The 111808-nt window shown below is 72.0% G+C and carries 110 protein-coding genes, 2 tRNA genes, 1 other RNA gene and 1 pseudogene (1 of these 114 cut by a window edge); 38 read left to right on the forward strand and 76 right to left on the reverse strand.

What is annotated here, in order from left to right:
• A partial coding sequence (locus AB0B66_RS00005) for an MBL fold metallo-hydrolase (protein ID WP_360520340.1) occupies nucleotides 1–524 on the reverse strand: 524 nt, incomplete at its 3' end.
• 198 nt (nucleotides 525–722) lie between these two features.
• Between AB0B66_RS00005 and AB0B66_RS00010 the strand changes: the two genes are divergently transcribed.
• Entirely contained in the window at nucleotides 723–944 is a 222-nt protein-coding gene (locus tag AB0B66_RS00010) for a DUF2631 domain-containing protein (RefSeq protein WP_360521687.1), read from the forward strand.
• A gap of 69 nt (nucleotides 945–1013) precedes the next feature.
• Here AB0B66_RS00010 and AB0B66_RS00015 read toward each other — a convergent pair whose 3' ends face one another.
• The 8 genes and pseudogenes from AB0B66_RS00015 to AB0B66_RS00050 all read right to left on the reverse strand — a co-directional run bounded on the left by AB0B66_RS00015 (nucleotide 1014) and on the right by AB0B66_RS00050 (nucleotide 8923).
• A complete protein-coding gene (locus AB0B66_RS00015; RefSeq protein WP_360520343.1) occupies nucleotides 1014–2099 on the reverse strand; it encodes a DivIVA domain-containing protein in 1086 nt (361 codons plus the stop codon).
• Nucleotides 2100–2199: 100 nt separating this feature from the next.
• Nucleotides 2200–3327, reverse strand: coding sequence for a 23S rRNA (adenine(2503)-C(2))-methyltransferase RlmN (rlmN, locus tag AB0B66_RS00020; RefSeq protein WP_360520346.1), 1128 nt, complete (start codon nucleotides 3325–3327; stop codon nucleotides 2200–2202).
• Between the two features lie 108 nt (nucleotides 3328–3435).
• Nucleotides 3436–4245: pseudogene (locus AB0B66_RS00025) on the reverse strand (phosphatidate cytidylyltransferase); the annotation flags it as partial.
• A gap of 137 nt (nucleotides 4246–4382) precedes the next feature.
• The gene (frr, locus tag AB0B66_RS00030) at nucleotides 4383–4940 is read right to left on the reverse strand and encodes a ribosome recycling factor (protein WP_360520349.1); all 558 of its coding nucleotides are present in this window, start codon (nucleotides 4938–4940) and stop codon (nucleotides 4383–4385) included.
• Between the two features lie 319 nt (nucleotides 4941–5259).
• Entirely contained in the window at nucleotides 5260–5979 is a 720-nt protein-coding gene (pyrH, locus tag AB0B66_RS00035; protein WP_120318522.1) for a UMP kinase, read from the reverse strand.
• A gap of 109 nt (nucleotides 5980–6088) precedes the next feature.
• The gene (gene tsf / locus AB0B66_RS00040) at nucleotides 6089–6916 is read right to left on the reverse strand and encodes a translation elongation factor Ts (RefSeq protein ID WP_360520352.1); all 828 of its coding nucleotides are present in this window, start codon (nucleotides 6914–6916) and stop codon (nucleotides 6089–6091) included.
• A 78-nt stretch (nucleotides 6917–6994) separates the two neighbouring features.
• Nucleotides 6995–7822 (reverse strand): 30S ribosomal protein S2, encoded by an 828-nt coding sequence (rpsB, locus tag AB0B66_RS00045; RefSeq protein WP_360520355.1) that lies wholly within the window; start codon nucleotides 7820–7822, stop codon nucleotides 6995–6997.
• Between the two features lie 258 nt (nucleotides 7823–8080).
• Nucleotides 8081–8923, reverse strand: coding sequence for a hypothetical protein (locus AB0B66_RS00050; protein ID WP_360520358.1), 843 nt, complete (start codon nucleotides 8921–8923; stop codon nucleotides 8081–8083).
• Between the two features lie 161 nt (nucleotides 8924–9084).
• On the opposite strand from AB0B66_RS00050, the gene AB0B66_RS00055 reads away from it, so the two are divergent.
• From AB0B66_RS00055 to AB0B66_RS00070, 4 genes are all read left to right on the forward strand, one after another.
• Complete coding sequence (locus tag AB0B66_RS00055; protein ID WP_360520361.1) at nucleotides 9085–9444, forward strand: YraN family protein; 360 nt, start codon at nucleotides 9085–9087, stop codon at nucleotides 9442–9444.
• A 78-nt stretch (nucleotides 9445–9522) separates the two neighbouring features.
• Nucleotides 9523–11043 (forward strand): YifB family Mg chelatase-like AAA ATPase, encoded by a 1521-nt coding sequence (locus AB0B66_RS00060; protein ID WP_360520364.1) that lies wholly within the window; start codon nucleotides 9523–9525, stop codon nucleotides 11041–11043.
• Nucleotides 11040–12245: a DNA-processing protein DprA gene (gene dprA, locus AB0B66_RS00065; protein WP_360520367.1), complete on the forward strand. Its 1206-nt coding sequence runs from the start codon at nucleotides 11040–11042 to the stop codon at nucleotides 12243–12245. Before AB0B66_RS00060 ends, dprA begins: the two co-directional genes overlap by 4 nt.
• An 11-nt stretch (nucleotides 12246–12256) precedes the next feature.
• Nucleotides 12257–13426 (forward strand): aminotransferase class V-fold PLP-dependent enzyme, encoded by a 1170-nt coding sequence (locus AB0B66_RS00070; protein ID WP_360520370.1) that lies wholly within the window; start codon nucleotides 12257–12259, stop codon nucleotides 13424–13426.
• A gap of 198 nt (nucleotides 13427–13624) precedes the next feature.
• Here the strand turns inward: AB0B66_RS00070 and AB0B66_RS00075 are convergent, their stop codons facing one another.
• The 14 genes from AB0B66_RS00075 to AB0B66_RS00140 all read right to left on the reverse strand — a co-directional run bounded on the left by AB0B66_RS00075 (nucleotide 13625) and on the right by AB0B66_RS00140 (nucleotide 22568).
• On the reverse strand, nucleotides 13625–14404 hold the full coding sequence (locus AB0B66_RS00075; protein ID WP_360520373.1) for a M23 family metallopeptidase: 780 nt from the start codon (nucleotides 14402–14404) through the stop codon (nucleotides 13625–13627).
• A gap of 119 nt (nucleotides 14405–14523) precedes the next feature.
• Nucleotides 14524–14841 (reverse strand): DUF2469 domain-containing protein, encoded by a 318-nt coding sequence (locus AB0B66_RS00080; protein WP_020523399.1) that lies wholly within the window; start codon nucleotides 14839–14841, stop codon nucleotides 14524–14526.
• Between the two features lie 66 nt (nucleotides 14842–14907).
• The gene (locus AB0B66_RS00085) at nucleotides 14908–15612 is read right to left on the reverse strand and encodes a ribonuclease HII (RefSeq protein WP_360520376.1); all 705 of its coding nucleotides are present in this window, start codon (nucleotides 15610–15612) and stop codon (nucleotides 14908–14910) included.
• Nucleotides 15606–16070 (reverse strand): NUDIX domain-containing protein, encoded by a 465-nt coding sequence (locus AB0B66_RS00090; RefSeq protein WP_360520379.1) that lies wholly within the window; start codon nucleotides 16068–16070, stop codon nucleotides 15606–15608. The genes AB0B66_RS00085 and AB0B66_RS00090 overlap by 7 nt, the downstream gene beginning before the upstream one ends.
• A 54-nt stretch (nucleotides 16071–16124) precedes the next feature.
• Nucleotides 16125–16769 (reverse strand): signal peptidase I, encoded by a 645-nt coding sequence (gene lepB, locus AB0B66_RS00095; protein ID WP_360520382.1) that lies wholly within the window; start codon nucleotides 16767–16769, stop codon nucleotides 16125–16127.
• Between the two features lie 54 nt (nucleotides 16770–16823).
• The gene (gene lepB, locus AB0B66_RS00100) at nucleotides 16824–17459 is read right to left on the reverse strand and encodes a signal peptidase I (protein ID WP_360520385.1); all 636 of its coding nucleotides are present in this window, start codon (nucleotides 17457–17459) and stop codon (nucleotides 16824–16826) included.
• Between the two features lie 35 nt (nucleotides 17460–17494).
• Entirely contained in the window at nucleotides 17495–18373 is an 879-nt protein-coding gene (gene lepB / locus AB0B66_RS00105) for a signal peptidase I (protein WP_360520388.1), read from the reverse strand.
• Nucleotides 18374–18547: 174 nt separating this feature from the next.
• The gene (gene rplS, locus AB0B66_RS00110; RefSeq protein ID WP_360520391.1) at nucleotides 18548–18904 is read right to left on the reverse strand and encodes a 50S ribosomal protein L19; all 357 of its coding nucleotides are present in this window, start codon (nucleotides 18902–18904) and stop codon (nucleotides 18548–18550) included.
• Between the two features lie 160 nt (nucleotides 18905–19064).
• Complete coding sequence (gene trmD, locus AB0B66_RS00115) at nucleotides 19065–19844, reverse strand: tRNA (guanosine(37)-N1)-methyltransferase TrmD (RefSeq protein ID WP_360520394.1); 780 nt, start codon at nucleotides 19842–19844, stop codon at nucleotides 19065–19067.
• Nucleotides 19841–20359, reverse strand: a complete 519-nt coding sequence (gene rimM, locus AB0B66_RS00120) for a ribosome maturation factor RimM (RefSeq protein ID WP_360520397.1) — start codon at nucleotides 20357–20359, stop codon at nucleotides 19841–19843. The genes trmD and rimM overlap by 4 nt, the downstream gene beginning before the upstream one ends.
• Nucleotides 20360–20377: 18 nt before the next feature.
• On the reverse strand, nucleotides 20378–20641 hold the full coding sequence (locus AB0B66_RS00125; protein ID WP_120318507.1) for an RNA-binding protein: 264 nt from the start codon (nucleotides 20639–20641) through the stop codon (nucleotides 20378–20380).
• Nucleotides 20613–21077, reverse strand: a complete 465-nt coding sequence (gene rpsP, locus AB0B66_RS00130; protein WP_360520401.1) for a 30S ribosomal protein S16 — start codon at nucleotides 21075–21077, stop codon at nucleotides 20613–20615. Before rpsP ends, AB0B66_RS00125 begins: the two co-directional genes overlap by 29 nt.
• A 121-nt stretch (nucleotides 21078–21198) precedes the next feature.
• Nucleotides 21199–21867, reverse strand: coding sequence for a DUF402 domain-containing protein (locus AB0B66_RS00135; protein WP_360520404.1), 669 nt, complete (start codon nucleotides 21865–21867; stop codon nucleotides 21199–21201).
• A 50-nt stretch (nucleotides 21868–21917) separates the two neighbouring features.
• The gene (locus AB0B66_RS00140; RefSeq protein ID WP_360520407.1) at nucleotides 21918–22568 is read right to left on the reverse strand and encodes a DUF402 domain-containing protein; all 651 of its coding nucleotides are present in this window, start codon (nucleotides 22566–22568) and stop codon (nucleotides 21918–21920) included.
• A 196-nt stretch (nucleotides 22569–22764) separates the two neighbouring features.
• On the opposite strand from AB0B66_RS00140, the gene AB0B66_RS00145 reads away from it, so the two are divergent.
• Nucleotides 22765–23118 carry a hypothetical protein gene (locus tag AB0B66_RS00145; RefSeq protein ID WP_360520410.1) on the forward strand — a complete coding sequence of 118 codons (354 nt, stop codon included), beginning with the start codon at nucleotides 22765–22767 and terminating at the stop codon, nucleotides 23116–23118.
• 55 nt (nucleotides 23119–23173) lie between these two features.
• Here the strand turns inward: AB0B66_RS00145 and proS are convergent, their stop codons facing one another.
• On the reverse strand, nucleotides 23174–24583 hold the full coding sequence (gene proS, locus AB0B66_RS00150) for a proline--tRNA ligase (RefSeq protein ID WP_360520413.1): 1410 nt from the start codon (nucleotides 24581–24583) through the stop codon (nucleotides 23174–23176).
• Between the two features lie 337 nt (nucleotides 24584–24920).
• The gene (locus tag AB0B66_RS00155; RefSeq protein WP_360520416.1) at nucleotides 24921–26003 is read right to left on the reverse strand and encodes an amidohydrolase family protein; all 1083 of its coding nucleotides are present in this window, start codon (nucleotides 26001–26003) and stop codon (nucleotides 24921–24923) included.
• Nucleotides 26004–26050: 47 nt separating this feature from the next.
• On the opposite strand from AB0B66_RS00155, the gene AB0B66_RS00160 reads away from it, so the two are divergent.
• Together AB0B66_RS00160 and AB0B66_RS00165 are read left to right on the forward strand one after the other, a co-directional pair.
• On the forward strand, nucleotides 26051–26809 hold the full coding sequence (locus AB0B66_RS00160; protein WP_360520419.1) for a hypothetical protein: 759 nt from the start codon (nucleotides 26051–26053) through the stop codon (nucleotides 26807–26809).
• Between the two features lie 71 nt (nucleotides 26810–26880).
• Nucleotides 26881–27672: a hypothetical protein gene (locus AB0B66_RS00165; RefSeq protein WP_360520422.1), complete on the forward strand. Its 792-nt coding sequence runs from the start codon at nucleotides 26881–26883 to the stop codon at nucleotides 27670–27672.
• 274 nt (nucleotides 27673–27946) lie between these two features.
• On the opposite strand, the gene ffh is transcribed toward AB0B66_RS00165, so the two are convergent.
• The 6 genes from ffh to ftsY all read right to left on the reverse strand — a co-directional run bounded on the left by ffh (nucleotide 27947) and on the right by ftsY (nucleotide 36180).
• A complete protein-coding gene (gene ffh, locus AB0B66_RS00170; RefSeq protein ID WP_360520425.1) occupies nucleotides 27947–29503 on the reverse strand; it encodes a signal recognition particle protein in 1557 nt (518 codons plus the stop codon).
• Between the two features lie 285 nt (nucleotides 29504–29788).
• A complete protein-coding gene (locus AB0B66_RS00175; RefSeq protein ID WP_360520428.1) occupies nucleotides 29789–32056 on the reverse strand; it encodes a [protein-PII] uridylyltransferase in 2268 nt (755 codons plus the stop codon).
• 33 nt (nucleotides 32057–32089) lie between these two features.
• Nucleotides 32090–32428, reverse strand: a complete 339-nt coding sequence (locus AB0B66_RS00180; protein ID WP_166386781.1) for a P-II family nitrogen regulator — start codon at nucleotides 32426–32428, stop codon at nucleotides 32090–32092.
• Between the two features lie 24 nt (nucleotides 32429–32452).
• Complete coding sequence (locus tag AB0B66_RS00185) at nucleotides 32453–33859, reverse strand: ammonium transporter (RefSeq protein ID WP_360520431.1); 1407 nt, start codon at nucleotides 33857–33859, stop codon at nucleotides 32453–32455.
• Nucleotides 33860–34107: 248 nt separating this feature from the next.
• A complete protein-coding gene (locus AB0B66_RS00190; protein ID WP_120318496.1) occupies nucleotides 34108–34914 on the reverse strand; it encodes an aminoglycoside phosphotransferase family protein in 807 nt (268 codons plus the stop codon).
• 33 nt (nucleotides 34915–34947) lie between these two features.
• Nucleotides 34948–36180 carry a signal recognition particle-docking protein FtsY gene (ftsY, locus tag AB0B66_RS00195; protein WP_360520434.1) on the reverse strand — a complete coding sequence of 411 codons (1233 nt, stop codon included), beginning with the start codon at nucleotides 36178–36180 and terminating at the stop codon, nucleotides 34948–34950.
• A gap of 111 nt (nucleotides 36181–36291) precedes the next feature.
• Here ftsY and AB0B66_RS00200 point away from each other — a divergent pair, with 111 nt between their 5' ends.
• Entirely contained in the window at nucleotides 36292–37878 is a 1587-nt protein-coding gene (locus AB0B66_RS00200; protein WP_360520437.1) for an alkaline phosphatase D family protein, read from the forward strand.
• A 182-nt stretch (nucleotides 37879–38060) separates the two neighbouring features.
• On the opposite strand, the gene AB0B66_RS00205 is transcribed toward AB0B66_RS00200, so the two are convergent.
• From AB0B66_RS00205 to AB0B66_RS00235, 7 genes are all read right to left on the reverse strand, one after another.
• Nucleotides 38061–38924 (reverse strand): ATP-binding cassette domain-containing protein, encoded by an 864-nt coding sequence (locus AB0B66_RS00205; RefSeq protein WP_360521690.1) that lies wholly within the window; start codon nucleotides 38922–38924, stop codon nucleotides 38061–38063.
• 11 nt (nucleotides 38925–38935) lie between these two features.
• The gene (locus tag AB0B66_RS00210) at nucleotides 38936–41902 is read right to left on the reverse strand and encodes an FtsX-like permease family protein (RefSeq protein WP_360520441.1); all 2967 of its coding nucleotides are present in this window, start codon (nucleotides 41900–41902) and stop codon (nucleotides 38936–38938) included.
• Nucleotides 41899–44904 (reverse strand): FtsX-like permease family protein, encoded by a 3006-nt coding sequence (locus AB0B66_RS00215; RefSeq protein WP_360520444.1) that lies wholly within the window; start codon nucleotides 44902–44904, stop codon nucleotides 41899–41901. Before AB0B66_RS00215 ends, AB0B66_RS00210 begins: the two co-directional genes overlap by 4 nt.
• A 216-nt stretch (nucleotides 44905–45120) precedes the next feature.
• On the reverse strand, nucleotides 45121–45777 hold the full coding sequence (locus AB0B66_RS00220) for an ATP-binding cassette domain-containing protein (protein WP_360520448.1): 657 nt from the start codon (nucleotides 45775–45777) through the stop codon (nucleotides 45121–45123).
• Nucleotides 45778–46131: 354 nt separating this feature from the next.
• On the reverse strand, nucleotides 46132–46731 hold the full coding sequence (locus tag AB0B66_RS00225; RefSeq protein ID WP_360520451.1) for an HAD-IA family hydrolase: 600 nt from the start codon (nucleotides 46729–46731) through the stop codon (nucleotides 46132–46134).
• The gene (gene smc, locus AB0B66_RS00230; RefSeq protein WP_360520453.1) at nucleotides 46728–50267 is read right to left on the reverse strand and encodes a chromosome segregation protein SMC; all 3540 of its coding nucleotides are present in this window, start codon (nucleotides 50265–50267) and stop codon (nucleotides 46728–46730) included. The genes AB0B66_RS00225 and smc overlap by 4 nt, the downstream gene beginning before the upstream one ends.
• A gap of 290 nt (nucleotides 50268–50557) precedes the next feature.
• The gene (locus tag AB0B66_RS00235; protein WP_203694320.1) at nucleotides 50558–50752 is read right to left on the reverse strand and encodes a hypothetical protein; all 195 of its coding nucleotides are present in this window, start codon (nucleotides 50750–50752) and stop codon (nucleotides 50558–50560) included.
• A gap of 237 nt (nucleotides 50753–50989) precedes the next feature.
• Between AB0B66_RS00235 and AB0B66_RS00240 the strand changes: the two genes are divergently transcribed.
• The 3 genes from AB0B66_RS00240 to AB0B66_RS00250 all read left to right on the forward strand — a co-directional run bounded on the left by AB0B66_RS00240 (nucleotide 50990) and on the right by AB0B66_RS00250 (nucleotide 53034).
• The gene (locus AB0B66_RS00240) at nucleotides 50990–51739 is read left to right on the forward strand and encodes a CAP domain-containing protein (protein WP_360520457.1); all 750 of its coding nucleotides are present in this window, start codon (nucleotides 50990–50992) and stop codon (nucleotides 51737–51739) included.
• 78 nt (nucleotides 51740–51817) lie between these two features.
• Nucleotides 51818–52444: a spherulation-specific family 4 protein gene (locus AB0B66_RS00245; protein ID WP_360520460.1), complete on the forward strand. Its 627-nt coding sequence runs from the start codon at nucleotides 51818–51820 to the stop codon at nucleotides 52442–52444.
• A 2-nt stretch (nucleotides 52445–52446) separates the two neighbouring features.
• Nucleotides 52447–53034 carry an endo alpha-1,4 polygalactosaminidase gene (locus AB0B66_RS00250; protein WP_360520463.1) on the forward strand — a complete coding sequence of 196 codons (588 nt, stop codon included), beginning with the start codon at nucleotides 52447–52449 and terminating at the stop codon, nucleotides 53032–53034.
• 47 nt (nucleotides 53035–53081) lie between these two features.
• Here AB0B66_RS00250 and mutM read toward each other — a convergent pair whose 3' ends face one another.
• From mutM to rsmD, 7 genes are all read right to left on the reverse strand, one after another.
• On the reverse strand, nucleotides 53082–53939 hold the full coding sequence (gene mutM, locus AB0B66_RS00255) for a bifunctional DNA-formamidopyrimidine glycosylase/DNA-(apurinic or apyrimidinic site) lyase (RefSeq protein ID WP_360520466.1): 858 nt from the start codon (nucleotides 53937–53939) through the stop codon (nucleotides 53082–53084).
• 130 nt (nucleotides 53940–54069) lie between these two features.
• Nucleotides 54070–54843 carry a ribonuclease III gene (gene rnc, locus AB0B66_RS00260; protein ID WP_203694316.1) on the reverse strand — a complete coding sequence of 258 codons (774 nt, stop codon included), beginning with the start codon at nucleotides 54841–54843 and terminating at the stop codon, nucleotides 54070–54072.
• Between the two features lie 121 nt (nucleotides 54844–54964).
• The gene (rpmF, locus tag AB0B66_RS00265; RefSeq protein ID WP_120318486.1) at nucleotides 54965–55138 is read right to left on the reverse strand and encodes a 50S ribosomal protein L32; all 174 of its coding nucleotides are present in this window, start codon (nucleotides 55136–55138) and stop codon (nucleotides 54965–54967) included.
• A 115-nt stretch (nucleotides 55139–55253) separates the two neighbouring features.
• Nucleotides 55254–55844, reverse strand: coding sequence for a DUF177 domain-containing protein (locus tag AB0B66_RS00270; RefSeq protein ID WP_360520470.1), 591 nt, complete (start codon nucleotides 55842–55844; stop codon nucleotides 55254–55256).
• Nucleotides 55845–56051: 207 nt separating this feature from the next.
• Nucleotides 56052–56546 carry a hypothetical protein gene (locus tag AB0B66_RS00275; RefSeq protein WP_360520473.1) on the reverse strand — a complete coding sequence of 165 codons (495 nt, stop codon included), beginning with the start codon at nucleotides 56544–56546 and terminating at the stop codon, nucleotides 56052–56054.
• Nucleotides 56547–56656: 110 nt separating this feature from the next.
• Nucleotides 56657–57145, reverse strand: coding sequence for a pantetheine-phosphate adenylyltransferase (gene coaD / locus AB0B66_RS00280; protein ID WP_360520476.1), 489 nt, complete (start codon nucleotides 57143–57145; stop codon nucleotides 56657–56659).
• 7 nt (nucleotides 57146–57152) lie between these two features.
• Entirely contained in the window at nucleotides 57153–57785 is a 633-nt protein-coding gene (gene rsmD, locus AB0B66_RS00285) for a 16S rRNA (guanine(966)-N(2))-methyltransferase RsmD (protein ID WP_360521693.1), read from the reverse strand.
• A gap of 216 nt (nucleotides 57786–58001) precedes the next feature.
• Here rsmD and AB0B66_RS00290 point away from each other — a divergent pair, with 216 nt between their 5' ends.
• The gene (locus AB0B66_RS00290) at nucleotides 58002–59213 is read left to right on the forward strand and encodes an LPXTG cell wall anchor domain-containing protein (protein WP_360520479.1); all 1212 of its coding nucleotides are present in this window, start codon (nucleotides 58002–58004) and stop codon (nucleotides 59211–59213) included.
• A gap of 313 nt (nucleotides 59214–59526) precedes the next feature.
• Here AB0B66_RS00290 and recG read toward each other — a convergent pair whose 3' ends face one another.
• Together recG and AB0B66_RS00300 are read right to left on the reverse strand one after the other, a co-directional pair.
• A complete protein-coding gene (gene recG, locus AB0B66_RS00295; RefSeq protein WP_360520482.1) occupies nucleotides 59527–61722 on the reverse strand; it encodes an ATP-dependent DNA helicase RecG in 2196 nt (731 codons plus the stop codon).
• 36 nt (nucleotides 61723–61758) lie between these two features.
• The gene (locus tag AB0B66_RS00300) at nucleotides 61759–63357 is read right to left on the reverse strand and encodes a DAK2 domain-containing protein (RefSeq protein ID WP_360520485.1); all 1599 of its coding nucleotides are present in this window, start codon (nucleotides 63355–63357) and stop codon (nucleotides 61759–61761) included.
• Nucleotides 63358–63562: 205 nt separating this feature from the next.
• On the opposite strand from AB0B66_RS00300, the gene rpmB reads away from it, so the two are divergent.
• On the forward strand, nucleotides 63563–63754 hold the full coding sequence (rpmB, locus tag AB0B66_RS00305) for a 50S ribosomal protein L28 (RefSeq protein WP_203694308.1): 192 nt from the start codon (nucleotides 63563–63565) through the stop codon (nucleotides 63752–63754).
• 341 nt (nucleotides 63755–64095) lie between these two features.
• Entirely contained in the window at nucleotides 64096–65889 is a 1794-nt protein-coding gene (locus tag AB0B66_RS00310; RefSeq protein WP_360520488.1) for a hypothetical protein, read from the forward strand.
• Between the two features lie 268 nt (nucleotides 65890–66157).
• Here AB0B66_RS00310 and AB0B66_RS00315 read toward each other — a convergent pair whose 3' ends face one another.
• Both AB0B66_RS00315 and AB0B66_RS00320 read right to left on the reverse strand, forming a co-directional pair.
• The gene (locus AB0B66_RS00315; protein ID WP_360520491.1) at nucleotides 66158–66622 is read right to left on the reverse strand and encodes a GNAT family N-acetyltransferase; all 465 of its coding nucleotides are present in this window, start codon (nucleotides 66620–66622) and stop codon (nucleotides 66158–66160) included.
• A 26-nt stretch (nucleotides 66623–66648) separates the two neighbouring features.
• Complete coding sequence (locus AB0B66_RS00320) at nucleotides 66649–67590, reverse strand: thiamine-phosphate kinase (protein WP_360520494.1); 942 nt, start codon at nucleotides 67588–67590, stop codon at nucleotides 66649–66651.
• Nucleotides 67591–67715: 125 nt separating this feature from the next.
• Between AB0B66_RS00320 and AB0B66_RS00325 the strand changes: the two genes are divergently transcribed.
• Nucleotides 67716–67949 carry an Lrp/AsnC ligand binding domain-containing protein gene (locus AB0B66_RS00325; RefSeq protein ID WP_360520497.1) on the forward strand — a complete coding sequence of 78 codons (234 nt, stop codon included), beginning with the start codon at nucleotides 67716–67718 and terminating at the stop codon, nucleotides 67947–67949.
• Nucleotides 67946–68521 (forward strand): DUF3515 domain-containing protein, encoded by a 576-nt coding sequence (locus AB0B66_RS00330; protein WP_360520500.1) that lies wholly within the window; start codon nucleotides 67946–67948, stop codon nucleotides 68519–68521. The genes AB0B66_RS00325 and AB0B66_RS00330 overlap by 4 nt, the downstream gene beginning before the upstream one ends.
• On the opposite strand, the gene AB0B66_RS00335 is transcribed toward AB0B66_RS00330, so the two are convergent.
• Complete coding sequence (locus tag AB0B66_RS00335; RefSeq protein WP_360520503.1) at nucleotides 68518–69627, reverse strand: D-alanine--D-alanine ligase family protein; 1110 nt, start codon at nucleotides 69625–69627, stop codon at nucleotides 68518–68520. The two genes, AB0B66_RS00330 and AB0B66_RS00335, sit on opposite strands and share 4 nt — an antisense overlap.
• A gap of 83 nt (nucleotides 69628–69710) precedes the next feature.
• Here AB0B66_RS00335 and AB0B66_RS00340 point away from each other — a divergent pair, with 83 nt between their 5' ends.
• On the forward strand, nucleotides 69711–70235 hold the full coding sequence (locus AB0B66_RS00340) for a hypothetical protein (RefSeq protein WP_360520506.1): 525 nt from the start codon (nucleotides 69711–69713) through the stop codon (nucleotides 70233–70235).
• 86 nt (nucleotides 70236–70321) lie between these two features.
• On the opposite strand, the gene AB0B66_RS00345 is transcribed toward AB0B66_RS00340, so the two are convergent.
• Genes AB0B66_RS00345 through AB0B66_RS00355 form a run of 3 tightly spaced genes read right to left on the reverse strand, consistent with a single transcriptional unit; the run spans nucleotide 70322 to nucleotide 73178 of the window.
• Nucleotides 70322–71425 (reverse strand): cystathionine gamma-lyase, encoded by a 1104-nt coding sequence (locus tag AB0B66_RS00345; protein WP_360520509.1) that lies wholly within the window; start codon nucleotides 71423–71425, stop codon nucleotides 70322–70324.
• Between the two features lie 20 nt (nucleotides 71426–71445).
• Nucleotides 71446–72438 (reverse strand): NAD(P)H-dependent glycerol-3-phosphate dehydrogenase, encoded by a 993-nt coding sequence (locus AB0B66_RS00350; protein ID WP_360520512.1) that lies wholly within the window; start codon nucleotides 72436–72438, stop codon nucleotides 71446–71448.
• The gene (locus AB0B66_RS00355; protein WP_360520515.1) at nucleotides 72435–73178 is read right to left on the reverse strand and encodes a lysophospholipid acyltransferase family protein; all 744 of its coding nucleotides are present in this window, start codon (nucleotides 73176–73178) and stop codon (nucleotides 72435–72437) included. Before AB0B66_RS00355 ends, AB0B66_RS00350 begins: the two co-directional genes overlap by 4 nt.
• 256 nt (nucleotides 73179–73434) lie before the next feature.
• Between AB0B66_RS00355 and cofC the strand changes: the two genes are divergently transcribed.
• The 4 genes from cofC (at nucleotide 73435) to AB0B66_RS00375 (ending at nucleotide 78350) form a co-directional block, all read left to right on the forward strand.
• The gene (gene cofC, locus AB0B66_RS00360; protein WP_360520518.1) at nucleotides 73435–74088 is read left to right on the forward strand and encodes a 2-phospho-L-lactate guanylyltransferase; all 654 of its coding nucleotides are present in this window, start codon (nucleotides 73435–73437) and stop codon (nucleotides 74086–74088) included.
• A gap of 10 nt (nucleotides 74089–74098) precedes the next feature.
• Complete coding sequence (locus AB0B66_RS00365; RefSeq protein WP_360520521.1) at nucleotides 74099–74296, forward strand: cold-shock protein; 198 nt, start codon at nucleotides 74099–74101, stop codon at nucleotides 74294–74296.
• A gap of 203 nt (nucleotides 74297–74499) precedes the next feature.
• Entirely contained in the window at nucleotides 74500–76830 is a 2331-nt protein-coding gene (locus AB0B66_RS00370; RefSeq protein ID WP_360521696.1) for an RNA degradosome polyphosphate kinase, read from the forward strand.
• Nucleotides 76827–78350: a CYTH and CHAD domain-containing protein gene (locus AB0B66_RS00375; protein ID WP_360520524.1), complete on the forward strand. Its 1524-nt coding sequence runs from the start codon at nucleotides 76827–76829 to the stop codon at nucleotides 78348–78350. Before AB0B66_RS00370 ends, AB0B66_RS00375 begins: the two co-directional genes overlap by 4 nt.
• Before the next feature lie 40 nt (nucleotides 78351–78390).
• On the opposite strand, the gene AB0B66_RS00380 is transcribed toward AB0B66_RS00375, so the two are convergent.
• On the reverse strand, nucleotides 78391–78747 hold the full coding sequence (locus tag AB0B66_RS00380; protein WP_360520527.1) for a DoxX family protein: 357 nt from the start codon (nucleotides 78745–78747) through the stop codon (nucleotides 78391–78393).
• Nucleotides 78748–78855: 108 nt separating this feature from the next.
• Here AB0B66_RS00380 and AB0B66_RS00385 point away from each other — a divergent pair, with 108 nt between their 5' ends.
• The gene (locus tag AB0B66_RS00385; protein WP_360520530.1) at nucleotides 78856–79524 is read left to right on the forward strand and encodes a helix-turn-helix domain-containing protein; all 669 of its coding nucleotides are present in this window, start codon (nucleotides 78856–78858) and stop codon (nucleotides 79522–79524) included.
• A 77-nt stretch (nucleotides 79525–79601) separates the two neighbouring features.
• Here the strand turns inward: AB0B66_RS00385 and AB0B66_RS00390 are convergent, their stop codons facing one another.
• The 3 genes from AB0B66_RS00390 to leuC all read right to left on the reverse strand — a co-directional run bounded on the left by AB0B66_RS00390 (nucleotide 79602) and on the right by leuC (nucleotide 82408).
• A complete protein-coding gene (locus AB0B66_RS00390) occupies nucleotides 79602–80231 on the reverse strand; it encodes an HU family DNA-binding protein (protein ID WP_360521699.1) in 630 nt (209 codons plus the stop codon).
• 160 nt (nucleotides 80232–80391) lie between these two features.
• On the reverse strand, nucleotides 80392–80979 hold the full coding sequence (gene leuD, locus AB0B66_RS00395) for a 3-isopropylmalate dehydratase small subunit (RefSeq protein ID WP_360520533.1): 588 nt from the start codon (nucleotides 80977–80979) through the stop codon (nucleotides 80392–80394).
• A 16-nt stretch (nucleotides 80980–80995) separates the two neighbouring features.
• Nucleotides 80996–82408: a 3-isopropylmalate dehydratase large subunit gene (gene leuC / locus AB0B66_RS00400; RefSeq protein WP_360520536.1), complete on the reverse strand. Its 1413-nt coding sequence runs from the start codon at nucleotides 82406–82408 to the stop codon at nucleotides 80996–80998.
• Nucleotides 82409–82474: 66 nt separating this feature from the next.
• Between leuC and AB0B66_RS00405 the strand changes: the two genes are divergently transcribed.
• Complete coding sequence (locus tag AB0B66_RS00405; RefSeq protein WP_120318463.1) at nucleotides 82475–83161, forward strand: IclR family transcriptional regulator; 687 nt, start codon at nucleotides 82475–82477, stop codon at nucleotides 83159–83161.
• A gap of 81 nt (nucleotides 83162–83242) precedes the next feature.
• Nucleotides 83243–85069 carry a hypothetical protein gene (locus tag AB0B66_RS00410; RefSeq protein ID WP_360520539.1) on the forward strand — a complete coding sequence of 609 codons (1827 nt, stop codon included), beginning with the start codon at nucleotides 83243–83245 and terminating at the stop codon, nucleotides 85067–85069.
• Between the two features lie 94 nt (nucleotides 85070–85163).
• On the opposite strand, the gene AB0B66_RS00415 is transcribed toward AB0B66_RS00410, so the two are convergent.
• The 7 genes from AB0B66_RS00415 to AB0B66_RS00445 all read right to left on the reverse strand — a co-directional run bounded on the left by AB0B66_RS00415 (nucleotide 85164) and on the right by AB0B66_RS00445 (nucleotide 88523).
• Nucleotides 85164–85358 carry a hypothetical protein gene (locus AB0B66_RS00415; RefSeq protein ID WP_360520542.1) on the reverse strand — a complete coding sequence of 65 codons (195 nt, stop codon included), beginning with the start codon at nucleotides 85356–85358 and terminating at the stop codon, nucleotides 85164–85166.
• A gap of 99 nt (nucleotides 85359–85457) precedes the next feature.
• Nucleotides 85458–85533: transfer RNA gene (locus tag AB0B66_RS00420), tRNA-Glu, on the reverse strand.
• 132 nt (nucleotides 85534–85665) lie between these two features.
• Nucleotides 85666–85737 (reverse strand) — tRNA-Gln (locus AB0B66_RS00425).
• Nucleotides 85738–85805: 68 nt separating this feature from the next.
• A complete protein-coding gene (locus AB0B66_RS00430) occupies nucleotides 85806–86591 on the reverse strand; it encodes a fumarylacetoacetate hydrolase family protein (protein WP_360521702.1) in 786 nt (261 codons plus the stop codon).
• A 92-nt stretch (nucleotides 86592–86683) separates the two neighbouring features.
• Nucleotides 86684–87376 carry a hypothetical protein gene (locus AB0B66_RS00435; protein ID WP_360520545.1) on the reverse strand — a complete coding sequence of 231 codons (693 nt, stop codon included), beginning with the start codon at nucleotides 87374–87376 and terminating at the stop codon, nucleotides 86684–86686.
• The gene (locus AB0B66_RS00440) at nucleotides 87373–88188 is read right to left on the reverse strand and encodes an ATP-binding cassette domain-containing protein (RefSeq protein WP_360520548.1); all 816 of its coding nucleotides are present in this window, start codon (nucleotides 88186–88188) and stop codon (nucleotides 87373–87375) included. The genes AB0B66_RS00435 and AB0B66_RS00440 overlap by 4 nt, the downstream gene beginning before the upstream one ends.
• Complete coding sequence (locus AB0B66_RS00445; protein WP_360520551.1) at nucleotides 88185–88523, reverse strand: PadR family transcriptional regulator; 339 nt, start codon at nucleotides 88521–88523, stop codon at nucleotides 88185–88187. Before AB0B66_RS00445 ends, AB0B66_RS00440 begins: the two co-directional genes overlap by 4 nt.
• Nucleotides 88524–88593: 70 nt before the next feature.
• Between AB0B66_RS00445 and AB0B66_RS00450 the strand changes: the two genes are divergently transcribed.
• Nucleotides 88594–89460, forward strand: a complete 867-nt coding sequence (locus tag AB0B66_RS00450) for a 3-methyladenine DNA glycosylase (RefSeq protein ID WP_360520554.1) — start codon at nucleotides 88594–88596, stop codon at nucleotides 89458–89460.
• A 172-nt stretch (nucleotides 89461–89632) separates the two neighbouring features.
• On the opposite strand, the gene AB0B66_RS00455 is transcribed toward AB0B66_RS00450, so the two are convergent.
• Both AB0B66_RS00455 and AB0B66_RS00460 read right to left on the reverse strand, forming a co-directional pair.
• The gene (locus AB0B66_RS00455; RefSeq protein ID WP_203699177.1) at nucleotides 89633–90058 is read right to left on the reverse strand and encodes a DUF350 domain-containing protein; all 426 of its coding nucleotides are present in this window, start codon (nucleotides 90056–90058) and stop codon (nucleotides 89633–89635) included.
• Between the two features lie 124 nt (nucleotides 90059–90182).
• Nucleotides 90183–91535 carry a glutamine synthetase family protein gene (locus tag AB0B66_RS00460; RefSeq protein WP_360520558.1) on the reverse strand — a complete coding sequence of 451 codons (1353 nt, stop codon included), beginning with the start codon at nucleotides 91533–91535 and terminating at the stop codon, nucleotides 90183–90185.
• Nucleotides 91536–91707: 172 nt separating this feature from the next.
• Between AB0B66_RS00460 and AB0B66_RS00465 the strand changes: the two genes are divergently transcribed.
• The 5 genes from AB0B66_RS00465 (at nucleotide 91708) to panB (ending at nucleotide 97589) form a co-directional block, all read left to right on the forward strand.
• Nucleotides 91708–92532 carry a hypothetical protein gene (locus AB0B66_RS00465; protein ID WP_360520561.1) on the forward strand — a complete coding sequence of 275 codons (825 nt, stop codon included), beginning with the start codon at nucleotides 91708–91710 and terminating at the stop codon, nucleotides 92530–92532.
• A gap of 89 nt (nucleotides 92533–92621) precedes the next feature.
• The gene (locus AB0B66_RS00470) at nucleotides 92622–93560 is read left to right on the forward strand and encodes a hypothetical protein (protein WP_360520564.1); all 939 of its coding nucleotides are present in this window, start codon (nucleotides 92622–92624) and stop codon (nucleotides 93558–93560) included.
• A gap of 10 nt (nucleotides 93561–93570) precedes the next feature.
• Complete coding sequence (locus AB0B66_RS00475; protein WP_360520567.1) at nucleotides 93571–94620, forward strand: hypothetical protein; 1050 nt, start codon at nucleotides 93571–93573, stop codon at nucleotides 94618–94620.
• 235 nt (nucleotides 94621–94855) lie between these two features.
• Nucleotides 94856–96607, forward strand: a complete 1752-nt coding sequence (locus AB0B66_RS00480; protein WP_360520570.1) for an NAD+ synthase — start codon at nucleotides 94856–94858, stop codon at nucleotides 96605–96607.
• Between the two features lie 142 nt (nucleotides 96608–96749).
• Nucleotides 96750–97589 (forward strand): 3-methyl-2-oxobutanoate hydroxymethyltransferase, encoded by an 840-nt coding sequence (panB, locus tag AB0B66_RS00485; protein ID WP_360520573.1) that lies wholly within the window; start codon nucleotides 96750–96752, stop codon nucleotides 97587–97589.
• A gap of 77 nt (nucleotides 97590–97666) precedes the next feature.
• Here the strand turns inward: panB and npdG are convergent, their stop codons facing one another.
• Nucleotides 97667–98353 (reverse strand): NADPH-dependent F420 reductase, encoded by a 687-nt coding sequence (gene npdG, locus AB0B66_RS00490; protein WP_360520576.1) that lies wholly within the window; start codon nucleotides 98351–98353, stop codon nucleotides 97667–97669.
• A 34-nt stretch (nucleotides 98354–98387) separates the two neighbouring features.
• Nucleotides 98388–99140, reverse strand: coding sequence for a sulfite exporter TauE/SafE family protein (locus AB0B66_RS00495; RefSeq protein ID WP_360521705.1), 753 nt, complete (start codon nucleotides 99138–99140; stop codon nucleotides 98388–98390).
• A gap of 169 nt (nucleotides 99141–99309) precedes the next feature.
• Here AB0B66_RS00495 and rnpB point away from each other — a divergent pair.
• Nucleotides 99310–99725: RNase P RNA component class A (rnpB, locus tag AB0B66_RS00500), an RNA gene on the forward strand.
• A 13-nt stretch (nucleotides 99726–99738) separates the two neighbouring features.
• On the opposite strand, the gene AB0B66_RS00505 is transcribed toward rnpB, so the two are convergent.
• Both AB0B66_RS00505 and AB0B66_RS00510 read right to left on the reverse strand, forming a co-directional pair.
• Nucleotides 99739–100128, reverse strand: coding sequence for a hypothetical protein (locus AB0B66_RS00505; RefSeq protein ID WP_360520579.1), 390 nt, complete (start codon nucleotides 100126–100128; stop codon nucleotides 99739–99741).
• 73 nt (nucleotides 100129–100201) lie between these two features.
• The gene (locus tag AB0B66_RS00510) at nucleotides 100202–100972 is read right to left on the reverse strand and encodes a hypothetical protein (RefSeq protein ID WP_360520582.1); all 771 of its coding nucleotides are present in this window, start codon (nucleotides 100970–100972) and stop codon (nucleotides 100202–100204) included.
• An 82-nt stretch (nucleotides 100973–101054) separates the two neighbouring features.
• On the opposite strand from AB0B66_RS00510, the gene AB0B66_RS00515 reads away from it, so the two are divergent.
• The 5 genes from AB0B66_RS00515 (at nucleotide 101055) to AB0B66_RS00535 (ending at nucleotide 105498) form a co-directional block, all read left to right on the forward strand.
• The gene (locus tag AB0B66_RS00515; RefSeq protein ID WP_360520584.1) at nucleotides 101055–101579 is read left to right on the forward strand and encodes a hypothetical protein; all 525 of its coding nucleotides are present in this window, start codon (nucleotides 101055–101057) and stop codon (nucleotides 101577–101579) included.
• 4 nt (nucleotides 101580–101583) lie between these two features.
• A complete protein-coding gene (locus AB0B66_RS00520; protein ID WP_360520587.1) occupies nucleotides 101584–102093 on the forward strand; it encodes a hypothetical protein in 510 nt (169 codons plus the stop codon).
• Nucleotides 102094–102102: 9 nt separating this feature from the next.
• A complete protein-coding gene (locus AB0B66_RS00525) occupies nucleotides 102103–102606 on the forward strand; it encodes a tyrosine protein phosphatase (RefSeq protein ID WP_360520590.1) in 504 nt (167 codons plus the stop codon).
• Nucleotides 102607–102845: 239 nt separating this feature from the next.
• The gene (locus tag AB0B66_RS00530; protein WP_360520593.1) at nucleotides 102846–103976 is read left to right on the forward strand and encodes a hypothetical protein; all 1131 of its coding nucleotides are present in this window, start codon (nucleotides 102846–102848) and stop codon (nucleotides 103974–103976) included.
• A 118-nt stretch (nucleotides 103977–104094) separates the two neighbouring features.
• Nucleotides 104095–105498: an RNB domain-containing ribonuclease gene (locus AB0B66_RS00535; RefSeq protein ID WP_360520596.1), complete on the forward strand. Its 1404-nt coding sequence runs from the start codon at nucleotides 104095–104097 to the stop codon at nucleotides 105496–105498.
• 61 nt (nucleotides 105499–105559) lie between these two features.
• On the opposite strand, the gene AB0B66_RS00540 is transcribed toward AB0B66_RS00535, so the two are convergent.
• Genes AB0B66_RS00540 through AB0B66_RS00560 form a run of 5 tightly spaced genes read right to left on the reverse strand, consistent with a single transcriptional unit; the run spans nucleotide 105560 to nucleotide 110335 of the window.
• Nucleotides 105560–106840, reverse strand: coding sequence for a bifunctional RNase H/acid phosphatase (locus AB0B66_RS00540; protein ID WP_360520599.1), 1281 nt, complete (start codon nucleotides 106838–106840; stop codon nucleotides 105560–105562).
• Nucleotides 106837–107577, reverse strand: a complete 741-nt coding sequence (locus AB0B66_RS00545) for a C4-type zinc ribbon domain-containing protein (RefSeq protein ID WP_360520602.1) — start codon at nucleotides 107575–107577, stop codon at nucleotides 106837–106839. The genes AB0B66_RS00540 and AB0B66_RS00545 overlap by 4 nt, the downstream gene beginning before the upstream one ends.
• Before the next feature lie 46 nt (nucleotides 107578–107623).
• Nucleotides 107624–108442, reverse strand: coding sequence for a Nif3-like dinuclear metal center hexameric protein (locus tag AB0B66_RS00550; RefSeq protein WP_360520605.1), 819 nt, complete (start codon nucleotides 108440–108442; stop codon nucleotides 107624–107626).
• Nucleotides 108443–108492: 50 nt separating this feature from the next.
• Nucleotides 108493–109062, reverse strand: a complete 570-nt coding sequence (locus AB0B66_RS00555; protein ID WP_360520608.1) for a flavoprotein — start codon at nucleotides 109060–109062, stop codon at nucleotides 108493–108495.
• Nucleotides 109063–109108: 46 nt separating this feature from the next.
• Nucleotides 109109–110335: a helix-turn-helix domain-containing protein gene (locus AB0B66_RS00560; protein ID WP_360520611.1), complete on the reverse strand. Its 1227-nt coding sequence runs from the start codon at nucleotides 110333–110335 to the stop codon at nucleotides 109109–109111.
• A 228-nt stretch (nucleotides 110336–110563) separates the two neighbouring features.
• Here AB0B66_RS00560 and AB0B66_RS00565 point away from each other — a divergent pair, with 228 nt between their 5' ends.
• Nucleotides 110564–111286 (forward strand): bifunctional DNA primase/polymerase, encoded by a 723-nt coding sequence (locus tag AB0B66_RS00565; RefSeq protein WP_360520614.1) that lies wholly within the window; start codon nucleotides 110564–110566, stop codon nucleotides 111284–111286.
• Nucleotides 111287–111599: 313 nt separating this feature from the next.
• Here the strand turns inward: AB0B66_RS00565 and AB0B66_RS00570 are convergent, their stop codons facing one another.
• Nucleotides 111600–111808, reverse strand: partial view of a type IV toxin-antitoxin system AbiEi family antitoxin domain-containing protein gene (locus tag AB0B66_RS00570; protein WP_360520617.1) — the 3' portion only. 742 nt of this gene lie beyond the right edge of the window; 209 of the gene's 951 nt are visible here — the last part of the coding sequence; the start codon falls outside the window, past its right edge — the gene reads right to left on this strand; its stop codon occupies nucleotides 111600–111602.

A 111808-nucleotide genomic window follows, 5' to 3' on the forward strand; every position in this document is an offset into this window, starting at 1 on the left:
GCGCCGGAGAACTGCAGCATGTGCGCGTGCACGTGGCCCAGCTCGGTGAAGCGGATCAGGTCGGTGGGGCGGGCGTCGTTCTGGTTGAGCACGCGTACGCCGTCGTGCTCGACCCACAGCGACGAGTCGCCGATCGGGCCGTCGGTCGGCGAGATCAGCGCCTGGATCATGACCTTCAGGCCGCCGTCGAGTTCGTGCACCTCGTCCGACACCGTCTTGAAGAACTTCGTGAAGCCCAGCGCCCGCAGCTCGTCCTCCAGCTGCGAGGTCGGGTACTCCGGCAGCAGCACGGTCGCCTTCTTCGACACGAAGCGCTTCAGGTGCGCCGCGTCGAAGTGGTCCCGGTGCAGGTGCGAGACGTACAGGTAGTCGACGTCGCCGAGGTGCTCCCAGTCGAGCTGCGAGTTGTCCGGGAACGGGAACCACGAGGCGAAGTACGCCGGGTTCACCCACGGATCGCACAGGATCGAACCCGCCGCCGTGTCGATCCGCATGCTGGCGTGCCCCGTACCGGTGATCCGCACTTCCCGTTTCCCTTCTCGCCGAGTGAGCCGACCTGATAGACGCTACCTGAGCGCTCCGGCGGGCCTGCCCACCGCCACCTCGGCCGCGGGATGGCGGACTCCCCCCGAGCACTGGATCACGACATGCCAGACTGTATTGCCGCCACCGCGACGCACTCCGTCGGCGGAGGCCTGGAGTCGAGAGAGAAGGACCTGATCGTGGCCGCAGAAGAGCCGGTAACCTCGCCCGACCAGCACGCTCCCACCCCGGTGAAGGCCGCCCGGATCGCCGGGACCGTGGTCATCGTCGCGCTGCTGCTGATGCTGTTCGGCAACCACGAGGGCAACGTCGAGTCGATCTGGCTGATCAGCATCGCCGGCATCCTCGCCGCGATCATGATCATCGACATCGTGCTGCGCCGCAACGGCCTGCGCGACTAGCTGGACTGAAACGGCCCCGGCCGCGCCCTGTCTCCAGGGTCGCAGCCGGGGCCTTCGTGCTTTCCGCGGTCAGCGGCGCGCGACGATGTCGCGCACCTCGCGCAGCGCCTGCTCGACCTCGGCCTCGTAGTAGCCGCCGGGGACCAGACCGAGCCGGCCCGGGTCGAGCTCACCCTCGGTGACCGTGCCGCCGGTGCGGCCGGACAGCGAGCCCAGAACGGTCTCGAAGAGCCGGTCGACCTGCTGCGGGTCGTAGCCGCTGCCGAACCGGCGCAGCTGGAACGTGCGCCGCAGCTGGTCCACCCGGGCCAGCTCGCCCGTGTAGGCCGGGCCCGCGGGCGCCGCCGGGGGCGGGGGCGGCGGGGGCGCGAAACCGCCGCCGCCACCGTACGTGGACGGGTTCGCCGAGGCGGGCGGCACCGCGCCGAACGTGTTCGTGGCGTCGTTGTCGTAGCTGCGCTGGGGCGCGCCGCCGTATACCGGCTGCTGCGCGGTCACCGAGCCGAAACCGCTGCTGGGCCCGTACGGGTCGACGCGGGGCGGCTCGTTGCGCGGCGGCTCCGGCATGCGTGGCGGCTGCGGCCGCTCCATCCGGATCTCGCTGGTCATGTCAGCCCGGCCGTGGCCGCCGCCGAAGCCGTCGAAGCTGCCCTGCGGGCCGGGCGGAACCACCGGGACCTGGCCACCGGTGTTGGGGCCCATCCCGGGCTGGCCCGCGTACGAGGGCTGCTCGTCGAAGCGCGGCTGCTCGTAGCGCGGCAGGGCGCCGGTCGGCGCGTTGGCCGCCGGGGTGCGGGTCGGCAGCGGCGGGGGCGGCGGACCCATCCGGTCCGGCACGGGCGCGGGAGCGGGGGCGGGGGTCGGAGCGCCCAGGCCGGCGCGCAGCTCAGCGCCGCGACCCGGGGCGGCCGGCCGCTCCTCCAGCTCGGCGAGCTGGCGCTCGACCCGGTCGAGGTGCAGGTCGACCTGCCACTCGTCGTAGCCGCCGAAGCGCACCCGGAACACGACGTCCCGGACCTCCTGCGACCTCACCTCGGGGCCGACGGGGGCGCCGTTGAGCGTCGCCTCCACCCGGTCGAGGAACGTGTCCACCTCGTCGACCTTGTAACCGCGACGGACCGCCCGGCGGCGGAACCGCTGACCATGCGAGCTCACGCCGGAACCTCAATCCTGTTTATGCCGCTCATGTCTTCTCCTCGCTGCGCTCGCACGCAGCCATGAGTCGAAGGTTTCATGATTCGCTCGCAGCGCTCGCTCATCCCTCAACCTCGCTCGCAGCCAACTGTCCACATGCGCCGTCAATCTCGCGTCCCCGGGTGTCACGCACCGTAGTGGCCACTCCGGCCGCGCGCAACCTCCGGACGAACTCCCGCTCGACCGGCTTGGGACTGGCATCCCACTTGCTGCCGGGCGTGGGGTTGAGCGGGATGAGATTGACGTGCGCCAGCCGCCCCGCAAGCAGGCGACCCAGCAGGTCGGCCCGCCACGGCTGGTCGTTCACGTCCCTGATCATGGCGTACTCGATGCTGACCCGGCGGCCCGTGCGAGCGGCGTACGCCCACGCGGCGTCGAGCACTTCGGCGACCTTCCACCGCTGGTTCACCGGCACGAGTTCGTCGCGAAGGTCATCATCGGGCGCGTGCAGCGAGAGCGCAAGAGTCACGGAGAGGTCTTCCTCCGCGAGCTTGCGCATCGCCGGGACCAGACCCACCGTGGAGACCGTCACGTGCCGCTGGGACAGGCCCAGGCCCTCCGGAGCCGGGCTGGTGAGACGCCGCACCGCGGCGATGACCCGGCTGTAGTTGGCCAGCGGCTCGCCCATGCCCATGAAGACCACGTTGCTCAGCCGGCGCGGTTCGCCGCCCATCACGCCCGACTGCGCGACCCCGGCCAGGTAGACCACCTGGTCGACGATCTCGGCGGTGGACAGGTTGCGGGTCAGCCCCGCCTGGCCGGTGGCGCAGAACGGGCACGCCATGCCGCAGCCGGCCTGGCTGGAGATGCAGACCGTGACCCGGTCGCCATAGCCCATCAGCACGCTCTCGACCATGGAGCCGTCGTGCAGCCGCCACAGCGCCTTGCGGGTGGCGCCGTCGTCGCAGGCCAGCTCGCGGACCGGGGTCAGCAGTTTGGGCAGCAGCCGCTCGGACAGGCGCTCGCGCGCCGCCGCCGGGATGTCGGTCATGCCCGCCGGGTCGCGCTCCAGCCGCCCGAAGTAGTGCGTCGACAGCTGCGTGGCACGGAAGGCCTGTTCACCAAGGTCGGACACGGCGCTGCGCCTACCGGCGAGATCCAGGTCGGCCAGGTGTCGCGGGGGCATGGAGGCGCGGCGCGCAGTGGCACCGTCACCATCGGTAACGGAAATCAGCGGAAGGCTCGTCATGACTGGTCCAGTGTCCCACGTTCACACGAGGGCGACAGCCCTCGATGGTGCCAACAGTGCTGCTCGGAGTGGCCCGACGCCTGCCTGCGCCACCCGCTGTGTCTCACCTCACGCCACGGGGGCGAGCACGGACAGCAACAGGTACGCGGTCGGCACGGCGAAGACGATCGAGTCCAGCCGGTCCATGATGCCGCCGTGACCGGGCAGGATGTTGCTCATGTCCTTGATGCCGAGGTCGCGCTTGAGCAGCGACTCGGCCAGGTCGCCGAGCACCGCCGCGACGGACACCACCATGCCGAACAGCACGCCCTTCCAGGGCGCGACGTCCAGCAGTGCCCACAGGATCGCCGCGCTGCCCGCACCGGTGGCGACGATCGAGCCGGCGAAGCCCTCCCAGGACTTCTTCGGGCTGATCGTCGGGGCCATCGGATGTTTGCCGAACAGCACACCCGCCACGAAACCGCCGGTGTCGGAGAGCACGACCGCGGCCAGCGTCGCCACGATCCGCCACTTGCCGTCCTCGGGGGTGGTCAGCGGGGCGGCGAAGCTGAGCAGGAACGGGACGTACACCATGATCAGCGCGGCGGCGCCGATGTCGCGCTGGTAGCCCGCCGGGCCGTCACCCATCCGCCACACCATGGTGGCCAGCACGGTGATCAGCAGGCCGATGCTGAGCGCGTCGACGCCGGAGAACCAGGCCAGGCACATCATCGCCACCCCGCCGCCGAGCAGCGGGATCAGCGGCGGCCGGGCCCCGGAGGTGCGCAGGGCGCGGGCCATCTCCCAGACGCCCAGGCCGGCCGCAGCCACCAGGATCACCAGGAACAGCGGCTTGAAGAAGAACAGCGGCGTCAGGATGACCAGCAGCAGACCGACGGCGACCAGGATGGAGACGGGCACGTTGCGCCCGGCCCGCCCGTAGTCCTTGGCGGCCGTGGCCGGCTCGTCGGCGGGGCTGTCGGAGGGGTCGTCATACGCGTCGGGCGCGGCATCGTAGGGCTGCCGCGCCCGGGAAGCGCCGGACCGGTGAGGGTCCGTGTCGTATGGTTCGCTCATCAGACTTCGAGCAGCTCGACTTCCTTGTGCTTGATGAGCTCGTCGATGTGCGCCACGTACTTGGCGGTCAGGTCGTCGAGCTCCTTCTCCGCCCGGCGCCCGTCGTCCTCGCCCGCCTCGCCGTCCTTGACGATGCGGTCGAGCTCCTCCTTGGCCTTGCGGCGCACGTTGCGGATGGCGACCTTGGCGTCCTCGCCCTTGCCGCGGGCGACCTTGGTCATGTCGCGGCGGCGCTCCTCGGTCATCGGCGGCACGACGATGCGCAGCTGGGTGCCCTCGTTGCCCGGGTTGACGCCCAGGTCCGAGTCGCGGATCGCGCGCTCCATGGCGCCCAGCTGGGACGCGTCGTACGGCTTGATGATCACCATGCGCGGCTCGGGCACGCCGATCGAAGCCATCTGCGGCAGCGGGGTGGGCGTGCCGTAGTAGTCGATCAAGATCTTGGAGAACATCGCCGCGTTGGCACGGCCCGTGCGGATCGCCGCGAACTCCTCCTTCGCGTGGTCGACCGCCCGGTCCATCTTCTCCTCGGCCTCGAGGAGGGTGTCGTCGATCACGGGCTTCTCCGTCTCTGATCGTGTGCCGCGTCCGACCGTTGGCGGCGCGGCGGCCTGTGGGCCGTCCCGCGGCGCACCTGGTCGCCGGGCACTGACTCCGTGCTGTGCTCTGTCTTCGATCATCCGCCTGACGGCGGCGTCATGCTCGCATCACGTCCGACCCCGCGTGGACGTGTCCGCTGCGCGTACCGTCCCCACGTCCGGAACCGGTCCGCCACGCGGCCATAGGGTACCGCCCGTCACGTCCGTCCCTGCGCGAGGCGTCCCACCCCGCCCGTCCGAACCCGTGGGCACGGACGGGCGGGTGGAAAGGCATGGGTCAGGAGGCGGTGATCAGGGTGCCGATCTTGTCGCCGCTGACGGCGCGGACGATGGTGTCGTCGCCCTCCGCGCCGAAGACCAGCATCGGCAGGCCATTGTCGGCGCAGAGGCTGAACGCGGCGGCGTCGGCCACCCGGATGTTCTGCCGCAGCACCTCGCTGAACGTGATCTGGTCGATCCGCACCGCGTCGGGGTTGGTGCGCGGGTCGGCGGTGTAGACCGCGTCCACGCCGTTCTTGCTCATCAGCACCACGTCAGCGTGGATCTCCAGCGCGCGCTGGGCCGAGACGGTGTCGGTGGTGAAGTACGGCATGCCCGCGCCGCCACCGAAGATCACCACGCGGCCCTTCTCCAGGTGCCGGATGGCGCGCAGCGGGATGTACTGCTCCGCGACCTGGGCCATCGTGATCGCGGTCTGCACCCGCGTCTCGATGCCCTCCTTCTCCAGGAAGTCCTGCAGCGCCAGGCAGTTCATCACCGTGCCGAGCATGCCCATGTAGTCGGCGCGGGCACGGTCCATGCCGCGCTTCTGCAACTCGGCGCCGCGGAAGAAGTTTCCTCCACCGACGACGACGGCGACCTGCACGCCGCGGCGCACCACGGTGGCGATCTGGCGGGCGACCCCGGCCACGACGTCCGGATCGACGCCTACCTCACCACCGCCGAAGACCTCGCCGGAGAGCTTCAGCACGACCCGATTGAACTGGTGTCCGGACATCAGCGACCTTTCGTCTCACCGTCGGCGACCCCGCAGACGGTATGGAAAAGGGAGGCCGTTGGCTGCCACCAGCGACCTCCCTCCTTCAGTACGTTCCGCTCGGGGCGGCTCAGGCCTGGCCGACCTCGAACCGCGCGAAGCGGGTGACCTCGATGCCGGCCTCGGCCAGCACCTGCTTCACCGTCTTCTTCTGGTCGGTGACCGACGGCTGCTCGATCAGGACGAAGTCCTTGAAGAACGAGTTCACCCGGCCCTCGATGATCTTCGGCAGGGCGGCCTCGGGCTTGCCCTCCTCGCGAGCGGTCTGCTCGGCGATGCGGCGCTCGGACTCGACGACGTCGGCCGGCACCTCGTCACGGGTGACGAACTTCGGCCGCATGGCCGCGATCTGCATCGCGACGGAGCGGGCGTCGTCCGCGCCGGCCTCGTCGGACTTGCCGCTGTACTGGACCGCGACACCCACCTGCGGCGGCAGGTCGGCGCTCTTGCGGTGCATGTACACCGCGACCGCGCCCTCGAGCACCGCGAAGCGGCCGATGACCAGCTTCTCGCCGATCTTCGCCGACTGGTCCTGCATCAGGTCGGCGACGGTGCCGTCACCGATCTTCGACGCCAGCAGCGCCTCCACGTCGGCCGGCTTGGTCTCGGCGACGTGCGCGACCAGCTGGTCGGCGAGCGCGATGAACGCGTCGTTCTTGGCGACGAAGTCCGTCTCGCAGTTCAGCTCGAGGATCGCGTTGCCCTTGTGGGCGACCAGACCGTTGGCGGTGGAGCGGCCGGCGCGCTTGCCGACATCCTTGGCGCCCTTGACGCGCAGGATCTCCACGGCCTTGTCGAAGTCGCCCTCGGCCTCCTCGAGCGCCTTCTTGCAGTCCATCATGCCGGAGCCGGTCAGCTCACGGAGCCGCTTGACGTCTGCAGCGGAAATAGTGGACATCAGTTCCCTCTTTGGTAGAAGACTTCGCAAGTCGTACCACACGGTGCGGGTCCGGGACCCGCACCGTGTGACAGCGGGTCACTCAGCGGCGGGCGCGGCAGCAGCCTCGGTGGCCGGCTTGTCGCCGGTCAGCAGCTCCTGCTCCCACTCGGCCAGCGGCTCGTCGGCCGCGACGGTGCCGGGCTCCGGCTTCACGTCGCCGCCGCGCGCGGCCTTGCCCGAGCGGGCGATCAGACCGTCGGCGACCGCGGTCGCGATGACCTTGGTCAGCAGCTCGGCCGAGCGGATCGCGTCGTCGTTGCCCGGGATCGGGAAGTCGACCTCGTCCGGGTCGCAGTTCGTGTCCAGGATCGCGATCACCGGGATGCCCAGCTTGCGGGCCTCGTCGACGGCGATGTGCTCCTTCTTGGTGTCCACGATCCAGACCGCGGCCGGGAGCTTCTGCATGTCCCGCAGACCGCCGAGGGTCTTGGTGAGCTTGGTCTTCTCACGCGACAGCTGCAGGGTCTCCTTCTTGGTGTACCCCGCGGCGGTGCCGGTCAGGTCGATCGACTCCAGCTCCTTCATCCGCTGCAGCCGCTTGTACACCGTCTGGAAGTTGGTGAGCATGCCGCCCAGCCAGCGGTGGTTGACGTAGGGCATGCCCACGCGCGCGGCCTGCTCGGCCACGGCCTCCTGGGCCTGCTTCTTCGTGCCGACGAACAGCACGGTGCCGCCCTCGGCCACGGTGTTGCGGACGAACGCGTACGCCTTCTCGATGTAGTCGAGGGTCTGGCGCAGGTCGATGATGTAGATGCCGTTGCGCTCGGTGAAGATGAAGCGCTTCATCTTCGGGTTCCAGCGGCGGGTCTGGTGACCGAAGTGAACGCCGCTCTCCAGCAGCTGGCGCATGCTGACAACAGCCATGTGCAGGCCAATCTTCTCGGCACGGGCCAGGGGCCCGTGCGTTTCCCTGGTTGAACCGGCGGCCGGTGGCCGCCGCCTGGCGCCCGATCGTCGGCCATGGTGGAACCCCGCGAACGGGGACCAGGGAGGCCGCCGCCCAGCCTGTCCTACAGGCGGGAGGGCGCGCGAAGTCGACCACGTGAAGTGGTCGCGATAACCCAGTGTACGCGGTGCCCCGGGTCACTCTCGCCCGGGACACCGTGAACGCCGGACGAACCCCTAGGAGGCGGTCGCCGCGGCCAGCATCAGCGCCGCGCCCACGAGCAGGTAGGCCAGCGGCGTACGCAGCCAGACCCGGGGGCCCTGGAACTGCACCGCGGTGGCCGCGCCCGTGGTCAGCGCGTACAGGCCGAGCGCCAGGAACGGGAACGCGGTCATCGCCAGCAGCGGTGCCAGCGCGAGCCCGGCCTCGGTCTTGAACATGCCCGCCAGCAGCGGGCGCAGCATCAGCAGCTCGCCGAGCCCGGCCAGCGCCCAGAAGGCCACCAGCAGGGCCGGCCGCTTGCTGCGGTAGATCCCGTCGGAATCGGCCACCGAGCGGCGCACCGCGGCCGCGTCAACGGTCGAGGTCGGCTGCTGGATCGGGTCCGGGTTGCCCATCGGCTGGCCGCCGAGCGCGGGCGGCGGGACCGGTCCGCGCTCGCGGGGGCTGCGCGGGGCGAAGTCGATGTCCGGCATCGGCTCGGCCGGGCGCTGGCCGCGCGGCGCGAAGTCCGGGTCCGGCGGGGGCAGCGGCGCGCCCGAGCGGGACCCGCGCGGGGCGAAGTCGGGGTCGGCGGGCGGCATCGCCGGGCCGGACCGCTGACCGCGCGGTGCGAAGTCCGCGTCGGCCTGGTAGCGGTCGCCGCCACGGTCCCAGTCGCGGTCGTCGCGGCCGGCGCCCGGCCCGCTGCTCAGCTCGGCGAGCGAGGCGTAGCGGCTGTCGCCGGAGCGGGGGGCCGGCACCCGGGAGTCGCCGTCGAAGTCGTATGCGTACTGGTCCGGTGCGCGCCGGTCGTCCCGGCCGCCCCGCTGCTCCCGGAAGGGGCTGGGCCACTCGGCGAAATCGTCATGTCCGTCCACGGCCGCCCACCGTAGAGCAGATTTCAGCTTCACGCCAACGAGCGGCCGCCTTAACAGATCAACAACATGATCAGGCGGATGTCCACAAGCGACGCCCCGTCCACAGCCGGCCCCGTTGCGGCCGTGGCGATCCGGCCGATCCACGTGTTCGCTCGGCGCTCATGACGAAGGTGACACAGGCCCTCGGTGCCTGGGGAGAACGCCTGGCCACGGCCCATCTGCTGGCGGCGGGCATGGTGCTGCTCGACCGCAACTGGCGCGGCGCGGCCGGTGAGATCGACATCGTGGCCCGCGACGGCGACGCGGTGGTGTTCTGCGAGGTGAAGACCCGCCGCGGTGCGACATACGGCACACCCGCCGAGGCGGTCGCCCGCGCCAAGGTCCGCCGGCTGCGGCAACTGGCCGCGCAGTGGCTGGCCATCAGCGGCGTACGCCCCAGCGAGGTCCGCTTCGACGTGGTCAGCGTGTACGCCCCACGCGACGCCGACCCTGTCGTCGACCACATCCGCGGCGCGTTCTGACATGGGCGAGCTGATCGGAGGTTCTCGGACCGGCGGGCTCAGGACACATCGAGAACCGCAGCGAAGCGGAGGTGCTCGATGAGCTACGCGATGGTGCTGTGTGCCGCGCTGGAGGGGGTCACCGGGCACATCGTGCGGGTCGAGGCCGATCTGGCCGCGGGGCTTCCGGTGGTGGTGCTGAGCGGGCTGCCCGATTCCGCGCTCAACGAGGCTCGCGAGCGGGTGCGCGCGGCGATCGTGAATTCCGGTGAGCCCTGGCCCCAGCGGCGCATCGCCGTCAACCTCGATCCGGCCGACCTGCGCAAACGGGGCTCGGCTTTCGACTTGCCGATCGCCCTGTCGATCCTCGGGGGCACCGGCACGCTGCCGCTGGCCGGGCTCGACGGCGTGCTGGTGCTCGGCGAGCTGGGCCTGGACGGCTCGGTGCGCCCGGTGCGCGGGGTGCTGCCGATGGCGGCCGCCGCCGCGCGCCAGGGCATCGCGAAGGCGATCGTGCCGGTCGGCAACGCCGCCGAGGCGGCGCTCGTGCCCGGGATGCGGGTGCTGGCCGCGGACACCCTGGGCCGGGTGATCGGCTTCCTGCGCGGCCAGTGCGCCCTGATCGAGCCGCCGGAGGCACTGCCCCAGCCGGGCGGGCCGCAGCCCGACCTGGCCGACGTCGCCGGACAGGAGATGGGCCGGCTCGGCCTGGAGGTGGCCGCCGCGGGCGGGCACCACCTGGCGCTGTTCGGGCCGCCCGGCGCGGGCAAGACCATGCTGGCGCAGCGGCTGCCCTCGCTGCTGCCGCGGTTGGACGACGCGGCCTCCCTGGAGGTCACCGCACTGCACTCGATCGCCGGGGTGCTCTCGCCCGGCGAGCCGCTGCTGCGTCGCCCGCCCTACCAGGCACCCCACCACACCGCGTCGGTTCCGGCGCTGGTCGGCGGCGGTAGCGGGCTGGCCCGACCCGGCGCGCTGTCGCTGGCGCACCGGGGCGTGCTGTTCCTCGACGAGGCTCCCGAGTTCACCCGGCAGGCGCTGGACACGCTGCGCCAGCCGCTGGAGGACGGGACGGTCACGCTGGGCCGCTCGCGCGGGGTCGTGGTTTACCCGGCGCAGGTGCAGGTGGTGCTGGCGGCCAACCCGTGCCCGTGCGCGCGGCCCACCGGTGATGCCGCGTGCGCCTGCACGCCCCAGGTGCGGCGGCGTTACCTGGGGCGCATCTCCGGGCCGCTGCTGGACCGCATAGACATCCAGCTGGAACTGCCGCCGCTGAAGGCGGCCCACCTGTTCACCGACGCGACGGCCAGGGAGTCCTCGCCGGTGGTGGCGCAGCGCGTGGCCGCGGCTCGGGAGACGGCCGCCGCACGCTGGGCCGGGCTGGACGCTCGGTGCAACGGCGAGGTGCCGGGCACCGTGCTGCGGCAGCGCCGCTGGCGGCTGCCCGACGACGTGACCCGGGAATTGCGCCGGCGGCTGGACACCGGCGCGATGTCTGCCCGGGGCCACGACAAGGTGCTCCGCCTGGCCTGGACGCTGAGCGACCTGACCGGGCTGGACCGGCCCGGCAAAGCCGAGATCAACACTGCTCTGACCCTGCGTGACGGAGGTAAACCGTGAACATCGTCGACATCCCCGCCGACTCCGCCGACGAGCGGGCGGTCCGCGACGCCCGGCTGGTGCTCGGCAGCCTGGTCGAGCCGGGCAGCCGCCGCCTGTACGAGCTGGTCGCCGCGTACGGCCCGGTGGAGGCGCTGGACCGGCTCGCCGCGGGACACGAGAGCGGCCCGCTGGCCGAGGCGGCGGGGCTGCGCCTGAACGGCCGGCCGCACACGGAGCTCGCCGAACGGCTCCGGGAACGCGCCGAGCGGCTGGGCGTGCGGGTGCTCACGCCGGAGTCCGGCGAGTGGCCCGCCCGGCTGGCCGACCTGCGGCACATCAGCATCGACGGCCCCAACACGATCGACCGGGATACGTACCCGCCGCACTGCCTGTGGCTGCGTGGGCCGCACCGGCTCGACGACGCGGTCGAGCGGTCCGTGGCCATGGTCGGCGCGCGGGCCAACACGGTCTACGGCACGCACGCGGCGACAGAACTGGGCTACGGGCTGGCCGACCGGGGCTGGACGGTGGTGTCCGGCGGCGCGTACGGCATCGACGCGGTGGCGCACCGGGCCGCGCTGGCCGCGGGCGGGCTCACCGTGGCGGTGCTGGCCTGCGGCGTGGACCGGCCGTACCCGCAGAGCAACAGCAACCTGTTCGACCAGATCGCCGAGGAGGGTCTGCTGATCAGCGAGTGGCCGCCCGGGACGGCCCCGTTCAAGGTGCGCTTCCTGGTGCGCAACCGGGTCATCGCCGCGCTGTCGCGGGGCACCGTGCTGGTCGAGGCGGCCGCCCGCAGCGGCGCCCGGCAGACCCTGCGCCGCGCCCGGCAGCTCAGGCGCGCCGCGATGGCGGTGCCGGGCCCGGTCACCTCGGAGCTGTCGGTCGGCTGCCACGAGGAGCTGCGCCGCGAGCCGCACGAGCCGGTGCGGCTGGTCTCCACGGTGGAGCAGGTGCTGGAGGAGGTGGGCGGCATCGGCGAGCTGGCCCCGGTGCCCCGAGGCGCGGCGCGGCCGCAGGACCTGCTCGATCCGATGGAGAAGCAGCTGGTGGACGCGGTGCCCCGGCGCGGCGGGGCGTACGCCGAGCAGATCGCCGCCGACGCAGGGGTGTCCCTGCGCGGCGCGCTGGCGATCCTGCCGTCCCTGGTGCTGCGAGGCCATCTGCGCGAGCACGGCGGCGGTTACGCCAGACCCCTGCCGGACCGGCGGAAGGCCTAGACTCCGGGTACATGATCGGTGATCCCCCCACCCCGCTGGACGGAGCCCGCGAGCTGTTCGCGCTCGACCCGGCGGTCGCCCATGTCAACCACGGCTCGTTCGGCGCGGTCCCGCTGCCGGTCCGCGAGGCCCGGCAGCGGCTGATCGACGAGCACGACGCGAATCCGACCAGGTTCGTCACGTCGGGGCTGTGGCAGCGGGTCGCCGCGGCCCGCGAGGTCACGGCGGTGTTCTGCGGGGCGGACCCCGCGGGCACCGCGTTCGTCGCGAACGCCACCACGGGCACCGCGATGGTGCTGGCGGCGGTCGCGCCCGGCGCGGGCGACGAGATCGTGGTCACCGACCACGGCTACCACGCCGTCGAGCTGGCCGTGGACGAGCAGCGGCGGCGGCACGGCGTACGCGTGGTGACCGCCCCGGTCGAGCTGGGCGCGTCCGTGACCGACACGGTCGCCGCGGTGCTCGACCGGGTCGGCCCGCGCACCCGGCTCGTCATCGTCGACCAGGTGTCCTCGGCCACCGCGCAGCGGCACCCGGTGCACAAGATCGCTGCCGCGCTGCGCGGACGCGGCGTGCCGCTGCTGGTGGACGGCGCACACGCGCCCGGCATGCTGGACCGCCCGCTGGCTGGCCTGGACGCCGACTTCTGGGTGGGCAACCTGCACAAGTGGGCGTACGCGCCGCCGGGCAGCGCGCTGCTCCAGGTCGCCCCGGCCTGGCGGAAGCGGATGGTGCCGCTGGTCGTGTCGCACTCCCAGCCGGACGGCTTCCCGCTGTTCCTGGAGCAGCAGGGCACCCTCGACCACAGCCCCTGGCTGGCCGCGCCGGTCGGGCTGGACGTGTTCGGCCGCTACGGCTTCGACACGATCCAGCGGCACAACGTCGCGCTCGCCGCGTACGGCCAGCGGGTGATCGGCGAGGCGCTCGGCCTGGACCCGGACGCGCTGCCCGACCCGGGCCCGGAGGTGCCCATGCGGCTGCTGCCGCTGCCCGCGGGCGCCGTGCGCGACCTCACGGAGACGGCCGCGCTGCGCACCCGGATCAGCGTCGAACTCGGCGCCGAACCGAACGTGATGTGGTGGCGCGACCGCGCTTTCCTGCGGATCAGCGCCCAGATCTACAACACCGCCGCCGACTACGAGCGGCTCGCCGCGGGCCTGCCGGGCCTGCTGCGCGGCTGACCCGCCGGCCTCCCGCGAGCGCCTCGCCGGCCGCCTTCGGCAGAGCGCACAGGTGAGCGGGTTGGGCGGGCGGCGGCCGGACCAGTCCCGGCAAACCTCGCCGGCCTCCGCATCCGCCGCAGGTGACGGTCCTAGAGATCGCTGTTTCCGGTCAAAAGCTCGGGTCTGACCGCAGGTTCTGACCGGAAACGGCGATCTTCACGCGACCGGCGTCCGGCGGGATCTCGCCGGGCGGTCACCAGGTGCGGGCCGAGCCGGGCCGCCGCCGGGCAGCAGGCGCACCCGGGCCAGACCCAGCACGGCCAGCGGGTCGAGGTAGACGGCCCCGCGCCGCAGTCCCCAGTGCAGGCAGGCGGACGCGGAGCAACCGGGGTGACCTGCGGCCAGCAGCCCGATCGCGCTCCCGGCGGCGACGACGTCACCGGCTTCGACCAGCGCGTCCACGGGCTCGTACGTCGTGCGCAGGCCGCCGGGATGGTCGACGCTGACGACGCCGCGTCCGGCCAGCACCCCCGCGTAGACGACGGTCCCACCGCCGGCGGCCAGGACCGGGGTGCCCGGTGACGCCGCCAGGTCGACGCCGCGATGGCCCGGCAGCCACGGCTGCGGCGGCGGATCGAATCCGCGAACCAGGCGCGGCGTGCCGGCCAACGGCCACCGCCATCCGGCCGGCGCTCGCGGCTCCAGCACTCGCGGCTCCAGCACTCGCGGCTCCAGCACTCGCGGCTCCAGCACTCGCGGCTCGGCCCGCATTCGCAGCCCCGGCGCTCGCAGCCCGGCCGGTACCGGTCGTTCGGCCGACACCGGTCGTTCGGCCGACACCGGCGACTCGGTGGGCAGGCGAGCGAGCGTGGTGTGTGGCCGGGTCGTGCCCGGACCGCCAGGCCGATTCCCGGCGATTCGGGCGGCGGGAGCGGACGGGAGGGCGGCGACGGCCAGCAGCAGGAGCGCCACGGTGGGCGCGATGGTCGTTCTCACGGCGGCAGCGTGCCCGACAGGCGGGGCGCCTCGCGACGGGCAGCGGGGCGCGCCTGTGGACAACCGGGCGGTTGGGGACAACCGCCCGATCACGCGCCCGGTGTGCTAGAGCCGGGTGCTCAGAAACCGCCCTCGGTGGGCAGCGAGATGTCGGGCTTCTCCAGCTCCTCGACGTTGACGTCCTTGAAGGTCATCACGCGGACATTCTTCACGAAGCGGGCGGGACGGTACATGTCCCAGACCCAGGCGTCGTGCATCTCGACCTCGAAGTAGACCTCGCCGTCGGAGTTGCGCACGTGCAGGTCCACCTGGTTGGCCAGGTAGAACCGGCGCTCGGTCTCCACCACGTAGGAGAATTGGCGCACGATGTCGCGATACTCCCGGTAGAGCTGCAGCTCCATGTCGGTCTCGTACTTCTCGAGATCCTCTGCGCTCATCGTTCGCCCTCCTGCGGCCCACATCCTGCCGATGAACCGTACCGCGCCGCGCCCAGCGGCGCGCGTTTAGCCACGGAGGCCGGTCGACGCCGTCAGCTCGGCCACCCCGCGCTGCCCGTTTCGTCCCCGCTCCGCCCGTGCCACGTTCTGGTACGAGCGGCGGTGCACCGGGCTCGGCCCGTGCTCGGTCAGCGCCGCCTGGTGCTCGGCGGTGCTGTACCCCTTGTGCAGCGCGAAGCCGTACTGCGGATACACCATATCGAGCTGTGTCATGATCCGGTCACGCGACACCTTCGCCAGCACGCTGGCGGCCGCCACACAGGCCGCGACCTGGTCGCCCTTCCACACCGCGAGGTTGGGCACCCCGAGCCCGTCCACCGGGAAGCCGTCGGTCAGCACGTACGCCGGGCGCGTGGTCAGCGCCGCCAGCGCGCGTCGCATCGCCGCGACGTTGCACACGTGCAGCCCGCGCCGGTCGATCTCCTCGGGCTCGATGACGACCACGGCGTGCGCCAGGGCGGTCGCCCGCACCACGTCGAAGATCCGGTCCCGGGTGGCCGGGGTGAGCAACTTCGAGTCGGTCAGCCCTTCGATCTCCGCGCGCTTGCTGTCGGGCAGCACCACCGCCGCGGCCACCAGCGGCCCCGCACAGGCCCCGCGGCCCGCCTCGTCGGCTCCGGCCACCACCGCGAAGCCGCGGCGCTGCAGCGCGCGCTCCAGGGCGTAGACGCCGCCGTCCACGCGCAGCACCGGACGCGACGGGCTCAGCACGGGCCGACCCCCGCGCCGTCGAGCACCGCGACCAGGTCGGCCGGGTAGAGGACCTCGGCCGTCTCCCGCAACTCCGGCACGCTCCACCAGTGATGGGCGTGCACCCACTGCTGCTCGACCTCGTCGAAGCCGCTGGTGTCGACGCGCCACTGCGGCACCCGTACCAGATAGAAGTCCTGCTCCTGGCGGTAGGCGACGCCGTCGAAGGAGAACTCCGCGACCTCCGAGTGCACGACGGGGCCCAGCTCGGCCGAGGGCACCGCGAGACCCGTCTCCTCGTACAGCTCCCGGGCCGCCGCCTGCGCGGTCGTCTCGCCGTCGTCGAGGCCGCCACCGGGGGTGAACCAGTAGTGCACGTCCGGGTGACGGGGGTCGCTGCCGCGGAACAGCAGCAGCCGCCCGGCGGCGTCCACCAACAGCACCCGTCCGGCCCGCCTCGACCGGCGCTCCACCTGCATGACATGCAGCCTAATTCGTGCGGCCCGCCAGGCACACGCCGGGCGCGGCCGGCCTCAGGCGGCGGGCGACGGCCCCGGCACGGCCGCGAAGGTCTCCGGCACGGTCAGCCAGGTGGCCCGGCCGAACGGCCAGAACAGCACGAAGGCCCGCCCGACCAGTGCCTCCAGCGGGATGGTCGCCTGCATGATGTCCTGGTTGTGGCCGTTGTAGTTGGCCAGCGAGTCCGCCGAGGCCTCGCGGTGGTCGCCCATCACCCAGACCCGGCCCGCGGGCACCGTGATGTCGAACTTCTGCGGGGCCATCTTGTTGCCGGGATAGACGTACGGCTCGTCCAGCGGCTGCCCGTTGACGGTGATCCGGCCCTGGGCGTCGCAGCAGACCACGTGGTCGCCGGGCACGCCGATGATCCGCTTGATGAAGTCCTCCTGCTCCACCGAACTGCGCCAGGTCAGCGGGGCCTCGAAGACGACGATCTCGCCGCGGGCCGGCTCGCCGAACTCGTAGGCGAGCTTGTTGACCAGCACCCGGTTGTCGACGAGCAGCGTCTGCTCCATCGAGCCGGTGGGGATGAAGAAGGTCTGCACCACGAACTGCCGCACCAGCAGGGCGACGACGAGGGCCACCACCAGCAGCACCGGCAGTTCTCTCCAGAACGATCCCCGGCCGCCGCGCGGCTTCTTCTTCTCGTCGTCGATCATGTGCCGGAGCCTACGCGGCGAGCCGGGAACCGGTGGCCCCCGGCTCGCCCGGTGTCAGCCTCCGGACGTCGGCTCCGGCACTCCCGCGAACGTGTCCGGCACGGTCAGCCAGGTGGTCCGGCTGAACGGCCAGAACAGCACGAACGCGCGCCCGATCACCGAGTCCAGCGGGATCGTGGCCTCCTCGATGTTCTGGCCGTGGTTGTTGTAGTTGGCCAGCGAGTCGCCGGAGGCCTCACGATGGTCGCCCATCACCCACAGCCGGCCCTCGGGGATGGTGACGTCGAACTCCTCGGGCGCCATCTTGTTGCCCGGGTAGACGTACGGCTCGTCGAGCGGGTGGCCGTTGACCTGGATGCGGCCCTGCGGGTCGCAGCAGACCACGCGGTCGCCGGGCACACCGATCACCCGCTTGATGTAGTCCTCGTGCTCCGGGGTGTTGCGCCAGCTCTGGGGCGACACGAAAACGATGATCTCGCCGCGCTCCGGTGCCCGGAAGTCGTAGACGAGCTTGTTGACCAGGACCCGGTCGTCGAGGTCCAGGGTGTGCTCCATCGACCCGGAGGGGATGAAGAACGTCTGCACCACGAACTGCCGCACCAGGAACGCCACGATGATGGCCACACCCAGCAGGATCGGCAGCTCGCGCCAGAACGACCCTTTGCTGCTTTTGGTCTGCTCGTCAATCACGCAGGGAGCCTACGCGGCGAAACTGAAAACGACGATCACCCGAGCTGTGTTGCCCTGTCGCGTGTAAGCCTGCGGCGTACCACCACCGCGCCGAGCAGCAGTGGCAGCGCCACCGACACCGACGCGCCGGGGTCCGGCCCGGCCGCGCCCGCCGCCAGGTCGGCGTCGGGCACCTTGTCGAACACCTCCTGGTGGGCCACCGAGCCCCAGCGGCTGAACGGCAGCGCGACGACCATCGCCTTGCCGATGACGTCGTCGATCGGCACCTGCCCCTGGCAGCGTGAATCCTGTGACACCAGGCGGTGGTCACCCATCACGAACAGCATGCCGGGCTCGACGATGACCTCGTCGAAGTCGCGGGTGTTGCAGGTCTTGTCGCCCTTGTCACCGCGCGGGGAGTTGCGGATCACGTACGGCTCGTCGATCGGCACGCCGTTGACGTAGATCCGACCGTCGACGTCGCAGCAGGACACCCGGTCACCGGGCAGCCCGATGACTCGCTTGATGAAGTCCTTCTCCCCCGGCTGGCTGATGCCGACGAGGTCGCCGACGGTGCGGCCGAGCTTGGAGAAGAAGCCCGCGTCCGGGTCCGCGCCGTTCTCCGGAGCCCAGTTGTCGGGGCCCTTGAAGACGATGACCTCGCCGCGCTCGGGGTCGCGGAACTCGTACACCACCTTGTTGACCAGGACGCGGTCGCCGACGAGGAGGGTGTCCTCCATCGAGCCGGACGGGATGTAGAACGCCTGCATCAGGAACGTGCGGATGAGCACCGCCAAGCAGAACGCCACCACCAGCAGCAGCGGAAGCTCCTGCCACAGCGGCATGCCCTTGCGGCCCCGGCCCCGGCGGCGTCGGCGCTTCTTCCACTGCTCGCCCGTGATCTCGTCGTGCCTGCTGCTGGGGAGGAGTGCCACAACTGCCGCCGCTCGTGAAGTTCGCCACTGGATGTCGGCCGCAAGCCTAGAAGAACAGAGAACTTTTCGGGAGTCCCCGTCAGGCTGTGATACGAGCTTTAACAAAGCGCCGGAAACACGAACGGGCGGCGACACCTGAAGGTGTCACCGCCCGTGATCGTCGAGGACGAGGTCTCAGGCGACCTTGGCCTCGCGCAGCTCCTTGATCTTCGCCTTCTTGCCGCGAAGGTCGCGCAGGTAGTAGAGCTTGGCGCGGCGCACGTCACCACGGGTCACGACCTCGACGCGGTCGATGGCGGGACCGTGGAGCGGGTAGCTGCGCTCGACACCCACACCGAAGCTCAGCTTGCGGACCGTGAAGGTCTCACGCAGGCCGGAGCCCTGGCGGCGGATCACGACGCCCTGGAAGACCTGCACACGGGACCGGTTGCCCTCGACGACCCGGGCGTGCACCTTGACGGTGTCACCGGCCCGGAACGAGGGGATGTCGGTCCGCAGGGAGGCGGCGTCGAGTACGTCCAGCGTTTGCATCGCTGCATCCTTGAATCTCAGCGCACCGGCTGCCGGTGCGCGTGTGGGCGATACTGACCCAGGCTCGGGCCGCGCGAAGCGGTGGTCGGCTTGAGTCCTCGTCGTCGCGCACGGCGTGCCCGACCGACGGCAGTGTCACCGTCCGCGGACGGCAACCCCTCTACTCTGCCACATCGACCCGGCGGGCCGGAAATCCGGCCTCGTCGAGTAGAGCGAGGTCACGCTTGTCGAGCGAGGCCGGGTCCAGCGCGGCCAGCAGGTCCGGCCGGCGTGCGGCGGTACGCAGCAGCGCCTGGTCGCGCCGCCAGCGGGCGATCTTCCCGTGGTCGCCGGAGCGCAGGATGTCGGGCACGTCGTGCCCGCGCCACGACGGCGGCTTGGTGTAGGCCGGCGTCTCCAGCAGCCCGTGCGCGTGCGACTCGTCGGCCAGCGAGTCGGCGTTGCCGAGCACGCCCGGGATCAGCCGGGTGATCGCCTCCAGCATCACCAGCACCGCGACCTCGCCGCCGAAGAGCACGTAGTCGCCCAGCGACACCTCGCTGACCGGCATGCGCTCCGCGGCGTGGTCCAGCACCCGCTGGTCGATGCCCTCGTACCGGCCGCACGCGAAGACCAGGTGCGACTCGGCTGCCAGCTCGTACGCGGTGGCCTGGGTGAACGGGGCGCCGGCCGGGGTGGGCACCACCAGCCGCGCGGGCGTGCCCTGCGGCACCAGCTCGTCCAGGGCCTGACCCCAAGGCTCGGGCTTCATCACCATGCCCGGCCCGCCGCCGTACGGGGTGTCGTCGACGGTGCGGTGCACGTCGTGCGTCCAGGTGCGCAGATCGTGCAGGTGCAGGTCGAGGATCCCCGTGGTGCGCGCCTTGCCGATGAGCGACAGCTCCAGCGGGGCGAAGTACTCCGGGAAGATGCTGACGACGTCGACGCGTTTGCCCGTCACAGGTCGAACAGCCCGCCGGGCGGGTCGACGGTGATCCGGCCGCCGGCCACGTCCACCTCGGGCACGATGGCGCTGACGAACGGGATGAGGCCGGTCCTGCCGTCGGGCATGCGCACCACCAGCAGATCCGACGCGGGTGCGTGGTCGATGCGGAGCACCTTGCCCAGCGGCTCGCCGCCGACGGTGACCACGTCGAGCCCGACCAGCTGGTGGTCGAGATACTCGTCCGGGTCCTCCGGCGTCGGCACCTCGGCGGAGTCGACGTTGAGGACCGCGCTCTTGGCCAGCTCGGCCATGTTGCGGTCCGGGATCTCCGCGAACGTGACGATCAGCTCGCCCGAGTGCGGGCGCGCCTCCCGCACGGTCAGTTTGCCCGGCAGTCCCGCCACGGTGGGCTCGACGATCAACGTCGAGCCCACCGCGAAGCGCAACGCGGGCTCGTCAGTGCGCGGATGCACCAGGACCTCGCCCCGGATGCCATGCGCGCGCATGACGTGTCCGACGATCAGAAGCATGTGACTGCTGATCCGCCGTCAGAACGCGTCGACGATGTCGACGCGGATGCCCTTGCCGCCGACCGAGCCGACCACCTGGCGCAGGGCCCGTGCGGTGCGACCACCCCGGCCGATGACCGTGCCGAGGTCCTCGGGGTGAACCCGGACCTCCAGCCGCGGCCCGCGGCGGTTGTCGACCAGACGCACCCGGACGTCGTCCGGGTGGTCCACGATGCCCTTGACGAGGTGCTCCAGCGCGGGCCGGAGCGCGGCGTCAGCTCTGCTGCTCGTCGCCGGCCGCAACAGTCTGCTCCTCAGCCTTGGCCTCGGCCGCCGGCTCGGCGACCTTCTCCGCCTTCGCGGCCTTCTTGGCCGGGGCGGCCTTGGCGGGCTCGAGGCCCGCGGCAGCCTGGGCGGCGGCCTCGTAGGTCGACTTGCGGTCGGCCTTCGGCGCGGCCACCAGCAGCGGCGGCGGGGCCGGCAGGCCCTTGAACTTCTGCCAGTCGCCGGTCTTGGAGAGGATCGCGATCACGGACTCGCTCGGCTGCGCGCCGACCGACAGCCAGTGCTGCACCCGGTCCGACTTGACCTCGATCACCGAAGGGTCTTCCTTCGGCTGGTAGATGCCGATGAACTCGATCGCCTTGCCGTCGCGCTTGGTGCGCGAGTCGGCGACGACGATGCGGTACTGCGGGTTGCGGATCTTGCCCATCCGCAGAAGCCGGATACGAACGGCCACGGTTTTACGCTCCTGTGGGATTGAGGTGAGCGCCATCGCCCTGCGTGGGGTTGCCGGGCTCCGTTGCTCGAGACATCGCCGCGCCCCGGAAGTTAGAGGGCAGCCGGAAACGCACCGAATATCAGCTAGCCATTGTGCCAGACGGAACCGGACGGATCGCGCGCGGGCGGTCCCAACCCGCTGTGCGTCGCGGCACCGGCCAGGCGGGGTCGGGACGGAAATCACACCAGGTCCCGTCGAACGGGAACGCCCCCGCCTCGGCGATCTCGATCAGGCGCGCCCCGTCTGCCCGGATCCGCGCCGCGCCCGCCTCGTCCCAGTAATCCGCGTGACCGGTCTTGGCGGCCAGCTCGGCCTCGTCCTTCCAGCGCCAGCTCAGGTCCGGTTCCACCAGCACGTCGAGCGCGTTGTCGGCGAAGTCCACGCCGCAGACGTCCCCGTCGCGCCAGCGGACGAAAGGCTCCTCCAGGTTGCCGTACCAGCTGCCGAACTCACCACCCGGGAAGAACCACCACACCGACCACGGCTCCCCCAGCCGCTGCCACATCAGCAGGTCGTTGCCCGCCCACGTCAGCGGTCGCAGAGCGGCGTCCGGGCCCAGTTCGTCGAGGGTGCCGTCGTGATGGCTGCGGCCGTCCTCGGTCATGATCCGCCAGTACGTCGTGCCGGCCGGCAGCCACAGCAGCAGGCCCCGCTCACCGTCCTCGACCACCGTGGTGGCCTGGAGGAACGTGATTCGCCCGCCGCGCCAGCACCGCCGCAGCACGGTCTGCCCCGTCTCGAAGTGCATGGGCCGGGACATTACCGGCGATTGTCGCCGCCCAGGGGGCACGCCGGGGGTCAGGCTCGTTCGCGCGGACGGTCCCAGCCGGCCGGGACCTCGGCGGGCACCGTCCAGGCCGGGTCGGGCTGGAAGTCGCACCACGTCCCGTCGAACGGGAACGCCCCCGCCTCGATCAGCTTGACCACCCGCTCGCCCTCGGCCCGCACCGCCTCACCGTCCGCCACCCAGTAGTGCTGCGGGTAGGCCAGGCGCTCGGTGAACTCCTCCTCGTCCTTCCACCGCCAGGACCGGTCGGGCGTCACGACGATGTCGAGGTCCTGGTCCACGATGTCGACCCCGGCGACGTGGCCGTCGTCCCAGCGCTGCCCGGACTCCTCCAGGTTCACGTACCACCGGGTGAACCGGCCGGCATCGTCGCGGAAGAACCAGACCGAGTGGTCCTCGCCGCGCGGCAGCCACTTGAGCAGGCTCGGCCCCGACCAGGTGACCTCCCAGAGCTTCGTCTCCGTCTCGATCCACTCCGAGAACGGCATGGCCCGCAGGCCGCGCCGGTCGACGGCCAGCCGGTCCAGCATCGGGGCGCCGCGGGGCACCCACAGCAGCAGGCCCTGCTCGTCGTCGGCGACGACCACCGCCGTCTTGAGCAGGCCGATCCGGTGGCCGTGGAAGTGGCGGTGCAGGATCACCCGTCCGGGTTCGAAACGCATGTGCCAACCCTAGCGAAGAACTTGATTGACCAAGTCGTACGACACTAGAGTCGAGCCGTCGCGACAGCACCACCGCAAGACCCCCGGCCGCTTCGAAAGAGCGGAATGGGCGGCTCACCACCGGCTACCGGACCGGATGGGAGTGGGGGCCGCTCCTGAGTAGTTCCTTTGCAGCCACACTCAGGAGGACGTGGGAATGTCGATTCCCGTCGAACAGCACCAGCACGCCGAACACCAGCGCATCCAGAAGATCGACGAGGATGCGACCACGGTCATCGTGCAGGTCGGCCAGATCGCCGAGACGCAGCGCAAGCACACCGCGATGCTGGAGCGGCACACCGTGTACCACCAGCAGCACCGGTCCGACCTGACCGCGCTACGGCGCGATCTTGAGGACACCCGCACCGAGATGAACATGCGTTTCTCGGCACTGGACGATGACGTCGCCGGGTTGAAGACCGACGTCGCCGGCCTGAAGACCGACGTATCGCAGATCAAGGACACGCTCGGTGTGATCCTGTCGCGCCTGCCGGAGCAGCCGGCCGCGTGAGACGGCGAAAGCGGCCCCCGGAGCCTGACCGGGGGCCGCTTTCGTGTCGTTCGGGTCAGTACGAGCGGGCCAGGATCGCGGTCAGGTCGGGCTCGTCCTGCGAGGCCGGGATCGAGCCGTCGGCCCGGAACAGGCAGCGCACCGTGATGGCGCGCTCGTTGGCCAGCGCCTCGCCGTCGACACCGACCGCGGACCACGGCACCCGCGCCCAGCCGGTGCCGGCCGCCTCCATGGCCTCGTCCAGGGTGGACACCTCGACGGTGTTCGCCTCCCGGCGGGCCAGGGCCTCGTCGTACAGCGCCTTCTGGTCGGCCTCCAGCGCCGCGGTGACCGCACCGACGGCCTCGCCGAGCTGCAGCGGGGTCTTCGAGCCGTCGAACCGGCGGACCAGCACGACGCGGCCCTCGGCCAGGTCGCGCGGGCCGACCTCGACCCGGACCGGGTAGCCCTTCAGCTCGGCGTCCACGGCGCGGCGGCCGAACGGGGTGTCGACCCGGTCGTCCAGCTTCACCCGGACCCCGGCCGCGGCCAGGTCCTCGACCAGCGTGCGGGCGGCGGAGGTGATCGAGCCGTCGGTCTCCTTGACCACCGTCACCAGGGCCTGGACCGGCGCGAGCGCGGGCGGGATGCGCATGCCGTTGTCGTCGCCGTGGCACATGATCAGGCCGCCGAGCATACGGGTGGACGTGCCCCACGAGGTCGTCCAGGCGAACTCGCGGGTGCCGGCCTGCGAGGAGTAGCCGATGTCGAACGCCTTGGCGAAGTTCTGGCCGAGCTCGTGCGAGGTGCCCATCTGCAGCGCCTTGCCGTCGCCCATCATCGCCTCCAGCGTGTACGTGCTGGTGGCACCCGCGAAGCGCTCGCGGTTGGTCTTGCGGCCCAGCACCACCGGGATGGCGAGCAGGTCACGCATGTGGCGCTCGTACACCTCGTGGTGGATCTTCAGGGTGTAGTCCTTGGCGTCGGCCTCGGTGGCGTGGGCGGTGTGCCCCTCCTGCCACAGGAACTCCGACGTGCGCAGGAAGACCCGCGGGCGCATCTCCCAGCGGACCACGTTGGCCCACTGGTTGAGCAGCAGCGGTAGGTCACGGTAGGAGTCGACCCACTTGGCCATGAACTCGCCGATGACGGTCTCGCTGGTGGGGCGCACCACGACCGGCTCGGCCAGCTGCTTGCCGCCGCCGTGGGTGACCACCGCGAGCTCGGGCGAGAAGCCCTCGACGTGCTCGGCCTCGCGCTTGAGGTAGCTCTCCGGGATGAACAGCGGGAAGTACGCGTTCTCCGCGCCCGCCGCCTTGATCCGGGTGTCCATGTCGGCCTGCATCCGCTCCCAGATGGCGTACGCCGTCGGTCGGATGACCATGGTGCCCCGGACCGGGCCGTTGTCGGCCAGCTCAGCCTTGGAGATCAGGTCCTGGTACCAGCGGGGAAAGTCTTCCGCCCGGGGAGTGAGCACACGCGCCATAGCGGGTCATCCTACTGACCCGCCCAGCCCTCACTGCCCCCAGCCCGCCCGTGTCCCACCCCGCCGCCGCCCGCCCGATGTGTTCAAGATCGCCCGACTTGCCAGGCACCTGTGCGAAAACGCCCTCAAGATACGCACACCTGCCCGGCAACTCGAACGATCAAGGCCCGCCCGCCCGGAGCGCGCCCGCCCTCGCCCGACCTCGGCGGGCCGGGATCGCACCTGGCTGCAGTTTCAAGGAAAGTGCAGCCATCGGCACCTCGGTTCGTGCACTTTCCTGGAAACTGCAGCGCCGATCCGGAGCGGTGCGGGGCGGGGCGGGGCGGGGCGGGGCGGGTCAGCGGATGACGCGGCCGCGGAGGACGATGCGTTGGGGGGCGAGGAGGGTGCGCAGGTCAGCGCGGGGGTCTTCGGCGTAGACGGTCAGGTCGGCGAGGCCGCCGTCTGTGAGGCCGGGGAAGCCGAGCCAGTCGCGGGCGCGCCAGGAGCCGGCCGCGAGCACGTCGGACGCGGACATGCCGGCCGCGTGCAGGCGCAGCATCTCCTGGGCCGCGAGCCCGTGCGCGATGCCGCCGCCCGCGTCGGAGCCGACGTAGATCGGCACCCCGGCCTCGTGCGCCGCGGACACCAATGCCGGGAAGCGGTCGCGCAGCGCCAGCATGTGCTTGGCGTACCCGGGGAACTTCGCCTCGGCCCGCTCGGCGATGTGCCCGAACGTCTCGATGTTGATCATCGTGGGGACCAGGGCGGTGCCCCGGCGCGCCATCTCGTCGAGCAGGTCGGTCGACAGGCCGGTCCCGTGCTCGACGCAGTCGATGCCCGCGCGTACCAGCGTCGCGACGCTCGACTCCTCGAAGCAGTGCGCGGTGATCCGCGCCCCGGCGGCATGCGCCGCGGCCACGGCCGCGGTGAGCGTGGCCTCGTCCCAGGCCGGGGCCAGGTCGCCGCGGTCGCGGTCGATCCAGTCGCCGACCAGTTTCACCCAGCCCGTGCCCGCGGCCGCCTGCCGGGTCACCTCCGCGACCACCTGGTCGGCGGGCACCTCGACCCCGATCTCGGGCAGGTACCGCCGCGGCGGCGCCACGTGCCGCCCCGCGCGGGCGAGCCGCGGCACGTCATGGTCGTCGTCCAGCTCGGTGTACGGGAACGGCGAGCCCGCGTCCCGGATCGCCAGCACCCCGGCGTCCCGGTCGGTGATCGCCAGCTCCCGTGCCTGGTCCAGGCTGGTCACCGGGGCCCCGCCGGGCGCGATGCCGATGTGGCAGTGCGCGTCCACCAGACCGGGCAGCACCCAGCCGCCGTCGCTGATCGTCTGCGCCCCCGGCACCGGGGTCAGCGACACCCGGTCGCCCACCAGCCACAGATCGCGGACCTCGTCGTCGGGGAGCACCACGCCCCGCACATGCAGCGCCGTCGCCATGCTGGCACTGTGCCACACGGTTGATCACGGTGGTTAGGGTGTGCGCCATGTCGCCCCTGCCCCCGTTCCGCCAGGTCGCGCTGTGCCTGCTCACCGTCGGGGTACTGCTGCGGCAGGCCCAGCCGTTCCTCTGGCAGGCGTACGGGCCCGAGCGGCTGGGCTACCCGCTGGCCCTGCTGGTCGGTTTCCTGCTGCCGCTGCTGGCCGCGCTGGTGCTGCCGTACGCCGCGTACGAGTGGTTCGCCCGCCGCCACCGGTCCCGGCCCGCCTCGTTCCTGGTGCGCGACGGGGGCTTCGACGCGCCCGTGTCCGCGCTCGCGGGCCGCCGGATCATCATGTTCGGCCTGCTGGCGTTCGCGGTGCCGGTCACCGAGTCCGGCGACCACGGGCGGCAGCTGCTCACCGATCACCTCATGCTGCCGCTCGGCGTCCTGCTGCTGCTGGTCGGCGGCACCATGGTCGCCGGCGCGCTGCGCCCCGGGCCGGTCGTCCGGCTGACCCCCGATCACCTGATCCTGGGCGGCTGGCGGCGCACGCTGGTGCGATGGGACGCCGTCGCCCGGGGCGACGCGCTGCCGCCCGCGCCCGGCGACACGACCTTCTACGTACGCGAGATCCAGCCGGGCCGGGTGCGCTGGCACAACCTGCCGGTGGACCTGTCCCACGTCGACACGGCGTTCCTGATCGCGGCCGTGCACCACTACACGTTCCATCCGGAGCACCGGCCGGCCGTGGGCACCGAGACCGAGTTGCAGCGCCTGCGACAGGTCTGCGGGACGACGGACGAGAGCCAGGTCATCGCATAGCGGCCGCGAACGGCACGCTGCCGCCGCAGGCCGCCAGGCTGGCGTGGATCACCCCGACTACGGTGTGCGCCATGTCGCCCCTCGCCCGGTTCCGGATCACCGTCGTCGGTTTCGCGCTGGCCGGGTTCGTCCTGCAGCTCGGCCGGAACCTGGCAGTGGACCAGCTCGTCATGGCAGATCGCCTCCCCGGCGGTGTGTTCACGATCGCCGTCCTCGGGCTGACGTTGCTCGGCCAGCTCGCGCCGATCGGCGGATACCTGCTGGTCGTCATGCGCGGGCGGCCGATCCCGGCCTCCTTCGTCGCGACCGGGGACGGCTTCGTCGCGCCCGCCTCCCCCGTGATCGGGTTGCTCGTCGTGATGGCCTGGACCGGCGCGGGCGGAAGCAGCAGCCTCGCCAGGGTGCTCGGGGTCGGCGAGCGTGCGGCCTCCGGCCTCGATCTCGCCACCGCTGGCGTCTTTCTCGCCCTGGCCGTGATCTCGGGCGGATGGGTGCTGCTGCATGGACCGGCGGTCACTCTGACCCCGGCGGGGATCGAGTTCCGCAACATGTGGCGTACCGGCCGGGTGACCTGGGCGGAGCAGGCCGCCGACGCCCTGGGAACCACCGCGACGAGACTCGTGCTGGCAGTGCCCCGAGCAGGCGGGCAGCCTCGGCAGCTGCGGATCGCCAAGAATTTCGTGCACGTCGCCGAGACCTTCCTGACACGGGCGAGCAGGCACTACGCCGAGCACCCCGAGCACCGCGCCGCCATCGGCACCGAGGCCGAGCTGGCCCGGCTACGCGCGGCGCTGTCCGTGGGCGGTCCAGCGGATCCGTCGGGCTCCGCGCGGTCGCGCGAGTCCGGAGCAAGTCCGCGGTGACGGCCGGACAGGTCGCGGGTCACCCGGGAGGCTGACGCAGCAGTGGATCGAGGGCGATCCCTTGCGTTCGTTCGAACATGTGTTCGATAATGGATGCAGGCGCGGGGCGTCGGCACAGCTGAGTTGATGGCAGTCAGCATCTGTGCCGGCGCCTCCCCGACTGCATGCATCGATCCCATGCAGACGAAGATCGCCACCTCAGGCCCGGCGTCGGGGGGTGACCGGTAGCGGACCCTGAGGTGGCGATCTTCGAAAAACTCCGTGCGGCGAGGACCTACTTGTCCTTGTCGTCGCCCTTCATCAGCTTGCCGAAGTCGAGCTTCGGGGCCTTGAACGGGCTGCCGCCGCCCATGCCCATCTGCTGCTCCAGCGCGGCCGGGTCCATACCCGGCGGAAGCTGCGGCATGCCGCCCATGCCGGGCAGGCCGGCCGGGAAACGACCGCCGCCACCGCCGCCGCCCTTGGTGCCCTTGCGCTTGTTCTTCGGCGACTTGGTCGCCTTGCGGCGGCCGCCGCCGGGCAGGCCCATCATGCCGCCCATCTGCTTCATCATCTTCTGCGCCTGCTCGAAGCGGTTGAGCAGCTGGTTCACGTCGGTGACGGTGACACCCGAACCGCGGGCGATACGGGCCCGGCGCGAGCCGTTGAGGATCTTCGGGGTGCTGCGCTCGCCCGGGGTCATCGAGCGGATGATCGCGGTGACCTTGTCGAAGTGGCTGTCGTCGAGCTCGGCCAGCTGGTCCTTCATCTGGCCCATGCCCGGCATCATGCCGAGCAGGTTCGCGATGGGGCCCATCCGGCGTACGGCGATGAGCTGGTCGAGGAAGTCCTCCAGCGTGAACTGCTCGCCCCCGAGCAGCTTCGCCGCCATCTTCTCCTTCTGCTCCTCGTCGAAGGCCTGCTCGGCCTGCTCGATGAGGGTCAGCACGTCGCCCATGCCGAGGATGCGGCTGGCCATCCGGTCGGGGTGGAAGACGTCGAAGTCCTCCAGCTTCTCGCCGGTGGACGCGAACAGGATCGGCTGGCCGGTGACCTCGCGCACGGACAGCGCGGCGCCGCCGCGGGCGTCGCCGTCGAGCTTGGAGAGCACGACACCGCTGATGCCCACGCCGTCGCGGAACGCCGTCGCGGTGGCCACCGCGTCCTGGCCGACCATCGCGTCGATGACGAAGATGACCTCGTCGGGGTTGACGGCGTCGCGGATAGCGGCGGCCTGCGCCATCATCTCGGTGTCGATGCCGAGGCGGCCGGCGGTGTCGACGATCACGATGTCGCGCATGTGGCGGCGGGCGTGCTCGATCGAGTCCTTGGCGACCTGTACGGGATCGCCGGTGCCGTTGCCGGGCTCCGGCGCGTACACCTCGACGCCCGCGCGCTGGCCGAGCACCTGCAGCTGGTTGACGGCGTTGGGGCGCTGGAGGTCGCAGGCGACCAGCAGCGGCTGGTTGCCCTGGGCCTTGAGCCACCGGGCGAGCTTGCCCGCGAGCGTGGTCTTACCGGAACCCTGCAGACCGGCCAGCATGATCACGGTGGGCGGCTGCTTGGCGAACTGGAGCCGCCGCGCCTGCCCGCCGAGGACCGCGACCAGCTCCTCGTGCACGATCTTGATGATCTGCTGGGCCGGGTTGAGCGCCTGCGAGACCTGCGCGCCGCGCGCCCGCTCCTTGAGCCGGAAGATGAAGGCCTTCACCACCGGCAGGGCGACATCCGCCTCCAGCAGCGCCAGCCGGATCTCCCGGGCGGTGGCGTCCACGTCGGCGTCGGTGAGCCGGCCCTTGCTCCGCAGCTTGGAGAAGATGCCGGAGAGCCGGTCGCTCAGGGTGTCAAACACAGCGCAACATCCCCAATTGTTCGAGTTCGTCTGAATGAGCGGCTACAGGCAGCCTTGGTAAGGGTAGCCGCTGCCCCCACGGGCCGGTCCCACTGCCGCCCGGTCCGGCCATACCCACCTCCCCGACCCCGCGAACCGCCCTCCCGTCCGCGCCGGCCGCCACCCCGGCCGCCCGGCGTCCCCGATCGCCCAAGATCGCTCGACTTGCCCGGCACATGTGGGAAAGCGCGCTCAAGATACGCACAGGTGCCCGGCAAGTCGAACGATCAAGAATCGCTCCGCCGGTCACACCGCGGCGAGGACGGCGGCTTCGACCGCGTCGCGGTCGAAGTCGCCGACCAGGTAGAAGGCGTCGACGACGTCGGCGCCGAGGGTGGAGACGCGGGCGGTGCGCACGTCGACGCCGAGTTCGGCCAGGGCCGAGGTGACCCGGAAGAGCAGGCCCGGCGAGTCCGTGGCACGCAGCTCCAGCAGTGTCGCACCGGTCGCCTCGCCCCAGATGACCCGCGGCTCGGCCCCGGCCGCCGGCTTGCGGCCGCTGCCCAGCCGGCGCGGCAGCGCGAGCTGGTCCAGCCCCACCCGGCGCAGGTCGGCGGCGAGCAGCTCCCGGTCGGGCGGTGCGCCGTACCGGTTGTTGACCGCGCATTCGATGATGGCCCGCTCGCCGATCGTGGACGTGCCCGCTGCGACGATCTCCAGCTTGTGCGTGGCCAGGCAGCCGGCGACGGCGGCGAGCAGGCCGACGCGGTCGTGCGCGGCCAGCGCCACCCAGTCGTCGGCGACCTGCACCACGGGCAGCGGGCCGGCCAGCAGCGCCGGGTCGGGCAGGGTGGGTTCGGGCAGCTGGCCGCCGCCGAGCACCTTGCGCACCCGTGCACACAGGTCGTCGATGAGCTTGGACTTCCACCCCGACCAGGCGGCCGGGCCGGTGGCCTGGGCGTCGGCGCGGGCGAGCATCTGCAGCAGTTCCAGGGTGCCGGTGTCCCCGACGAGCTTGGCGACGTGGTTGATCGTCGCCGGGTCGTCGAGGTCGCGCCGGGTCGCGGTGTCGGGCAGCACCAGGTGGTATCGCACCAGCGTGGCGATCGTGTCGACGTCCGCGGGCGGCAGGCCCATCGCGGTGGCGATCTCGCGGGCCAGCTCCGCGCCGACCTCGCTGTGGTCGCCGGGCAGGCCCTTGCCGACGTCGTGCAGCAGCGCGCCGAGCACCAGCAGGTCCGGCCGGGCCACCTCGCGCGACCAGGTGGACGCGTTGGCGGCGGCCTGCACCAGGTGCCGGTCGAGGGTGAAGCGGTGCACGGGGTGGTGCTGGGGGGTGCCGCGCAGCCGGGTCCACTGCGGCAGCCAGGCCGAGGTCAGGCCGAACCGGTCGCAGGCCTCCCAGGCCGCCACCAGGCCGGTGCCCGCGCCGAGCAGGGTCAGCAGGGCGGTGCGGGCCGAGGCGGGCCACGGCGTCGGCAGCGGCGGGCAGAACCGGGCGAGCCACTCCAGGGTGGCCCGCGCGATGGGCATCTGGTGCTGGGCGGCGGCGGCCGCCACGCGCAGCGACAGCGACGGGTCGGGGTGCGGGCCGACGGCGGCTCGGGCCAGCACGATCTCGCCGTCCGCGGCGACCACGTCGCGGGCGATCGGGCGGCGCACGGCCACCGCCTCGCGGGCGCGCGGGTCGCCACCGCGGGTGGCGGCAGTGTTCCAGCGCTGCACCGAGCGCCAGGCGTCGGTCAAAGACCAGGAGACGGTACGCGCGTCGAGCCCGATCCGGCGCAGCAGCGCGTCCCCGTCGGCGAGCCCGAGCAGCTCCGCCACCTGCAGGCGCTCCTGGGCCCGCAGCCGGTCGTTGCGACGGCCGATGCTGACGTGCAGCGCGTCGCGTACGTCGAGCAGCCGGGTCGCGGCGGCGCGCACCTGGGGCGGCAGCGCGTCGGCGACTCCGGCGACGCCGATGCCGCGCAGCACGCCGACGTCGCGCAGCCCTCCGGCGGCCTCCTTGACGTCGCCTTCGAGCAGGTACGCCAGCTCGCCGTGGGCGGCGTGGCGCTCCTCGACGAGTTCGCGCAGCCGCAGCAGCTGGCGGCGGGCGGTGCGCCGCCACTGGTCCACGGCGGCACGGCTGAGCTGGGCGGACAAAGCCGGATCGCCGGCGATGTGGCGGGCGTCGAGCAGCCCCAGGGCGACTTTGACGTCGTCGTGCGCCGCGTCGAGCGACTCGGCGACGGTGCGGGTGGAGTGGTCCAGTCCCATCCGGGCGTCCCAGATCGGATACCAGAGCGAGGCCGCCAGCTCGTCGATCCCCGGCACCCCGGTGTGCACCAGGATCAGGTCCAGGTCGCCGTGCGGGGTGCACTCCCGGCGGCCCAGGCCGCCGACGGCCACCAGGGCGACTCCGGGGGTGTCCGGCAGCAGGCGGCGCAGCCAGGCGTCGAGCGCCCCGGCCCGCGCGAGCCGGGCGACCGCGCCGATGGAGCCCGGCTCGCGCAGCGCTAGGCGCGCATAGTCGGGCCCGGGGCCCGCCGCGCTGTCCGATGCGGAAGCTACGACGTTCCCCGGGCCCATGTGGTCCTCTTTCAGGTTGTTGCGACTGTCATCTCAGAGCGCGTCGAGACCGCGCTCGCCGGTGCGGACCCGGACCACCTCGGAGACCTCGGTGACCCAGACCTTTCCGTCCCCGATCTTGCCGGTCCGGGCGGCGGTGACGATGGAGTCGACGACCTTCTCCACGTCCAGCTCGTCCGTGACGACCTCGATCCGGATCTTCGGCAGGAACTCCACCGTGTACTCGGCACCCCGGTACACCTCGGTGTGGCCCTTCTGCCGGCCGTAACCCTGGACCTCGCTGACCGTCAGCCCGGCGACGCCCATGGCGTGCAGAGCCTCCTTCACAGCGTCCAACTGGTACGGCTTGATGACGGCGGTGACCAGCTTCATGCTCAACCCCTCCATCTGGGAACCTTAGCCGGACACCTTTTCGGTGGCCGGTGCCGTCTCTTCCACATCGGCCTTGGGGGCCTTGGGCGTACCGATACCGGCCAGAGCGAAGGCGCCGGCGCTGCCGCCGCCCGCCGAGGACGACAGCTCGTACGCGCTCTCCGCGTGCTCGGCCACGTCGATGCCCTCGACCTCGGCCTCGGGCTTGACCCGGAAGCCGATGGTCTTGTCGATCACGAACGCGAGCAGCGCCGCGACCACGAACGAGAAGACCGTCACGATGCCGCTGGCCAGCGCCTGCCGGCCGAGCTGCGTCACGCCGCCGCCGTAGAACAGGCCGTCCTGGCCGCCCAGCGTGGTGATGAAGGAGTTCAGCTCGGTGCTGGCGAACAGACCGATGAACAGCGAGCCGATCCAGCCACCGACGAAGTGCACACCGACCACGTCGAGCGAGTCGTCGTAGCCGAGCTTGTACTTCAGGCCGACCGCCAGCGCGCAGACCGCACCGGCCACGAGGCCGAGCAGCACCGCGGGCAGGGTCGGGATGAAGCCACAGGCCGGGGTGATCGCGACCAGGCCGGCGACCGCGCCGGAGGACGCGCCGACCAGGGTCGGCTTGCCGTCACGGAACCACTCGACGATGATCCAGCCGAGCAGACCGGCCGCCGTGGCCACCTGGGTGTTCAGGAACGCGACACCCGTGATGGCGTCGACCGTCAGCTCCGAGCCCGCGTTGAACCCGAACCAGCCGAACCACAGCAGACCGGCGCCGAGAGCGACGAACGGCACGTTGTGCGGCTTGAACTTGTCCTTCGGCCAGCCGATGCGCTTGCCGAGCACCAGGGCCACGCCCAGTGCCGCGGCACCGGCGTTGATGTGGACCGCGGTGCCACCGGCGAAGTCGAGCGCGAAGATCTTGGCGCCGATGAAGCCGCCGCCCCAGACCCAGTGCGCGACCGGGATGTAGACCAGGGTGACCCAGCCGAAGGCGAAGACCAGCCAGCCGGCGAACTTCGCCCGGTCGGAGATCGCGCCGCTGATCAGGGCGACCGTGATGACCGCGAACATCATCTGGAAGATGGCGAACACGTACGTCGGGATGCCCGTCGACGCGCCGGCCAGGAACCAGATCTCGCCGGTCTTGTCGATCGGCATACCCAGGTAGGTGGAGAAGTTACCGATGAAACCGTTCAGGTCCGCGTTGGCGTTCGTGCCGAACGCGGCGGTGAAGCCGTAGACGACCCAGATGATGGAGACGAGCCCGATCGAGGCGAAGCTCATGATCATCATGTTGAGGACGCCCTTGGCACGGTTCAGGCCGCCGTAGAACAGCGCCAGACCCGGAGTCATGAGCAGCACCAGAGCGGACGAGACCAGCAGCCACGCTGTGTTGCCGGTGTCGATCGTCGGTGGATCTTCGACGAGCAGCACGCTGCCCTCCTAAGTGAGTGGGTTCCTCCCAGCCAGCCCCGAGGTCGACCGTCGTGGCGCCGCCGTGTCGACAGGCCGCTCGTCGTGTCATCCCCGACCGATCGCCGCAGTGCCATCGGTGCTGGTTGGGGGGCAGCATCGCCAACCCCTGTTTCGCGCAGTGACGCTGCTCGGTTTCCGGCACGTCACGATCTGTTTCGTACGTGTGAAGAAATGTTCACACGTGAGGAGAGCATTCATGGCGCGTTTCAGCGCAGCGCGTGCTCCAGCGTGTACCGCTCGTAGTCAATCAGCCGAAGGTCGCGAAGCGGCCGCCGAAGGTGGCCCTTCTGCACGATCCGTACGAACGCCGGCTCCCCCGCGGTGGCGAGGCGGCGGATGCCCTCGACGTGGTCCACGATCCGCTTGCGGATGGTCCGCACGAGACGGTGCCGGTCGCGCGGGATCAGCCCGTACGCGTCGGCGAACAGGCGCAGCCGGCGCGGCCGGTCGGGCCGGTGCCAGCCGAGCGTGATCGAGTCCCGGTCACTGAAGATCGGCACCCAGGTCCAGGCCGCGTACGCCACGTCGTAGATGCGCGACCCGGGCGAGGCGAGGTCGAAGTCGATCATCGCGAGGGTGCCGTCCGGCCGCCAGATGACGTTGTGTGGGGCGGCGTCGTGGTGGCAGATGATCTCCGCGTCCGGCGGGGGCGGCCCGAACGAGCGCCACACCCCGCCCGGCGGCGTGCGGAAGCCGGCCTGCGCGTCGTGGAACATGCGCAGCATGGTGGCGACGGTGACCAGCGCCTCGTCGGTGACCCAGTGCGGGGCCAGCGGGTACTCCCCGCACTCGCCCGGCAGGTACGACAGCACCTCGCGGCCGTGCTCGTCCATGCCCAGGGCACGGGGGGAACCGGTGAAACCGGCGTACTCGAGATGGCGCAGCAGGGCGTGCACGGTCGGGGTCCACGGACCGGCGTTGCGCCGGACCGTCTCACCGACCCGCACCACCGTGCTGACGTTCCCGCCACGCAGCGGGATCTCGGTGGGATCCTGGAAAGGGGCTGTCACCATGGACTCGTCAGCTGCTCGTCGCTCGTCGGCTCGTCACTCGTCGCCGAGAAGCGCCGAGACGAACTGCTGAGGGTCGAAGGGTGCGAGATCGTCGGGACCCTCGCCGAGGCCGACCAGCTTCACCGGAATGCCGAGAGCACGCTGCACCGCGATCACGATACCGCCCTTCGCCGTGCCGTCCAATTTAGTGAGCACCACGCCGGTGACATCGGCGACCTCGGTGAAGACCCGAGCCTGGCTCAGCCCATTCTGTCCCGCGGTCGCGTCGAGCACCAGCAGGGTCTCCGAGACCGGGCCGTGCTTCTCCACCACGCGCTTGATCTTGCCCAGCTCGTCCATCAGGCCGACCTTGTTCTGCAGGCGGCCGGCGGTGTCGATGAGCACGGTGTCGACGCCCGCGTCGATGCCCTTCTTGACCGCGTCGAACGCCACGGCGGCCGGGTCACCGCCCTCGGGACCGCGCACGACCTGCGCGCCGACCCGGCTGGCCCAGGTGGCCAGCTGCTCGGCGGCGGCCGCGCGGAAGGTGTCGGCCGCGCCCAGCACCACGGTGTGGCCGTCGGCCACCAGCACCCGGGCGATCTTGCCGCAGCTGGTGGTCTTGCCCGCGCCGTTCACGCCGACGACCAGGATCACCGACGGCTTGCCGTCCACGACGCCGGTGTGCAGCGAGCGGTCCAGCTTCGGGTCCAGCGCCTCGGTGAGCTCCTCGGCCAGCAGCGAGCGCAGGTCGGCGGTGCTGCGGGTGCCCAGCACCCGGGTGCGCTCGCGCAGCTTCGCCACGATCTCGGTGGTCGCCTGCACGCCCACGTCGGCGCTGATCAGGCTCTCCTCGACCTCGTCCCACGCGTCGTCGTCGAGGTGGTCCCGGGACAGCAGGCCGAGCAGGCCCTTGCCGAAGACGTTCTGCGAGCGCGACAGCCGGGCACGCAGCCGCACCAGGCGGCCGGCGGTCGGCTCCGGCTTCTCGATCTCCGGCTCGGCCTTCGGCGGCGCGACCGGCGGTGCCGTCTCGACCGGCGCGGGCGGGGCCGGGGCGGGCACGACGGCCGGCTTGCCCGGTGCGGCCTGCTCCGGCGCCTTCTCGGGTGCGGGCGGGGCGATCACGCTCGGCGGGATCTTCTCCCCGCGCTCGATCCCCGGGCGCTCGCCTTCCGGCGCCTGCGGCAGCGTGCCGCGGCCCGGCCGGCGGACCAGGAACAGCGTCAGTCCGGCCAGCAGCAGCAGGCCGATGACGATGAGTACGGGGACGAGCGCGTCTTTCATGCTGGGCATCCTCTCAAACCTCGGCGCATCCGGCGCACACCGGAGGCCGCGCGCGCCGATACGACAGCCCCGGCCCTGGCCACCACCGTCCCGATCACGGAGGATGTCCGCGTGGCGAACCTCCTCCTCGGCCCCCTCCTGCGGCGCGTCGACGGTGACCAGGCGGTCATCTGGGTACAGACCGACCAGCCCGCACGGGTGCGCGTGCGCGCCGGTGAGGCGAGCGTGACGTCGGACACGTTCGAGGCGTTCGAGGTGCACGTGGGACTGGTGGTGCTGGCCGGGCTGACGACCGGCGCTAACTCGTACACCGTCGAACTCGACGGCGCGGCCGTGTGGCCGCTGCCGGGATACCCCGATTCCGTGATCACCATCCGCGATCCGGGACAGGCCGACGCGGTGATCGCGTTCGGCTCCTGCCGCGAGGCCAGCGCGCAGACCCACGCCGAGGCCGGGCACGACCCGGACGCGTTGGAGGCGCTCGGGCACCGGCTGCTCACACAGGCCCGGCACGGGCACGCCGACCTGCCCGACCTGCTGGCGCTGATCGGCGACCAGATCTACGCCGACGGCCTGTCCGCCCCGACCCGCAGCTGGCTGGCCGAGCAGACCAGGCCGGACTCCGCGCCCGAGGGACACGTCGTCACGTTCGCCGAGTACGTGCACCTCTACCACGAGTCGTGGACCGAGATGCCGGTCCGCTGGCTGCTGTCCACGGTGCCCAGCGTGATGATCTTCGACGATCACGAGATCATGGACGACTGGAACTCCTCCGCCGCCTGGCTCGCCGAGGTGCGCCGCGAGCCCTGGTGGGACGAGCGCAGCACCACCGGCATCGCCTCGTACTGGCTGTTCCAGCACCTCGGCAACCTCGCCCCGGCGCAGCTCGACGGCGACCCGGTGTGGACGCGCATCCGGGCCGGCGAGGACGCCACCGCGGTGCTGAGCGAGTTCGCGGCCCGGGTCGCCACCCCGGCCGGGCCGGACCCCTACCCGTGGGGGTACACCGTCGACGTCGGCCGGACGCGGCTGGTCATGCTCGACTGCCGGGGCAACCGGGTGATCGACGGGCCCGAGCGCCGGATGTGGCCCCAGGAGCATTGGGACGACCTGGCCGAACAGGCCCGCGCCGACTGCGACCACCTCGTGCTGGCCTGCTCGCTGCCGTGGCTGCTCGCGCCGACGATCCACCACGGCGAGGCCGTCATCGAGGTGCTGGCGGCGAAGCGGCCCGGCATGGAGCGGCTGCGCCAGAGGTACGACCTGGAGCACTGGGCGGCCGTCGGGCACTCCTTCGACGAACTGACCGCGCTGATCGCCGGGGTGCGCGGACCGGCCACGGTGAGCGTGCTCGGCGGCGACGTGCACCACTCGTACGTCGCCCGCGCCGCGATCCCCGGCGCCACCGCGACCGTGCACCAGATCACCTGCTCGCCGCTGCACCAGAGCATCCAGGGCGTCATGCGCACGCTGCTGCGGGTGGGCTGGTGGCGGGCGCTGTCCGGCCCGGCGGCGCTGGTCGCCCGCCTGTTCGGCGTGCCCCGTCCGGGGGTGCGCTGGAAGGCCTACGACCCGCCGTACTTCGGCAGCGCCGTGGCCACGCTCACCCACCGTGGCCGCGCCGCCTCCGTCGTCATCGAGGGCACCGCCGACGGCACCGGCCTGTCCCCCGTCCTCCGCCACGACCTCACCCGCTGACGCTTCGGTGTCGCCTTTCCGACACCTGACCGTCCGGCAATCCACTGCGCCCGGTCCCCGGCCGCGCCTTCCATAAACGTTGGCCTATTACATCGACTGCTGCGCGATCAAACTCGATGTAATAGGCCAACGTCGATCGCAAGCGGGGGGAGGGGAGCGCCGGTCGCCGGCGACGGCGGATCTCAGGCAACCTCGGTACTGACCGGCACGGACACCGAGTGGTCGTCGGTCACCAACGTGACCTTGCCGCCCGCATGCTCGACCGTGAGCAGCGTGCCCGGCGGCAGCACGTCCAGCACGTCCGGCGGCAACTGCACGGTGCCGTCCCCGGCGATGACCGCGAACTCGCGCCCGTCGCGCCCCTCGGACCCGACCCGGCCGTCGCGGATGGTCACCGCCCGGCCCAGCCGCGCGCCCACGTCGGGGTCGTGCGTCACGGCGACGATGGTGGTGCCACGCTCGGTGTTGACCGCCTCCAGCGCCGCCAGCACCTCGTCCCGGGCGGTCCGGTCGAGCTGGCTGGTCGGCTCGTCGACGAGCAGCAGGCCGGGTGAGGCGGCCATGCCGACCGCGATCGCGGCCCGCTGCGCCGCACCGGGCGGCAGGTCCTGCACCTTGCGGTGGCCCAGGCCGGTCAGCCCGAGCAGCGCCAGGATGCGCTCCGGCGGCTCCAGGTCTGCGGGGCGCACGTGCGCCGCCCGGCGCTGGGCCAGCCACACGTTGCTGAGCACCGTGGCGTACGGCAGCAGGTTGCGCCGCGCCCCCTGCAGCACCACACCCAGGTCGGTGCCGCGCAACCGGGCCAGCTCGGCCTCGCTGATCCGGCCGATGTCCACCAGGCCGATCTGCACCCGCCCCGCACTGGGCCGCATCAGCCCGGCCAGCAGCGCGATCAGCGTCGACTTGCCGGAGCCGGACGGCCCGACCAGGGCCACCCGCTCCCCCGGCGCGATGTCCAGGTCGACGCCGGCCAGCGCGACCACGTCGCCGCCCTCGGCGCGGTAGATGTGCACCACCCGGCGGCACACCACGGCCAGGCCGGTCAGGCTGGAGTTCTTCACGAGGTCGCTCCTTCGCTCCCGCGCGCCACCCTCGTGGCGAGCAGGCACGTTGTCAACAGCACCAGCAGGGCCACCGCGATCGGGGCGGTGACCAGCGGACCGGGCAGGTCGGGCGGCGGCACGGCGGTGCCCCCGTCGCCGAACACCGGCAGTACGCCGCGGGCCAGCGCCCACGACAGCGCCGCGGCGAGCAGGCCGATCAGGGTGCCCGTGAGCACCAGGGCGAACCGCCCGCCCAGGTCCGCGCCGCGCAGCACCGCAGCGCGCACCCCCTGCCCGCGGAGGGCCGCCAGCCCTTCGTCGGCGCGGCCGCGTTCGAGCACCGCGGTGACCAGCAGGCCACCCGCGGCGAAGAGCACGCCGACCAGCGCGGCCGCGGCCAGGAACAGCATCGCCAGCGCGGGGGCCTGCTCCTCGTAGAGCCGCAGTTGCCCGGCCGCGTCCCGCTCGCCGAGCACCTTCAGCCCGTTGGCCTCCAGGCGCTCGACGAGGTCCGCGGGCGCGTCGGCGGACAGCCACACCTCGGGTTCCTGCGCGTCCGATTCGCCGCCCACCCGCAGGTCGGCGTACTGCAGATCGACCAGCGCGCCGTGCGCCCCGTAACGCGGAACCAGCGGCAGGGTGCCCGCGCGGACGATCGGGACCCGCACCGTGCCGCCCGCGCCGAGCAGCTCGGGGGGCAGGTCACCGGCGGCGACCAGGGGCAGCGGGTCGGGCGCGGGGTCGGCGGAGGCGCGCATGTCGGGGGTGAGCACGCTGTCCACCGACACCCGCAGGCCGCCCGCGGCGGGGGCCAGGTCCGGGACGGGCCGGGCGGCGCTGGTCTGCGGCAGCCGCCAGTGGTGGCCCGCCAGGTCCGCGCCGCTGAGCACCGTCTTGCCGGTGCGGTCGCGCAGGTCGCCGACGGTCAGGTCGACCAGGTAGCGCTTGGGCGTGAACAGGTCCACCGACAGCTGCCTGAGCTGGCAGGAACCGGCCGCGCAGGCGGGCGTGGCGATCCGGTACGCGTGCGTGCCCGGCTTCAGCTTCTCCACCCGGACGCTGGACTGCGCGCCGCCGACGCCGACCAGGCGCAGGGTGAGGCCCGCCGTGGCGCCCGGCTCGATCCGGTCCAGCGTGACGGTGACCTCGACCTCGGCCGCCGTCAGGGAGAGCGGCGTGACCTCGGCGGGCCGCAACTGCCGCGCCACCTCGGCCGGGGCCGTGGCACCGTACGCGTCCGGCCACAGCGCCACCGCGGGGAGCCGGGAGCTGTCCACCGCCAGCAGCTTCGTCTCGGTGTTCACGTTGACCCGCATGGCCGCCATCGCGTACCGGCCGTCCGGGTCCGCGGTGCGCACCGCGTGCAGCAGGCCGGCCGCGGGCAGCGTCTCGACCCGCAGCACGCGGGCCGCGCCGACCTGCACCTCGGCCCGCTCGTGCCAGGCCTGCGCGGCCACGTCCCGGGCCGACAGCGCGAAGCCGAGCAGCCCGAACACGACGGTCAGCAGCACCACGACCCAGTGCGTGCCGCCGCCCCGGGCCAGCGTCAGCGCGGCCAGGCCGGTGCGCAACCGTCCGCGGCGCAGCGCCCGGCGGCCCAGCCGTTCGGCGGGCACCCCGACCGCGCGGGCCGCGACCAGGCCCAGGCCCAGCGCGATACACAGCGGCGCGAGCAGCCCGATGCCGCCCGAGCCGGTGTCCCCGCCCGCCGCGACCTGGTAGCCGGCGACCAGCGCGAGCGCGCCGACCATCGCCTCGACGCCGCCGACCAGGCCGCCGCGGCGGCGCACCCGGGCCCGGCGCAGCAGGCCGAGCACCGGCGTGGTCAGCGCGCGCACCTGCGCGAGCAGCCCGGCCAGCAGCGCGCCGAGCACCGCCACGGCGGTGTACAGCGCCGACGCCGGGTTCAGGTACACCGTCGGCGAGCCCGGCAGCGCGACGGCCGCGAGCAGCGCGGTCGCGGCGTACCCGAGCAGGTAGCCGGGTATCACGGCGACCAGCACCGGCACGGACGTCTCGGCGGTGGCCAGCCACCACCGGGTGCGGGCGGGCACGCCGCGCAGCGCGGTCAGGCCCAGCTCGCCGCGCCGCTGCTCGACGCCGCCGGCCACCGCGATGAACAGGACCAGCCAGCACAGCATCACCAGCGGCACGGCCGCCAGCAGCAGGCTCGACGCCAACTGCTCCTCGCCGGCGCTGATCCGGGCGATGAGGTTGTCCACCTCGGTGTCGGTGCCGAAACCGCCCGCGTCCAGTTCCGACTCGGCGTCGCCGAGGTCGTCGCGCAGCCGGTCGGTGTCCTCGAACGCCGCAGGGGTGATCAGGAGGTCCACCATGCGCATCCGGCTGCCGTCGACGGCCGCCACGGTGCGCTCGGTGGCGAACGCGGCTGGCTGATCCAGACCGGTGAGGACCTGCCGATCGCCCCAGTACGGGTCGTCGAGCCGGACCGGCTGGTAGAGGCCGACGACGGTGAGGCGCACCGGCGCGGGCGGGTCCTCGTCCTGCGGCCCGGCCGGCGGCGAACGGAACTCCAGGTCCTGGCCGGGTAGCGCGGCGAGCTCGGAGGCGGCGTCCACGCGCAGCACGACCTCGCGCTCGCCGGTGGCGCACCGGCCCCGGACGATGGTCAGGTGCTCGCAGATCCCGGTCCGAGTGGCCAGGAACATGCCCTGCTCGTTCTCCTCGCCCTGCTCGCCGGTGACTACGACCTGGGCCGAGATCCCACTGAGCGTGACCATGCCGGGCACGTACGGCCGCAGCGGCTGGTCGCCGCCGCGCGGGTCGTCCGAGGTCTGCGCGGTGACGACCCGTTCGCCGACGGTGGCCGCGGCGACCTCGACGCCGCGCAGCGACACGGCGGCCGCGTCCTGGTAGAGCGGTCCCGCCGCGGCGGCGGCCGCGGCCAGTGCCGTCAGCAGCAGCGTGATCACGGCCAGGCCGCGCCGAGCCCGCACCATCGCCCACAGCAGCGCCGTCATCGCTGTCCCTCCGCACTGCCGGGGCGGCCGGTGGTGGCCCTGACCAGTGAACGTCCCGCCGTCAGCGCGGCCGCCAGCAGCACCAGCGTCGCCGCGGCTACCGCTGCCGCGACCAGCGCCAGGCCGGGTCCCGGTGGCGCCAGCCCGCCGCTGGCGGTCAGCATCTGCCGGGCCGGGCCGCTGACCGCCCACGCCACGGCGGCCGTCAACGCGCCCACCGGCGCGGCGATACCGATCATCGCGAGGTTGCCGAGGCGGCCCGCGCGGGCGGCCGCACCGGCGGGCAGTCCCTGCGTGCGCAGGGCCGCCAGCTCGGCTGACCGGTTACGACGGTCCGTCGCGGCGAGCACGAGCACGGCCAGCGCCACCAGCAGCACGCTGAGCACCGCCGCGGCCAGGTGCAGCCGCAGCGCCAGTCCCGCGCCCTGCTCGCGGTAGCGGTCGACACGCTCGCCGACCGCCTCGTCGCGCACCGGAACCAGGCCAGCCGCGCGCAACCGGTCCACCGCGTCGGCGGGGGCGGCGGCGTTCAGCCACACCTGGAGCTGGATCGCGTTGTCCCGGCTGCCGCTGAGCCGGTCGGCAGCCTGCAGGTCGAACAGCGCCCCCTCGGTGCCCGCGCCGGGCAGCACCGGCGACACCCAGCGCAGGTCCACCGGCCGGGGCAGCGCCTGCAGCGGTTCGATCTCGGCCAGCTCGCCGGTGTGCGCCAGCCACGGCGGCCCGGCCGCGACGGCGGGCAGCGGCACCGGCGCGTCGGACACGTACAGCCGGATGTCGGTGCTGATCTGGCGTGGGTCGCTGGGCACGTAGCGCAGGCTCACCGCGTCGTCGGAGTTGAGCACCGTGACCTCGCGCTCGGCGCCCATGTCGGCCCGCCATCGCGACGCCGCGCCGATGGCCCGGCCCTCCAGCAGGACCCGGTCCGGGCCGAGCTGGCGCAGGCCGCGCAGCGTGAAGCCGTCGGGTGAGACGGGGAAGCTCAGCCAGTACAGGCGGCAGCCGGGCGGGACCGCGCACGCCGGCAGGTCCAGCTTGTAATTCGTACGCCCGGCCCCGTCGGCGATCTCGACCGCGCCGGTGACCGGGGCGCCGTCCGGCCCGACCAGGGCGGCGGTCAGCCGCATGGGGCCGTCGAACTCCGGGGTGGTCTCCACCTCGAACTCCAGGCCGCCACCGGCCACGATCACCGGGTCACCCGCCGGAGCACGCAGCATCCGTGCCGTGTCGACCGCCGACACGGTCGCACCGGCGGGCCACAGCGCGACGGTCGCGAGCCGGGCGCTGTCCACCCCCAGCAGGGTCATGTCCGGGTCGTCCTGGCGGGTCACCGCCATGGCCCAGGAGCCGTCCGGGTCGGCCTTGGCGACCGCGGTCAGCAGCGCGGTGCGCGACGGGGCGTACACGGTCAGCGCTCGTGGCGCGCCCAGCGCCAGTTCGGCGCGCTCCCGGGCCGCGTTCGCGGCCACGTCCCACGCGCTCACGGTGTATCCGACCAGGGCCACCGCGACGACGGTCAGCGCGACCAGGCGGTCCGCGCCGGGGCGGCGGGCGACCTGGAGCGCGGCCAGCCCGTGCGCGAGCTTGCCCCGGTGCAGGCGGGACGCGCCGAACCGGGTCGCCGCGGAGCGCACCACCCGAGCGGTGAGCAGGCCAACCACGATCGCCAGCAGCAGCGGCGCGAGCAGCGGCAGCCCGCCCTCCTGGCTGTCGGACGCGTACGACTGCCCGATCGCGGCCAGGGCGACCACCGCCACACCCAGCTCGACCAGCCCGACGCGGCGTCGCCGCCGGGTCGGCACCTGCCGCAGCCCTTCCATGAGCGAGCCGGAGAACACCCGGCGCTCGGCGACCGCTGCACTGATCATGACGACGAGCAGCGTGCCGCCGGCCGCCAGCAGTGCTCCCTGATCGAGCACCACGTCCTGCGGCCGCGCGAACGTCGCCCAGGTCAGCAGGCGCACCAGCAGCCAGCCCAGCAGCACCCCGAACGGGGCCGCGACCAGCAGCACGAACGCCGTCGGGCCGAGCGCGAGCAGCGCCCGGTGCCGGGGCGGCACCCCGCGCAGCAGGCCCAGCGCCAGCTCGCTGCGGCGCTCCGAGGCGGTGTAGCCGATCGCCATCAGCAGCACGAACCAGCACACAACCAGTAGCTGCACCGCGCCCAGCGGGGCGGCCAGGCTCAGCACCTGTCGGGTCTCCTCGATGCGCTGCAGCAGCCGCGGCAGGCCGTTGTCGATGCGTACGCCGACCAGCCCCATCCCCGGCTTGACCACCTCGGTCAGCCCGTCGAGGTTGCCGGCCGTGAAAGCCTCGTCCCCGGCGACCATGTCGACGGTCGCGACCAGCGTGGTGGCCTGGAGTTCGGCCACCGTCGGCGCGGCGACGAACATCGGGTTGCCCACCCGCTGCGGCCGTGGCGTGTAGTCGGCCCGGCCCGCCCAGTACGGGTCGCCGCCGGCCAGCGGGCCCGCGGGGTCGTACACGCCTACCACGCGCAGCGTCACCGGCTCCGGAGCCTTGTGCGCCTGGTAGGTGAACTCGCCGCCGGTGCTCAGCCCGAGCCGCTGCGCGGTGGGTTCGCTGATCGCCACCTCGCCCGCGGCCGCCGGGCAGGTCCCGGCGGTGAACACCAGATGCTCGCACACGTCCGCGCGCATGGACAGCGGCGCGTCGACCGGGGACACGCCCGGCACCCGTCCGTCGGCGTGCACCGCGACGATCTCGGTCAGCCCGCTGCCGTCGGTGCGCTCGGCGACCTGGCCACGCAGGCTGTCGAGCTGGGAGGTGTACCCGTTCGCCGCGGCGATCTCGGCGGTGAAGGTGATGGCCCGTTCGGCCGCGGTGGCCGCGCGCAGCTCGGCGGCGACCACGGCGCGGTCGGCGGCGGAGGCGTAGAGCGGCGCGGCGGTCCCGGCGGCGACCGCCAACACGGCGAGCACGGCCAGGGTGACGGCCTGGCTGCGGCGGCTCGCCAGCACGCCGAGCACCAAGCGAAGCATGCGCTACCTCTTCGGGGATACCCGCTCCGAGCGCCGGAAGCGCTTCCACGGGCGGCGGATCAGGGGGTGGGGCCCGCGCGATCAAGCCTGACCAGGGGTGATGTCGGGCGCGATCGGGTCGGGGTCGGTGGCGGCCGTGTCCGGATCACGGGGTGCGGGATCGAGTCCGGACCAGGGGTGGGGTCGGGCGCGATCGAGTCCGCACCGGGGCGGGGGTCAGGCGCGGACCAGCTCGGCAGCGCCGTCGAGCAGGTGGAGTTCGGCGTCGCAGGCGGCCGCGGCTTCCAGGTCGTGAGTGGCCAGCACGACGCAGGCGCCCCGGTCGGCCTCGGCGCGCAGCAGGTCGAGCACCCGCGCCCGGTTGGCGGCGTCCAGCTCGCTGGTGACCTCGTCGGCCAGCAGCACCGCGCCGGACAGGGCCAGGCCGCGGGCGATCGCCGTACGCTGCTGCTGGCCGCCGGACAGCTCCTCGACGAGCTGCCCCGCCTGCGCGGACAGGCCGACGTGCTCCAGCGACTCGGCCGTGGCCCGGCGGGCGTCCTCCGGGGAGAAGCCATTGGCCACCAGCACGACCTGCACGTTCTCGCCCGCGGTGAGGATGGTGGCGAGGCCGTTGTCCTGGGGGATGAGCACCACCCGGCGCGACACCGCGTCGTCGCGGTCGCGCAGCGGCTTGCCGTCCACCGCCACCGCGCCGCTGACCGGGCGCAGCACCCCCGCCATGGCCCGCAGCAGCGTCGTCTTGCCCGCGCCGGACGGGCCGGTCACCGCGAGCATGCGGCCCGCCTGGGCCGCCACGGACACGTCACGCAGCACCGGCGCTCCGGCGGTGTACTCCACCGTCACGCGGTCCACTTCCAGCGACGACGTCATCGCCGCGCTCCCCTCGCCGAATCGGGTCGTGCGCACCCCCGCGGCTTCCGGAGATCGCTCTCAGCGAGAGGCGGCCCTGGAGATCGGCAAGAGTCCGGTAGTAGTCACGCGCAGCACGGAGATCCGGTTGTCACCGCCCCTTACCGTTTCCACATCCCGAGAGAAACTTTCACACCGAGCCGAATGCGGCCTTCAGCCGCGTCGGCCCCACATGATCACTCGACTTGCCTGGCACCTGGGCGAAAGCGCCTTCAAGATGCGCACAGGTGCCAGGCAAATCCGATGACCTTGGGCGGGCCGGGCGGGCCGGAGGACGGACCGGCAGGGCGCAGTGGGTTGGTCCGCGGTCGCGGGTCAGAGGGCGAGGGCGGCGCGGGCGTAGGTCAGCACGTCGGGGCCGTCCCAGCGGAGGGCGGACAGACCGGCGACGCGGGCACCGCGGATGTTGCGGTCGGTGTCGTCGATGAACAGGCACCGATCCGGTGGGGTCTCCAGCGCCAGGCAGGCGGCCTTGAAGAACTCTTTCGTCGGCTTGTGCACGCCGAGTTCGGCCGAGGAGACGATCGCGTCGAAGTCGTCCTTGAGCCCGAGCAGCCCCAAGTCGTCGTGCAGATCATCGGTCGCGTTCGTGGCCAGGCCGACCTTGCGACCGGCCGCGCGCACCTCGCGGACGAACGCGAGCACGGTCTGGTCGACGTACCCGGGGTAGGCGTCCCATTCGGTCAGCGCCGCGGCGGGCGCGCCGGTGTGCGCGGCGATGGCGTCCAGCCACTGCTGCCGGGTCCAGTGACCGGTGATCGCCGGCAGCTGGCGGGCCCACTCCAGCCCGGATTCCAGCAGCCGCGCGGGGGCGATACCGTGCCGGTCCTCGAAGTCGCCGTAGGCGGACGGATCGAAGTGCCGCAGCACGCCGTCGAAGTCGATCAGCAGGGCCTCGGCCGGCCGACGCCTCATGCGGACTCGCCTTTCAGACGCTGGCTGATCACCTCGGTCACACCGTTGCGCATGGTCACGCCGTACAGGGCGTCGGCGACCTCCATGGTGCGCTTCTGGTGCGTGATGATGATCAGCTGGCTGCGCGAGCGCAGCTCCTGGAACAGGGTGATCAGGCGGCCGAGGTTGACGTCGTCGAGCGCCGCCTCCACCTCGTCCATGATGTAGAAGGGGCTGGGGCGGGCGCGGAAGATCGCGCACAGCATCGCCACCGCGGTCAGCGAGCGCTCGCCACCCGACAGCAGCGACAGCCGCTTGATCTTCTTGCCCGGCGGGCGCGCCTCGACCTCGACGCCGGTGGTGAGCATGTTGTCCGGGTCGGTCAGCACGAGCCGGCCCTCGCCGCCCGGGAACAGGATCGGGAAGACCACCTGGAACTCGCGCGCGGTGTCCTCGAACGCGGTGGCGAACACCTCCAGGATGCGGTCGTCGACGTCCTTGACCACGGTGAGCAGGTCCTTGCGCGTCGCCTTGAGGTCTTCGAGCTGGTCGGAGAGGAACTTGTAGCGCTCCTCCAGCGCCGCGAACTCCTCCAGCGCCAGCGGGTTGACCTTGCCGAGCAGGCCCAGGTCGCGCTCGGCCTTGGCGGCGCGCTTCTCCTGGATGGCCCGGTCGTAGGGCTCCGGCTCGGCGAGGTCCGCGGAACCGAGCATGATCACCGGCACCGGCACCTGCGGGCCGTACTCGCCGAGCAGGGTCTCCACGTCCAGCGAGAACTCCTCGGCGGCGCGGGTCTCCAACTGCTCGATGCGCATGCGCTGCTCGGCGCGGGCCACCTCGTCGCGGTGCACCTCGGAGGTGAGCCGGTTCAGGTCGTCGCCGAGCCGCTTCGCGCCGTTGCGCACCTGCGCCAGCTCGGCCTCCCGGGCCGTACGCGCCTCGGCGATGGTGTCCCGCCGCTCGGCGGCCTCCTCCAGCGCCACGTTCAGCCTGGTCAGCACCTCGCGGGTGCCCGACTCGACCGCCTTGGCCACGGCGGCTCCGCGCTCGCGGGCGGCCCGGCGGGCGGCGGCCCGCTCCCGGGCGGCGCGCTCGGCGGCGGCCTGGCGCAGCAGCGAGTCGGCTCGGCCGGCGATCTGCGAGACGCGCTCCTCGGCGGTACGCACCGCGAGGCGCACCTCGACCTCGTTCTGCCGGGCCTGCGGCACCAGCGCGGCGAGCTGGTCGCGCTCGGCGGTGGACGGGTCCTCGTCGACCGGCACCGACTCCGCGGCCATCAGCCGCTCCTCGAGCTCGGCCAGATGGACCAGGTCCTGCTCGCGGGCGGCGACGGCCTTGTCCCGGGACGCGGCCAGACGCTGCGCCTCGGCCTGCGCGGACCGGGCGGCGGCGCTGACCTCGGCCAGGCGGCGGGCGGCGGCGTTGCGCTCGCCCTCGGCGGCGCGCTTGGCGGCGGCGGCCTCGTCCACGTCACGCTTGCGCGCGGTGGCGAGCTCCCGGGCCTCGGCGATCTCCTCGCGCAGGACGGCGATCGACTCCTCGGCCGCGGCGCGCTTGGCGCGGGCCTCGTCGACGGCCGCCTGCACCTCGATGTAGCTGGGGGCCTTGGCCGAGCCGCCGGCCCCGGAGAACGCGCCGACCAGGTCGCCCTCGGCGGTCACCGCGCGCAGCGACGGGTGCGCGGCGACCAGCGCGGACGCTTCCCGCAGGTCGGCGACGAGCACCACGTCGCGCAGCGCGCTGGTGATCGCGGGGCGGATGGTGTCGGCGCAGCGCACCACGTCCAGCACCCAGCGGGCGCCGGGCGGCAGCGCCACGTCGGGGCGCGACTGCGGGGTCGGCGTGCCGATCAGCAGCGCGGCCCGGCCCGCATCCTGGATCTTGAGCAGCCGCATCGCCTCGGCCGCCTCGTCGACGCCCGACACCGCGACCGCGTCGGCCAGCGCACCCAGCGCCGCGGCCAGCGCCGCCTCGCAGCCGGGCTCGACGGCCAGCAGCGACGCGACGCTGCCCAGCAGGCCGGGCACCTCGCCGCCGCGGGCCAGCAGCGCGCCCGCGCCGTCCTTGCGGTTGAGGCCGAGCGCGAGCGCCTCCTCACGGGCCTTCCAGCCGGTGGCCTCCTTCTCGGCGGAGCGCTCGGCGTCGGAGGCGCGCTTGACCGCGGCGTTGGCCTCCTCGTACGAGGCGACCGCGACGGCGTGGGCGGTGTCCAGGTCGGCGTTGTCGCGGTCGGCGTCGGAGGTCTGCTCGGCGACGGCTTCCACCTGCTCCTGCGCCGCCTCGGCGCGCATGGCGGCGTCGCCGTACGCCGTGGACAGGCGCTCGATCTCCTCCGACGCGGTCGCGGTACGCGTACGCGCAGCGTTGACCTGGCCGGACAGCTTGGCCATGCCCTCGCGCCGGTCCGCGATCGCCTTCACGGCGGCGACCAGTGCGCGTTCGGCTCCGGCGAGCTGGCGCTCCAGCTCCTGGCGGCGCTCGACGGCCTCGGCCAGGCGCACCTGGTCCTCGGTGAGCGCCTCGCGCAGCGCCTCCTCCTGCTCGCGCACCGCCTCGGCTTCGGCCTCCAGCCGCTCCGGGTCGCGGCCGGGCCGCTCGTCCTCGGTCGGCGCGGCCAGGTGGCGGTGGCGTTCGGCGGCCAGCTGGGCGGTGGATCGAAAGCGCTCCTGCAGCGCGGAGAGCTGGTACCAGACGTCCTGGGCCTGGGTCAGCGCGGGCGCGTCGGCGGCGTGCGCCTGCTCCAGCACCGACAGCCGCAGCTGGACCTGCTCGTACTCCTCCTCGACCAGCTCCCGCCGGGTGCGCAGGGCCGCCTCGTCGGCGACCTCCTTGTCCAGGGTCGTGCGCAGCGTGAACAGGTCGTCGGCGAGCAGCCGCAGCCGGGCGTCGCGCAGGTCGGCCTGGATGGTCGCGGCGCGGCGCGCCACCTCGGCCTGCCGGCCCAGCGGCTTGAGCTGGCGACGCAGCTCGTCGGTGAGGTCGGTGACGCGGTTCAGGTTGGCCTGCATCGCGTCGAGCTTGCGCAGCGCCTTCTCTTTGCGCTTGCGGTGCTTGAGGACGCCCGCGGCCTCCTCGATGAACGAGCGGCGGTCCTCGGGCCGGGCGTGCAGCACGCTGTCGAGCCGGCCCTGGCCGACGATGACATGCATCTCGCGGCCGATGCCGGAGTCGGACAGCAGTTCCTGGATGTCCATCAGGCGGCAGGCATCGCCGTTGATCTCGTACTCGCTCTCGCCGGAGCGGAACATCCGGCGGGTGATCGAGACCTCGGTGTAGTCGATCGGCAGCGCGCCGTCGGCGTTGTCGATGGTGAGGGTGACCTCGGCGCGCCCCAGCGGTTGCCGGCCGGACGTGCCGGCGAAGATCACGTCTTCCATCTTGCCGCCGCGCAGCGCCTTGGCACCCTGCTCGCCGAGCACCCACGAGATCGCGTCCACCACGTTGGACTTGCCGGAGCCGTTCGGGCCCACCACACAGGTGATGCCCGGCTCCAGCCGCAGCGTGGTCGCGGAGGCGAAGGACTTGAAGCCCTTCACCGTCAGGCTCTTGAGGTGCACGGCGCTCCGAAAATGATCATCAGCGATCCCGCCGGTCGGCGGGTGGCACATGCTATCCGGTCAAAGCTGCAGGGTACCCAACAGGAGATCGGCCACCGGACGCGCCGCCGTTGCCGCCGCTGTCGTATGCCCCACCCTGCCGGACGGTTAAACCCCCGCCGGCACCCGTTCGGACCGGCACATGAAAAAGCGCGCCGCCACAGGAGTGGAGGCGCGCATAAGGACTGGTGCACTGTGGCGACGCCGGCAGAAGCGGCGGTCGGCCACGGTCCCGCTCACGCGGGATTTGTTCAGGTCAGAGCCGGCTCGGCAATGCGGAAGAAGTCGTCAGCCTCGGCAGCAGCAGCCGCCAGCCGATCGTTCTCCGCACGCAACCGGGTTACCTCGAACTCCAGTGCCCGCACCGTGGCACGCAACCGGGTGACCTCGTCGAGCATACGCCGATCTGGCGCAGCGGCGACGTGGCCATAGAGGGCCTTCGCCATATCGTCTCCTTGTGAAGCGCTGCCGGTTCGCCGGCCAAACGCGCGCCCAGTTATTCGCGACTCCCGGCCCGTGCCATCCGGAATGTTTCTCCGGATATGGCTGGCGAGCGCGGTCGGGCGCGACTGGCGACGTATCCATACTCCGCCGATACGCCCGTAACGTCAAGTTGCCCTGCGCCACACATCACGGAAGGTGTCGAGAGGCGACAAACCGCCCCGGCTTGCTAGCGTCAGGCGGTGGCACCTCGTGGCCGTTACGCCGGCCGGCATCGTGCGCCTCTGCGGTTGCTGCCCGCGCTGATCGGCTCGGGCGCGCTGCTCGTCGCCCTGGTCGGCGCCGCGCTGGCGCTGAGCGGACCGTCCGCCGCCCCCGCCCCGGCCGGGGGATCGCCCACCGCGGGCGCGGCGGATGTCACCGGTTCGGATGACACCGCGGCCGCCCTCTCTGGTGACACTCCGTCATCGCGGATCACCCCGCCGGGGTCGCCGCACGTGTTCCCGAGATCGGCCGCCGCCGTTGCGGACGCGTCCGCCGCGAATCGGCCCGCCGCCGCGCGGGCAGCCGTCCCCGCCCCCCGGACCAGTCCCGAGAGCGACCGGATCACCGCGCTGGAAAGCCTCGTCGCCCTCCTGATCAACCGGGAGCGCGACCGGGCCGGCTGCGGACGGCTGCACACCGACGCGCAGATGGCCGACGCGGCCCGCAGGCACAGCACCGACATGGCGCGGTACGACTACTTCAGCCACACCGGCCGCAACGGCAGCAGCTTCGTCGACCGTCTGGAGGACGCCGGCTACCCCCGCCGGCACGCGGCCGGCGAGAACATCGCCTACGGCTACTCGACCGCCCAGGCCGTCGTAGACGCGTGGATGGCCAGCACCGGGCACCGCAACAACATCCTGAACTGCGACGCGCGGGCGACCGGCGTGGGCCTGGCCTACCAGGAGCGACGGGCGTACTGGACGCAGGAGTTCGGCCGCGAGTAGTGGCGGCGGGAGCCAGTCGGCTAGCCGACAGTCACTTCCGGGCAGTCGCGGCACACCGATATCGGTCGTTGTACGAGCGTGACCCCCCTGCTCCCACTTCCCGCACATCCCCAGCTGAACCCGGAGCTGTGGGCGACGATCGAGGCCGCCGGCGTCGGCGCGACCGTTCTGCTGAACATCGACGCCGGGCCTGGTAGCGGGCTCGACCCGACCTGGACGGCGGCGACCACCCGGCTGGTCCGCGCCGGCGCCGGGCTGCTCGGCTACGTCGACCTGGCCTTCGGCGCGCGCCCGGCCGAGCAGGTGCGGGCCGAGCTCGGCCGCTGGGCCGGCTACCCGGTCCGGGGCGTCTTCTTCGACCAGGCTCCGACCAGCCCGTACTCGATCGGCCCGGTCGCCGTCGCGGTCCGCGCGGCCCGCCGGATCGGCTTCGACACGCTGCTGGTGAACCCGGGCCGCCCCACCGACTCCATCTACCGGGGCCTGGGCGCGGTGCTGTGCACCTTCGAGGGCCCCTGGGACCGCTACCGGCACGGCACCGAGGAGGGCGTACGGCCCGGTGACGCGCACCTGGTGCACTCGGTGCCGCTGGACCAGATCGGGGCCTGCCACGAGCTGATGCGCGGCCGGGGGGCGCGGTTCGGCCTGGCCACCCATGAGGCGTCCATCCACGGGGCGTCCGCGGTCGTACCGGTGCCGGTGTAGCCGTGCGGATCGCGGGGGCCCGCGTCCCGGTCAGCGCGATGGTCGCGCTCGGCTGCGTCGCCTGTGCCACACCGGCCCGGCCGACCCACTGGTACGACGCCCCGCCGCCGGCCGCCGTACCCGATCGGCTGCGCTGGCAGTGGTCGCTGGCCGCGCCGCCGCAGCCCGCCGCGGCCGACGTGTTCGTGCTGGACGGGTTCACCACCGCCGCCGCCACGGTCGAGGACCTGCACCACGCCCGCCGCCGGGCGGTCTGCTACCTGCCGCTGGCCGAGGTCGAACGCGACCGGCCCGACGCGGCGCGTTTCCCCGCCGAGATGACCAGCGAAGCCGGGCGGGTGCGCTGGGACGCCCCCGAGGGCGAGCTGCGCACCCGGATCACGCCCATCCTCACCGACCGGCTGCGGCTGTGCCGGGACAAGGGCTTCGACGCCGCGGTCCTGGACCAGCTGGCCGGCGCGCCGCGCAGCGTCGTCGACGAGCTGATCACGCAGGCGCACCGGATGTCGCTGCCGGTCGGCCTGCTCGACGCCGAGCACACCGACGCCGACCTGACCGTCCCGGACTCGCCCGACCGGCCGCCGGGCTGAACCTCAAGCCGGGCGGCGAAGGGACCGCGACCCGGCCTGCAGGCGGGTCACGCCCGGCCCACCGTGCGCGGCCTGGGCTGGCAGCGCGGGCACGAGAACGACGAGCGGTTCATGAACTGCTCGCGCCGGATCGGCGACCCGCACCGCGAGCACGGCTCGCCCTCGCGTCCGTACGCGTTGAGCGAGCGGTCGAAGTAGCCCGACTCGCCGTTGACGTTCACGTACAGCGCGTCGAAGGTCGTGCCGCCCACCGCGATGGCCTCGCCGAGCACGTCGCGCACGTGTCCGAGCAGCCGCGACGCGGCCGGCTTGGTCAGCTCGTCACTGGGCCGCTCGCCGTGCAGTTTCGCCCGCCACAGCGCCTCGTCGGCGTAGATGTTGCCGACCCCCGAGATCAGCGTCTGGTCGAGCAGCGCCCGCTTGACGGCGGTGCGCCTGCGCCGCAGCGCGGCCAGGAAGTCGGCCTCGACGAACGCGGCGTCCATCGGGTCCAGCGCGATGTGCGCGATCTCCGCCGGCAGCGCCGCGCCGCCCGGCGAGACCGCCAGCCCGCCGAAGGTGCGCTGGTCGACGAAGCGCAGCTGCGGGCCGTCGTCGCTGAAGTCGAACCGGATGTGCAGGTGCTTCTCCTCCGGCGCGTCGGCGGGCTGCACCAGCAGCTGGCCGGACATGCCGAGGTGGCCGACGACCGCGTCCCCGCTGTCCAGCGGCAGCCACAGGTACTTGCCTCGGCGGCGGGCTTCGGTGATCGTCCGCCCGGCCAGCACGTCGGCGAAGTCCTGCGCCCCGGCCGGGTGACGGCGCACGGCACGCGGGTGCCGCACCTCCACCGTGGCGATGGTGCGGCCGACGACCCAGCGGGCCAGGCCGCTGCGGACCGTCTCGACCTCGGGCAACTCGGGCATGACTCCAGCCTCCCTCGCCGGCCGCCGCGCGTGGCGGCGGCGGAGCAGTGACGACGCGTTCAGCCAGGCCGTGACCCGGGCGTCGCTCACATCATGAACAACGCCACCGACGTTCCCGCCGGTGGCGGCCTCAGGCCTCGCGGGCCTCGGGATGGGAGATGTCCACGGCCCGGTGCGACAGCAGCTTCCAGGCGTCCTCGGCGGCACGCTGCTCGGCGTCCTTCTTGGTGCGGCCGGTGACGCCGCCGAAGCGCTCGCCGCCGACGACCGCCCAGGCGGTGAACATCTTGGCGTGGTCGGGGCCCTGCTCCTCGATGGCGTATTCGGGCACGCCCCAGCCGTGCGCGGAGGTCAGCTCCTGCAGGCTCGTCTTCCAGTCCAGGGAGGCGCCCCGGCGCGCGGACTCCGCCATCAGCGGGTCGAACAGCGCGCGGACCACCTCGGCGGCCTTCTCCATGCCGTGTTCGAGGTAGATCGCGCCCAGCAGCGCTTCCAGCGTGTCGGCGAGGATCGACTCCTTGTCGCGCCCGCCGGTGGTCTCCTCGCCCTTGCCGAGCAGGAGGTGCCGGCCGATGCCGCCACCGCCGAGGGAACGGGCCACCCCGGCCAGGGCGCGCGAGTTCACCACGCTGGCCCGCAGCTTCGCCAGGCGGCCTTCGGGCAGGTCGGGATGGGCCTCGTACAGCGAGGCGGTGATGACGACGCCCAGCACGGCGTCGCCGAGGAACTCCAGCCGCTCGTTGGTGGGCAGCCCGCCGTGCTCGTAGGCGTACGAGCGGTGGGTCAGCGCCCGCTCCAGCAGCTCCGGCTCCAGCGTCACGCCGAACGCCGCGGCGAGATCGGCCGCGGCGGCCTCCGCGGACCGCTCGGCGGCACGCGGATCCTGGGACGGCTTCGAGGCCATCAGTCACTCCCCTCCCGGCGGCTGAGGGGCAGCACAGGTACGGCGACGTCGCCGGCTGGCGAGAACCAGCCGGCGACGTGACGTTTCACAGCTTCCCGGATGCACCGGGATCGCCTGAGACTCAGACCTCGAGAACCTGGCGGCCGTTGTAGGTGCCGCACACGCTGCACGCGGCGTGCGGCAGCTTGGCCGACTTGCACTGCGGGCAGGCGACGGTCGCGACCGCACTCACCTTCCACTGCGCCCGGCGGTGACGGGTGTTGCTGCGCGACATCTTGCGCTTCGGGACTGCCACTGTCTTACTCCTCAGTAGTAGTCGGCGGTCGCCGACCATTATCTCGGTACGGCCGCAGCCGTCGTACCCGGGTCTCGGCCCCCACCGCGGCGAACGCGGCGGGCACATCACCGATCTAGGGCGCCGGCTCGGCCGGCTCGTCCGGCCCTGAAGAGCCGGTCAGCTTGCCCAACTTCGCCCAGCGCGGGTCGATCTGCTCGTGGGAGTGATCCTCGGGCAGGTCGTCCCAGCGCGCCCCGCATTCGGAGCACAGCCCTGGGCAGTCCTCTCGGCACAGCGGGTTGACCGGCAACGCCAGCACCACCGCGTCCCGCAGCGTCGGCTCAAGGTCGATCATGTCGTCCTGGAGCCGGCCCACCTCGTCCTCGTCCGTGGTCTCGTCCGTGGCGCTGTCCGCGTAAGCGAACAGCTCCTGGATGGGCACGGTCAGCGGCTCGCCGATGTCGGTGAGGCAGCGGGCGCACTCGCCGGCCACCTCACCGGAGACGGTCCCGGAGACGAGCACGCCCTCCGACACCGACTCGAGCCGCAGATCCAGCGTCAGGTCCGCGCCCTCGGGCACACCGATCAGCTGAAGACCCAGCTCAGCCGGGGCCGGCACCACCCGATGGACGGCACGCATCGACCCCGCGCCTCGCGGCAGGTCCCGAGTGTCGAGGACGAGCGGAGCGCGCGGGTCGAGGTGTTTCGTCGAGTGTGCAGGCATGAGCTTTCACTGGGCAGGTAGATGGAGGCCGTCATCGCAGGCCGACGTAGAAGATTACCTGAAGCCGCGGCTCCCCGTCGAACCGCCACCAGCAGTCGGCGCGGTCACGCGCCCAGGATCCCGTCGAAGCGGCCGCTCGGTGTCATCCGGAGCGCAGCGCAGGATGACACCGATTAAGGCCGCGTAGCGGGATCCGCATGACTCAGATCAAAACGGAAGCGGGCGGTCGTCGTCGCCGGGGACGAACGAGCCGATCTCGCGCAGCGCGTGCATCTTGTCCCGGCCGCGCTCGATGGAGGCCAGCGCACGCGTCAGGAACTGCTCGAAGTTGCCCAGCGCGGTGTCGACGTACTCGTCGACCTCCTCGCGCAGGCGCTGCGCCTCGGCGCGGGCCTCGCCGACGATGCGCGAGCCCTCGTGCTCGGACGAGACAGTGATCTCGTTCACCGAGACGAGCCGGGCGTGTTCCTGCTCACCCTCGTGGATGATCCGGTCCGCCTCGCGCCGCCCGGCGTCGAGGATCTTGTCCCGCTCCTCCAGCAGGGCAGCGGCCCGCCGCAGCTCACCGGGCAACTCTGCCCGGAGCTGGTCCAGCGCGCCGATCAGCTCACCGCGGTCGACCATGCAGTTACGCGACATCGGCACCGATCGCGCGGCTTCCACCAGCGCGATGATGTCGTCAATCCGGTCGAGTGGGTCCACCGACGGTCACTCCTTGTCCAGCGTTGTTGTCCACACCATGATGCGTCCCCCGTCCACCCGTGTGGCAGACCGGGGACCCCTGCGGCGCGTCGCCGCGACGGACCTGCGGTTCAGTCGGCCCCGGTGTCCCGGTACTTCTCCAGCAGACGCCGTTCCACCAGCTCCGGAACGAAGGAGGAGACCTCGCCGCCCCACTTGGCGATCTCCTTGACGAGGCTGGACGCCACGAACGAGTACAGCGGGTTGGTCGGCATGAACAGGGTCTCCACCCCGGACAGGCCGATGTTCATCTGCGCCATCTGCAGCTCGTAGTCGAAGTCGCTGACCGCGCGGATGCCCTTGACCACGACCTGGGCGTCGTTGTCGCGGCAGTAGTCGACCAGCAGCCCCCGGAACGACTCGATCCGCACGTTGGGCAGGTTCTTGGTGACCTCGCGCAGGATCTCGATGCGCTCCTCGATGGAGAACAGCCCCTGCTTCGTCTGGTTCACCAGCACCGCGACGATCACCTCGTCGAACAGGCGCGACGACCGATCGATGATGTCCAGATGTCCCCGGGTGACCGGATCGAAGGATCCGGGACAGACCGCACGCCTCACTAGCTGCTCACCCTTCCGGTAAGACCGCTCCGCCACTCTGCGCAACGGCGCGACCGTACCAAAGGGCGGTCTCCCCGTAGCGGCGGCTGCGTTCGCCAGTGATGCCCTGCACCCAGGCGGGTTCCGGCGAGCGGCTGGAGCGCTCCACGACCAGCACGGTGTCCTCGGCGAGCCAGCCGTTGCCGGCCAGCCCGGACAGCACCGCGGCGAGGTCCTCCTCGCTCAGCGCGTACGGCGGATCGGCGAACACGACGTCGTAGGCCCCGTCGGCCGGGCCGCCGGCCAGCACCGTCGCCGCCTTGCCGGCCGCCACCCGGGCCGCGGCTCCCGCGCCCAGCGTGGCGATGTTCTCCCGGATCACCCGGACGGCCTTCGCGTCGGACTCCACCAGCAGCACGTGCGACGCGCCGCGGGACAGGGCCTCCAGGCCGACCGCGCCGGAGCCCGCGAACAGGTCCAGCACCCGCGCGCCGGACAGGTCCGTCATGGCCTCCAGCGCCGAGAACAGCGCCTCGCGTACGCGGTCGGAGGTGGGCCGGGTGTCGCGGCCGGTCGGGGCATGGAGCCGTCGCCCGCCGTACCGGCCGGCCACAATCCTGGTCACGATCACGACGCTACGGCATGGGCGCGGGCGGCTGATCGTCGTCTGCTCGTCGGTCGCTCGGTGACGCTGGTTCACCTGTTCATGCGCGCAACGCCACCGAGATATGGATCGTCACGCGAATGCGATAACGATTCGGCAACGGTTCCTTTAACTGCTCTCTGAGCACTTCGTACCCCCGATGGAGCTTCACTAGGGTCAGGCGGTCGCTTCACAGCTTCACCCTCGTCCCACACACCCCGAACTGGAGCACGTGTGAAGAGCCCCATCCTGCGCCGCCTCGCGGCATACTCCGGCAGTGTGCTGCTCGGCCTCGCGGGCGTCGCCGTTCTGGCCAGCCCCGCCCAGGCGCACCACACCACGATCACCGCGAAGGCGAAGTGCACGCCGAACGAGTGGATCATCACTTGGACGGTCGAGAACTGGGACACCAAGCTGACCGCCGTGATCGACGTCGTGGACGACAAGTCGTCGCCCGACAGCGCGATCACGAACATCGTCGACGGCGCCACCCTGCCGGGCAAGGCCGACGGCAAGCTCGGCAAGATCGTCGGCGAGCAGCGCACCGGCCTCGACACCACCACCGCCGACCTGACCATCTTCGGCAAGTGGTCCAACGGCAACACCCAGACCAACGCGGGCCACATCGCGCTCGACAAGTCCGAGTGCGGCAACTACAAGGCCGACCTCACCGGTCAGGCCGCGTGTGACACCGAGACCGGCAACTGGAAGGTCTCCTGGTCGGCGATCAACAAGCACTACACCGACCCGGCCAAGGTCACGATCATCAACAAGGCCGAGAACCCGAACGACCCCAAGTTCTCGGCCGTCGAGTACGGCACGGAGAACTGGGAGCCGCTGACCGACCTGGCCAGCGTCGTCGGCCTGCACGGCGGCGTCAGCATCCCGGGCGGCGGCACGGTCCAGGCCACCCAGGCGGTGCCGGGCAACGCCACCGCGGTGCGTCTGAAGATCCGCCTGAACTGGGAGGGCCAGCCGGGCGACACCCAGTCGCGCGTGGTCGCCTTTGAGGGCAGCTGTGTGAAGAACGCGCCGAAGCCGTCAGCCGTGTTCGCCTCGGACTGCACCGGCGTCGCCACCGTCACCCTGATGAACGCCAAGGACGCCACCAAGGCGGCGGTGTTCGAGGTCAAGGGCGCGGGCGGCTTCACCAGCGAGAAGATCACCATCCAGCCCGGTGAGGACCCGGTCAAGGTGACCGTCCCGAAGGCCGCCGCCACGGCGATCGAGGTCTTCGAGAACGGCGTCAAGATCGACGAGTACCAGGCCGAGGCCAAGGAGTGCCCGACGCCGACCCCGTCGGCCTCGCCCTCGGCCCCGCCGACCCTGCCCCGCACCGGTGCCAACGTCACCGTCTTCGTGGTGTCCGGCCTGCTGCTGGTCGCGCTCGGCTTCGCGGTCTTCATGCTGGCGCGCCGCCGCCGCCTGAACATGACCGAGGTCTGATCGTCCTGATCACCTGAAAGAGGGGGCGGGTCCACCACGGACCCGCCCCCTCTTCGCGTCCCCGTCGCCCGCCGCACCGAACCGACCCGCCCTCCCCCGGCCGGCTCCCACGGCACGGGACGACCGCGCCATGATCGTCGAACTTGCCTGGCAACCGGGCGAAAGCGGCCTCAAGATACGCACACGTGCCAGGCAAGTCGAACGACCTTGGTGCGGCCCGGGACCCCACCGAACCCCGAACCCCGCGCGCGGGACGGCCCGGCGCCAGCCGGGCCACCACGGACCGGGACGGCCGGAGGACGGCTTCGGGGGGTCAGCCCTTCTGGAGGTATTCGGCGCGGTCGTCGTCGACGAGGCGGGTGATCTGGGCGGCCAGGAGCGGGTGGGCGGACAGGTCCGGGTCCTCGGTGAGGAGCAACTCGGCCTCGGCGCGGGCCTCGCCGATCAGGTCGCGGTCGCGCAGCAGGGAGAGCAGGCGCAGGTGGGAGCGGCGGCCGGACTGGGCGGCACCCAGCACGTCGCCCTCGCGGCGCTGCTCCAGGTCGAGTTCGGCCAGGCGGAAGCCGTCCAGGGTGGAGGCGACCGCGTCCAGCCGTTCGCGGGCCGGGGTGCCCGCCACGGCCTCGGTGACCAGCAGGCACAGGCCCGCGGCGCTGCCCCGGCCGACCCGGCCGCGCAACTGGTGCAACTGGGAGACGCCGAACCGGTCGGCGTCGAGAATGACCATCGCGGTCGCGTTGGGCACGTCCACCCCGACCTCGATCACGGTCGTGGCGACCAGCACGTCGAGCTGCCCGCCCGAGAACGCGCGCATGATCGCGTCCTTCTCGTCGGCGGGCAGCTTGCCGTGCAGCACCCCGATCCGCAGCCCGCGCAGCGGGCCCTCGGCCAGCAGCGGGGCGACGTCCAGCACGGCGACCGGCGGGCGGCGCTCGTCCTCGACGGCGTCGTCGGGCGGCGGGGTGTCGTCGTCGGTGCCGCTGTCACCGATGCGCGGGCACACGACGTACGCCTGATGGCCCTGCTGGACCTCCTCGACCACGCGCCGCCAGGCCCGATCGAGGAACGCGGGCTTCTCGGCGACGGGGACCACGTGCGAGGCGATCGGCGAGCGCCCGCCGGGCAGCTGCGACAGCGTGGACACCTCCAGGTCGCCGTACACCGTCATGGCGACCGTGCGCGGGATCGGGGTCGCGGTCATGACCAGCACGTGCGGTGGCTGCTCGGCCTTGGCCCGCAGCGCGTCGCGCTGCTCGACGCCGAAGCGGTGCTGCTCGTCGACGACGACCAGGCCGAGATCGGCGAAGTCGACGCCCTCGTACAGCAGCGCGTGGGTGCCGATGACCAGCCCGGCGCTGCCGTCGGCGACCTTGGCGAGCACCTTGCGCCGTGCCGCCGCCCCCTGGGAGCCGGTGACCAGGGCGACTTGCGTGCCGTTCGGGTCGCCGTCGAGTTCGTCGGCGCGTCCGGCGGGGCCGAGCATCCGGGTGATGCCCCGGTGGTGCTGGGTGGCCAGCACCTCGGTCGGCGCGAGCAGCGCGGCCTGCCCGCCCGCGTCGACCACCTGCAGCATGGCCCGCAGCGCGACCAGCGTCTTGCCCGCGCCGACCTCGCCCTGCAGCAGCCGGTGCATCGGGTGCGCGACGGCCAGGTCGGCGGCGATCTCCTCGCCGACGGCGAGCTGCCCGTCGGTGAGCGTGAACGGCAGCGCGGCGTCGAACCCGGCCAGCAGGCCGCCGTCGCGCCGGGGGCGGGGTTTGGCGGGCCACGCTGCCGCGTCCCGTTTGCGCCGCACCAGCGTGAGCTGCACGGCGAAGGCCTCGTCCCAGGCCAGCCGGCGCTTGGCGATGTACAGCATTTCCTTGGACGACGGGCGGTGGATCTCGTGCAGCGCCGTGGCCAGGTCGATCAGCTTGCGCTCGGCGCGGATGCGGGACGGCGTCGCGTCCGGCGGCATGGTCACCGTGTCCAGCACGACCCGCACGCAGCGGGCGATCACCCAGGTCGGCACGGCCGCGGCGGCCGGATACACCGGGATCAGCGCCCCGGCGAACTCCTCCACCTCGGCGGCCACCTCGCCGTCGGCGGCACCGGAGTCGAGCAGCACGTACTCGGGGCTGTTGAGCTGGCGGCGGCCGCGGAAGTCGCTGACCTTGCCCGCGAACAGGCCCCACCGCCCGGGGCGCAGGTCGCGCTCGCGCCAGGCCTGCTGGAAGTACGTCAGCACGAGCTGTCCGCCGGCCCCGTCGCCGACGACGACCTCCAGCATGCTGCCGCGCCGCTGCCGCATCGGCCGGGTCGTGGTGCGTTGCACCTGGGCCAGCACGGTGACCTCTTCGCCGATCTCCAGCGTGCGCATGTCGGTGTGCTCGCCGCGCTGGTCGTAGCGCCGGGGCACGTGATAGAGCAGGTCACCGGCGGTGTACAGGTCGAGGTGGGTCTTCAGCGCCTTGGCGGTCTTCTCCCCGACCAGTTTCGACAGGTCGGTGTCCACGTCAGCGGAGGTCATACCCGATCCTCTCCCGGCCCTGTGACAGGCCGGCCCTCACTCGACGCCCACCAGCAGCGGGTAGTGCGGCTGGCCGCCCGGGTAGGCGTGCACCTCCACGAACGGCCAGCGGGTGGCCACGTGCGCGGTCACCGCCTCGACCAGGCCGTCCGGGGCCTGCGCTCCGGTGAGCAGGGTCACCAGCTCACCGCCGCTGGCCAGCATCCGGTCGAGCAGCCCGCAGCACACCGTGGTCAGGTCGTCGCCGATCAGGTTGACCTCGCCCTCGACCAGGGCGATGACGTCGCCGGGGCGGCAGCGCCCGGCCACCGTCAGCGCATCCCGGCTGGCCGTGGTGACCTCCGCCGAGCGGCACGCGCCCGCCGCCTCGGCCATCGCGATCACGTCGTCCTCGAACCGGCGGGCGTGGTCGCGCACGGCCAGCGCCGCCAGGGCCTGCACCGGCGAGCGGGTCGGCACCACGCGCACCTTGACGCCCTCGCCGAACGCCTCCTCGGCCGCGGCCTGGCACACCGCGCGCAGGTTGGAGTCGGTGGGCAGCACCGCGACGCGGCCCGCGCCGGTGGCGAGGATCGCGTCGAGCACCTCCGCGGTGGACGGGTTGCCGCCGATCGCCACCGCACCCTCGGCGATGAGCAGCTCCTCGATGCCGTCCCCGGCCGCGGTGACGACCACCGCACGCGCCGTGGGGTCGGGCCGCCGCGGCGCGCCCTCCGCGGTCGAGCTGGTCAGGTGAGTGATCTGGATCTGGTACGGCCGCCCGGCCGCGAGCCCCGCCTCCATCGCCGCGCCCGCGTCGTCCACGTGCACGTGCACCCGCCAGGTCGGCGCACCGCCGACGATGACCAGCGAGTCCCCCAGCCGGTCCAGCGCACCACGCAGTTCGCCGATCTCCGCCGCCCCCGTGTCGATCAGGAACTGCACCTCGTACGCGGGCCCGCGGTAGGTCAGCGCCGCCGAGCCGTGGCCGTGCCCGGCGTGACCGTGGTCATGCCCGTGCTCGCCGGCGTATGCCGCCGCACCGTCGACCTCGCTCTCGTCGTGCTCGCCGGTCAGCGCCTCCAGCAGCGCCTCCAGCAGCAGCACCAGTCCCTGCCCGCCCGCGTCGACCACCCCGGCGGCGGCCAGCACCGGCAACTGCTCCGGCGTGCGGGCCAGCGCGTCCCGCGCGCCCAGCACCGCCGCGCGTACGGCCGCGGGCTCGTCGGAGCCCTGGTGCGCGGCCTCGGCGGCGGCCCGCGCCACGGTGAGGATCGTGCCCTCGACCGGCCTGGCCACCGCGGCGTACGCCGACTTGGCCGCCGCGTCGAGCGCCGCCGCCAGCCCGTCGCCGTCCACGGCGTCGGCCAGGCCCGCCAGCCACTGCGCGCTGATGACGCCGGAGTTGCCGCGCGCGCCCAGCAGCGCGCCGCGCGCCATGGTGCGCAGCACCGCTCCCGTCGACGGCGCGTCCGTCAGCGCGCCGCCCACCGCCTGCTCCGCCGCGGACAGCGTGAGCAGCAGGTTGGTGCCGGTGTCGCCGTCGGGCACCGGATACACGTTCAGCTGGTTCAGCGCCTGCTCATGCCTGCTCAAACCGGCCACGGCCAGCGAACTCCAGCGTCTGACCGCCGCGATGTCCAGGACCTCCAGCACGGGCGCAAGCCTATCGGTGCCGCACCCGGTTCTCGCGTTGGGCGTGGTGGACGATAGAGTCATGTCAGCCGTCGCACGGGTCGGATACGACCGGGCGGCTCCGCCCCGATTGGGCACGTGCCCTGCGCGTCAGGTACCCTGGCAAAGTTCCCGGCACAGTGACGCTTGGTCGGGTAGTTGATCAAGACGAACTCAGGAGTATTCCGTGGCTAGCGTGTGCGACGTCTGTGGCAAGGGACCGGGCTTCGGTCACAACGTGCCGTGGTCGAAGAAGAAGACCAACCGCCGCTGGAACCCGAACATCCAGACGGTGCGTACCCCCGCCGGTGGCGGCACCTCCCGCAAGGTCCAGGCCTGCACCTCCTGCCTGAAGGCCGGCAAGGTCGCCCGCGCCTGACGCGAACTTTCACGAAAGCCGCCGAGCACCGCTCGGCGGCTTTCGTTATGCCCGAAACACCCACACCCGCCGCACAGACCCGCCCTCCGCCCCACTCCCCCTGCCGCGCTCGCCGCCTCGCCACTGACCGGGCCTTCCTGGCCGCACCCTGCCTGTGCCCAGATGCGGCGCTGGGCACCGTCGACCGTTGCGAATTACGTCTCGCGCAGTAGCGATCGGCCATGTCTCGGGGCTGAGCAGCAGACGCGTTCCCACCTCCATGTCCGCAAACCAGGACATACGGTCGCTCGGTAACCGACAATGGAGCGGTCCAGTGTTCCTGTCGGAGTATTGGAGCAGCCATGGCCGGGCCGATCGTCGATCCCGTGCGGATCGCTCGAACCGCGAAGCCGGGCGAGACGGTGAGTCAGGACTTTCTCGTCAGGATCGTTCCCAGCGGCACGGTGACAGGCTCGATCTCCGGTGGCGGCGCGATCATCCGGCTCCGCGAGATCCGGGCGGTCGCCGAGCATCTCGTGCCGTTGACCGACGAGGAGATCGACCAGCTTCCAACCCACCTGCGCGAAGAAGTCCGGACGATGGGCGGTGCGGTGTCCTTCACCGAGGTCGGCAAGGTGGGTGCGAACGCACCGCTGAGTGTCACTCCGGATCTGATCGTCGAAGGCGCGGTGGAGTTCGTCGTGCCGGCTGCCGGGGCGCCATCCCGAGTGGATGCTGTGCTCATCCTCCTCGCCACCGGCGCGAGTTGGGAGCGGGTCGAAATTCCGGTCAGTCTCGTGGTCGGCGGCGTGGGGTTCGAGTTTCTCAGCAGTCCCGTCGTCGTCCACCGGAATCAGGAAGTGCTGGTGCCGGTCCGCGTCACGTTGCCTCCGGGCAATCCGGCCGCGCAGCTCACCTTCGACCTTCCACATCAACACCTCGACGTGCCGAAACAGTCTGTGAGCATCCCGGCCGGCGGCAGCGCGACCACCTCCATTCGGATGAAAGCCAATGGCGACGCACCCCTGGGTGAGGTGCCCGCCGCGATCGACATTCTGGGTGTGGAACCGAATCGGCCGGTGAGATTTCCGTTCACCTTCCTCGTCAAGCCGTTCTCCGCCCTGGTCGAGGCAGCTCAGGCGATCGAGGACAAAGTCGCCATCACCAGCCAGGGACCTCCGGGGCCGCGGTCACCGGTGTCCGACGTCCAGGACGCAGGCAACGGCGGCTTTCTCCGGCGATACACGAGCGGCACCGTCTACTGGCACGAGCAGACCGGGGCGCGGTGGGTCTCCGGGGCGATTCTCGACCGGTACCATGCCGTCGGAGGCCCCGCGGGACTGCTCGGATACCCACTGAGCGATGAAAGCCCGACCTTTGGCGACATCGGTAGATTCACGGCGTTTCAGCATGGATCGATCTATTTCTCTCCGCAGAGCGGTGCCCATGAAATTCATGGCAACGTACGTGAGCGCTGGTTCCAACTCGGTCAGGAACGCAGCTATCTCGGACTTCCGGTAACGGACGAGATGGAGTGGACCGACCCGGACACGTCTCAACCAGGACGTATCAGCCACTTCGAGCGAGGTGCGATCGGCTGGCTCAATGAGGAAGAACAACCGGTGGAGTTCCCCGAACGGCGGGTCTTCAGGTCAGGCCATATCGGTACGTCATCTGTCGGCGGCTTCGCACAGCTGACCCTGACCAGCGCCGGATCGTTCCACTACCGGGGCCATCTGCACAACAGCGGCTTCGTGGGGCTGGACTGCGTCGTGGGCTCGGTCATCAAGATCCCCGGGACTGAACAGGCGATCGCCGTGAGTCACCAGGCCGGCGTGGGCGGCACCACCTCGGTGGATGGCCGTGACGAAGACTGGGACGAGAACGGCTTCAACTCGGCGATTCGCCTGAACTGGGACAGGCTCAGGAGCGCAAACTCGATGACAACACGGGTCGACGCGCAACTGGCGACATTGGAGCTGGTTGCGATCCTGGTACCCCTGGTCGGGGCCGTCACTCTGGCAGCGCTCCTGGCGGGAGACCCCGAGCCGACGGGGTACCGCTGCGAGTACACGGAAGGTGTGCATGTCCTCAAAGACGGCAACAACCGCACGATTGTCGAACCCGATGGAGTGCGCTGCCGACCTCGCGAATAGCCGCGCCGGCATGGAGACCCTGACGGCGTCCTGACCGGGTGCGGTTCTCCGGAATGGCGGCGCCCGGCGGGGCCGCCACGTCACCGCGCAGCGTGCAACGACAACGCGGTGCCACCGGCGATCGGGCACACCCCGGCACCCGCGTACTCCTACGACTCGGCAGGACTGCCGATCACCGTGTGCCGCAGCGCCTTCGTCCGCCTACCGCACCGCGCCCCGCCAGCGTCTCGGGGCAGCCGGTGCGACCGGATCGGGCTCGAAGGTCCGCTCAGAGCGTGCGGCCGTAGGAGCGGCAGCCGGGCTCGTCGCGGTAGTGGCCGAAGTTCGCGATCAGCTGGTAGCCGATGGCCTGGTACATGGCCATGGCCTCGGGCTGGGCGGTGCCGGTCTCCAGGATCGCGCGGAACCGGCCGTGCGAGCGCGCGTCGGCCTCCAGCGCCGCCATGATCGCCTTGCCGACGCCCTTGCCGCGCACCGTGGCCGAGGTGTACACGCGCTTGATCTCGGCGATCTCCTCCGAGCCGGCCCAGCTGCGCCAGCCGCCGCAGCCGACGGGCGAGCCGTCGAGGTATGCCACGAAGAAGCCGCCGTCGGGCGGGTCGAACTCGACGGCCTCGATCGGGGTCGCATCGGCGTCGCCGTAACGTTCGGCCAGGTCGGCCATGAGTTCGGCGATCAGTTTTCGGGCCACCGACCCGCCGTAGCGAGTCGGTTTGATCTCAATCTCGGTCACGGCGCAGAGGATACTGCGCATGCCCGCTATGCCCGGAAGTGGTCCCACCCCTTCGGGCCGTACCACGGCCGGTTGTCGAGCGTCACCGTGCTGCCCTCGACCACCTCGCCGATCACGTGCCAGCCCTCCGGCAGTGCCACGTCCGCGGGGAACGTCGCGGCCAGCGCGTGATCGTCGCCACCGGCCAGCAGCCACTGGTACGGGTCCACACCCAGCGCGAGCGCCGCGTCGCGCATCTGCTCCGGCACCTTGAACGCGCTGCGGTGCAGGTTGACGCCGACCTTGCTGGCCTGCGCGATGTGCCCGAGATCCGCGATCAGCCCGTCCGACACGTCGATCATCGAGGTCGCCCCGGCCCGGCCCGCCGCCGGCCCGAGGGCGTACGGCACCACCGGCCGCCGGTACGCCTCGACCAGGATCTTCGGGGTGCGGAAGCCGCGCGACAGCACCGTGTACCCGGCCGCCGCGAAGCCGACCCGGCCCGCCAGCGCCACCACGTCCCCGGCCCGCGCCCCCGAACGCAGCACCGGCGGCAGTCCGTGCAGGTCGCCGAGCGCGGTCACCGCGATGGTCAGCGTGGGGCTCGCGGTCATGTCCCCGCCGACGACGCTCGCCCCGACTAGCGCCGCCTCGGTGGCCAGCCCGTCGGAGAGCTGCTCGGCCCAGGCCACGTCCAGGTCCGGCGGCATGCACAGGCCCACCAGCAGCGCCGTCGCGGTGGCGCCCATAGCGGCGATGTCGGCGAGGTTGGCGGCGGCGGCACGGCGGCCGATGTCCTCCGCCTCGGCCCAGTCACGCCGGAAGTGCCGGCCCTCGACGAGCACGTCCGTGGAGGCGACGACCCGCCCGTCCGAGGCGATGACCAGGGCCGCGTCGTCGCCCGGCCCGACGATGGTGGCAGGGCCGGTCCCCAGCCGCGCCACCACCCGCTCGATCAGCCCGAACTCCCCCGTCCGCGCGATGCTCATGCTGCCCCGACTTCCTCGCTGCGCCCGCTCACATTGGCTTCCTTAATCACCCTTGCGCCTCCTGCCGCAGCCTGTGCACCCTCGGTGAGGTACTTTCACAGGCGGCACGTGTGAAGGAGTCGTCCGTGGTCCACGCTTACATCCTGATTCAGACGTCGGTCGGCAAGTCCGTCGACGTCTCCGCGGCCATCGGCGATATCCAGGGTGTCACCCGGGTGGACGCGGTGACCGGCCCGTACGACGTGATCGCCATGGTCGAGGCGAACACCGTCGACGAGCTGGGCAAACTGGTGCTGTCACAGATCCAGTTGATACCCAACATCACCCGCACCCTGACGTGCCCCATCATCCACCTATGAGTAACGACCAGACGGCACGGTCGGGCCGAGCGTCCGCCAAGACGATCGCGACCGTGATCGCGCTGCCGCTCGCGCTGCTGGCCGGGTTCGGATTCTTCCAGGCCATGCGCCCGCCGGCCGAACCCGCACCGCAGCCCAGCGTCGCGGCGGGCCCGCAGGTGATGCCCACCACGCCGGTGACGATGGCCGCGCCCGCCCTGAACGAGCGACAGGCCACGGTGTGCCGTGCGCTGCTGTCGCAGCTGCCCGACCAGGTGCGCGACCTGCCGCGCCGCGACGTCAGCGCGGGCCACGAGCAGAACGCGGCGTACGGCGATCCGGCGCTGACCGTGGCCTGCGGCGGCCCGGCCCCGAGCTTCGCCCCCACCGACGACGTGTACACGCTGGATGGCGTGTGCTGGCACAAGGGCGACGGCGCGTGGACGACGGTCGACCGCGAGGTGCCCGTCCGGGTGACCGTGCCGGCCGCGTACGACACGCCCGGCCAGTGGGTCATCAACTTCTCCAAGACCCTGCTCGCCACCGTGCCGCACGCCGAACGCATCCCCGTGGGCTGCGGCACCCGCGCCTAATGCAGGCCGGTTCCCCGGCGCTGGGCGGTGCGGATCAGGCGGGAGACGAGCTTCGGGTAGTCGAGGCCGCTGGCCGCCCACATCCGGGGGAACATGCTGGTCGAGGTGAAGCCCGGCATGGTGTTGATCTCGTTGAGGTAGACCTTCAGGTCCTCGGTGACGAAGAAGTCGACCCGGGCCAGGCCCGCGCAGTCCAGCGCGGTGAACGTGCGCACGGCCAGCTCCTGCACCTCGGCCGCGATCTCGGCGGGCAGGTTCGCGGGCAGGTCGTACTCGCAGTCCTCGCCGAGGTACTTCGCCTCGAAGTCGTAGAACTCGTGCCCGCCGGCGACCACTCGCACCTCGGCCAGCACGGACGCCTCGGCGCCGCCGCCGGCCTCGCTCTCCAGCACACCGCACTCGACCTCGCGGCCGACGATGCCCGCCTCGACGAGCACCTTCGGGTCGATCGCGCGCGCCTTGGCCAGCGCCGCGTCGAGGGAGTCCCAGCTGCTGACCTTGGTGATGCCGAACGAGGACCCGGCCCGCGACGGCTTCACGAACACGGGCAGGCCCAGCCGCTCCTTGTCGGCCTCGGACAACTCCTGGCCGTTGCGCAGCACCGCGTACGGCCCGACCGGGATGCCCTCGGCGGCGGCGAGCTTCTTGGTGAACTCCTTGTCCATGGCGGCCGCGGAGGCGAACACGTTGGCCCCGACGTACGGGATGCCCGCCATCTCCAGCAGCCCCTGGATGGTGCCGTCCTCGCCGTACGCGCCGTGCAGCGCGGGGAAGACCACGTCGACCCCGGCCAGCGCGGCCGCGCCCTCGGCCGGCTCCAGCACGACCAGCTCGTGGCTGGTCGGGTCGGCGGGCAGCACGATGGCCTGCCCGGAGGCGGCGGTGATCTCGGGCAGGCTGCGGCCCTCGATGGCCAGCTGCGCCGGGTCGCCCGAGGTGAGCACCCAGCGGCCCTCCTTCGTGATGCCGACCGGCACGACCTCGAACTCCGCCGGGTCGAGCGCGGCCAGGATGCTGCCGGCGCTGACGCAGGAGATGGCGTGCTCGGTGCTCCGGCCGCCGAAGACGACGGCGACACGGGTCTTACGCTGGCTGCTTTCACTCACGCGGCTGACCCTACCGTGCGTTGTGGTGATCCGGTGAAGAGCACGTCGCACCGCACCCCAGGGTGGCACTACCCTCTCGCAGCGTGACCCCTCAGGCGCGCCTGCGGCGCATCCGGTACTGGCTCGTCTTCTTCATCATCGGCCTCGTGCTCAGCGGCGTGACGGCGTTTCCCCTACTCGCCGAGCTGCGCTGGCTGGACGGCCTGCTGACCGAGGACTGGGTGCCCGCTCCGGCGGCGCTGGTCGAGTTCATCGGCACGGTCCGCACCGGGGCGGAGACCGCCGACCGCGACTTCCCGTTCCTGGCGTACGGCACGGACTGGCTGGCCTTCGCCCACCTGGTGATCGCGATGGCGTTCTACGGCCCGCTGCGCGACCCGGTCCGCAACCTCTGGGTGATCCACTGGGGCATGCTGTGCTGCGTCGCGGTGGTCCCGCTGGCGCTCATCGCCGCCCCCATCCGCGGCCTGCCCTGGTGGTGGATCCCGATCGACATCTCGTTCGGCCTGTTCGGCATCATCCCGCTGCTGATCGTCCGCCGCCACATCCTGGCCTTGGCCGCGGCCGCGAGCACACCGACCCCGGCCGCCGTCGCCGGCACCGTCTAGATCCACCGACTTGCCTGGCAACCGGCCATATCCGCGTTCAAGATACGCACGATTACCAGGCAAATCCGATGATCAAGGCGGGCGGTTCAGAGCTTCGCGGCGGAGTCCAGGGCCTGGGTGAGGTCGGCGAGCAGGTCCTCGGTGTCCTCGACACCGCAGGAGAAACGCACGAAGCCCGGCGGCACGCTGTCGCCCCACTGGTGGCGGCGGTCGGCGCTGGAGTGCAGGCCGCCGAAGCTGGTGGCCGCGGCGACCAGCGCCGACGCGCGCAGGAACGCCGCGACGTGCTCGGCCGAGGGCAGCTCGAAGGAGACCAGGCCGGGGATGATGCGCATCTGGCGCTTGGCCAGGTCGCTGTCGCCGGCCCAGCGCACGTTGTCGGCCAGCGGGTGCTCGCGTAGCAGTCGCGCGACCGCGGCCCCGCTGGCGGACTGCTGCCGCAGCCGCAGGGCGAGGGTGCCCATGGAGCGGCGGGCCAGCCAGCAGTCGAACGGGCTGGGCACCGCGCCGCCCAGGGTGCGGAACTGCCGCATCGCGTCGAGCAGTTCGGCCGAGTTCGTGGCCGCGTACCCCAGCAGCATGTCGGAGTGCCCGGCCAGCGCCTTCGTGCCGGACGCGACGACCACGTCGGCGCCGAGCTCCAGCGGCCGCTGGCTGAGCGGGGTGGCGGTGGTGTTGTCGACGGCCACCAGCGCCCCGGCGGCGTGCGCCGCCCGCGCGACCTCGGCGATGTCGACCAGGTCGAGACCCGGGTTGGCCGGGGTCTCCAGCAGCACCAGCCGGACGCCCTCGAACGACGGGTACGGCCCCGCCGTGGGCGCCTCCACCGTGGTCACGCCGAGCCGGTCCAGCGTCGACGCGGCGAACGAGCGGACGTTGTAGTACCCGTCCGAGGGGATCATCAGGGTGTCGCCCGAGCGCAGCACCGACAGCAGCAGGGCGGTGATGGCCGCCTGGCCGCTGGCGAAGGCCAGGCAGTCGCCGCCCTCCAGCTCCCCGATCGCGCTCTCCAGCAGGCGCCGGGTGGGGTTGTCGCCCCGCCCGTACCCGTCGACGCCGGGCGTGTAGCCCTCGGGGTCGAGGTGGTAGGGAGCGGCGAACACGGGGCCGGGCAGCATCGGTGCTCCCGGGACGGGGTCGGGTATGCCTGCATGAAGGGAACGGGTGCTGTCCCCGTACTGCGTTGTCATGCAGAGAACGTAGCGCCTGCTCACTCCGCCTTGGTCGAGCGGGACATCAGGGCCGCGACGGCGACCTTGGGATCGACGCCCTCGTGGCAGACCCGCTCCACCTGCTCGGTGATCGGCATCTCGACCCCGTGCGAACGGGCCAGGTCCCGGACGGCCAGGCAGCTCTTGACGCCCTCGGCGGTGTACTTCGTCGCCGCCTGCGCCTGCTCCAGGGTCTTTCCCCGGCCGAGGTGCTCGCCGAAGGTGCGGTTGCGCGACAGCGGCGACATGCAGGTGCCGACGAGGTCGCCGAGGCCGGCCAGGCCGGAGAAGGTCAGCGGGTCCGCGCCCAGCGCGACGCCCAGCCGCGCGGTCTCGGCCAGGCCGCGGGTGATCAGCGTCGCCTTGGTGTTGTCGCCCAGCCCCATGGCGTGCGCGATGCCGAACGCCAGCGCGATCACGTTCTTGACCGCCCCGCCCAGCTCGCACCCCACCACGTCGTCGTTGGTGTACGGCCGGAAGTAGGGCGTGGTGATGGCGTGCTGCACCCGGGTGGCCCGGTCGATGTCGGTGCAGGCGACGACGGTCGCGGCCGGCTGCTCCAGCGCGATCTCGCCGGCCAGGTTCGGGCCGCTGACCACGGCGACGCGATCCGGCGCGACCCTGGCGGCCTCGACGATGACCTGGCTCATGCGCTGGGTGGTGCCCAGCTCGATGCCTTTCATCAGCGACACCAGCGTGGAGTCGGCGGTCAGGTCGGCGGCCCAGTCGCCCAGGTTGACGCGCAGCGTCTGCGACGGCACCGCGAGCACGACCAGGTCCGCGCCCTTGATCGCCTCGGTCGCGGACGCGGTGGCGGTCACCCGCTCGCCCAGCGGGGTGGTCTCCAGGTATTCCGGGTTGCGGCCGGTGTCGCGGATGGCGGCGGCGATCTCCGGCCGGCGCGCCCACAGCACCACGTCGTTGCCCGCGTCGCCTAGGATCTTCGCGAACGCGGTGCCCCAGGAGCCCGCGCCGAGCACGGCGGCCCTCATCGGGCACCCTCCACGGTCGCCGTGTCGCCATCGGCGCCGTTCTTGGCCGCCGGGCTCCAGATCGGCGGGGCCTGGCCACCGCGGATCTCGGCGAGCAGGTCGCGCAGCCGGATCATGACCGCGTCGGTCATCTCGTTGAGCACCGCCGCGCTCGGCTCGGCACCGGCCCACTTCGACAGGTCGACCGGCGGGCCGGCCCACAGCGACACCGGGATCTTCGGCATGAGCCGGACCTTCTTGGTACGCGGGTCGAAGATCTTCTCCGGGCCCCAGGTCGCGATCGGGATGACCGGGGCGCCGGTGGCCAGCGCCAGCCGGGCCACACCGGTCTTGCCCCGCATCGGCCACAGGTCGGGTTCCTTGGTGGTGGTGCCCTCGGGGTAGATGACGACCGCGCCGCCGGCCCGCACCGCCTCGACCGCCGCGTCGAGCGCCTTGACCGCGTCGGACGTGCCCCGGTGCACCGGGATCTGGCGGCACCAGTACAGGATCTTCCCGGCGAGGGGGATCCGGAAGACGCTCTCCTTGCCCAGGAACTGCGGCCAGCGGCCGGAGTCGTAGACGTAGTGCGCGGTGGTGAACGGGTCCGCGTGCGACACGTGGTTGACCGCGAGGATCACGCCGCCCTCGGCGGGGATGTGCTCCCAGCCGCGCCAGTCCCGCTTGGTCAGCGCGATCAGCGGTGGCTTGACCAAGCACACCGCGAACCGCGACCAGAAGCCCAGCCTGCGCCGTGCCAACGAAGCCTCCCTGTCCTCCACCCGTTCACATGCCCGCGTCAGGGTGTCCGTAACGCCGCCCGCGAGTGAATCCTCACGGATCATGGTGCGCCCCCGTGCGTTCCGCCACGCCCCGGGCTGCCCGGCCCGTCGCTGCCGCGACGCTCCGTCATGCCTCCATGTTCAGCGCATCATGCCATGTCCGTCCGGGTGACGGCCTCAGCCGCCGGAGGCTGCCACCCCGCTGACCGACCGGGCGGGCTGCCAGAATGGCCGAGTGTACGCACCCGGAGTCACCGTGCTGGTGCCGCTGAAGCCGCTGGCCGAGGCGAAGAGCCGGCTGCGCGGCGCCGCCGCCGGGCACGAGGACCTGGTGCTGGACCTCGCCCGCGCCACCGTGTCCGCCGCGCTGGCCGCCGACGGGGTGGCACAGGTCCTGGTCGTGACCCGGGATCGGCGGGCCGCCGCTGCCTTGCGCGAGTGCGGGGCGGGCCTGCTCGCCGACGAGGGCCGGGACCTGAACGACACGCTGCGGCGGGCCGCGGCCGTGGCGACCGGCCGAGGCGACGGATCGGGGCGGGCCGCAGACCGCCGGTCCGCCGGGGGCGTGCCGCTGGTGGCGGCCCTACCCGCCGACGTGCCGGCTCTGCGACCGGCGGAACTCGCCCAGGCGCTGGCCGCGGCCGCCGGACGACGCGCGTTCGTGCCCGACGCGGCCGGTCTCGGCACGGTGCTGCTGGTGGCCGCGCCCGGCGACCCGCTCGACCCGCGGTTCGGCCCCGGGTCGGCCGCCGCGCACGAGCACTCCGGCGCGATACGCCTGGCCGGGGCCTGGCCCACGCTGCGCCGCGACGTCGACACCGCCGACGATCTCGCTGTGGTGCGAGCTTGGGGGGTGCTCCGCGCCGACGTGACGACACCAGCGGAGTAGCGTGAACGCCATGCAGGGCACCGTCGCGACATTCGATCCCGAGACCCGGACCGGCTCGCTGCTGCTCGACGACGGCACCCCGGTCACCTTCGACCGCACCGCGTTCGACGCCTCCGGGCTGCGGCTGCTGCGCCTGGGCCAGCGGGTGCGCCTGGAGCATGACGGTGCGGGCGGGTTGCGCCGGATCACCATACCCACGATGCCCTGATCCGTGCCGGGTGCGACCCGCGTCCGGTTGCCGGGGTTCCGCCATCGCCACGCTTAGCCGAGTTCATCTCTTGTTCACCCCGATAGGGCAAAAATGAGGTGGTGAGCGCAGCCCCGCGACGTCCCCGCAAGAAGGCCGGAAATGCCCCGACACCGGCCCCGTCCACACCTGTGGAGGCCCCCGCGGCCACCACGGACGTCCCCGTGCCCTCGTCCACCGACACCGCCGTCGTGACGGACCCCGCGGCACCGCCCGCCGTGATCACCGCGGTCACGGCCGATCCGGCACCGCCCGCCGACACCGCCGTCGCGAAGGGCTCACCCGAGCACACCGCCGCCCCTCTCGCCGTCCGGTCCGCGCCCGAGCAGGGACCGCGGCCGCACCCGGCCACCCCGCCGGTGACCGTGGTGGTCCCGGAGTTCGCCAGCACCGCGCTGACCGAGCTGCCCGAGGACCGTTACTTCAACCGCGAGGTCTCCTGGCTCGACTTCAACGCCCGCGTGCTGGCGCTGGCCGAGGACCCGCGCCTGCCGCTGCTGGAGCGCATGAAGTTCATGGCGATCTTCGCCAGCAACCTCGACGAGTTCTTCATGGTCCGCATCGCCGGCCTGCGCCGCCGGCTGGAGACCGGCCTGCCCACCCGAGGCGCGGACCGGCTGCCGCCGCGGGCGCAGCTGGAGATGGTCTCCGAGCGCACCGCCGAGCTGGTCGCCGACCACGCCGCCGAGTTCACCAAGGTGATCCGCCCTGCCCTGGCCAAGGCGGGCATCCACATTCTGGGCTGGACGGACCTGGAGCACGCCGAGCGCGAGCAGATGCGGGTCTACTTCCGCGAGCACGTCTTCCCGGTGCTGACCCCGCTGGCGTTCGACCCGTCGCACCCGTTCCCGTACATCTCCGGCCTGTCGCTGAACCTGGCCGCGGTGGTGCGGGAGCCGGACACCGGGCAGGAGCTGTTCGCCCGGGTCAAGGTGCCCAACAACGTGCCGCGCTTCGTCCGGATCGAACAGGTGGGCCGCACCACGGCCGAAGGCCGCAGCACCTACCGCTTCCTGCCGATCGAGGAGCTGATCGCCAACGAGCTGGGCCAGCTCTTCTCCGGCATGGAGGTGGTGGAGCGGCACGTGTTCCGGGTGACCCGCAACGCCGAGGTCGAGATCGACGAGGACCGCGACGAGGATCTGCTGCAGGCCATGGAGCGGGAGCTGATGCGGCGGAGGTTCGGCCCGCCGGTGCGCCTGGAGGTCGCGGCGGACATCTCCGACCACGTGCTGGCGACCCTGGTCACCGAGTTGGAGGTGGACTCACGGGACGTGCTGCGGGTGCCCGGCCTGCTGGACCTGTCCGGGCTGATGCAGCTCTACGACTGCGACCGCCCGGATCTGAAGGACCCCCCTTTCGTCCCGGCCACTCACGCCCGGCTGCGTGAGGGCGAGTCGACCCGCAGCATGTTCAACATCCTGCGCGACGGCGACATCCTGGTGCACCACCCGTACCACTCCTTCTCCACCAGCGTGCAGCGCTTCATCGAGCATGCGGCGGCCGACCCGCACGTGCTGGCCATCAAGCAGACGCTGTACCGGACCTCGGGCGACTCCCCGATCGTCGACGCGCTGATCGCCGCGGCCGAGGCGGGCAAGCAGGTGGTGGTGCTGGTCGAGGTCAAGGCACGCTTCGACGAGAAGGCCAACATCGGCTGGGCGCGCATGCTGGAGCGGGCGGGCTGCCACGTCGTGTACGGCCTGATCGGCCTGAAGACGCACTGCAAGACGGCGCTGGTGGTGCGGGAGGAGGGCGGCCAGATCCGCCGCTACTGCCACGTCGGCACGGGCAACTACCACCCCAAGACCGCCCGGTTGTACGAGGACTTCGGCCTGCTCACCGCCGATCCGGAGGTCGGCGCGGACCTGACCGACCTGTTCAACACACTCACCGGCTACAGCCGCCAGACGGCGTACCGGCGGCTGATGGTGGCCCCGCACGGCATCCGGGCGGGCATCATCGAGCGCATCGAACGGGAGGCCGGTTACGCCCGCGAGGGCAAGCCGGCGCTGGTGCAGATCAAGGTGAACTCGCTCGTCGACGAGCAGGTCATCGACGCCCTGTACCGCGCCTCGCAGGCGGGTGTGCACATCGACCTGCTGATCCGGGGCATGTGCGCGCTGAAACCGGGGGTGCCAGGGCTGTCGGACAACATCCGGGTGCGCTCGATCCTGGGCCGCTTCCTGGAGCACTCGCGGCTGTTCCGGTTCGGCAACGGCGACGTGGCCGCGGGCCGGGGGCGGGCCGAGTTCTGGATCGGCTCGGCCGACATGATGCACCGCAACCTGGACCGCCGGGTCGAGGCGCTGATCCAGGTGACCGACCAGCCCTCCCGGGTCGAGCTGGCCGAGCTGCTGAACATGTCGATGTCGGACCGTATCGAGGCGTTCGACCTGAACCCGGACGGCACCTGGACCCGCCTCATCTCCACTTCGGAGCACCCCCGGGTTGATTTGCAGGCTTCGCTGCTGGAGCGGATGCTCAAGCGGTGACCTTGGAAGAAGAGCGCAAGTACGACGTCTCCCCCTCATTCGTGCTGCCTGAGCTCGCCGTGGCGGACGTCCGCCCGGCGGCTCGGGCGGCCGTGACGCTGACCGCGACCTACTTCGACACGGCCGGGTTGCGGCTGGCCCGAGCCGGGGCGTCGCTGCGGCACCGGGTCGGCGACGCGCTGCCGTGGACGGTGAAGCTGCCGACCGCGGTGCCCGGGGTCCGGCAGGAGATCTCGCTGGCCGGCGGCGATCCTTCGTCGCCGCCGGAGGCGCTGACGTGGCTGGTAGCCGCGTTGACCAGGGGGTCGCCGCTGGTGCCGGTGGCGGTGCTGCGGACCCGGCGGCAGCGGGTGGACCTGTGCGACGCCGCGGGAGAGCGGCTGGCCGAGGTCGCCGACGACACCGTCGAGGTGCTGTCCGGCACGGCGGTGCCGCGTACTTTCCGGGAGATCGAGGTCGAGCGCACCGGCGGGCCGGCGGAGCTGCTGTCCGCTGTGGAGGAGCGCCTGCTGGCGGCGGGGGCCCGGATGGGCGGTTTCACGCCGAAGCTGGTGCGGGCGCTGGGGGCCGCGGCGGCGTACCCTCCGGATCTACTGCCCCCGGCCGCGACCCTGCCCGCGGGCGCGCGGGCGGCGGACGTGGTCCTCGCCGCGGTGCGCGGCGCGGTGGCCCGCATCGTGGCGCACGATCCCCTGGTACGCCTGGACGAGCCGCTGCCCGACGGGGACACGGCCGTGCACCAGATGCGGGTCGGCGTCCGCCGCCTGCGCTCAGACCTGCGCACCTTCAAGCCACTGGTGGACCAGCGTTGGGCCAAGCCGCTGCGCCGGGAACTCGGCTGGCTGGGTGACCTGCTGGGCGCGGCGCGCGACGCGGAGGTGCTGCGCGACCGGCTGCGCGCCACGGCCGCCGCCGGCCCGGCGTGCCCGAGCGACGACGGCGAGCTGGCCGCCCTGGACGCGATCCTGGCGGCACGGCGCGAGCAGGCGTACGCGGACCTGCTGGCCGCCCTGCGCACCCGCCGCTACCTGGCCCTGCTCGACCGGCTCACCGCCGCCACCCGGCGCATCCCGCTGACGCCCGCCGCCGCCGAACCCGCCGCGCAGGCGCTGCCCGGCCTGCTCGCCCGTCCGTGGCGTCGCCTGGTCCGCGGCGGAAAGGGCGTGCCCGGCGCGCCCGACCTGTCCCCGACCGCGCCCGATGTGGACTGGCACCAGGTCCGCATCCACGTCAAACGCGCCCGGTACGCCGCCGACGCGGCCGCTGCCTCAGGCGACCGCCCGGCCCGCCGCCTGGCCAAGTCCCTGGCCCGCCTCCAGGACTCCCTCGGCGAGCACACCGACGCCACCCTCGCCGCCCGCACCTGGCTCGCCCTCGCCGACACCCACCCCGACCTCGCGGTCACCCTGGCCCGCCTCGCCGAACGCGAACGCACCCTGGCCACCACCGCCCGCGCCTCCTACCCCCGCCGCTGGCGCAAAACAGCAAAGAAGGGCACCTTCTTATCGCTACGCGTATAAGAAGGTGCCCTTCTTAACCCTCACCCCGTGAACCCGCCGGTCAGAAGCGGCCGAGCGCCACGAACAGCGCCAGTGCCCCGAGGATCACGTTGAAGACGATGCCCGGGTACTCCTTGCGCCGCGCGTGCACGACCGCCGCCAGCACCATGATGACGACGAGGCCGGACGCGGCCAGCGGGGTGAGGATCGGCGCGATGCCGGTCGCCCACGGCAGGATCAGACCGATGCCGGCCAGCAGTTCGGTGACGCCGATCAGCCGCAGCGTGCCGAGGGAGAAGTCGTTCACCCACGGCAGCTTCGGGGCGAGGTCCTCCTTGCTCTTGGTGGACTTCATGACGCCGGCGCCGAGGAAGGCCACGCCGAGCAGGATCTGCACGACCCAGAGGGCGATGTTCACGGGAAATCTCCTTGTCGAACGGGAGGCTAAGTGGTGGATCTCCTCCGTTTGTGTCGCGACGGTAGCACTAACCGGAGGCTCGCCTCCAGTCCTGCTAAGCTGGTGATCATGGTGGAACCCCCGCTGCGCGCCGACGCCGCCCGCAACCGCGAGCGCATCGTCGACGCCGCCTGCGACGCCTTCGCCGAACGCGGCTTCGACGTGCCGTTGGAGGAGATCGCCGCGCGGGCCGGGGTCGGCATCGCCACGCTCTACCGGCGCTTCCCGGCCCGCGACGACCTGATGGTCGCGGCCGCCTCCCGCAAGTTCGAGCAGTACGAGCAGGCGCTGCACGAGGCGCGGCAGGCCCCGGACGGCTGGACCGGCTTCGCCGGGTACGTGCAGGAGGTCTGCCGGATGCAGGCGGCCGACGGCGGCCTGGCCGACGTGCTCACCATGTCGTTCCCGGGCGCACGGGAGTTCGAGGCCCGCCGCGTCGCGCTCTACCACGGTTTCGTGGGCCTGGTGGAGCGCGCCAAGGCCGAGGGTTCGCTGCGCGAGGACTACGTGCCCGAGGATCTGCCGCTGCTGCTGATGGCCAACGCGGGGGTGCTGCGCGGGACCGCCCAGGCGGCGCCGAACGCGTGGCGGCGGCTGGTGGGCTACCTGCTGCAGGCGTTCCGGACCGGAGGCGGCCCCGAACCCCTGCCCGCGCCGCCGACCCCGCGCCAGACGATGCGCTCCATGCTGCGCATCTCCGGCTGCCAGGGCCGCTCTCAGCCGCCCCAGCGCGGATAGGGCCGCACAAAGCCGCACCCGCGCCGTATCGACTCGGCGCGGGTGCGGCTTTGTTCAGAAAGGGATAACGGGACCGGTCAGCGTTTGGCGGCCTTCTTGGCGGGGGCCTTCTTGGCCGTGGTCGCCTTGGCGGTCGTCTTCTTCGCCGCGGTCGTCGCCTTCGCGGTCACGGTCTTCTTGGCCGGAGCCGTCTTCGCCGCCGTCGTCTTCTTGGCGGTGGCCTTGGCCGCGGTCGCCTTCGCCGTGGTGGCCTTGGCGGTGGTCGCCTTGGCGGTGCTCTTGGTCGCGGTCTTCTTGGCCGGAGCCGTCTTCGTCGCGGCGGCGGCCTTGCTCGCGGCCGGGCGGGTGCCGGCGGCGCCGGCGGTCTTCTTGGCGGTCGCCTTCGTCGCCTTCTTCGCCGGGGCGGCGACCTTGCCGACGGAGACCGTCTCCTTGAAGCCCGCGCCGGGCCGGAAGGCCGGCACCGACGTCTTCTTCACCTTGACCGCCTCGCCGGTGCGCGGGTTACGCGCCATGCGAGCGGCCCGGGCCCGCTTCTCGAAGACACCGAAGCCGGTCAGCGAAACCTTGTCGCCCTTGGTGACCGCGTTCTGGATCTCGGTGAGCGTGGCCTCCAGCACGGCCGCGGCGGTCTTCTTGTCGACCACGGTCGGGTGAGCGGCGATCGCGTCGATCAGCTCAGTCTTGTTCACGGATTCCTCCCGTATGGTGCTACTGGACTTATAACAGTCATTCTGTGCGCACAGTAGGCCCAACGTCAGCAATATGCCAACAGGAGGGTTAAAAACCACCTATGTGTCGCAAAGAAAATTGCCCCCATCCTGATAACAGGACGGGGGCAATTACGTTGCTGTCGTGGTTCAGCACCTATCCGACAAGTACTCCGAAAGCCGGGCGATGGCCCTCGAACGCGGTGATCGCCTCTTCGTGGCGCAGCGTCAATCCGATGTCGTCCAAGCCTTCCATCAGCCGCCAGCGCAGGAAGTCGTCCAGCGAGAACGCCCAGCTCTGCCCACCCGCACGGACCTCCCGGGCGACCAGGTCGACCTCGATCGGGGTGGCCGGGTCGGCCTCCACCAGGTCCCACAACGCCTCCACCGCCGCCTGCGGCAGCTCGACCGTGAGCAGACCCTGCTTGAGCGAGTTGCCCCGGAAGATGTCGCCGTACCGGGGGGAGATGACCACCCGGAAGCCGTAGTCGTTGAGGGCCCAGACCGCGTGCTCCCGTGAGGATCCGGTGCCGAACTCGGGCCCGGCGACCAGCACGCTGGCCCCGGCGTAGGCCGGGTTGTTCAGCACGAACGACGGGTCCTCCCGCCAGGCGCTGAACAGGCCGTCCTCGAAGCCCGTGCGGGTGACCCGCTTGAGGTACACCGCCGGGATGATCTGGTCGGTGTCCACGTTGGAACGCCGCAGCGGCACCGCGGTGCCGGTGTGAACGGTGAACTTCTCCATTTCGATCTACCTCGGTTCAGCGGGCGCCGACGGCGTCCAGGTCGGCGGGAGCGGACAGGTGGCCGGTCACGGCGGTCGCCGCGGCCACCGCCGGGGACACCAGGTGGGTACGGCCGCCCTTGCCCTGCCGCCCCTCGAAGTTGCGGTTGGACGTGGACGCCGAGCGCTGGCCCGGCTGGAGGGTGTCCGGGTTCATGCCCAGGCACATCGAGCAGCCCGCGAACCGCCACTCGGCCCCGGCCTCGGTGAAGACCTCGTGCAGGCCCTCCTCCTCGGCCTGTGCCCGCACCGCGGCCGAACCAGGCACCACCAGCATGCGCACGCCGTCGGCGACCTTGCGCCCGCGCAACACGTCCGCCGCGGTGCGCAGGTCCTCCAGCCGCCCGTTGGTGCAGGAGCCCACGAAGACCACGTCCACGGACAGGTCGCGCAGCGGCGTGCCCGGGGTCAGATCCATGTATTCCACGGCCCGGCGGGCCGCCGCGCGCTCCGACTCGGACGCGAACGACTCCGGGTCCGGGATCACGCTGTCCAGCGAGGCGCCCTGGCCCGGGTTGGTGCCCCAGGTGACGAACGGCGTCAGCGCGCTCGCGTCGAGGAACACCTCCTTGTCGAAGGTCGCGCCCTCGTCCGTGGGCAGGCTGCGCCAGTACGCCACGGCGTCGTCCCAATCCTGGCCCTTGGGCGCGAAGTTGCGGCCCTTCAGCCAGGCGAACGTGGTCTCGTCCGGCGCGATCAGGCCGGCCTTGGCACCCCACTCGATGGACATGTTGGAGACGGTCATCCGCCCCTCCATGCTCAGCTTCTCGATGGCGGGGCCGCGGTATTCCACCACGTAACCCCGGCCGCCGCCGGTGCCCTCCTGGGTGATCAGGGCCAGGATCAGGTCCTTGGCCGAGACGCCCGGGGGCAACTCGCCGGTGACGGTGACCGCCATCTGCAAGGGCTGCGCCTGCGGCAGCGTCTGCGTGGCCAGCACGTGCTCCACCTCGGAGGTGCCGATGCCGAAGGCCAGCGCCCCGAACGCGCCGTGCGTCGAGGTGTGCGAGTCGCCGCACACGATCGTCATGCCCGGCTGGGTCAGGCCCTGCTGCGGGCCCATGACGTGGACGACGCCCTGCTGCGGGTCGCCGAGCGGGTGCAGCTTCACGCCGAACTCGGCGCAGTTGGCGCGCAGCGTCTCGATCTGCGTGCGCGACACCGGGTCGGCGATCGTCAGGAGGTTGTCGGTGGGCGTGTTGTGGTCCTCGGTCGCGATCGTCAGATCGGTCCGGCGCACCTTGCGCCCGGCCAGCCGGAGGCCGTCGAAGGCCTGCGGGCTGGTCACCTCATGCAGCAGATGAAGATCGATATAGAGGAGGTCCGGTTCACCGTCAGCGCGGCGTACCACGTGTGCGTCCCAGACCTTCTGGGCAAGGGTCCTGCTCACTGGGTTGCTCCCACCATCTGGACATCCCGCATCTTGGGAGGTATGTTTCGGTCTGTGGGACACAGTATGTCTGGCGTGGGCGTCCTTGACAAGGCGGTAGTGATCCTTGCCGCGTGTGTCGACGGCGCCAGCCTCGCGGAACTCGTCGATCGCACCAAGCTGCCGAGAGCAACGGCGCACCGGCTGGCGCAGGCGCTGGAGATTCATCGGATGCTGGTACGGGACACGCAGGGACGCTGGCGTCCCGGTCCCCGCCTCGGAGAGCTCGCGAACGCCGCCCCCGACGTCCTGCTGACAGCCGCAGAGCCGCTGCTGTCCGCACTGCGGGACGCCACCGGCGAAAGCGCGCAACTTTACCTGCGCAGGGCCGACGAACGGCTCTGCGTCGCCGCCGCGGAACGGGCCAGCGGTCTGCGCGACACCGTGCCGGTCGGCGCGATCCTGCCGATGACGGCGGGCTCGGCGGCTCAGATCCTGCTCGCCTGGGAACCCCCCGAGGCGGTCATGCCTCTGCTCCCCCGCTGCAAGTTCACCGGCCGCACGCTGGCCGAGGTGCGCCGCCGCGGCTGGGCGCAGTCCGTGGCCGAGCGCGAGGCCGGCGTCGCGTCGGTCAGCGCCCCCGTGCGCGACCGCACCGGCCGCGTCATCGCCGCGATCAGCGTCTCCGGCCCCATCGAGCGCCTCGGCCGCCGCCCCGGCGACCGGCACGCGATGGCCGTCGTACGCGCCGGTCAACGGCTCTCCGGACTCTGATCGGGGGATCCGTACTCCGATGATCGTCGTTGCCCGTGCCCCCTAGCATGAGCGCGATTTTCAACGGGGAAAGGAACCCTCATGGCAGACCCCCAGGCGCCGGTGGACGATCCGTCCACCGGCGCCTCAGCTTTCACTCCGGCCCCTGGCGACCCGACCGTCGCCGGCTCGGCTGAGCCGACCGTCGTACCGGCCGGCGAACCCGGCGCCGCTGCGGTGATCACCCTCGACCGCGACGAAACCGCCGCCCCCGCCGACGCTCCGGCCCGGCCGCGCAGCGTGCGGGTGCTCGTCGCCGCCGCCGTCGCGGTGGTGCTGCTGCTCGGCATCGGCGGATACGCCGTCTACCGCTTCGTCTTCGGCGACGGCCGCCGGGCCGAGGAGTTCACCCCGGCGTCGGTCGTCGCGTTCGCCTCCGTCGACCTGGAGGTCGGCCTGGAGCAGCAGCTGAAACTGCTCAAGCTGAGCGCGAAGACGCCGAAGGACACCGGCGGCGACACCGCGGAGCAGCGCGACAAGGCGATGGCCGAGCTGCTGCGCGGCCTCGGCCTGACCGGCGTAGACGTCGACCGGGACCTGCTGAGCTGGCTCGGCCACCGGGTCGGGGTCAGCTTCTGGCTCGACGACGGGCAGGCGTACGCCCTGATCAGCGCGAGCAGCACCGACTCCGCCGACGCCGAGGCCGGGCTGGGCCGGGTACGCGCCGGGCTCAAGACCGCCAGCCTGGGCTTCGTGGTCCGCGACGGGGTGGCCCTGATCGCCATCGGCGAGAAGAACGGCCAGCAGGCGGCCGAGAAGGCCTTCGCCGAGGCGCAGCGCGCACCCCTGGCCACCGCCGCGACCTTCGCCGCCGACCGGGCCTGGCTGCAGGGCGACCAGCTCGCCGTGGTCTGGGCCGACCTCGCGCGATACGGCGACGCCGTCACCACGGCGATCCAGGCGGGCATGACCGCTGCGGAGAAGGAGATGTTCGGCCTGGCCGCGCCGGAGGCCGCGAAGCCGAGGGAGCAGGGCCGTTTCATCGCCGGAGTCCGGGCCACCGACCACGGGATCGAGGCGCGGTACCGCACGTTCGGCTCGAACGCGACCCAGGCGGGCCTGCGCGACGCGGTGACGAAGCTCGGCGCGCTGCCCGCAGACACGCACGTCGGTGTGGTGGCGCAGCTGCCCCGCGACCTGTCGGCCGCCGCCGACGCGCCGGGTTCCCCGCTCGGGCTGCTGATGGCCTTGGCCATGACCGGGATGACCGCCGACATCTCCGACCAGGTCGATGTCGGCGGCGCGCTCGGTGAGCCCGGGCCGACCGGTGTCGTCGAGACGCCCGAGATCCCGCAGGCCCCCGAGCTGACCCCTGCCGAGCAGGCCGAGCTGAACGCCCTGATGGAGAAGGGTTTCGACAAGCTCACCCCGGCCGAGCTCGAGCGGGTGGAGAAGCTTCTGGGGATGCCCGGACTGGGCCTCGACGACGGCCCGCTCGGCGGCGTGAGCCCGTTCGGGGCGCTCCCCGCACTGGACGGGGCCGTGCTCAGCGTCGCGGTGCGGACGAAGGCGCAGCAGGACCCCGGTGTCCGGATCGTCGCGGAGGCGCTCGACGCCGCCGCGGCCGGCAAAGTCGTGGAACTGCTCACCGACCTGGGCCTGCCCGGCCTGACCGCCACCGCCGAGGGCAACGTCGTCACCGCCACCACCACCGGCTACACCCCGGGCGGCGGCACGCTGGCCGGTCAGGAGGCCTTCCAGCACGCCGTGGCGGACGCTCCGGCAACCACCGGGCTCGCGGTCTACGTGAACCTGGCCGAGCTGCTGCCGGCCGCTGAGCGGGCCAGGACGCCGTTCGAGGCGCTGGTGCTGCTGCAGGGCGTCGACGGCGGCGACCAGACCGGCGTGCTCCGCCTGGTCATGGACTGACGTACCGGCTAGACGGAGAGCGCCGGCCACGTAACGTGGCCGGCGCTCTCCGTTCCCGGCGCGGGCGACCCGGCCGCGACACCCGTGCCGACGACTAGTTCCCGGCGCCCATCGCGCCGCCGGTCGAGGTCGGGGTGCCCACCTCGCGCGCGACGTGGATCATCGGGTTGCCGTCGTAGTAGTCGCGTGGCGGGTTGATGTGGCCGTGCCGTTTGCCACGGCGGTCGGCGACGACCGCCAACACCAGGATGAGACCGAGCACCACGCCACCGACGATCCAGAGGGTCATGGACGCGGACGATAGCGGGGCTGCGCCATCGCCGCAGCCCTCCACTCCTGCGCACAACGACAGAAGCTCACGAGCAATGCTCGTGAGCTTCTGGAAACCTGGTAGCCCCGAAGGGATTCGAACCCTCGCTACCGCCTTGAGAGGGCGGCGTCCTAGGCCGCTAGACGACGGGGCCAGGTCGATGTTCCGGAGAACACCTTATTCATTTTTCGACCGCCTAGCTGACTTCTCAGCTCGGCGGCCCGCTGAACTTTAGCAGGTCCAGCAGCCTCGCGCGAATCGGGCTTTACCCGATCTTGCTTGGTTGCTGGGGTACCAGGACTCGAACCTAGACTAACTGAACCAGAATCAGTTGGGCTGCCAATTACCCCATACCCCATTGGCACCGTTGCCGCTGCCGGGACAGAACTTTACCTGACCTCCCCGGCAGCGCCAAATCGGTATCCCCTACCGCGCGGCGACCGGGTTGCGCAGCTCCCCCAGCCCCTGGATGCGCACGCTCACCACGTCCTTCGCGGCCAGCGGCGACACCCCCGCCGGGGTGCCGGTGAGGATGACGTCGCCGGGCAGCAGCGTCATCACGTGAGACACGTACGACACCAGCGTGGGCACGTCGAAGACCATCTGCGAGGTGCGGCCGAGCTGGCGCACCTCCTCGTTGACCTCGCAGCGCACCTCGGCGTCGGTGACGTCGACGGCGGTGTCGATCCACGGTCCCAGCGGGCAGAACGAGTCGAACCCCTTGGCCCGGGTCCACTGGCCGTCGCTCTTCTGCAGGTCGCGCGCGGTGACGTCGTTGGCGATGGTGTACCCGAAGATCGCCTTCTCGGCCCCGGCCCGGTCCACCCGGCGCGCGCCCGTGGCGCCGATCACCACGGCCAGCTCGGCCTCGTGCTCGACCTGGTGCGACTGCTCGGGCAGCCGGATGATGTCGTGCGGCCCGATCACCGATGTGGACGGCTTGAGGAACAGCAGCGGCTCCTTGGGCACCTCCGCGCCGTGCTCGGCGGCGTGGTCGGCGTAGTTGCGCCCCACCCCGATCACCTTGCTGGGCAGGATCGGGGAGAGCAGGCGTACGTCGGCCAGCGCGAAGCGCTGCTCGGTGAGATCCAGCTCACCGAAGGGGTGGCCGTTGATCGCGCGTACCGTCAGCGCCTGGGCCCCGGCCTCCGGATCCCCCTCCACCACGCCGAACGACATGCCACCCGGATGAACGAAGCGAGCGATGCGCACCACAGCCCCCAGCTGAAGATCTCTTGTCGATGTCCAGCTTCAACTTACGCCGTAGGCCTGGTGTGACCCCGCTCGCTCCACCCGCGACCGGCTCAGCGCCGGGCGACGAACCGCAGGTGTGACCGCTGTCGCAGCCGGTATCCCGACGCCACCGCGACCACGGCCAGCAGCGCCGCCAGGCACACCGCCGCGTGGATCAGGCCACGGGTCAGGTAACCGCCGTCGGTGTGGTCCACGGCATAGGTGCCGATCTCGCGGCTGAACCAGAACGGCAGCAGCCGTGAGGCGGACGAGGCCGGGTCCATCATCATCTGCAGTCCCACGACGATGAGCAGCACCAGCATGCCCTCCAGCTCCCGCGGCAGGGCGGCGCTGAGGGCGAGCCCGAACGGCGCGGCGACCGCCACGGTCAGCAGCATGATGAGCCCGATCGCGCCGTACCTGATGTGCTCCTGGTCGATGCGGATCAGCACGTAGTAGGGCGCCGACAGCAGCAGGCCGACCGTCCACAGCGCGGCCAGCCGGCCCAGGTACAGGTGGCCGCTCCGGTATCCGGACAGCCGCAGCCGGGGCTCGACGGCCCGCGCCGCGCTGCCCGCGAACAGCGCCGCGGTGCTCATCGCCCAGCCGATCCCGAGGCACACGAACCGGATCGACTGCCCCGCGTGCGAGTCGCGTCGGCTCAGGTAGAACGCCAACGGGAAGATCAGCAGAATGGCCAGCACACCCCGGCGGCGCGCGATCTCCCGCAGCGCCATCTCGGCCACGACGAGTGTCTTCTTCATGCCCTCTCCCGTGGTGTCAGGTCGAGCACGGTGTCGACCCCGTCGCGGGTGTTCAGCAGGTGGGTCACCACGACGATCGCCTTGCCGGCGGCGCGCCAGCGGTGCACCTGCTGCCAGAAGTCCAGATAAGAGCCCTGGTCGAAGCCCTGGTACGGCTCGTCCAGCAGCAGCACGTCCGGGTCGCCGAGCCCGGCCATGACCAGGTTGAGTTTCTGCCGGGTGCCGCCGGACAGGTGGCGGGCCTGCGTTCCGCCGCGCGGATCCCAGTCCAGCGCCGCCGCGCCCGCCCGGCCGCTGTCCCGGGCGTCCGCCCGCGACATGCCGCGGCCCGCGCCGACCAGCAGGAAGTGCTCGTCGGGCACGAGGAAGTCGCTGGTGCCGCCGCCCTGCGGGCAGTAGCCGAGGGCGCCGTGCACCCGCACCTCGCCCCGGTCCGGGCTGACCAGGCCCGCGCAGATGCCCAGGAAGGTGCTCTTGCCGGAGCCGTTCGCGCCGACCACGGCGGCGACCTCGCCCGCGCGTACCGTCAGGTTCACCTCGCGCAGCACGGTCCGGCGGCCGTACCGCTTGGTGATGCCGAGGACCTCCAGCCGCACCGGCCCGCCGGGCGCGCGCCGCGGCGGCTCCAGGCGCACGCTGTCGGCGACCGTCGCCGCGTACGCCTGGGGCGGGCCGAACGCCCGCAGCGGGTCGTCCCCGCTCTCCCACAGGTGGGCGGCGGTCTCGGCGAGCACGTTGCCCGCCGTCTCCGCGGCCACCCCGTGCCGGCGCAGCTCGCCGGCGAGGGCATCGAGCCAGGTGTCGTGTCTCACCGTGCCGCCACCTCTCGCAGAATCGCGCTCACCCCGCCCGCGAAGGCCTCCCAGTCGGCCGCGGACCGCCGCAGCGTCTCGGCGCCCTCCGGGGTGATCCGGTAGTACTTGCGGGCCGGGCCGGACCCGCCCTCGCGCCAGTGTGCGGCGACCTGGCCGCCGCGCTGCAACCGCAGCAGCACCGGGTAGAGGGTGCCGCCCTGGATGCCGTGCAGCCCCGCCGCGTGCAGCGACTGGATCAGCTCGTAGCCGTAGGACTCGCGGTGGGCGAGCACGCCGAGCACGCACAGGTCGAGCACTCCCCGCAGCCATTGACTGCGCCGCTCCAGCTCCATGGCGCGAGACGCTAGCACAGCAAGCTAGTTGGTGTCGCTATCTAGTCTGCGCCACCGGTACCCTGGCCTGATGCACATCGCCGCCGCCGAGGTCCTCGGCCCCGAGGTCTGGGGTGCCCGCCGGCAGGCGCACGAGGAGCTGGTGGACGGCTGGCTGGCCCAGCACCTGGCCCGCCGCCGCGACGGGGTGAAGCACCCGGTGCACGACTTCCTGTTCACGTACTACTCGCACCGTCCGGCGCAGCTGCGCCGCTGGCACCCCGGCCACGGCGTGCTGCTGCGCGACGGCCTCGCCGAGCGCGACTACCTCGCCGTCGACGGCGGTGTTCTGCTGGACCCCGCGCTGCTGGCCAAGCGGGCCGACTCGGTGCGCTGGATCCGCGACCTGCTCACCGCGACCGCGTCCCGGCCCGCCCAGCTGGGCTGCTTCGGCATGCACGAGTGGGCCATGGTCTACCGCCAGACCCAGCAGGAGGTCCGGCACAACTCCTGGCCGCTGCGCCTGTCCCCCGCCGCGACCGCCGAGGTCGTCGAAGACCGCGGCGTACGGTGCAGCCACTTCGACGCGTTCCGCTTCTTCACCGCGCCCGCGCGGCCCCTCAACGTGCACCAGCCCACCCGCGAGCTGCAGCCCGCCCTCGAACAGCCCGGCTGCCTGCACGCGAACATGGACCTCTACAAGTGGGCCTACAAACTGTCCCCGCTGGTCGCCGGCGAACTCGTCACGGCCTGCTTCGCCCTGTCCCGCGAGATCCGCGAACTCGACATGCGCGCCAGCCCGTACGACCTGGCCGACCTCGGCTTTCCCCCGGTCCGCATCGAGACCCCCGACGGCCGCGCCGAGTACGCCGCCACCCAGCGCTCCTTCGCCGACCGCGCCGCCCCCCTCCGCACCGCCCTCATCACCGCCTGCGACCGCCTCCTCGCCGCAGCCTGACCCGGCTCGCGGCTGATGATCGCTGTTTCGGGTCAAGAACTGCGGTTCAACCCGAGGTTTTGACCGCAAACGGCGATCACCCCCGCAAGCCGCCCCACTTTCCGCCCGCAAACGGCGATCACCGCCGGCCAGAACGGCTCGGCGGTGATCGGGGCGCGTTGGTGCGGCTGCGTCAGGCGATGCAGGCGCAGACGATGAGGGCCGCGCCGAAGTGGGTGGCCGCGGTGACCTTGGCGGCGGGGTGCGGCTCGATCTCGGCGATCATCTCGCCCAGGCGGCCCGGGGTCAGCCAGTCCAGCGCCATGAACGCCAGCGCCATCAGGCCGATGCCGAGCAGACCGAAGATCACCGTGGAGGCCAGGCCCTTGCCGAAGTCCTCATAGCTGGTGAAGATCGCGGTGAACACGATCAGCGCGATGCCGAGCTGGTTCGCGGCCAGCAGGAGTGCGGCGTTGCTGCTGCGCTGGTGCCAGATCAGCTCCCGCAGGCGGCCCGGCGTCAGCAGGTCCACCACCACGAAGCCGACCGCCATCAGGCAGATCCCGGCCACCCCGAACACCACGCTCTGCCACGCACCTGTGACCAGGTCCTGCACCATGTACGCCTCCACTGCATCCGAATGTCGCTCGGGAGGCTAGCGGACGCCCGCAACAGGGGCGCCCGCACGGGTCTGACCAGGTTACTTACCGCGCACCCAGGCTGAGCCGCCGATACCTGGGCTGCTAGAGCGCACCCAGGTACTTGATCCGCTCATACGGCGTCACCTCGCGCCGGTACTCCTCCCACTCGGCGCGCTTGTTGCGCAGGAAGAAGTCGAACACGTGCTCGCCGAGCACGTCGGCGACCAGCTCGGAGCCCGCCATCACGTCGATCGCCTCGGACAGGTTCTCCGGCAGCGCCGAGTAGCCCATCGCGCGGCGCTCGGCGTTCGACAGCGCCCAGACGTCGTCCTCGGCGCCCGGGGGCAGCTCGTAGCCCTCCTCGATGCCCTTCATGCCGGCCCCGAGCAGCACCGCGAAGGCCAGATAGGGGTTGGTGGCCGAGTCCAGCGAGCGGACCTCGACCCGGGCCGAGTTCGGCTTGCCGTACGCGGGGACACGGACCAGGGCGGAGCGGTTCAGGTGCCCCCAGCACACGTACGCCGGGGCCTCGCTGATCCGGTCCGGGATCATCTGCGGGAACAGCCGCTTGTACGAGTTGACCCACTGGTTGGTGACCGCGGTGAACTCCCGCGCGTGGGTGAGCACACCGGCGATGAACGCCTTGGCGGTCTTGCTCAGCTTGTGCGGGTCGGCCGGGTCGTGGAAGGCGTTGCGCTCGCCCTCGAACAGCGACAGGTGCGTGTGCATGCCGCTGCCGGGCTGGTCGGTGAACGGCTTGGGCATGAAGGTGGCCCGCACCCCGTGCGACAGCGCCACCTCCCGCATCACGTGCCGGAACGTCATGATGTTGTCGGCGGTGGTCAGCGCGTCCGCGTACCGCAGGTCGATCTCCTGCTGGCCGGGGGCGACCTCGTGGTGGCTGAACTCGACGGAGATGCCGATGCGCTCCAGCGCGAGCACGGCCTGGCGGCGGAAGTCGCGGGCGATGGCGTGCGTGGTGTGGTCGAAGTAGCCGCCGGAGTCGACCGGGGTCGGCACGCCGCCGTCCGCGGGCGCGTCGGCGAGCAGGAAGAACTCGACCTCGGGGTGGGTGTAGAAGGTGAAGCCCTTGTCGGCCGCCTTCGACAGCGCCCGGCGCAGCACGTGGCGCGGGTCGGCCCAGCTCGGGGTGCCGTCGGGCATGAGGATGTCGCAGAACATGCGGGCGCTCTCGCCGGAGCCGCCGCCCTCGAACGGGAAGACCTGGAACGTCGTCGGGTCCGGCATGGCGATCATGTCGGACTCGTACACCCGGGCGAAGCCCTCGATGGCCGATCCGTCGAAGCCGATGCCCTCCTCGAAGGCCGCCTCCAGCTCCGCCGGGGCGACACTGACCGACTTCAGGGTGCCGAGCACGTCGGTGAACCAGAGGCGCACGAAGCGGATGTCGCGCTCCTCAAGCGTACGCAGCACGAACTCCTGCTGACGATCCACGGCAAGCCTTCCTAGACGAGATCTCCGGCCAGTCTGGCCCGGCCTCATTACGCGCACGTTACGCCATCCTTCAGCTGTACGCCGGAGCACGGTGATGCCGCAACTTCGACGCCCTTCACACCGTTGAGACGGTCAGTGACACGGAGCTCCCCTCGATGCGCAAGGAGCGCCCATGAACCGCCTGGACTCCCTCTTCCCGGTGCGCCACCGCACCATCGCGGGCGGTATCGCCCTGGGTGGGCTGCTGATCGGCGCGCTCACCCTGGCCGGGGTGCTCGGCGCGACGCACCGCCAGCAGCAGGCCCAGGCGACCGAGACGACCCGCAAGACGCTGCCGCTCACCGCGACGCAGCCGGAGTTGCAGGCGGCGCTGCTGGCCGAGGTCGACCTGCCGGCCAGCTACGCCCCGCAGCAGCCCAGCCCGTCGCCCAAGGTGCGCACGCCCCGCCCGGAGCGCTGCGCTGCCCTGCTGGGCGCGCCCGACGAGCTGATCCGCACCGCCGCGGCGACCGTGGCGACCACGCACCCGAAGGCCCGCCTGCAGCCCACCGCCCAGGCGGTCTCCGGGCACCGCGGGCCGACGCTGATCACCCAGGTGCTGAGCACCTTCTCCGGCGACGGCGCGCTCGGCACCCTGAACGAGCTGCGCCGGATGGGCCAGCGCTGCCGGGACTTCCACGCGGTGCTCGACGACGGCACGGCCGTCCGGGTGCGTGTCGAGGACGTGCCGCGCGACCGGCTCCCGGCGGACCTGCTGAAGCTGGAGGGCGACGCGTACGCGCTGCGCTTCACGCTCACCGGCAAGGAGCGGACCATGACCGGCTATCTGGCGCTGGGCCGGGTCGGCGGGCTGCTGTCGATGCTGCGCGAGATGGACTCCGGCGAGCGGCAGGGCGCGGTCGCCGACCTGGGCCGGTTCACCGGGCTGCTGGAGCAGGCGGCGAAGAAGCTGCTGCCCATCACCCTCGGCGGGGCGCGGCCGACCCCGCGGGGCTGACCCGGGACATTGATCATCGTTGAGGCGTCCGTTTAGGATGACGGGAATCGCGGCCTGACCGGCCCCCACCCCTCCCTCAAGGTGTGTCCATGCCCCCGTCCGACAACGCCCCCGCGCAGCCGAAAGCCGTCTGGGCGGAGCGTTTCGCCGGCATCCTGGCCGGTTCGTTCGCGATCCCGCTGCTCGGCGAGATCCTGCTCGCGGTGCTCAACAACGAGGACTTCGACTACCTGCGCACCGCCATCACGGCGATGGTGCTGGGCGTCGGCGCGGCGATCCTGTACGCCTCGCAGGTCGGCCGCATCGTGTTCCAGCGGGCGCGAGCCGGTTTCCTCATCGTCGCCGGGTTCGCCACCGCGACCCAGGGCTTCCTGCAGGCAGCCCGGCCCGAATGGCTGCGGGGCGACCCGATCGAGGGCGTCGTCGGCATGGTCACCCTGATCCTGGGCCTGTCCGTGTTCGCCATGGGCTGGTTCTACTTCCGGGTCGAGGCCCCGGTGGCCGAAGCGGCCGCGATCCCCGCGCCGCGCGAGCCGCTGCCGATCGAGACGGTCTCCTTCGTACGCGCCCAGGGCCGCTACGACGCCACGAAGCACACCAAGTACTTCGACGCCTGCCGGGCCGCCCTGAGCCTGGAGCAGCTGCACTACGTCGCCTACTACGAGGGCCGCAACCAGGTCTTCGCCATCGACGTGTTCGACCGCCTGGAGGACTTCCAGCCGGTCGAGACGACGCAGGCGCAGCGGCGGGAGAAGTACCACGAGCACGGGCCGCAGATCATAGATCTGATGGCGGAGCTGGACGGCCGGTTCAGCGCGCTGGAGACCGGGCCGCTGATTCGCATGGTCTTCGACGTCGAGCAGGGTGCGATCTACTACCACATGATCAACAGCAATCCCGCGGTGCACGTCATCGGGGTCACCCTCGACCAGGCCCAGATCCACACCGCCGACGACGCGCTGGAGAAGCTCTCCGCCGAACTGCGGCGGCGCTCCGGCCGCCTGCCCATCACCCAGCAGAACACCTAGGGGGTACGCGGTGCGCCGCCTGGCCTGGCTCGCCCTGGCCGTCCTGATCGGCCTCGGCACGGCCGCCGTCACCGGCGTCCGGATCGCCGACGCCACCGACACCACGCCCTACCTGCTCGTCACCGCTGCCCTACTGGCGATCGGCCTGTACGGCAGCACCTACGGCATCGACGTCGCCGCCGCCCGGCAGGACCGGCGGCTCATCGTTACCGCGGTGACCGTCGGTGTCATGGTCAAGGCCGCCGTCATCGGTGGATCGCTCGCGCTGGCCTGGCAGGATCCGCTGTTCCTGCTGCTGGGCATCGTGGTGGCGCAGATCGACCCGCTGTCGGTCGCCGCACTGCTCGGCGACGACCGACTCTCGCCCCGGGCCCGCACCGTGCTGGCCGCGTGGTCCTCGTTCGACGACCCGGTCACGGTGGTGCTGACCGTCTACGCCGCCGCCGTGACGACCGACGCCCTGGGCCTAGGCATACGCGGCGAGCAGGGCGTGCACGTCGCGGACGGGCTGGTGGCGTACGCCGCGGATCTGGGTCTGAATCTCGCCTTCGCGGCGGTGGTGTGGCTGCTGTGGCGGTATGCCGTCCGGGACCGTCCCCGCTGGGCGGACGCCTTGCTCGCGATCGTGGTCGCCGTCGCGGTGTGGCAGTTCTGGATGCTCGGCCTGGCGCTGGTCGGCCTGTTCCTGCGCCCGGCCTGGCTGGACCGGCTGCTGCCCCGGATCACCCAGGGCGCGCTGTACGCCGCGACGGTGCTGCTCGGTTTGCTGCTCATCGGCGGGATCGCGCTGCCGGAAGGGGTGACCCTGGGCCTGGCCGCGTTCGCCGCGCAGATCCTGGTCGGGTGGCTGCTCACCCGGAACATGCCCGCCGCCGACCGGCTGCATCTGGCGTTCGCCCAGCAGAACGGCATCACCGCGATCATCCTCGCGCTGCGCCTGGAGGCCCAGTTCGCGGGCGTGGTCGCCGTCGTCGCCCCCGCCATCCTGGTCACCAACCTCACCCACCATGCCGCCAACCACCTCCTCGACCGCCGCGCGCGCGTCCGCACCTCCACTTGATCGCCCGACCTGCCCGGCAAGTGGGCGAACGGGGTCCCGCGCCCCGCCACCCCGCCCATGATCGTTCGACTTGCCCGGCAAGTGGGCGAAAGCGGCTTCAAGATACGCACAGGTGCCTGGCAAGTCGGATGACCTTGGGCACGGGCCGCCGGGCGCGGGCGGCAGTGGGGACTGTGGCGGGGCACACCCCTGGTGGGAAACGCGCGGCGGGTGGGGTGTGCGGGAAGATGAGGGCATGACCGCCACGCTGCGTCTCGCACTCGCCCAGGTGAACCCGACCGTCGGCGATCTCGTCGGCAACGCCGCCATCGTCCGCGAGTGGTCCGCGCGGGCCGCCGAGGCCGGCGCGCACCTGGTCGCCTTCCCCGAGATGATGCTGACCGGATACCCGGTCGAGGACCTGGTGTTCCGGCAGTCCTTCGTCGAGGCGTCCCAGCAGGCGCTGGTGAAGCTGGCCGAGGACCTGGCCGGCGACGGGCTGGGCGAGCTGGCCGTCATCGTGGGCTACCTGGACGCGGACGGCCCGGCGCGGCTCGGCGCGGACTCGACCTCCCCGGTCGGCCCCCGCGACTCGCTGGCGCTGCTGCACCGCGGTGTGGTCGCCGCCCGCTACGACAAGCACCACCTGCCCAACTACGGCGTGTTCGACGAGGACCGCTACTTCGTGCCCGGCGACACGCTGACCGTGGTGCGGGCGCAGTGGGCCGACGGCAGCCAGGCCGACCTGGCGCTGACCATCTGCGAGGACATCTGGCAGGCCGGCGGCCCGTTCGCGGTGGCCGCGTCGGCCCGGGTCGGGCTCGTCATCAACATCAACGGCTCGCCGTACGAGCTGAACAAGGACGACCTGCGGCTGCCGTTGGTGCGGCGGCGGGCCGCCGAGGCCGGGGCGACCGTGGCGTACGTCAACATGATCGGCGGCCAGGACGAGCTGACCTTCGACGGCGACTCGCTGCTCGTGGCCGCCGACGGCACGCTGCTCGCCCGGGGGCCGCAGTTCCACCAGCAGCTGCTCGTGCACGACCTGCACCTGCCCGAGGCCGACCCGGACGCGCCGACCGGACACCTCGGCGCCATGCGTGTCGCCCGGGTCCCGCTGACCACCTCCTGGGCCCAGCCTGCCGGCCCGGCCGCCGACGCCGGGATCGCCGACCGCCTCAGCGACGAGGCCGAGGTGTGGAACGCCCTGGTGCTGGGCCTGCGCGACTACGTACGCAAGAACGGCGCGAAGTCGGTGCTGCTGGGTCTGTCCGGCGGTATCGACTCCTCGGTCGTCGCCGCGATCGCGGTGGACGCGCTCGGAGCCGAGCACGTCGTCGGCGTCTCCATGCCCAGCGGCCACTCGTCGCAGCACTCCCGCGACGACGCCGCCGAGCTGGCCCGGCTGACCGGCCTGGACTACCGCATCGAGCCGATCGAGCACATGGTGGACTCGTTCCTGTCCAACCTGAACCTGTCCGGCCTGGCAGTGGAGAACCTGCAGGCCCGGGTGCGCGCGGTGATCCTGATGGCGCTCTCCAACCAGGAAGGCCACCTGGTGCTCACCACCGGCAACAAGAGCGAACTGGCCGTGGGCTACTCGACCCTGTACGGCGACTCGGTGGGCGCGTTCAACCCGCTCAAGGACGTGCCGAAGACTCTGGTGTGGAAGCTCGCGCACTGGCGCAACACGGTCGGCGAGGTGATCCCGGAGAGCTCCATCACCAAGCCGCCGAGCGCCGAGCTGCGCCCGGGGCAGCTGGACACCGACTCGCTGCCGCCGTACGACCAGCTGGACGCGATCCTGGCCGGTTACGTCGACGGCGACCAGGGCCGCGACGAACTGGTCGCCGACGGCCACGAACCGGCCCTGGTGGACCGCATCCTTCGCCTGGTCGACGGGGCGGAGTACAAGCGCCGCCAGTCCGCGCCCGGCACCAAGATCTCGTTCAAGGCGTTCGGCCGCGACCGCCGCCTGCCCATCACGAACCGGTGGCGAGAGAGCTGAGGTCTCGTCGCCCGCGGTAGCCGGCGAGCATGTCTCAGTGAATTACTGCACTGAACCCTGACATCGGGTGTTCAACAGGTGGAAACATTCTCCTGGAGACCCGGGGACCGTGAACGCGGCCTCGAGGCGAGAGGAGACAGCGATGTCCGACAGTGTGCCCTCCCTCTACGGCGGGCCGGCCGGCTCGCGGGTGCGCACCCGCCACCTGCAGCTGGCCAAGGAGCGCGGCGAGAAATGGGCCATGCTCACCTCGTACGACCAGTACACCGCCCAGATCTTCGACGAGGCGGGCATCGCGGTGCTGCTCGTCGGCGACTCGGCGGCCAACAACGTGTTCGGCTACGAGTCGACCCTGCCGGTGACGGTCGAGGAGATGCTCCCCCTGGTCCGCGCCGTGGTCGGTGCCACCAAGCGGGCGCTGATCGTCGGTGACCTGCCGTTCGGCACATACGAGGAGTCCCCCGAGGTCGCCCTGCGCACCGCCGTGCGCTTCATGAAGGAAGCCCGCTGCCACGCGGTCAAGCTGGAGGGCTTCCGCCCCGCCCAGATCCAGATGATCACCGGTGCGGGCATCCCTGTCATGGCCCACCTGGGCTTCACCCCCCAGTCCGAGCACCAGCTCGGCGGCTACCGGGTCCAGGGCCGCGGTGACGACGCCGCCGCCACGCTGCTGCACCAGGCCCGCGAGGTCGTCGCGGCGGGCGCGTTCGCGGTCGTCCTGGAGATGGTCCCCGGCGACGTCGCCAAGCAGGTCACCGCCGAGATCGGCGTACCCACCGTGGGCATCGGCGCGGGCCCCGACACCGACGCCCAGGTCCTCGTCTGGCAGGACATGGCCGGCCTGCGCCCCGCCTCCGCCGGCCCCACCCCCCGCTTCGTCAAGAAGTACGCCGACCTCCACGCCGTCCTGTCCCGCGCCGCCGCAGAATTCGCCGCCGACGTCCACGACGGCGCCTTCCCCACCGCCGACCACACCTTCTGACCCCGAAAGGAAGGGCACCTTCACATCGCTCCGCGATGTGAAGGTGCCCTTCTTAACGGCCCAGGCTCGTGAGCTGGTCAGACGTCGGTGATGCGGATGCCGGAGTGGGCCTTGTAGCGCTTGTTCATGGCGATCAGGTTCGCGGTGAGGGCTTCGACCTGGGCGGCGTTGCGCAGGCGGCCCGCGTGGATGCCGCGCATGCCGGGGATGCGACCGGCCAGGGCCTGCACCACGGCCACCGCCTCGCGGTCGTCACCGAGCACCAGGATGTCCAGGTCCATCCGGGTCACCGCCGGATCCGCCAGCAGCTCGGCGCTGACGTGGTGGAACGCCGCCGTCACCCGTGCCTCCGGCAGGATCGCCGCCGCCTGCTGCGCGGCGCTGCCCTCGTCGACCTTGAGCGCGTACGGCCCCTGCTTGTCGAAGCCCAGCGGGTTCACACAGTCCACCACGATCTTGCCGACCAGCGCGTCGGCCAGCCCGGCCAGCGTCTCGGCGTGCCCCGCGTACGGCACCGCGACGATCAGCACGTCCGAGCGCCCCGCCACGTCGGCGTTGTCGCCTCCGCTGACGTTCCCGCCGGACAGCTCCGCCAGTTCCGCCGCCGAGGCGGCCGCCCGGTCCGCGCTGCGCGAGCCGATCAGCACGTGCTGGCCCGCCAGGGCCAGCCGGTATGCCAGCCCGCGGCCCTGATCGCCGGTGCCGCCGAGGATGCCGACCGTCAGTGCGCTGACGTCGGGAAGGGAAGCCAGGTCCAATGCCATGCCTGATCCTCGCATTGAACGAGCGTTCACAGCGCTATGACATGGCTCGCACGAACAGCACACCCGCCACGGTCACCCCGAACGCGACGATGACCGCCCGCAGCGTACGCGCCGGCAGCCGCCGACCCGTCCGCGCGCCGACGAATCCGCCCAGCAGCGTCGCCGGCACCAGCACCGCCACCGCGGGCCAGTAGACCGGGCCGAACAGCGAGTACATCGTCGTGGCGACCACGCCCACGACCAGCTGGAGGATGTTCTTGAGTGCCACGATGCGGTTCAGCGACTCGACCACGACCACGCTCAGCACCGCGATCAGGATCACGCCGAGCACCGAGTTGAAGTAACCGCCGTACACCCCGACGAGAAAGAGCAGCACGAACCGCAACCAGACCGGCTGCGCGTGCGGCTCGCCCACCAGACGGCTCACCCGCGTCTGGAACGCCAGCAGCAGCGACGCCGCCAGCACCAGCAGCGGCATCAGCTTGGTGTACACGCCCGGCGGTGTGTGCAGCAGCAGCACGCAACCGGTGACCGCCCCGAGCAGCACGGTGGGTGCGAGCGCCCTCAGCCGTTCCGACTGCCCGCGCAGGTCGGACCAGGTCCCCAGCACGCTGGCGAAGTAACCGCCGGTAACCGAGATCGAGTTGGTGACCGTGGCCTGGATCGGCGGCACCCCCAGCGCGAGCAGCACGGGAAGCATCACCAGCGACCCGCCCCCGGCGACGGCGTTCACACTCCCGGCCGCCACACCGGCGGCACCGAGCACCAGCAACGCCCCGAGATCCATCACCCTCGGAGGCTAACGGCGGCGGCGTACTCCGGGCGGTTCGGCGGCATGATCGTCGTTTCGGGTCGAGAAGTGCGGTCAGACCGCAGATCTCGACCCGAAACAGCGATCATCGGCAGCGGCCAACGATCCCCCGCCTGCCGGGACGTATCATGGTCAACGCGACGGACGAGTCGGCCGGGCGGTCGCGTCACCACGGGCTCCGGCCCGGCGGTGCCGAGGAACGTCCGGACTCCACAGGGCAGGGTGGTTGTTAACGGCAACCCGGGGCGACCCGCGGGACAGTGCCACAGAGAACAGACCGCCCGCTCCCCTCGGGGCAGCGGGTAAGGGTGAAACGGTGAGGTAAGAGCTCACCAGCACCCCGGGTGACCGGGGTGGCTAGGTAAACCCCACCCGGAGCAAGACCAAGAGAGGCCGCTCGATCCGCTTCGGCGGGCGGGTGGCCGCGCGGACGTTCGAGGGTGGCCCGCCCGATGTCCGCGGGTAGGTTGCTCGAGCCTGCCGGCGACGGCAGGCCTAGATGGATGGCCGCCGCCGCGCGCGAGCGCGGCACAGAATCCGGCGTACAGGCCGACTCGTCCGTCCCTGTACGCCCTCAGAAGCCGGGCAGGCGGCCGCTCGTGATCTCCGCCCACACGTCGCCGAAGCGCTCCGGATGCGCCGCGTAGGCAAGCCCGACCGCGACCAGCGACACCGCCAGCACCGGCCCGAACGTGCCGACCCCGACCCACCGCCGGTGAGCGGCCGAAACCGCGAGTCCGACCGCCGTCGCACCGAGGAACACGGCCAGCCCGACGCCGATGGCCCACATGTCGCGCGCCCACAGTTCCGGCCAGTCCCACCAGTTTCCGAAGACGGCCCCGCTGCGTTCCAGGCCGAGGGCCAGCACCGGCGCGCCGACACCCAGTGCCAGAAGCCACATCGCCCCCTGCACCAGACGCACCTTGGCACGCACGGGGGGCTGCGGTCGATCTTCCTGCGTCATGGGCCGCAACCTTAGGCCGCACGTTGTTAACACCGCATGAGCAGCCCTGACCTGCCCCGCAGCGCGCGACGAGTTAGGAAGGTGCCCTTCCACCACCTATGGCGATGTGAAGGTGCCCTTCCTTTCCTGCGGGGTGGCGGGGGGAGGGGCGGGTGGGGGTCGGGGTGATGGGGAGGAGGTTCTGGAGGTGCAGGGCGGTGGCGTACAGGAAGAGGACCACGCCGAGCATTTCGCACAGTTCCTCGGCTGAGGCGGCCAGCACGTAGCGCATGGAGGCCCAGCCGGGGGTGAAGCCGATGTTCTCCCGGCCGGTGTAGGCGCCCAGCACCTCGATTCCGGCCGCCCCGCCGAGGAACAGCGCGGCCGCGCCGAGCATGAGCCAGCGGACGCGGGGCGGCAGGGCGAGCAGGAAGCGCAGGTACGCCAGGGCGAGCACGAGCACCAGGGGCGCGGCGAGCACCAGCCAGGACAGGTACGACGCCTCGCCCGCGTCGAGCACGTCGGCCTGGGCCCCCAGCTCGTGGAACTGCGAGAACTCGTCCAGCGACAGCCCGGTGAAGACGACCGCCAGCACCCGCCAGTGGCGGCGGAAGCGCGCGTGCGCACCGCCCAGTTGCCACAGCAGCAGCGCGGCGAGGAACAGCAGCCCGCTGGAGAACCAGGTGGGCAGGTTCTGCTCCTTGTCGACGTAGAAGAACTTGACGATCCGGCCCCAGTACGGGATGAGGTCGTACACCCCGAAGCCGTGGTAGACGATCGTGAACCCGAGGCTGAGCAGGTGGATCGCGGCCACGCTCCACAGCAGCACGCGGAGCAGCTTCGATGCCGGCACGTCGAGTCTCATGCCTGACCAACGAACCGGCGACGGTCCGCAGCACGGTGTACTCGGCTTCCTCCCCCGGGGAGTTTCGTGCCATAGTCACCCGGTGTCCGATACCCCCGCACGGATGCTCGCGCTCGCCGGTGTCCTGATCGCCCTACTGAGCCTGGCCGTGGCGCTGGCCGGTTACCGGCGCACCCGGCTGGCCCCGAGCGCGCGGCTGTACCACATCAACAACTTCGGCCCGGGTGATGCCAAAGAGTTCCTGATCGCCACAACAGTGACGAACGGGACACTCGGCGCGGTGCAGGTGGTGACCTGCGAGTTCGAGGTCAAGGGCCTGCGCGGGCGGCACATGGTGGGTGGGCAGAGCCGCAAGGGGCCGGAGCTGCCGTACAAGGTGGAGGGTCACCACTCGGCCACCTGGACGGTCCCGGTGACCGACGTGGCCGAACTGCTCAAGGTGTACGGCAAGCAGACCGCGAAGATCCGTGCGGTGCTGGCGCTGGGCAGCGGGCGTGACGTCAAGGGCGGCTGGTTCCGCTTCGACCTGGACAAGTGGGCGGCCGGCGGCGAGAAGGCCAAGCCCGCCGGGGCCCGGCCGCAGAGCCCGGCGAAGTCGAAGGCCTGAAACCGTGACCGGCGTCGACATGTACTGGCAGCGGGTGCCGGAGGAGGCGCTGGCGGGTTCGCCGCGCCGGTTGTGGGACCGCTCGCCGGTGTTCGACGACACGGCGTACGAGCAGGCCGTGGCCGACGGCACGCTGCGCGCTGTCCCCGAGCACTACCTGCTGCTGGAGGTGCTCTTCGCGGGCAGCCAGGGCCCCGGTCACCCGGTGGCCGGGCTGGTCGTCTCGGGCGGGGCCTGGCATCCGGTCGACCTGTCCGGGGCGTCCGACGACGAGGTCGGCGTGCTCACCGTCGGCGAGGTCCGCGCGGTCTCGGAGTTCCTGCACGGGGCCGAGCCCGGCTCGTGGATCGCGCGGCGCGAAGTCGAACTGGCCGCGGTGCTGCGCGGTTACTCCACCCGACCCTGGGACGACCTGCTCGCGCGGCGTCTGGCCCGGCACGCCGAGGGCCTCGCCGCGTTCTACCACCGCGCGGCCGCCGACGGCGAGGCCGTGGTGAAGGTCCTGGTCGGCTGAGGCGGCCCTATGCCCACCAATCCCCACGTCGTCGACTGGCCCGCTGCGGGCAAGCTTGCGGTGATGCCGCGTCCGGCGGGCGGCGACCGGCTGGACGACGAGGTAGCCCGCCTGCGCCGGCACGGGGTCGACATCGTGGTCTCTGCGTTGACCGGCCCCGAATACGACCGGCTCGACCTGCGCGGCGAGGCGGCGGCGGTGCGTGCGGCCGGGATGCGGTTCGTCTCCTTCCCCATCGCCGATCTGGGCGTGCCGGACTTCGCCGCGTACCAGGCGCTGACGGAGCAGCTCGCCGACGAGGTGGCGGCCGGACGGTTCGTGCTGGCGCACTGTTTCGGCGGGATCGGCCGGGCCACCGTCATCGCGGGCGGGGTGCTGATCCGGCTCGGGGCGAGCGCCGCGGACGCGATGGCCGCGATCGGTGCCGCGCGTGGGCTTCCGGTGCCGGAGACCGAGCCGCAACGGGCGATCCTGGCGCGGTTGGCCGGGTTGGCGGGTCCTCGCCAGACCTGAGCCCCGCGTGCCGCAAAGCGCGGCGGGGCAACCGATGCCGCGATACGTGCACTGTGGAGCGGTGACATCGGCACTCATAGCAATTTGACTTTTTTACGGATTTCGCCAGCACATGGGCCTTTTGCGGCGCACAGTGATGTCTGGAGCAGCAGTGCGCGGGAGGAAGCGCCGTGGCCACCGCTGTTTCGCGGTTCCGCCGGAGACATTCCGGCAGGACGTTCCCGTGAGGAGGACAAGCGATGGCCGTAGCCAAGGCCGCAGCGAAGAAGGCCCCAGCGAAGAAGGCCGCTGCCAAGAAGGCGGTAGCCAAGAAGGCGCCGAGCCGGCCGGCCGCGGCGAAGAAGGCCGCGCCTGCCAGGAAGACCTCGCCCGCCAAGAAGACCGTCACCGCGCGCAAGACGACCACGGCGAAGAAGACCACCGCCAAGAAGACGTCCCCGGCCAAGAAGGCCACCACCAAGAAGACCACCGCGGCGGCGAAGAAGACCACCGCCGCCAAGAAGACCACCGCCGCGCGCAAGACCACGGCGGCCGCCCGCACCACCGGCGTCAAGAAGGTCACTGCCGCCGTCAAGAAGACGGCCGCGAAGAAGACCACGACGGCGAAGAAGACGACCGCCGCCAAGAGGACGACGCCGATGAAGAAGGCCGCGCCGGCTCGGAAGACGACCACCGCGAAGAAGACCACCGCGGCGAAGAAGACGTCCCCGGCCAAGAAGGCCGCCGTCAAGAAGACCACGGCGGTCAAGAAGACCACCGCCGCCAAGAAGACGACGGCCGCGAAGAAGACCACTGCGAAGAAGGCGACCGCCAAGAAGACCACGGCGGCGGCGCGCAGCACCGGCGTCCGCAGGATCACCGCCACGGTGAAGAAGACGGCCGCCGCGAAGAAGACCACCGCGGCCCGCAAGACGGCGGCCAAGAAGGCGTCGCCTGCCAGAAAGACCACCGCGGCGAAGAAGACCGCGGTCGCGAAGAAGACCTCGCCCGCCCGCAAGGCGACGGCCCGCAAGTCGACCACGGTCCGCAAGACCACGACCGCGAAGAAGACTTCGCCGGCGCGCAAGAGCACCACTGCGGTCCGGAAGACGACCACGGCCCGGAAGACCACCGCGGCGGCGAAGAAGACGACGGCAGCCCGCAAGGCTACCGGGGCGAAGAAGATCACCGCAGGGGTGCGCCGGACCGCCACCGGCCGCGCCACGGCGAAGAAGACCATGGCGGCCAAGAAGGTGACGCCGATGAAGAAGGCGACCACCGCCCGCAAGAGCGCGCCCGCCCGAAAGGCGATGGCGAAGACCGCCCCGGCCCGCAAGGCCACCATGCGCAAGACGGCGATGAAGAAGATGGCCCGCACGGCCATGCGTTAGCGGGGCAACGTCGCCCTGATCGGTGTCATCCACAGCGTGACCTGCGGATGGCACCGAGTCGCCGTTACCGCCCGTACGGGCGGGGCCGTGGCGCGCGCACACCTGGTAAGAATGACCAATGGCATACCGCCGACTGCACGCCGAGGCCATCGACTTCACCGGACTGCGTCGCGAGCTGGAACTGCCCGACGGCTTCCCGCCCGCCGCCCAGGCGCAGGCCGTGGCGGCGGCCGCCGAGGTGAAGCTGCCCGACACGGACCGCACCGAGCTGCCCTTCGTCACCATCGACCCGCCCGGCTCCCGCGACCTCGACCAGGCGGTATGCCTGTTCCGCCGCGACGGCGGCTACCGGGTGCACTACGCCATCGCCGACGTCGCGTCGTACGTCGTGCCGGACAGCCCGCTGGAGGCCGAGACCTGGCGGCGCGGGCAGACGGTGTACCTGCCCGACGGCAAGGTTCCCCTGCACCCGCAGGTGCTCAGCGAGGGCGCGGTCAGCCTGCTGCCCGGCGTGGACCGGGCCGCGGTGGTGTGGACGATCGACGTCTCCGCCGACGGCGACACGGTCGGCGTACGCATGGAGCGGGCGCGGGTGCGCAGCCGGGCCAAGCTCGCCTACGAGGGTGTGCAGGCCGATGTGGACAAAGGCGTGCTCGCCGAGCCGATCGCGCTGCTGCCGGAACTGGGCCGCCTGCTGACCGCGCGGGGCCTGGAGCGGGGTGCGATCAACCTGCCCATGCCCGAGCAGGAGATCGAGCCGGACGGCACGGGCTGGCAGCTGCGCCTGCGCGCCCCGCTGCCCGCCGAGGAGTGGAACGCCCAGATCTCGCTGCTGACCGGCCGCGCGGCCGCGGACATCATGCTGGCGGGGCGGATCGGCCTGCTGCGGACCATGCCCGCCCCGGATCCGGAGGCGGTGGCCCGGCTGCGGATCGCGGCGAAAGGCCTGGGCGTGGACTGGCCCGTGGACATGACCGTGGGCCAGGTGCTCGCGGGGCTGGACCCGGCCCGGCCCAAGGACGCCGCGTTCGTCGACGAGGCCGCGGAGCTGCTGCGCGGAGCCGGGTACACGCCGTTCGCCGGGCAGGTGCCGGAGCAGCCGGAGCACAGCGCCGTCGCGGCGGCGTACGCCCACGTCACGGCTCCGCTGCGGCGCCTGGCCGACCGGTACGTCACCGAGGTGTGCCTGGCCCTGCACGATGGCCGTGAGGTGCCCGCCTGGGCCGCCGCGGCCCTGCCCGAGCTGCCCGCCGTCATGTCCGGCACCGACCGCGTCTCCTCCGCGGCCGAACGCGGCGCGATCGACCTGGTCGAGGCGACCATCCTGGCCAACCGCATCGGCGAGACCTTCCCCGCGACCGTGCTCGACACCAACCACGGCAAGCCCGGCGGCACGGTGGCCCTCACCGAGCCCGCGGTCCGCGCCCGCTGCGACGGCCAGCTCACCGCCGGCGACCAGATCACCGTCCGCCTCACCCAAGCCGACCCCGCCAAGCGCCTGGTCCGCTTCACCCTCGCCTAGACCAAAGGAAGGGCACCTGCACAACGCTCCGCGTTGTAGCAGGTGCCCTTCTTAACGCTTGTCAGGCGCTGGGCAGCAGATGTGCGGTGTCGTTCACCGAGCGCACCGAGACGCCCCCGTCGGGCCACACGTCGACGATCGAGACGCCGGCCGGGTCCAGCAGCAGCCGGTACAGGAACGCGTCGCCCGCCGCGAGCGCGTCGCGCAGGATCAGCTTGATCGGCGACACGTGCGACACGATGACCACCGTCTGGCCCTCGTACGCCTTCTGCAGCTTGCCCATCACCCCGCGCACCCGCTTGGCGACCTGCTGGAACGACTCGCCCTTCGGTGGCGCGACCGAGGTCGAGGCCAGCCAGGCGTCCAGCTCGGCCGGGTACTGCTCGCGCACGTCGCCGAAGGTCAGCCCCTCCCACACGCCGAAGTCGCACTCGATGAGGTCGTTCTCCACACTCACCGGGACGCCGCCCGCCGCGGACGCGATCGCGGCCGCGGTGGCCTTGCACCGGCTCAGCGGCGAGCTGACCACCCGGTCGGGGCGCATTCCCGCGACCCGCCGTCCGGCGGCCGCGGCCTGCTCCTCCCCCACCGCCGACAGCGGCACGTCACCGCGCCCGGAGTAGCGCTTCTGCGCGGTCAGCTCGGTCTCCCCGTGCCTGACCAGCACCAGCCGGGTGGCCGGGGCGGTTCGCGGGGCCCAGTCCTCGCGCGGCCGCCCCGCCGCGGCGGCGGAGCCCGCGGCAGAACCGGAGCCGGCGGTCCGGTTGGTTGCCGCGGTGCCCTGAGCTGCCGCCCGGCCCGACCCGGCGCCCGCTGCCGCGCCGGAAGCCGGTTCGCCGGATTCGGGGACCGCCGGGAAGGCGTCCGCATCCCACGCGGTGACGATCCCGAAGGCGGTCTCACCGTCGAGAGTCCCCGTGGCGGCCCCGCCCTTGGCGGCGTCCATGGCCGCGTTGGCCAGGGCGTCGGCGGCCCGGTTGCGCTCGCGCGGAATCCACGTGTACGTGACCTGGTCGAACTTGCGCACCAGCGTGGCCACCTCGGCGGCCAGCGGGCGCAGCCCCGGGTGCTTGATCTGCCAGCGGCCGGACATCTGCTCGACCACCAACTTGGAGTCCATGCGCGCCTCGACCTGCGACGCGCCCAGCTCGGCGGCGGCCTGCAGCCCGGCGATGAGGCCCCGGTACTCGGCGACGTTGTTGGTGGTCACGCCGAGCGCGGCGGCCCGTTCGGCGAGGACCTCGCCGCTGGCCGGGTCGCGCACGACCGCGCCGTATCCGGCCGGGCCGGGGTTGCCGCGCGCGCCGCCGTCGGCCTCGACGATGACCTTCCCGATGCTCACAGCCCGGACTCCGCGGTGCGGACCATGATGCGGCGGCACTCCTCGCAGCGCACGACCTCGTCCGGGGCGGCGGTCTTGACCCGGTTGCGGTCCGCGCCGAACAGCTCCAGCCGGCACCCGCCGCAGCGGCCGTGCTGCACCAGGGCCGCGCCGAGCCCGCCGGACGACTCACGGATCTTGTCGTACAGCTGCACCAGCTCGGCGGGCAGGTCGGCGGCCAGCGGACGGCGGGCCGTCTGCTTCCACTCCGCTTCCTTGGTGATCTCCGCGATCGACTCGTCCCGGCGGGCCTCCGCGGCGATGCGCTTCTCCCGGGCGACGGAGATCTTCTCGTCGACGGCGTCGAGGGCGGCCTGCGCCGTCTCGCGCTTCTCCATCAGCTCCAGCTCGGCGTCCTCCAGCTCCGACTGCCGCCGCTTGAGCGAGCCGATCTCGTGCTCCAGCGCGGTCAGCTCCCGCGCGGGCAGCCGGCCGTCGTCCATCCGCTGCTGGTCCTTGGCACTGCGCTGGCGCACGGTGTCGACCTCGCGCTCCAGGCGGGCGATGTCGCGGTCCAGGTCGTCGACGTCGACCTCGGCGCGGGCCCGTTCGTCCTCCAGCCGGCCGATCGCCTTGCCGAGCACGTCCAGCTCGGCGAACTCCGGCAGGTTCTTGCGCCGGTGCGCCAGCTGCTGCAGCGTGGTGTCGATCGCCTGCAGGTCGAGCAACCGCTGCTGGTCCTTCGGGTCGGCCTTCACGTCGGCACTCCTTCTCTCGCGGTTGTCCAGTTGTCAAAGGCCACGTTCAGGCGACCGGGTCAAGTGTCGCGCAGGCGTGGAACCCGAACGGGTCGGTGGTCGTGTCGGAGACGATGGTCTCAAGTCCGGTCGCCGTACGCAGCCAAGCGGCCAGGGGTGTCAGCCAGGGCCGCTCGGTGGCGTAGTGCCCCGCGTCGACCAGCGCCGGGCCGCCCGAGGCCCGCAGGTCCGCGACCCGGTGGTGTTTGAGGTCCCCCGTCAGGTAGACGTCCACGCCGGCGGCGACGGCGTCGGGGATGAACTCGTCGCCGGACCCGCCGCACACCGCGACGGTGGACACCGGCCGGGCCGGGTCGCCGGAGACGCGTACGCCCCAGTTGGCGACCGGCAGCGCGGCGGCCGCGAGGTGCGCGAACTCGCCCAGGGTCAGTGGCGCGGGCAGGCGGCCGATCCGGCCGAAGCCGCGGCCTTCCTCGGTGGGCCGCAGCGGGCGGGTGTCGAGCAGGCCGATCGCGTCGGCGAGCGCGTCGCTGACACCGGGCTCGGCGACGTCGGCGTTGGTGTGCGCGACGTACAGCGCCACCCCGTTGCCGATCAGGTCGTGGATGATCCGGCCCTGGTAGGTCGTCGCGGCCACCGACGACACGCCGCTGAGCAGCAGCGGATGGTGCGCGATGATCATGTCGGCGCCGGTGTCGAGCGCCTCGGCGACCGTGCTCGGCAGCACGTCGACCACCGCCAGCACGCGCGTCACCGGCTGCTCGGGACGCCCGGCGACCAGCCCGACGCGGTCCCACGGTTCGGCCCACCGCGGCGGGAACTCGGTCTCCAGCAGTGCGGTGAAAGACGCGACAGTCCAGGTCACCCGGACAGACTACTGCGCAACGGGCGCGGTCCCGCGTGGCGCGGGCGGCGTCAGGCCCCCGGCGGGCAGAGCTTCTCCACCGCGTCCAGGGCCAGCGCCCACGGGAACTCGTGGCGGTACGCGTCGCCCTCGCCGGGGGCGGGCAGTTTCAGCACGTCGTCGCCGTACAGCACGGTGATGCCCCAGCCGCGCAGCCGCACGATGTTCTCCTGGAACGCCGGGTGCCGGGCCATCGCCGCGTTGGTGAACGGCATCGCCACGATCGGCAGCCCCTTGCCCTGGCTCTCCACGATCAGCCCCAGGGCCAGCGTGTCCGCGATGCCCGCGCCCCACTTGTTCACGGTGTTCACCGTCGTCGGGGCCACGAGCAGCGCGTCCGGCGACGGGAGCACGTCGGGATCACCGGGGTTCTTGTAGGTGCTGCGCACGGGATGCCCGGTCTGCGTCGCGAGCGCGGGCACGTCGACGAACTTGCGCCCGTCGGGCGTCACCACCACACACACGTTGTAGCCGCGTTCCTGGGCCGCCCCGACGAGCCGACCGACGTCGCGGGTCACCGGCGACCCGCAGGCGATGACGTAGAGGACCGGGCGGCCGCCCGGCTGCGACTGGTCGCTCATGCGGCCACCCTGCCATGCCCGGCACGAGCGGGTCGGACCCGGCCGCTCACACGCCCACCCCCATCTGTTCGGCCAGCTCGGCCAGCGCGGCGGTGGGCGTGCCGCGGGTGCGCCGCAGCACGTCGCTGAGCACCTCGTGGGCGATCGGCCGGCAGCGGATCTCGGCGGGCGCCAGCAGGTCGCCCTCCAGCAGCATCTCGCCCGCCCGCTCGACGTCGCCGACCTGGGCGAAGCCGCGCGCCATGTCGAGGTAGTGGTGGGCCCGGCGCTCGGGCAGCATCGCGTTGAACGCCGCCGGGTCGAGCCCGTCGTGGATGGCGATGGCGAGGCCCCCCTCGCCCAGCTCGACCGCGGCCGCGGCTCGGTGCACCAGCACGTTGGTCGGGCCGAAGCTGGTCCAGTAGTGGTTCTTGTCGCCGCCGAGCCCGGCCGCCGCGTCCTGGGCCGCGGTCAGCAGGTCGCGCATGGTCGCGCTGTCACCGATGCAGGAAGCGGCCATCGCGCCCTGCAGCAGCAGGAAGCCGTACACCGAGAGCTGGTCGTCGGCGGTCTCGCCCGGGGTCGGGCAGAGCCGGTTGGCGATGTTGACGTTGACTTCGAGAGCCGCCCGGTGCCGGCCCAGCGCCCGCAGCGCGTTCGCGACCCGGGTGGTGGCCACCCCGGCGAGCAGCTGGTCGCCGGCCCGCTGCGACACCGCGATGGAGCGGTCCGCGGCCAGCCAGCTCAGGTCCAGTTCGCCGAGCTTGCGCAGCACCGAGGACGCCAACTGGTACACCTGGCCGAGCAGGTGCGCGGCCTCGCGGGAGTCGTCGGAGTGGGCGTACGCCGTGTCGGCGGCCTGGGCGTCGCGCAGCAGCTTGGGCAGCGCGCGGGCCAGCACGCCGTAGCGGCCGTGCTCCCAGGTCTGCCACGCGTGCAGGGCGGCCTTGCGCATCTCCGCGATCGGCGGCGGCTCGGGGGCCGCGTAGAAGAACGCGCTGATCTGGTCGTAGCGCTCCAGCGCGGAGCGGATCTCGGCGACCTCGATCTGGTCGATGCAGTTCATGCTGTCGGGCCGGCGCTCCGGGTCCTTGCCCAGCAGCAGCTGGACGTCGAGCTGGAGCACGTCGGCGATCTCGTACACGACCGAGAACTTGTCGAGCCGGCGCACGCCGCGCTCCACCTTGTCCACCCAGCTCTTCGACTTGCCCAGGCGGTCGGCGAAGACCTGCTGCGACATCTTCCGGCGGTTGCGCCAGTACGACACCCGGCGCCCTATCGGCAGCTCGTCCATCCTCCAGCCCTCCCCTCATCGGGTCGGTCTGACCGAGTCGCACAGTCTGTGCGCCCACATCCGGTCCGACACTCGTATCTTCAGATGCAAGTTGCAGTTGGACAATGCATTCAGACGGTTGCTCTGGACTGTTGTCGATGTAACGACGACTCGACGCGTCGGTGACGGCTTTCGTGGATGTCGATCTCCGGGATCGGCTCACTTAACCCGGAAGAGGGGGTCGGACTCATGCGGTGGCCACAGGCGCCGTTCGGCAAAGGCCTGTTACGGCGGCGGTTGCGCCTGGCAGCGCAGCGTTTCGCCGAGCACGGCTGGGCGGTGATGCCAGGCGGATACTTCAACGGCCGGCGCATGGCCTGCGACCGCACGAACTGCTTCGCCACCAGCAGCCACCCGCTGTACGACGACTGGGAGACCCGGGCGAGCGTCAGGTCCGAGCAGTTCGACCAGTGGTGGAGCGAGCGCCCGCACGCGCTGCTGCTGCCCACCGGATACGCCTTCGACGTGCTGGAGGTGCCCGCCCTGCTCGGCTCACGGGCCGTGTGCGGGCCGCCGACCGGCCCCGGCCGCGCGACGTCCGCGGGCCGCGTACGCGGACCCGTCGCGGTCACCGCCGCGGGCAGCTGGATGTTCCTGATGCGCTCGGGCGGCACATTAGCCCCCGAACTGGACCACCGGGTCGACGTGGTGCGCCACTCCATCGGCTCGTGGATCCCCGCCCCGCCCACGGTCCTGCCCGACGGGCCGATCCGCTGGAAGGTGTCGCCGCAGAGCATCGGCTGGCAACTGCCCGACCCGGACGAGTTCCAGTCCGCCCTGGTGCAGGCGCTGGTGGCGCTCGACGCCTCGTTCCTGGACCTGCCTGTCAGCGCACGCCGCCGGCTCGCCCCGAAAGCCCTGCCCCGGCCCGCCGCCCTCAAACCCACCCCGACCCTGCGCCGAGCAGTCTGAGCAGCAGTCCTGCCACCCCTCGAACCCGCCCGGTGACGCGCACCGGGCAGCGACCGCCCGTCAGCGCGGTCGTTAGGTGAGGTATCGAGGAGGTCCGACATGGCACCTGACAACGTAGAACGGCACCTGGCGCACGTCGAGTCCCAATTTGGGGTCATACGATCGTCCGCAGCGCGCTGGGCAGGCACCCGACCCGCCGGCACCCGACCGCACGGCTCCCGCCCCTCGGGCTCCCGCCCCACCAGCACCCACCGCCCACCCCGCTGAAGGAAGGGCACCTTCCCATCGGTATCCGTAGAGGAAGGGCACCTTCTTAACTCCGCACCACGCGCACGCTGGTGCGGAACCCCCTTCTCAGGGTCGCGGCCTCGGCGACGATCCGGCGTACCTCTTCCGGGCGACCCGCCACGAACGAGGGCGTGAAGTGCAGCACCTGTACGCCGTGCCGGCCGAGCAGGTTGTGCCGCTCCAGCGAACGGGCCCAGTCCTCGGGGCTCAGATGGAACTCCCGGGAGTCCACCT

It is taken from the genome of Catellatospora sp. NPDC049111 (genome assembly GCF_040648615.1).
GTDB classification, from domain to species: Bacteria; Actinomycetota; Actinomycetes; order Mycobacteriales; family Micromonosporaceae; genus Catellatospora; species Catellatospora aurea.

What these genes read in the sequence shown, in the direction of transcription:
- rlmN (WP_360520346.1), bottom strand. Translation starts at nt 3,327, where the DNA reads ATGACGAGCCTTCCGCTGATTTCCGTTACCGATGGTGACGGTGCCACT.
- pyrH (WP_120318522.1), bottom strand. Translation starts at nt 5,979, where the DNA reads ATGTCCGGACACCAGTTCAATCGGGTCGTGCTGAAGCTCTCCGGCGAG.
- tsf (WP_360520352.1), bottom strand. Translation starts at nt 6,916, where the DNA reads ATGTCCACTATTTCCGCTGCAGACGTCAAGCGGCTCCGTGAGCTGACC.
- rpsB (WP_360520355.1), bottom strand. Translation starts at nt 7,822, where the DNA reads ATGGCTGTTGTCAGCATGCGCCAGCTGCTGGAGAGCGGCGTTCACTTC.
- AB0B66_RS00055 (WP_360520361.1), top strand. Translation starts at nt 9,085, where the DNA reads ATGACGAAGGTGACACAGGCCCTCGGTGCCTGGGGAGAACGCCTGGCC.
- AB0B66_RS00060 (WP_360520364.1), top strand. Translation starts at nt 9,523, where the DNA reads ATGAGCTACGCGATGGTGCTGTGTGCCGCGCTGGAGGGGGTCACCGGG.
- AB0B66_RS00070 (WP_360520370.1), top strand. Translation starts at nt 12,257, where the DNA reads ATGATCGGTGATCCCCCCACCCCGCTGGACGGAGCCCGCGAGCTGTTC.
- AB0B66_RS00080 (WP_020523399.1), bottom strand. Translation starts at nt 14,841, where the DNA reads ATGAGCGCAGAGGATCTCGAGAAGTACGAGACCGACATGGAGCTGCAG.
- AB0B66_RS00090 (WP_360520379.1), bottom strand. Translation starts at nt 16,070, where the DNA reads ATGCAGGTGGAGCGCCGGTCGAGGCGGGCCGGACGGGTGCTGTTGGTG.
- lepB (WP_360520382.1), bottom strand. Translation starts at nt 16,769, where the DNA reads ATGATCGACGACGAGAAGAAGAAGCCGCGCGGCGGCCGGGGATCGTTC.
- rplS (WP_360520391.1), bottom strand. Translation starts at nt 18,904, where the DNA reads ATGCAAACGCTGGACGTACTCGACGCCGCCTCCCTGCGGACCGACATC.
- rimM (WP_360520397.1), bottom strand. Translation starts at nt 20,359, where the DNA reads ATGCTTCTGATCGTCGGACACGTCATGCGCGCGCATGGCATCCGGGGC.
- AB0B66_RS00135 (WP_360520404.1), bottom strand. Translation starts at nt 21,867, where the DNA reads ATGCACTTCGAGACGGGGCAGACCGTGCTGCGGCGGTGCTGGCGCGGC.
- AB0B66_RS00140 (WP_360520407.1), bottom strand. Translation starts at nt 22,568, where the DNA reads ATGCGTTTCGAACCCGGACGGGTGATCCTGCACCGCCACTTCCACGGC.
- AB0B66_RS00145 (WP_360520410.1), top strand. Translation starts at nt 22,765, where the DNA reads ATGTCGATTCCCGTCGAACAGCACCAGCACGCCGAACACCAGCGCATC.
- proS (WP_360520413.1), bottom strand. Translation starts at nt 24,583, where the DNA reads ATGGCGCGTGTGCTCACTCCCCGGGCGGAAGACTTTCCCCGCTGGTAC.
- AB0B66_RS00155 (WP_360520416.1), bottom strand. Translation starts at nt 26,003, where the DNA reads ATGGCGACGGCGCTGCATGTGCGGGGCGTGGTGCTCCCCGACGACGAG.
- AB0B66_RS00160 (WP_360520419.1), top strand. Translation starts at nt 26,051, where the DNA reads ATGTCGCCCCTGCCCCCGTTCCGCCAGGTCGCGCTGTGCCTGCTCACC.
- AB0B66_RS00165 (WP_360520422.1), top strand. Translation starts at nt 26,881, where the DNA reads ATGTCGCCCCTCGCCCGGTTCCGGATCACCGTCGTCGGTTTCGCGCTG.
- AB0B66_RS00175 (WP_360520428.1), bottom strand. Translation starts at nt 32,056, where the DNA reads ATGGGCCCGGGGAACGTCGTAGCTTCCGCATCGGACAGCGCGGCGGGC.
- AB0B66_RS00180 (WP_166386781.1), bottom strand. Translation starts at nt 32,428, where the DNA reads ATGAAGCTGGTCACCGCCGTCATCAAGCCGTACCAGTTGGACGCTGTG.
- AB0B66_RS00190 (WP_120318496.1), bottom strand. Translation starts at nt 34,914, where the DNA reads ATGGTGACAGCCCCTTTCCAGGATCCCACCGAGATCCCGCTGCGTGGC.
- ftsY (WP_360520434.1), bottom strand. Translation starts at nt 36,180, where the DNA reads ATGAAAGACGCGCTCGTCCCCGTACTCATCGTCATCGGCCTGCTGCTG.
- AB0B66_RS00210 (WP_360520441.1), bottom strand. Translation starts at nt 41,902, where the DNA reads ATGACGGCGCTGCTGTGGGCGATGGTGCGGGCTCGGCGCGGCCTGGCC.
- AB0B66_RS00215 (WP_360520444.1), bottom strand. Translation starts at nt 44,904, where the DNA reads ATGCTTCGCTTGGTGCTCGGCGTGCTGGCGAGCCGCCGCAGCCAGGCC.
- AB0B66_RS00220 (WP_360520448.1), bottom strand. Translation starts at nt 45,777, where the DNA reads ATGACGTCGTCGCTGGAAGTGGACCGCGTGACGGTGGAGTACACCGCC.
- AB0B66_RS00225 (WP_360520451.1), bottom strand. Translation starts at nt 46,731, where the DNA reads ATGAGGCGTCGGCCGGCCGAGGCCCTGCTGATCGACTTCGACGGCGTG.
- AB0B66_RS00235 (WP_203694320.1), bottom strand. Translation starts at nt 50,752, where the DNA reads ATGGCGAAGGCCCTCTATGGCCACGTCGCCGCTGCGCCAGATCGGCGT.
- mutM (WP_360520466.1), bottom strand. Translation starts at nt 53,939, where the DNA reads ATGCCCGAGTTGCCCGAGGTCGAGACGGTCCGCAGCGGCCTGGCCCGC.
- rnc (WP_203694316.1), bottom strand. Translation starts at nt 54,843, where the DNA reads ATGGCCTCGAAGCCGTCCCAGGATCCGCGTGCCGCCGAGCGGTCCGCG.
- AB0B66_RS00270 (WP_360520470.1), bottom strand. Translation starts at nt 55,844, where the DNA reads ATGCCTGCACACTCGACGAAACACCTCGACCCGCGCGCTCCGCTCGTC.
- recG (WP_360520482.1), bottom strand. Translation starts at nt 61,722, where the DNA reads ATGACCTCCGCTGACGTGGACACCGACCTGTCGAAACTGGTCGGGGAG.
- AB0B66_RS00310 (WP_360520488.1), top strand. Translation starts at nt 64,096, where the DNA reads ATGGCCGGGCCGATCGTCGATCCCGTGCGGATCGCTCGAACCGCGAAG.
- AB0B66_RS00320 (WP_360520494.1), bottom strand. Translation starts at nt 67,590, where the DNA reads ATGAGCATCGCGCGGACGGGGGAGTTCGGGCTGATCGAGCGGGTGGTG.
- AB0B66_RS00330 (WP_360520500.1), top strand. Translation starts at nt 67,946, where the DNA reads ATGAGTAACGACCAGACGGCACGGTCGGGCCGAGCGTCCGCCAAGACG.
- AB0B66_RS00345 (WP_360520509.1), bottom strand. Translation starts at nt 71,425, where the DNA reads ATGACAACGCAGTACGGGGACAGCACCCGTTCCCTTCATGCAGGCATA.
- AB0B66_RS00350 (WP_360520512.1), bottom strand. Translation starts at nt 72,438, where the DNA reads ATGAGGGCCGCCGTGCTCGGCGCGGGCTCCTGGGGCACCGCGTTCGCG.
- AB0B66_RS00365 (WP_360520521.1), top strand. Translation starts at nt 74,099, where the DNA reads ATGCAGGGCACCGTCGCGACATTCGATCCCGAGACCCGGACCGGCTCG.
- AB0B66_RS00385 (WP_360520530.1), top strand. Translation starts at nt 78,856, where the DNA reads ATGGTGGAACCCCCGCTGCGCGCCGACGCCGCCCGCAACCGCGAGCGC.
- leuD (WP_360520533.1), bottom strand. Translation starts at nt 80,979, where the DNA reads ATGGAGAAGTTCACCGTTCACACCGGCACCGCGGTGCCGCTGCGGCGT.
- AB0B66_RS00405 (WP_120318463.1), top strand. Translation starts at nt 82,475, where the DNA reads ATGTCTGGCGTGGGCGTCCTTGACAAGGCGGTAGTGATCCTTGCCGCG.
- AB0B66_RS00410 (WP_360520539.1), top strand. Translation starts at nt 83,243, where the DNA reads ATGGCAGACCCCCAGGCGCCGGTGGACGATCCGTCCACCGGCGCCTCA.
- AB0B66_RS00415 (WP_360520542.1), bottom strand. Translation starts at nt 85,358, where the DNA reads ATGACCCTCTGGATCGTCGGTGGCGTGGTGCTCGGTCTCATCCTGGTG.
- AB0B66_RS00435 (WP_360520545.1), bottom strand. Translation starts at nt 87,376, where the DNA reads ATGAAGAAGACACTCGTCGTGGCCGAGATGGCGCTGCGGGAGATCGCG.
- AB0B66_RS00445 (WP_360520551.1), bottom strand. Translation starts at nt 88,523, where the DNA reads ATGGAGCTGGAGCGGCGCAGTCAATGGCTGCGGGGAGTGCTCGACCTG.
- AB0B66_RS00450 (WP_360520554.1), top strand. Translation starts at nt 88,594, where the DNA reads ATGCACATCGCCGCCGCCGAGGTCCTCGGCCCCGAGGTCTGGGGTGCC.
- AB0B66_RS00455 (WP_203699177.1), bottom strand. Translation starts at nt 90,058, where the DNA reads ATGGTGCAGGACCTGGTCACAGGTGCGTGGCAGAGCGTGGTGTTCGGG.
- AB0B66_RS00465 (WP_360520561.1), top strand. Translation starts at nt 91,708, where the DNA reads ATGAACCGCCTGGACTCCCTCTTCCCGGTGCGCCACCGCACCATCGCG.
- AB0B66_RS00470 (WP_360520564.1), top strand. Translation starts at nt 92,622, where the DNA reads ATGCCCCCGTCCGACAACGCCCCCGCGCAGCCGAAAGCCGTCTGGGCG.
- AB0B66_RS00480 (WP_360520570.1), top strand. Translation starts at nt 94,856, where the DNA reads ATGACCGCCACGCTGCGTCTCGCACTCGCCCAGGTGAACCCGACCGTC.
- panB (WP_360520573.1), top strand. Translation starts at nt 96,750, where the DNA reads ATGTCCGACAGTGTGCCCTCCCTCTACGGCGGGCCGGCCGGCTCGCGG.
- npdG (WP_360520576.1), bottom strand. Translation starts at nt 98,353, where the DNA reads ATGGCATTGGACCTGGCTTCCCTTCCCGACGTCAGCGCACTGACGGTC.
- AB0B66_RS00495 (WP_360521705.1), bottom strand. Translation starts at nt 99,140, where the DNA reads ATGGATCTCGGGGCGTTGCTGGTGCTCGGTGCCGCCGGTGTGGCGGCC.
- AB0B66_RS00505 (WP_360520579.1), bottom strand. Translation starts at nt 100,128, where the DNA reads ATGACGCAGGAAGATCGACCGCAGCCCCCCGTGCGTGCCAAGGTGCGT.
- AB0B66_RS00510 (WP_360520582.1), bottom strand. Translation starts at nt 100,972, where the DNA reads ATGAGACTCGACGTGCCGGCATCGAAGCTGCTCCGCGTGCTGCTGTGG.
- AB0B66_RS00525 (WP_360520590.1), top strand. Translation starts at nt 102,103, where the DNA reads ATGCCCACCAATCCCCACGTCGTCGACTGGCCCGCTGCGGGCAAGCTT.
- AB0B66_RS00530 (WP_360520593.1), top strand. Translation starts at nt 102,846, where the DNA reads ATGGCCGTAGCCAAGGCCGCAGCGAAGAAGGCCCCAGCGAAGAAGGCC.
- AB0B66_RS00535 (WP_360520596.1), top strand. Translation starts at nt 104,095, where the DNA reads ATGGCATACCGCCGACTGCACGCCGAGGCCATCGACTTCACCGGACTG.
- AB0B66_RS00555 (WP_360520608.1), bottom strand. Translation starts at nt 109,062, where the DNA reads ATGAGCGACCAGTCGCAGCCGGGCGGCCGCCCGGTCCTCTACGTCATC.
- AB0B66_RS00560 (WP_360520611.1), bottom strand. Translation starts at nt 110,335, where the DNA reads ATGGACGAGCTGCCGATAGGGCGCCGGGTGTCGTACTGGCGCAACCGC.
- AB0B66_RS00565 (WP_360520614.1), top strand. Translation starts at nt 110,564, where the DNA reads ATGCGGTGGCCACAGGCGCCGTTCGGCAAAGGCCTGTTACGGCGGCGG.